Annotated in this window: 102 protein-coding genes and 4 pseudogenes (2 of these 106 cut by a window edge); 38 read left to right on the forward strand and 68 right to left on the reverse strand. The window is 64.9% G+C overall.

Annotation, left to right across the window (positions count from 1 at the left end):
• The 3 genes in view from ATB98_RS17440 to ATB98_RS17450 are tightly spaced (at most 14 nt apart) and all read left to right on the forward strand, a layout consistent with a single transcriptional unit that may run on beyond the window.
• A protein-coding gene (locus ATB98_RS17440) for a TadE/TadG family type IV pilus assembly protein (RefSeq protein ID WP_066875758.1) crosses the window boundary here: on the forward strand, positions 1-1,284 show its 3' portion. The gene continues 78 nt to the left of window position 1, outside the view; only the last 1,284 of its 1,362 coding nucleotides appear in the window; the start codon falls outside the window, past its left edge; its stop codon occupies positions 1,282-1,284.
• A complete protein-coding gene (locus tag ATB98_RS17445; protein ID WP_066875759.1) occupies positions 1,281-1,802 on the forward strand; it encodes a TadE/TadG family type IV pilus assembly protein in 522 nt (173 codons plus the stop codon). The genes ATB98_RS17440 and ATB98_RS17445 overlap by 4 nt, the downstream gene beginning before the upstream one ends.
• A 14-nt stretch (positions 1,803-1,816) precedes the next feature.
• The gene (locus ATB98_RS17450; protein ID WP_066875760.1) at positions 1,817-2,386 is read left to right on the forward strand and encodes a TadE/TadG family type IV pilus assembly protein; all 570 of its coding nucleotides are present in this window, start codon (positions 1,817-1,819) and stop codon (positions 2,384-2,386) included.
• A gap of 333 nt (positions 2,387-2,719) precedes the next feature.
• On the opposite strand, the gene ATB98_RS17455 is transcribed toward ATB98_RS17450, so the two are convergent.
• The 9 genes from ATB98_RS17455 to ATB98_RS17495 form a co-directional block, all read right to left on the reverse strand.
• Positions 2,720-3,748 (reverse strand): capsular polysaccharide export protein, LipB/KpsS family, encoded by a 1,029-nt coding sequence (locus ATB98_RS17455; RefSeq protein ID WP_066875761.1) that lies wholly within the window; start codon positions 3,746-3,748, stop codon positions 2,720-2,722.
• A 179-nt stretch (positions 3,749-3,927) separates the two neighbouring features.
• The gene (locus ATB98_RS17460; RefSeq protein WP_066875863.1) at positions 3,928-6,102 is read right to left on the reverse strand and encodes a glycoside hydrolase; all 2,175 of its coding nucleotides are present in this window, start codon (positions 6,100-6,102) and stop codon (positions 3,928-3,930) included.
• Complete coding sequence (locus tag ATB98_RS17465; protein WP_066875762.1) at positions 6,102-7,100, reverse strand: glycosyltransferase family 2 protein; 999 nt, start codon at positions 7,098-7,100, stop codon at positions 6,102-6,104. Before ATB98_RS17465 ends, ATB98_RS17460 begins: the two co-directional genes overlap by 1 nt.
• A 54-nt stretch (positions 7,101-7,154) precedes the next feature.
• Positions 7,155-7,544, reverse strand: coding sequence for a VanZ family protein (locus ATB98_RS17470; RefSeq protein ID WP_066875763.1), 390 nt, complete (start codon positions 7,542-7,544; stop codon positions 7,155-7,157).
• Entirely contained in the window at positions 7,541-8,662 is a 1,122-nt protein-coding gene (locus ATB98_RS17475; RefSeq protein WP_234781935.1) for a glycosyltransferase family 4 protein, read from the reverse strand. The genes ATB98_RS17470 and ATB98_RS17475 overlap by 4 nt, the downstream gene beginning before the upstream one ends.
• A gap of 457 nt (positions 8,663-9,119) precedes the next feature.
• Positions 9,120-10,355 (reverse strand): glycosyltransferase family 4 protein, encoded by a 1,236-nt coding sequence (locus ATB98_RS17480; protein WP_066875865.1) that lies wholly within the window; start codon positions 10,353-10,355, stop codon positions 9,120-9,122.
• 16 nt (positions 10,356-10,371) lie between these two features.
• On the reverse strand, positions 10,372-11,118 hold the full coding sequence (locus ATB98_RS17485) for a polysaccharide deacetylase family protein (protein WP_066875764.1): 747 nt from the start codon (positions 11,116-11,118) through the stop codon (positions 10,372-10,374).
• Complete coding sequence (locus tag ATB98_RS17490; RefSeq protein ID WP_066875866.1) at positions 11,111-12,442, reverse strand: O-antigen ligase family protein; 1,332 nt, start codon at positions 12,440-12,442, stop codon at positions 11,111-11,113. Before ATB98_RS17490 ends, ATB98_RS17485 begins: the two co-directional genes overlap by 8 nt.
• 15 nt (positions 12,443-12,457) lie before the next feature.
• Positions 12,458-14,185: a GumC family protein gene (locus ATB98_RS17495; protein WP_407695294.1), complete on the reverse strand. Its 1,728-nt coding sequence runs from the start codon at positions 14,183-14,185 to the stop codon at positions 12,458-12,460.
• Between the two features lie 222 nt (positions 14,186-14,407).
• Here ATB98_RS17495 and ATB98_RS17500 point away from each other — a divergent pair, with 222 nt between their 5' ends.
• Complete coding sequence (locus ATB98_RS17500; RefSeq protein ID WP_066875765.1) at positions 14,408-14,656, forward strand: FitA-like ribbon-helix-helix domain-containing protein; 249 nt, start codon at positions 14,408-14,410, stop codon at positions 14,654-14,656.
• Positions 14,657-14,692: 36 nt separating this feature from the next.
• Positions 14,693-14,890: pseudogene (locus ATB98_RS30030) on the forward strand (type II toxin-antitoxin system VapC family toxin); the annotation flags it as partial.
• On the opposite strand, the gene ATB98_RS17505 reads toward ATB98_RS30030, so the two are convergent.
• Positions 14,887-16,035 (reverse strand): hypothetical protein, encoded by a 1,149-nt coding sequence (locus tag ATB98_RS17505; RefSeq protein ID WP_066875766.1) that lies wholly within the window; start codon positions 16,033-16,035, stop codon positions 14,887-14,889. The pseudogene ATB98_RS30030 and the gene ATB98_RS17505 overlap by 4 nt on opposite strands.
• A complete protein-coding gene (locus ATB98_RS17510) occupies positions 16,025-17,344 on the reverse strand; it encodes a lipopolysaccharide biosynthesis protein (protein WP_066875767.1) in 1,320 nt (439 codons plus the stop codon). The genes ATB98_RS17505 and ATB98_RS17510 overlap by 11 nt, the downstream gene beginning before the upstream one ends.
• 190 nt (positions 17,345-17,534) lie before the next feature.
• On the opposite strand from ATB98_RS17510, the gene ATB98_RS17515 reads away from it, so the two are divergent.
• The gene (locus ATB98_RS17515) at positions 17,535-18,275 is read left to right on the forward strand and encodes a N5-glutamine methyltransferase family protein (RefSeq protein WP_066875768.1); all 741 of its coding nucleotides are present in this window, start codon (positions 17,535-17,537) and stop codon (positions 18,273-18,275) included.
• On the forward strand, positions 18,272-19,387 hold the full coding sequence (locus ATB98_RS17520; protein WP_066875769.1) for a hypothetical protein: 1,116 nt from the start codon (positions 18,272-18,274) through the stop codon (positions 19,385-19,387). The genes ATB98_RS17515 and ATB98_RS17520 overlap by 4 nt, the downstream gene beginning before the upstream one ends.
• A 118-nt stretch (positions 19,388-19,505) precedes the next feature.
• On the opposite strand, the gene gfa is transcribed toward ATB98_RS17520, so the two are convergent.
• The 16 genes from gfa to ATB98_RS17600 form a co-directional block, all read right to left on the reverse strand.
• Positions 19,506-20,075: an S-(hydroxymethyl)glutathione synthase gene (gfa, locus tag ATB98_RS17525; RefSeq protein WP_066875770.1), complete on the reverse strand. Its 570-nt coding sequence runs from the start codon at positions 20,073-20,075 to the stop codon at positions 19,506-19,508.
• A gap of 118 nt (positions 20,076-20,193) precedes the next feature.
• Entirely contained in the window at positions 20,194-20,985 is a 792-nt protein-coding gene (locus ATB98_RS17530; RefSeq protein ID WP_066875771.1) for an ABC transporter permease, read from the reverse strand.
• Complete coding sequence (locus tag ATB98_RS17535) at positions 20,982-21,722, reverse strand: ABC transporter ATP-binding protein (RefSeq protein ID WP_066875772.1); 741 nt, start codon at positions 21,720-21,722, stop codon at positions 20,982-20,984. The genes ATB98_RS17530 and ATB98_RS17535 overlap by 4 nt, the downstream gene beginning before the upstream one ends.
• Positions 21,709-22,356, reverse strand: coding sequence for an ABC transporter ATP-binding protein (locus ATB98_RS17540; protein ID WP_066875773.1), 648 nt, complete (start codon positions 22,354-22,356; stop codon positions 21,709-21,711). Before ATB98_RS17540 ends, ATB98_RS17535 begins: the two co-directional genes overlap by 14 nt.
• Complete coding sequence (locus tag ATB98_RS17545) at positions 22,353-23,132, reverse strand: ABC transporter permease (RefSeq protein ID WP_066875774.1); 780 nt, start codon at positions 23,130-23,132, stop codon at positions 22,353-22,355. Before ATB98_RS17545 ends, ATB98_RS17540 begins: the two co-directional genes overlap by 4 nt.
• Positions 23,107-24,078, reverse strand: a complete 972-nt coding sequence (locus ATB98_RS17550) for an ABC transporter substrate-binding protein (RefSeq protein ID WP_066875775.1) — start codon at positions 24,076-24,078, stop codon at positions 23,107-23,109. Before ATB98_RS17550 ends, ATB98_RS17545 begins: the two co-directional genes overlap by 26 nt.
• 110 nt (positions 24,079-24,188) lie before the next feature.
• Positions 24,189-24,635: a hypothetical protein gene (locus ATB98_RS17555; protein ID WP_066875776.1), complete on the reverse strand. Its 447-nt coding sequence runs from the start codon at positions 24,633-24,635 to the stop codon at positions 24,189-24,191.
• A 35-nt stretch (positions 24,636-24,670) separates the two neighbouring features.
• On the reverse strand, positions 24,671-25,645 hold the full coding sequence (locus tag ATB98_RS17560; protein WP_066875777.1) for a YVTN family beta-propeller repeat protein: 975 nt from the start codon (positions 25,643-25,645) through the stop codon (positions 24,671-24,673).
• A gap of 1 nt (position 25,646) precedes the next feature.
• Positions 25,647-26,834 (reverse strand): ABC transporter substrate-binding protein, encoded by a 1,188-nt coding sequence (locus tag ATB98_RS17565; protein ID WP_066875778.1) that lies wholly within the window; start codon positions 26,832-26,834, stop codon positions 25,647-25,649.
• A gap of 160 nt (positions 26,835-26,994) precedes the next feature.
• Entirely contained in the window at positions 26,995-28,809 is a 1,815-nt protein-coding gene (locus tag ATB98_RS17570) for a cation:proton antiporter domain-containing protein (protein ID WP_066875779.1), read from the reverse strand.
• A gap of 152 nt (positions 28,810-28,961) precedes the next feature.
• Positions 28,962-30,221 carry a TRAP transporter large permease subunit gene (locus tag ATB98_RS17575; RefSeq protein WP_066875780.1) on the reverse strand — a complete coding sequence of 420 codons (1,260 nt, stop codon included), beginning with the start codon at positions 30,219-30,221 and terminating at the stop codon, positions 28,962-28,964.
• Positions 30,218-30,748, reverse strand: a complete 531-nt coding sequence (locus tag ATB98_RS17580; RefSeq protein WP_066875781.1) for a TRAP transporter small permease — start codon at positions 30,746-30,748, stop codon at positions 30,218-30,220. The genes ATB98_RS17575 and ATB98_RS17580 overlap by 4 nt, the downstream gene beginning before the upstream one ends.
• 27 nt (positions 30,749-30,775) lie before the next feature.
• Entirely contained in the window at positions 30,776-31,780 is a 1,005-nt protein-coding gene (locus ATB98_RS17585; RefSeq protein ID WP_066875782.1) for a TRAP transporter substrate-binding protein, read from the reverse strand.
• A 60-nt stretch (positions 31,781-31,840) separates the two neighbouring features.
• Positions 31,841-32,878, reverse strand: a complete 1,038-nt coding sequence (locus tag ATB98_RS17590) for a transketolase family protein (protein WP_066875783.1) — start codon at positions 32,876-32,878, stop codon at positions 31,841-31,843.
• On the reverse strand, positions 32,875-33,714 hold the full coding sequence (locus ATB98_RS17595) for a transketolase (protein ID WP_066875784.1): 840 nt from the start codon (positions 33,712-33,714) through the stop codon (positions 32,875-32,877). Before ATB98_RS17595 ends, ATB98_RS17590 begins: the two co-directional genes overlap by 4 nt.
• Positions 33,715-33,755: 41 nt before the next feature.
• Positions 33,756-34,517, reverse strand: coding sequence for an SDR family NAD(P)-dependent oxidoreductase (locus ATB98_RS17600; protein WP_066875785.1), 762 nt, complete (start codon positions 34,515-34,517; stop codon positions 33,756-33,758).
• Between the two features lie 139 nt (positions 34,518-34,656).
• On the opposite strand from ATB98_RS17600, the gene ATB98_RS17605 reads away from it, so the two are divergent.
• Positions 34,657-35,541: a LysR substrate-binding domain-containing protein gene (locus ATB98_RS17605; protein ID WP_066875786.1), complete on the forward strand. Its 885-nt coding sequence runs from the start codon at positions 34,657-34,659 to the stop codon at positions 35,539-35,541.
• An 18-nt stretch (positions 35,542-35,559) separates the two neighbouring features.
• On the opposite strand, the gene ATB98_RS17610 is transcribed toward ATB98_RS17605, so the two are convergent.
• The 6 genes from ATB98_RS17610 to ATB98_RS17635 form a co-directional block, all read right to left on the reverse strand.
• Positions 35,560-37,086 carry an FAD-dependent oxidoreductase gene (locus ATB98_RS17610; protein ID WP_066875787.1) on the reverse strand — a complete coding sequence of 509 codons (1,527 nt, stop codon included), beginning with the start codon at positions 37,084-37,086 and terminating at the stop codon, positions 35,560-35,562.
• A gap of 242 nt (positions 37,087-37,328) precedes the next feature.
• Positions 37,329-37,898: a hypothetical protein gene (locus tag ATB98_RS17615; RefSeq protein WP_066875788.1), complete on the reverse strand. Its 570-nt coding sequence runs from the start codon at positions 37,896-37,898 to the stop codon at positions 37,329-37,331.
• Entirely contained in the window at positions 37,895-38,281 is a 387-nt protein-coding gene (locus ATB98_RS17620) for a hypothetical protein (protein ID WP_066875789.1), read from the reverse strand. The genes ATB98_RS17615 and ATB98_RS17620 overlap by 4 nt, the downstream gene beginning before the upstream one ends.
• A 75-nt stretch (positions 38,282-38,356) precedes the next feature.
• A complete protein-coding gene (locus ATB98_RS17625; RefSeq protein ID WP_066875790.1) occupies positions 38,357-38,686 on the reverse strand; it encodes a DHCW motif cupin fold protein in 330 nt (109 codons plus the stop codon).
• A 64-nt stretch (positions 38,687-38,750) separates the two neighbouring features.
• The gene (locus tag ATB98_RS17630; protein WP_407695295.1) at positions 38,751-39,158 is read right to left on the reverse strand and encodes a VOC family protein; all 408 of its coding nucleotides are present in this window, start codon (positions 39,156-39,158) and stop codon (positions 38,751-38,753) included.
• Between the two features lie 170 nt (positions 39,159-39,328).
• Entirely contained in the window at positions 39,329-40,228 is a 900-nt protein-coding gene (locus tag ATB98_RS17635) for an EamA family transporter (RefSeq protein ID WP_066875791.1), read from the reverse strand.
• Between the two features lie 95 nt (positions 40,229-40,323).
• Here ATB98_RS17635 and ATB98_RS17640 point away from each other — a divergent pair, with 95 nt between their 5' ends.
• Positions 40,324-41,226, forward strand: coding sequence for a LysR family transcriptional regulator (locus tag ATB98_RS17640; protein WP_066875792.1), 903 nt, complete (start codon positions 40,324-40,326; stop codon positions 41,224-41,226).
• Positions 41,227-41,322: 96 nt separating this feature from the next.
• Here the strand turns inward: ATB98_RS17640 and ATB98_RS17645 are convergent, their stop codons facing one another.
• The 5 genes from ATB98_RS17645 to ATB98_RS17665 form a co-directional block, all read right to left on the reverse strand.
• Positions 41,323-42,117, reverse strand: a complete 795-nt coding sequence (locus ATB98_RS17645) for an inositol monophosphatase family protein (protein WP_066875793.1) — start codon at positions 42,115-42,117, stop codon at positions 41,323-41,325.
• 28 nt (positions 42,118-42,145) lie between these two features.
• Positions 42,146-43,207, reverse strand: a complete 1,062-nt coding sequence (locus tag ATB98_RS17650; RefSeq protein WP_066875794.1) for an ABC transporter ATP-binding protein — start codon at positions 43,205-43,207, stop codon at positions 42,146-42,148.
• Positions 43,204-45,435 carry an ABC transporter permease gene (locus tag ATB98_RS17655; protein ID WP_066875795.1) on the reverse strand — a complete coding sequence of 744 codons (2,232 nt, stop codon included), beginning with the start codon at positions 45,433-45,435 and terminating at the stop codon, positions 43,204-43,206. Before ATB98_RS17655 ends, ATB98_RS17650 begins: the two co-directional genes overlap by 4 nt.
• Before the next feature lie 90 nt (positions 45,436-45,525).
• Entirely contained in the window at positions 45,526-46,551 is a 1,026-nt protein-coding gene (locus ATB98_RS17660; RefSeq protein WP_066875796.1) for an ABC transporter substrate-binding protein, read from the reverse strand.
• Positions 46,552-46,694: 143 nt separating this feature from the next.
• Entirely contained in the window at positions 46,695-47,717 is a 1,023-nt protein-coding gene (locus tag ATB98_RS17665; RefSeq protein ID WP_234781930.1) for an ABC transporter substrate-binding protein, read from the reverse strand.
• A gap of 218 nt (positions 47,718-47,935) precedes the next feature.
• Between ATB98_RS17665 and ATB98_RS17670 the strand changes: the two genes are divergently transcribed.
• From ATB98_RS17670 to ATB98_RS17700, 7 genes are all read left to right on the forward strand, one after another.
• On the forward strand, positions 47,936-48,676 hold the full coding sequence (locus tag ATB98_RS17670) for a response regulator (protein ID WP_066875798.1): 741 nt from the start codon (positions 47,936-47,938) through the stop codon (positions 48,674-48,676).
• On the forward strand, positions 48,673-50,742 hold the full coding sequence (locus ATB98_RS17675) for a sensor histidine kinase (protein ID WP_066875799.1): 2,070 nt from the start codon (positions 48,673-48,675) through the stop codon (positions 50,740-50,742). The genes ATB98_RS17670 and ATB98_RS17675 overlap by 4 nt, the downstream gene beginning before the upstream one ends.
• Positions 50,743-50,941: 199 nt before the next feature.
• Positions 50,942-52,243 carry a sn-glycerol-3-phosphate ABC transporter substrate-binding protein UgpB gene (ugpB, locus tag ATB98_RS17680; RefSeq protein WP_066875800.1) on the forward strand — a complete coding sequence of 434 codons (1,302 nt, stop codon included), beginning with the start codon at positions 50,942-50,944 and terminating at the stop codon, positions 52,241-52,243.
• A 65-nt stretch (positions 52,244-52,308) separates the two neighbouring features.
• The gene (gene ugpA, locus ATB98_RS17685; protein WP_066875801.1) at positions 52,309-53,190 is read left to right on the forward strand and encodes a sn-glycerol-3-phosphate ABC transporter permease UgpA; all 882 of its coding nucleotides are present in this window, start codon (positions 52,309-52,311) and stop codon (positions 53,188-53,190) included.
• Positions 53,191-53,199: 9 nt separating this feature from the next.
• The gene (gene ugpE / locus ATB98_RS17690; protein WP_066875802.1) at positions 53,200-54,048 is read left to right on the forward strand and encodes a sn-glycerol-3-phosphate ABC transporter permease UgpE; all 849 of its coding nucleotides are present in this window, start codon (positions 53,200-53,202) and stop codon (positions 54,046-54,048) included.
• Complete coding sequence (locus ATB98_RS17695; protein ID WP_066875803.1) at positions 54,048-55,097, forward strand: sn-glycerol-3-phosphate import ATP-binding protein UgpC; 1,050 nt, start codon at positions 54,048-54,050, stop codon at positions 55,095-55,097. The genes ugpE and ATB98_RS17695 overlap by 1 nt, the downstream gene beginning before the upstream one ends.
• A gap of 143 nt (positions 55,098-55,240) precedes the next feature.
• The gene (locus ATB98_RS17700) at positions 55,241-55,609 is read left to right on the forward strand and encodes a low affinity iron permease family protein (RefSeq protein ID WP_327197922.1); all 369 of its coding nucleotides are present in this window, start codon (positions 55,241-55,243) and stop codon (positions 55,607-55,609) included.
• A 70-nt stretch (positions 55,610-55,679) separates the two neighbouring features.
• Here the strand turns inward: ATB98_RS17700 and ATB98_RS17705 are convergent, their stop codons facing one another.
• Both ATB98_RS17705 and ATB98_RS30450 read right to left on the reverse strand, forming a co-directional pair.
• Positions 55,680-56,081: a hypothetical protein gene (locus tag ATB98_RS17705; RefSeq protein ID WP_066875805.1), complete on the reverse strand. Its 402-nt coding sequence runs from the start codon at positions 56,079-56,081 to the stop codon at positions 55,680-55,682.
• 136 nt (positions 56,082-56,217) lie between these two features.
• Positions 56,218-59,578: pseudogene (locus ATB98_RS30450) on the reverse strand (M10 family metallopeptidase C-terminal domain-containing protein).
• A 529-nt stretch (positions 59,579-60,107) separates the two neighbouring features.
• Between ATB98_RS30450 and ATB98_RS17715 the strand changes: the two are divergent.
• The 4 genes from ATB98_RS17715 to ATB98_RS17730 all read left to right on the forward strand — a co-directional run bounded on the left by ATB98_RS17715 (position 60,108) and on the right by ATB98_RS17730 (position 64,455).
• Positions 60,108-61,568: an ABC transporter substrate-binding protein gene (locus ATB98_RS17715; protein WP_066875806.1), complete on the forward strand. Its 1,461-nt coding sequence runs from the start codon at positions 60,108-60,110 to the stop codon at positions 61,566-61,568.
• Between the two features lie 61 nt (positions 61,569-61,629).
• On the forward strand, positions 61,630-62,658 hold the full coding sequence (locus ATB98_RS17720) for an ABC transporter ATP-binding protein (protein WP_066875807.1): 1,029 nt from the start codon (positions 61,630-61,632) through the stop codon (positions 62,656-62,658).
• Positions 62,659-62,661: 3 nt separating this feature from the next.
• Positions 62,662-63,603, forward strand: a complete 942-nt coding sequence (locus tag ATB98_RS17725) for a carbohydrate ABC transporter permease (protein WP_066875808.1) — start codon at positions 62,662-62,664, stop codon at positions 63,601-63,603.
• Positions 63,604-63,606: 3 nt separating this feature from the next.
• On the forward strand, positions 63,607-64,455 hold the full coding sequence (locus ATB98_RS17730) for a carbohydrate ABC transporter permease (RefSeq protein WP_234781932.1): 849 nt from the start codon (positions 63,607-63,609) through the stop codon (positions 64,453-64,455).
• Between the two features lie 303 nt (positions 64,456-64,758).
• On the opposite strand, the gene ATB98_RS17735 is transcribed toward ATB98_RS17730, so the two are convergent.
• From ATB98_RS17735 to ATB98_RS17765, 7 genes are all read right to left on the reverse strand, one after another.
• Complete coding sequence (locus ATB98_RS17735) at positions 64,759-65,226, reverse strand: hypothetical protein (protein WP_066875810.1); 468 nt, start codon at positions 65,224-65,226, stop codon at positions 64,759-64,761.
• 132 nt (positions 65,227-65,358) lie between these two features.
• Positions 65,359-66,990, reverse strand: a complete 1,632-nt coding sequence (locus tag ATB98_RS17740) for an FGGY-family carbohydrate kinase (protein ID WP_066875811.1) — start codon at positions 66,988-66,990, stop codon at positions 65,359-65,361.
• Between the two features lie 2 nt (positions 66,991-66,992).
• Positions 66,993-67,721, reverse strand: coding sequence for an SDR family oxidoreductase (locus tag ATB98_RS17745; protein WP_066875812.1), 729 nt, complete (start codon positions 67,719-67,721; stop codon positions 66,993-66,995).
• A 77-nt stretch (positions 67,722-67,798) separates the two neighbouring features.
• On the reverse strand, positions 67,799-69,064 hold the full coding sequence (locus ATB98_RS17750; protein WP_066875813.1) for a sugar ABC transporter permease: 1,266 nt from the start codon (positions 69,062-69,064) through the stop codon (positions 67,799-67,801).
• Complete coding sequence (locus ATB98_RS17755) at positions 69,061-69,876, reverse strand: ATP-binding cassette domain-containing protein (protein WP_066875814.1); 816 nt, start codon at positions 69,874-69,876, stop codon at positions 69,061-69,063. The genes ATB98_RS17750 and ATB98_RS17755 overlap by 4 nt, the downstream gene beginning before the upstream one ends.
• Before the next feature lie 81 nt (positions 69,877-69,957).
• The gene (locus ATB98_RS17760) at positions 69,958-71,007 is read right to left on the reverse strand and encodes an ABC transporter substrate-binding protein (RefSeq protein WP_066875815.1); all 1,050 of its coding nucleotides are present in this window, start codon (positions 71,005-71,007) and stop codon (positions 69,958-69,960) included.
• Between the two features lie 342 nt (positions 71,008-71,349).
• A complete protein-coding gene (locus tag ATB98_RS17765) occupies positions 71,350-72,459 on the reverse strand; it encodes a LacI family DNA-binding transcriptional regulator (protein ID WP_066875816.1) in 1,110 nt (369 codons plus the stop codon).
• Between the two features lie 307 nt (positions 72,460-72,766).
• Between ATB98_RS17765 and ATB98_RS17770 the strand changes: the two genes are divergently transcribed.
• From ATB98_RS17770 to ATB98_RS17795, 6 genes are all read left to right on the forward strand, one after another.
• Positions 72,767-73,072, forward strand: coding sequence for a hypothetical protein (locus ATB98_RS17770; RefSeq protein WP_066875817.1), 306 nt, complete (start codon positions 72,767-72,769; stop codon positions 73,070-73,072).
• A 212-nt stretch (positions 73,073-73,284) separates the two neighbouring features.
• Complete coding sequence (locus tag ATB98_RS17775) at positions 73,285-73,590, forward strand: hypothetical protein (RefSeq protein WP_066875818.1); 306 nt, start codon at positions 73,285-73,287, stop codon at positions 73,588-73,590.
• Between the two features lie 443 nt (positions 73,591-74,033).
• Positions 74,034-74,636 (forward strand): sugar transferase, encoded by a 603-nt coding sequence (locus tag ATB98_RS17780; protein WP_167354087.1) that lies wholly within the window; start codon positions 74,034-74,036, stop codon positions 74,634-74,636.
• A 185-nt stretch (positions 74,637-74,821) separates the two neighbouring features.
• Positions 74,822-76,264, forward strand: a complete 1,443-nt coding sequence (locus tag ATB98_RS17785; protein WP_066875820.1) for a GMC oxidoreductase — start codon at positions 74,822-74,824, stop codon at positions 76,262-76,264.
• 10 nt (positions 76,265-76,274) lie between these two features.
• A complete protein-coding gene (locus ATB98_RS17790; RefSeq protein WP_066875821.1) occupies positions 76,275-76,718 on the forward strand; it encodes a hypothetical protein in 444 nt (147 codons plus the stop codon).
• Positions 76,719-76,751: 33 nt separating this feature from the next.
• On the forward strand, positions 76,752-77,747 hold the full coding sequence (locus ATB98_RS17795) for a phosphoribosyltransferase family protein (protein WP_066875822.1): 996 nt from the start codon (positions 76,752-76,754) through the stop codon (positions 77,745-77,747).
• 138 nt (positions 77,748-77,885) lie between these two features.
• Here ATB98_RS17795 and ATB98_RS17800 read toward each other — a convergent pair whose 3' ends face one another.
• Positions 77,886-79,379 (reverse strand): lipopolysaccharide biosynthesis protein, encoded by a 1,494-nt coding sequence (locus ATB98_RS17800; protein WP_066875823.1) that lies wholly within the window; start codon positions 79,377-79,379, stop codon positions 77,886-77,888.
• A 379-nt stretch (positions 79,380-79,758) separates the two neighbouring features.
• On the opposite strand from ATB98_RS17800, the gene ATB98_RS17805 reads away from it, so the two are divergent.
• The gene (locus ATB98_RS17805) at positions 79,759-81,231 is read left to right on the forward strand and encodes a thiol-disulfide oxidoreductase (RefSeq protein ID WP_066875824.1); all 1,473 of its coding nucleotides are present in this window, start codon (positions 79,759-79,761) and stop codon (positions 81,229-81,231) included.
• A gap of 211 nt (positions 81,232-81,442) precedes the next feature.
• On the opposite strand, the gene ATB98_RS17810 is transcribed toward ATB98_RS17805, so the two are convergent.
• From ATB98_RS17810 to ATB98_RS17820, 4 genes are all read right to left on the reverse strand, one after another.
• Complete coding sequence (locus ATB98_RS17810) at positions 81,443-81,865, reverse strand: DCC1-like thiol-disulfide oxidoreductase family protein (RefSeq protein WP_066875825.1); 423 nt, start codon at positions 81,863-81,865, stop codon at positions 81,443-81,445.
• Positions 81,862-82,038 (reverse strand): hypothetical protein, encoded by a 177-nt coding sequence (locus ATB98_RS29045; RefSeq protein ID WP_153435977.1) that lies wholly within the window; start codon positions 82,036-82,038, stop codon positions 81,862-81,864. The genes ATB98_RS17810 and ATB98_RS29045 overlap by 4 nt, the downstream gene beginning before the upstream one ends.
• A gap of 221 nt (positions 82,039-82,259) precedes the next feature.
• Positions 82,260-83,300, reverse strand: coding sequence for an acyltransferase family protein (locus tag ATB98_RS17815; protein ID WP_066875826.1), 1,041 nt, complete (start codon positions 83,298-83,300; stop codon positions 82,260-82,262).
• 202 nt (positions 83,301-83,502) lie between these two features.
• Positions 83,503-85,017, reverse strand: a complete 1,515-nt coding sequence (locus ATB98_RS17820) for a GDSL-type esterase/lipase family protein (RefSeq protein WP_167354088.1) — start codon at positions 85,015-85,017, stop codon at positions 83,503-83,505.
• 184 nt (positions 85,018-85,201) lie between these two features.
• On the opposite strand from ATB98_RS17820, the gene ATB98_RS17825 reads away from it, so the two are divergent.
• Positions 85,202-85,399: a hypothetical protein gene (locus ATB98_RS17825; RefSeq protein WP_066875828.1), complete on the forward strand. Its 198-nt coding sequence runs from the start codon at positions 85,202-85,204 to the stop codon at positions 85,397-85,399.
• A 91-nt stretch (positions 85,400-85,490) separates the two neighbouring features.
• Here the strand turns inward: ATB98_RS17825 and ATB98_RS17830 are convergent, their stop codons facing one another.
• A complete protein-coding gene (locus ATB98_RS17830) occupies positions 85,491-85,748 on the reverse strand; it encodes a hypothetical protein (RefSeq protein WP_084435530.1) in 258 nt (85 codons plus the stop codon).
• A gap of 224 nt (positions 85,749-85,972) precedes the next feature.
• Between ATB98_RS17830 and ATB98_RS17835 the strand changes: the two genes are divergently transcribed.
• Together ATB98_RS17835 and ATB98_RS17840 are read left to right on the forward strand one after the other, a co-directional pair.
• Entirely contained in the window at positions 85,973-86,506 is a 534-nt protein-coding gene (locus tag ATB98_RS17835; protein ID WP_066875829.1) for an SRPBCC family protein, read from the forward strand.
• Positions 86,478-87,458: a YncE family protein gene (locus ATB98_RS17840; protein WP_066875830.1), complete on the forward strand. Its 981-nt coding sequence runs from the start codon at positions 86,478-86,480 to the stop codon at positions 87,456-87,458. The genes ATB98_RS17835 and ATB98_RS17840 overlap by 29 nt, the downstream gene beginning before the upstream one ends.
• Positions 87,459-87,493: 35 nt before the next feature.
• Here the strand turns inward: ATB98_RS17840 and ATB98_RS17845 are convergent, their stop codons facing one another.
• From ATB98_RS17845 to ATB98_RS17870, 7 genes and pseudogenes are all read right to left on the reverse strand, one after another.
• Positions 87,494-88,381 (reverse strand): substrate-binding domain-containing protein, encoded by an 888-nt coding sequence (locus tag ATB98_RS17845; RefSeq protein ID WP_066875870.1) that lies wholly within the window; start codon positions 88,379-88,381, stop codon positions 87,494-87,496.
• Positions 88,382-88,523: 142 nt separating this feature from the next.
• A complete protein-coding gene (locus ATB98_RS17850; protein WP_066875831.1) occupies positions 88,524-89,057 on the reverse strand; it encodes a c-type cytochrome, methanol metabolism-related in 534 nt (177 codons plus the stop codon).
• A 78-nt stretch (positions 89,058-89,135) separates the two neighbouring features.
• A complete protein-coding gene (gene xoxF5, locus ATB98_RS17855) occupies positions 89,136-90,938 on the reverse strand; it encodes a lanthanide-dependent methanol dehydrogenase XoxF5 (RefSeq protein WP_066875832.1) in 1,803 nt (600 codons plus the stop codon).
• Between the two features lie 181 nt (positions 90,939-91,119).
• Complete coding sequence (locus tag ATB98_RS17860; protein ID WP_066875833.1) at positions 91,120-91,533, reverse strand: c-type cytochrome; 414 nt, start codon at positions 91,531-91,533, stop codon at positions 91,120-91,122.
• Positions 91,534-91,546: 13 nt separating this feature from the next.
• Positions 91,547-92,377 (reverse strand): S-formylglutathione hydrolase, encoded by an 831-nt coding sequence (gene fghA, locus ATB98_RS17865; protein ID WP_066875834.1) that lies wholly within the window; start codon positions 92,375-92,377, stop codon positions 91,547-91,549.
• 8 nt (positions 92,378-92,385) lie between these two features.
• The coding region (locus ATB98_RS30050; protein WP_327197923.1) for a zinc-binding dehydrogenase at positions 92,386-92,726 on the reverse strand (341 nt) is incomplete at its 5' end.
• A 1-nt stretch (position 92,727) separates the two neighbouring features.
• A pseudogene (locus ATB98_RS17870) lies at positions 92,728-93,471 on the reverse strand (alcohol dehydrogenase catalytic domain-containing protein); the annotation flags it as partial.
• A 172-nt stretch (positions 93,472-93,643) separates the two neighbouring features.
• On the opposite strand from ATB98_RS17870, the gene ATB98_RS17875 reads away from it, so the two are divergent.
• Positions 93,644-94,249, forward strand: a complete 606-nt coding sequence (locus tag ATB98_RS17875) for a hypothetical protein (protein ID WP_066875836.1) — start codon at positions 93,644-93,646, stop codon at positions 94,247-94,249.
• Positions 94,250-94,285: 36 nt separating this feature from the next.
• On the opposite strand, the gene ATB98_RS17880 is transcribed toward ATB98_RS17875, so the two are convergent.
• The 5 genes from ATB98_RS17880 to ATB98_RS17900 all read right to left on the reverse strand — a co-directional run bounded on the left by ATB98_RS17880 (position 94,286) and on the right by ATB98_RS17900 (position 99,542).
• On the reverse strand, positions 94,286-94,639 hold the full coding sequence (locus ATB98_RS17880; RefSeq protein WP_066875871.1) for a hypothetical protein: 354 nt from the start codon (positions 94,637-94,639) through the stop codon (positions 94,286-94,288).
• A complete protein-coding gene (locus tag ATB98_RS17885; protein WP_066875837.1) occupies positions 94,639-95,313 on the reverse strand; it encodes a hypothetical protein in 675 nt (224 codons plus the stop codon). Before ATB98_RS17885 ends, ATB98_RS17880 begins: the two co-directional genes overlap by 1 nt.
• 91 nt (positions 95,314-95,404) lie before the next feature.
• Positions 95,405-97,639, reverse strand: coding sequence for a hybrid sensor histidine kinase/response regulator (locus tag ATB98_RS17890; RefSeq protein ID WP_066875838.1), 2,235 nt, complete (start codon positions 97,637-97,639; stop codon positions 95,405-95,407).
• Positions 97,636-98,802, reverse strand: coding sequence for an FIST signal transduction protein (locus ATB98_RS17895; protein ID WP_066875839.1), 1,167 nt, complete (start codon positions 98,800-98,802; stop codon positions 97,636-97,638). The genes ATB98_RS17890 and ATB98_RS17895 overlap by 4 nt, the downstream gene beginning before the upstream one ends.
• Before the next feature lie 50 nt (positions 98,803-98,852).
• A complete protein-coding gene (locus ATB98_RS17900) occupies positions 98,853-99,542 on the reverse strand; it encodes a response regulator (RefSeq protein ID WP_066875840.1) in 690 nt (229 codons plus the stop codon).
• 422 nt (positions 99,543-99,964) lie between these two features.
• On the opposite strand from ATB98_RS17900, the gene ATB98_RS17905 reads away from it, so the two are divergent.
• The 7 genes and pseudogenes from ATB98_RS17905 to ATB98_RS17935 all read left to right on the forward strand — a co-directional run bounded on the left by ATB98_RS17905 (position 99,965) and on the right by ATB98_RS17935 (position 110,299).
• Complete coding sequence (locus ATB98_RS17905) at positions 99,965-102,799, forward strand: EAL domain-containing protein (protein WP_066875841.1); 2,835 nt, start codon at positions 99,965-99,967, stop codon at positions 102,797-102,799.
• A 275-nt stretch (positions 102,800-103,074) separates the two neighbouring features.
• A complete protein-coding gene (locus ATB98_RS17910) occupies positions 103,075-103,758 on the forward strand; it encodes a LuxR C-terminal-related transcriptional regulator (protein ID WP_066875842.1) in 684 nt (227 codons plus the stop codon).
• Between the two features lie 240 nt (positions 103,759-103,998).
• Positions 103,999-104,790 (forward strand): annotated as a pseudogene (locus ATB98_RS17915) (CheR family methyltransferase); the annotation flags it as partial.
• Between the two features lie 156 nt (positions 104,791-104,946).
• Positions 104,947-105,465 (forward strand): chemotaxis protein CheW, encoded by a 519-nt coding sequence (locus ATB98_RS17920; RefSeq protein WP_234781933.1) that lies wholly within the window; start codon positions 104,947-104,949, stop codon positions 105,463-105,465.
• Positions 105,462-107,099 carry a methyl-accepting chemotaxis protein gene (locus ATB98_RS17925; RefSeq protein ID WP_066875845.1) on the forward strand — a complete coding sequence of 546 codons (1,638 nt, stop codon included), beginning with the start codon at positions 105,462-105,464 and terminating at the stop codon, positions 107,097-107,099. Before ATB98_RS17920 ends, ATB98_RS17925 begins: the two co-directional genes overlap by 4 nt.
• Positions 107,096-109,234: a hybrid sensor histidine kinase/response regulator gene (locus ATB98_RS17930; protein WP_084435532.1), complete on the forward strand. Its 2,139-nt coding sequence runs from the start codon at positions 107,096-107,098 to the stop codon at positions 109,232-109,234. Before ATB98_RS17925 ends, ATB98_RS17930 begins: the two co-directional genes overlap by 4 nt.
• A 9-nt stretch (positions 109,235-109,243) precedes the next feature.
• Positions 109,244-110,299, forward strand: a complete 1,056-nt coding sequence (locus ATB98_RS17935; RefSeq protein WP_066875846.1) for a chemotaxis protein CheB — start codon at positions 109,244-109,246, stop codon at positions 110,297-110,299.
• 20 nt (positions 110,300-110,319) lie between these two features.
• Here ATB98_RS17935 and ATB98_RS17940 read toward each other — a convergent pair whose 3' ends face one another.
• The 3 genes in view from ATB98_RS17940 to ATB98_RS17950 are tightly spaced (at most 34 nt apart) and all read right to left on the reverse strand, a layout consistent with a single transcriptional unit that may run on beyond the window.
• Positions 110,320-111,291, reverse strand: a complete 972-nt coding sequence (locus tag ATB98_RS17940) for a type II secretion system F family protein (protein WP_066875847.1) — start codon at positions 111,289-111,291, stop codon at positions 110,320-110,322.
• Positions 111,292-111,300: 9 nt separating this feature from the next.
• Positions 111,301-112,302: a type II secretion system F family protein gene (locus ATB98_RS17945; RefSeq protein WP_066875848.1), complete on the reverse strand. Its 1,002-nt coding sequence runs from the start codon at positions 112,300-112,302 to the stop codon at positions 111,301-111,303.
• Between the two features lie 34 nt (positions 112,303-112,336).
• Positions 112,337-113,471: the 3' portion of a CpaF family protein gene (locus ATB98_RS17950; protein WP_066875849.1), read on the reverse strand. The gene runs 299 nt beyond the window's last position; the window shows 1,135 of its 1,434 coding nt (coding positions 300-1,434); its start codon lies beyond the right edge, outside the window — the gene reads right to left on this strand; the stop codon is at positions 112,337-112,339.

Here is a 113,471-nt window from a genome sequence, read left to right on the forward strand (position 1 = left end):
GTGGCGATCACGGTCGCGCTCTGCATCGTGCCCATGATCCTCGCGGTCGGAGCCGGACTCGACTACGCCCGCGCCTACAATGTCCAGAACAAGATGCAGTCGGACCTCGACGCCGCGCTCGTTGCCGCCATCAAGCAGATCGACGAATACGACGAGGACGAGATCGCCGAAAAGATCAAGGAATGGTTCGACGCCCAGGCCGACCGGCAGGATTCGACCTATGACCTAACCTCGATCAAGGTGGACAAGAGCGGCCACACGATCAGCGCCTCGGCCGCCGGAACGGTGCCGACGACGCTGATGACACTGGCCAACATCAAGACCGTCCCGGTCGGGGTCATCAGCGCGATCGAAGGACCGGCGACCTCGTACCTCAATGTCTACATCGTCCTCGACAAGTCGCCCTCGATGCTGCTTGCGGCGACGAGCCAGGGCCAGTCGATGCTGCGCGCGGACCCGAACATACAATGCGAGTTCGCGTGCCACAGCGCAGACGATCCGGTGAAGACGAACAAGAAGGGGGCGATTCTGGCGCCAACCTATTACGACTACATCAAAAGTCTCGGCGTGAAACTGCGCACCGATGTCGCGCTGGACGCCGTCGAAGAAGTCCTCAACATGATCGATGACGCCGATCAAGACCATTCGAGGATCAAGGTCGGCCTTTATAGTCTCGGCGAGGACATATCTGAAGTTTTGGCCCCCACCTATTCCACGAGCGCCGCACGGAAGAAGCTGTTACAAGATGAGAGCGGACTGACAAGTGCAACCTCTACGGAGGCCACATATTTCCACATCGCCCTCAAGGGGTTGAAGAAAAAGGTCGGGGAGGCGGGCGATGGCGCGTCGGCCAGTTCGCCGCTGAAGCTCGTTCTCCTGCTAACGGATGGTGTCCAGTCGCACCGCGACTGGGTCATCAAGGATAACGGCAGAAATTGGGGCCGGGTTACGCCGCTCAATCCGGACTGGTGCGATTATCTCAAGGACAAGAAGGCGACCTTGGCCGTACTCTATACGGAATACCTCGCCATTCCTGACGACTGGGGTTACAGGGAAACTCTGGCGAAGTCGATGTCAAACAGCAAGTGGACGACGACCTGGGGCGGCACGCTGCACAACGGCGTGAGCGGCAATACCGCCAGGCGGGACTATATCCCCACCGCGCTGCAGGACTGCGCCTCCTCCTCCGACCTCTTCATCTCGGCCGCATCGGAAGACGAGATCGCCAAGGGACTTTCCAGCCTCTTCACTCAATATCTGACTTCCGTTCGGCTCACCCAATGACGCAGCGTTCACTGCTCAGGCGCCTTTTGCGCGACCGATCGGGCGTGGCGGCGATCGAATTCGCGCTCCTCGCCCTGCCGACATTCGTGCTGATCTTCGGCATCCTCGAATGCGCGGCGATGTTCTTCGTCGATTCCGCGCTCGATGCCGCGGTTCACAAGTCCGCGCGCCTCATCCGCACGGGCCAGGCGTCCGACGACGGCATGGGAATGGCTGAGTTCAAGAAGGAGATCTGCGGCAACCTTCTCTATCTTCTCGACTGCTCGGACAGCCTGCTGGTGGCGGTCAACACGCTCAGCGACTCCTCCTCCTCCGGCGCTATGAAGGCGATCGACAACAGCGGAACGGTCGCGATCACCCAAGGCTTCGATATCGGGCACGGCAGCGATTACGTCATGGTCCAGGCCTTCCTGCCCTGGTCGCCGATCGTCAGCCTCTATTCGCTCTCGAGCCACAAGCTCGCCGACGGCAGTTACCTGCTCGGTGCCTCGGTCCTGTTCCGCAACGAGCCGTTTTAATCGCAGGAAGCCGGATGAGACCGCACACGACACGCATTTCCCACCCTCTCGAGCGCCTCGGCGGAAACCGGGACGGCGCATCCGCAATCGAATTCGCGCTTCTGCTGCCGCTGATGCTGCTGCTTCTTGCCGGGCTGGTCGATCTCGGCCAGGGACTGACCGTTCGCAGGAAGATCAACCAGATCGCCTCGACCACCAGCGAGATCATTGCCATGCAGACGAGTTGGAGCGATGCGAGCGTCGCCAGCATCCTGTCGGGCGTGAGCTCCATTCTGGATCCCTATGATTCGAGCGAGCTGAAGGTGGTGTTGTGCGTGGTCGACATCGACAAGAAGGGCGTCGAGAAGGTGAACTGGTCAGCGGCCCGCGGCACCGCCGCGCTTGCCGCCGGACAGGCGTCGCCGGTCGAGATCCCGGATGAGCTGCAGGAAAAGGGCGTACAGATGGTCGTAACGCGCGTCCAATACAAGTTGGACACGATCTTCTCCGGCCTGTTTGAAAGCTTCACGGGGGCCGGTGCCTATGAATTCGACCAGAATTTCTTCGTCCGGCCGCGAAACGGCGACACGATTACCTATGAGTGAAAACGGCACGGCGACAATTCACAGGATGTTTACTCTAACCTGCCGCGATCGAGCTCAACTCGGGGAGCGAGAGTACCGGAATGATGCATGCGCTTTATTTTAGCGCTTGCAATTATGCGCCGAACGGACACGGCACGCGCATAGCGGATAAAGATCGGCGCACGAGGCAATAGCCTGCGCCGGCTCCTCAGCTTACAGTCCTCTTCGTGGGGTACAGGCAGCCTTGGGCATGATGCCCCGGGTATCGTGCCAGCGGTCAAGTCGCCGCTGGCACGTTGCCTCCCGTCGGCCATGGCGGCACATGCTTCCTCTTCTGAACGTCGTCTTCGCGGGCTATGCCCGCCCTCGCCGGGCGAGCTCGGCGACCAGCAGATCGATCGCCGTAAAGACATCCATCGGTTCCCAACTGGTGGGGTTGCGGTAGCTCGGGTAATGCCCCAGCGCCGCCGCCGTGAGCTGGTCGACCGACGGCCTCGCGCTCGCCCGCCTTGCCAGAGCGGGCAACGCGGCCGGGCCGCCCCTGTCCTCCGTCAGCCCCCATCCCGCATAGAACGGCACGGCGTAGCAACGCACCGGTATGCCGCGCAGCAGGGCATCGAAGCCGACCTGGCTGGAGACCGTCCAGACCTCGTCGACCACGTCGAGGATCGAGGCAACCGAAACCTTGTCGGCGAGAAGGACGACCCCGGTCGTCCTTCCGGCGCGTTCGGTGATGTAGCCCCTGCGATAACCGGCCATGACGTCGGGGTGGGTCCGCACCACGCATTGGGTGCCGCTTTCAAGCGCATCGTTCAGCATCCGGTCGAAGGAGCGGCGGCTTCCGAGTGCGCGCGGTACCGAGACATCGCCGTGGACCTGATCCACGAGCAGGATCCGCCGCCGATGGCTCGGCTCGATGGCCGGCTGGCGGTGCGGCAGGTTGTTGTATTTCGACAGTTTGTGGCGAACCATTTGCTCGCGGATCTGCTTTCCGGCGCCGTCCACGCCGCCCGCCGCTGCCGCGATCAGTCGTTCGAGGCGCGACGGCCGCCCGCCGTCGACCGGCAGCGCCAGATCGTCGACGATGATCGAGACCGGCGCCCCGCCGTCCTTGCCGAGGGCGACTGAACGCAGGAACCCGTCCTCCAGGTGCCAGTGCGGCAATCGCCGCATCCGGGCGATCGCCATCGCGCTCTGCGCCGGAATGCGGCCGCCCCAGGAGACGATGCCTTCGATGCCGGGCGTCAGCGTCGAGGCAAGCGGCCGATCGCTGAAATAGCGGCCGAGCCAGGGAAAGGCCCGGCGCACGAAGAAGGTCGCGCCGAGCTTCATGCCGGGCTGCGGCCACCAGGCCTTGTCCGCCGCCTCGGGCAAACCGTCCATAGCTTGCAACACTTCCCCTGCCTGCTCTCTCTTCCAAGGGTTCGGGCGCGATGCGGGCGAAAACCGCCCGCATCCCGCTCCGACTTCGCAGGACAGAAATCAGGTTGAGCCCGCAAATGCAATCGTCAATGCGGCCGCAGCACGGCTCTTGACAGCGGAAGCGTGCTGCCCGGCCCGCCTCATCCCTCCTCGACTTCCAGCAGGAAGTAGGTCGTCGGTCCGTAGGGCGTGTCGTTGGAGAGCCGGAATGCGACCGGCCCGCTTCCTTGATCGACCGGCGGATAGACGGTGCCGTCGAGGCCGACGGGCGAGACCTTCCACCGGGCCGCGGACCTCGACAGCGTGAGATCGACATAGCCCTTGCGGATCAGCACCGGCAGCTCGCCGAAATCCTCGATGATCTTCTCTTCGCTGTCGCGGAAGACCATGCCGGTATTGTGCGCATCGGTCGCGAAGATCAGGAGCAGGCGCCGGCTCGTCGCGAGCGCTTTCCCGGCGTCAAGCGCCGAGAGGGCGACAAGGCCGTTCCCGTCCGCCTGCTCGATGCGCATCTCACCGAGGTCGACCGGCTCGCGCAGGGAGGAGAATGCGGCAGCCTCGGTCCGGGGCGTCGAGAGCCGAAGCTGCCCCGACCGCCGGTCGAGCAGCAATTCTCCCGTATCACTCTGATGAAGCCCTCTTTCGCTGTCGGTGCGATTGTCCGACGGGAGCACGGCCTCACCCCGCAGCGCGTCGAGAATGTCCCTGGCACCTTGGGCGCGCGGCTGCATCACGCCGACCTCGCCATCGAACCGTTCGTCGGCCATAAGGCCGATACGCCCAACGAGCGCCAGCTCCGTCAGCCGCTCGGGTTCACGGGCTTGCATGTCCTCGCCCAAATCCGCCGCGCCGCGAACGGCAAAGGGAATGGTGACGGCGGAGGTGGCGACGTCGCCGCGCCGAAAGGCAAGTGCGGCAAGCGTCTCGCCGGCGCGTGCCACCGGGTCAAGCGCGATCGCGTAGGGGAGCATCTGCCTCTTGTGCGGATAGGGCTCGCCATAGGCGAGCACGATCGGCCCGTGGCCGTGCCGGCAGAGCACGTCCCAGCCCTGCAGCGCGGCGTAGGCGGGCATGACGAGCCCCGCCTCGTAGCGGTAGCGATTCCAGAAAAGGTGGTCGTATTCGCTGACGATGAAGGGCTTTCCGAGCCAGCGCGCCGCGGCGATCATCCGCATGTAGTTGGCGCCATCGGCGAGCGAGCTTGCCTGCGTCAGTGTGGCTCCGGGCGAATAGCCGCCGACCCAGTCGTGATAGGTGTTCATCGTCACGGCATCGAGATCGCGCCTGCTGAGCGCGGTCTGCACCGTCGGCCAATTGTTGTAGGTGCTGATCAGGCCGCTGTATCCGAGATCGCGCAGCGCCCTGCTCATCCGCTCCGCCGACGCCTGCTCGGTTTCGGTGAAGAAGGCCTGGAGATCGCGCATCCGCGGGCCATCTTCATAGCGGTTGGCCGGAAGCCTCACCGAGCCCGCCTCGAGCCGCTCCTCAGCACCGAGGTCGCCCCAGGCTTCCGCGAGCGCTTCCGTCGTGCGATAGCGCCCCGCCAGCCACCGGTTGAACGGTGCCGCCAGCGCCTCGCGATAGGCGGGATCGCCGGGCCGCTCATGCACGAGGCTGTCGAATTCGATGCCGTTCTCATTGGCGAGGATCACCACGGCCAGCGCATCGTCGCGGATGGTCGCGATACCGGTATAAGGATTGACGCGGGCGAGGAACTTTTGCTGCAGCGTCCTCCAGTGGGCGAAGGCGGCATCGTCGAGATGCAGCCGGAGCTTGAGATCGCCGTTCGCGTCCCATCGGTCGCCATGGCCGCCATAGGCGCCGCGCGGAGACGACAGCCCGTCGATGATCCAGTAGATGCCGTTGCGCTTGAGCGCCGCGAGCAGGTAGTGGACGCGGTCGAGCGTCTCCGGGTCGAAATCGAAATCCTTCTCTCTGCCGGCCATCAGGCTCGCATCGACGAAGTGCAGCCGGGCGATGTTGTAGCCGTGCATCGCCAGCTGGCGGGCATAGCGGTCGGCGCCTTGATGATCCGGAAAACCGCCCGAGGCCGGGCTCCAGGCGAGCGAGGCGCAAAGCATCCTGACCGGCTTTTCCGGCGCCAGGGCGAAGGCCAGCCGTCCGTCCGGGCCGGCGACGAGCCGATGCTCGGCGTCGATCACGGTGTTCGGCAGGAGAGAGGAGAAATCAAGCGGGCTGCCCGGCTGCACCTCGAGCGACACGTCGCGAACCGGCACCCATTGATCCGAGGCGCCGGCGGGCGGGGCCGCGCAGCTGATGAGAGCCGCCAGCAGCGCGACCGGCCAGGATTTCATCATGCCGGTTTCCCGAGGAGCCTGCTCTCGACCGGATCGCTCGGCCGCCGGCGGCGTCTCAGCAAGCCGACGGGAAGGGCGGCGGCGTGGAAGAACCAGGCCACGACCGTATAGAGCCCCATGCTGAAGCTCCGCTTTTTGAGACTCACGAGCAGGAGGACGCCCGCAAAGATCGCGCCGACCGCGGCGAACGCCATGAGCTTGTCGGAGAGGAACAGGATCAGCGCCAAAGAAAGGAGCCACCAAAGATAGACGAGTGCCCACAGCTTCAGTTCCGGCAGTTCCTTGAGGACCTGGCGGAAATAGGGCTTGCCGAGAGAGGCGCGCAGCAGCTCGCCGATGCCGTAGAGATACTTGCTCTTCCAGCGGCGAACGAGGAGGCGGTAGGAATTGACCGTATGGCCGAAGTGCTGGACGAAACGGCGGTCGAGACGATAGAGCCCCCATCCGGCGCTTCTCAGCCGGATGCCGAGTTCGAACTCCTCGTAGCCGTGCAGGTTCCGGTCCGAAAGATAGCCGACGGCCTCGATGGCGCTGCGCCTGTAGAGCCCGCCGCCGTTCATGCGGTCGATCGGACCCGCGCGGTTTTCGGGCGCGTTGCGACGCACGCGTCGGGCGAATTCCAGATTGGAAACATGCATCTCCTCGACATGCCCGGTGACGCCCCCGAGCGAGGGGTTGTCGGCGAGGAGTTTCAGGGCGGCATCGAGGAAGGCGGCGTCGAGCAGCATGTCGCCGTCGATGAGGCAGATATGGTCGCAGCGCGAATATTGAAATCCGAGCTGCGGCCCGATCCCGCAGCTCGGCAGCGCCGGCGGCGCGATCTGGGCGATGACGACGGGATATTGCGAGGCGATCTCGACGGTGCGGTCCGACGAGCCGCTGTCGGCGACGATGACTTCGCCGCCCTTGCCCTCGAGCGCCGCAAGCGCGCTTTCGATCGTTGCGGCGATCCGCTTCTCTTCGTTCAAGGTCTTGATAATAACGGATACCGTCAAGAGAGCCCCCGGATCGGCGAGGCGTGGCAGCGCAGGCGCCAGGCACCGATGTTTCTACCCGCGATAATTTGCGTTTTCGTTTACCGGCGCGCCGGCAATGCGGATGCGCGGCCAGCAACGGGTGAAGAGCCAACCGGCGCCGGCGCCGCAGCCGGCGCCGGCCATTTTGACTGAGAGGTCGATCAGCCGCGCATGGCGGTCGGCGGAAAACATCTGCATCAATTCGAGCCCGACCGCCGCCGCCAGCACGACCGCGAGGGCTGAGCCGGCGCGTCGCGGGTGAGCGATTGCAAACAGCAGGCCGAGCAGTCCGAACGCGCCGAACCTTTCGACCTGCACCCAGCTCCCGATATGCGGACGCATGGAGAGCGGCGATAGCGTCGAATAGGCGATGACGCCAAGGAGAAGCCAGGCGAGAACGGATGCGGCAAGCCTTACATTCATGATCGCCCGTCTTTCTTCGTCACGCCGGTGACCTCGCCATAGACGGCGAGCGTCTTCAGCGCGACGCCCGACCAGCTATAGGCCGCCTCGACCTTCTCGATCTGCGTAAGCACCTGCTCGCGACCGGGCGGATTTGCGAGCTTGCCGGCGATCGCCGCCGCGAGCGCCTCGATGTCTCCGAGCGGAAAATAGTCGTCCTCGGGCAGGCCAAGCCCGCGATTGGCGACGATGTCGCTTGCGAGGACCGGAAGGCCGTAGGCCATCGCTTCCAAAAGCGCGATCGGCATGCCCTCGTGGCTCGAGGGAAGCACGAAGAGCGCCGCATTGGCGAAGAGCTCCGCCAGGCGGTCGCCCGACTGGAACCCGGTGAGCACGACGCCCGGAACGCTTTGCGCCAGCGCCCTCACCTCGAGGGCGTAGGGCGTCTCGAACTCCGCGCCGCCGGCGAGGACGAGATGGAAGCCAGTATCGCCGAGTTTCGCGAATGCCCGGATAAGGTCCGCCTGCCGCTTCTCCGGCACCAGACGAGCCGCAAGAAGGACATAGCGGCGGCGCGTCAGCCCGAATTCGCCGAGGATGCCGGTTTCGCCGCGCGCCGCCGAAACGGCAACGCCGTTCGGCACGAGGGCCACCGGGACGCGATAGCGCTCGCTCATGGTGTCAACGATCTCGCCGGAGATCGCGATGCGGCCGTTGGCAAGCCGCATGCCGACCTCTTCGCCGAGCCGCAGCATTCGCCTGGCGAAGGCGCCCCATTTCTGCCGGTCGTAATCATAGCCGTGGTGGGTGACGACGACCTTCAGGCGCAGAAGCCGGGCAAGCGGCACGAGAAGCGCCGGGCCGATGGCGTGGATATGCAGGACATCGGGCCGGCGCCAGGCGGCGACGCAGACGCCAAGGAAGGTATGGACGATCGCTTCGAGGGCCATCAGGCGCGGCGCCCAGAGCGGGAATACGCGGATGCCGTTCCAGGAATAGGATGAGGGTTGCGGCAGGTAGCGCTGCCGGCCGATGATTTCGACGCTCCAGCCAAGCGCCGCGAGCCTCGATGCAAGCATCTCGACATGCTTCTCGACACCGCCCTGGACGTTCGGGATCCCGCGCAGGCCCAGCATCATCACGCGCCGGCGCCCCGCCGCGACGGGGAAGGACGAGGGACGACCGGCGAATTCCGGCGACACGACGGTCGCTGCCGGCGTCTCCTCCAGGAAGGCCGTCGTTGCGTTCGCCGGGACGGCGAGAAGCTTCCCGGCAAGACGTTCGGCGCCGGCCGCCGCATGGCCGGTATTCGCCGAGACCCCCGGCTGTTGCGCGCCGTGATCTCGCGAGACTGCAGACTGGCTACTCATGGTTGTTTTGCCCCGGGAGTTCCCTTTGGGCAGCTTTTACGGGCAGAGCACTTTCGGCCGCCGTAAGAAGTTCGCTAAATTTTTAGGAGATTGGCCGGAAACAGCACGTGCAACCGGCCGAGAAACACGTTTGGTGAAGATTTGGCTCGCTCGGCCCGGCTGGCAAATGAAGCCGCAGCGGTTCAGGAGGGCCGCGTCGCTTGCCTTTCGCGCACCGCGGCGCGTCTCAGGCGACACCCAGCGATGCATAGAGATCGAGCGTCCTCTCTCGGTAGGCGGCGGCGGAGAACTCGCTTGCGATCCACGCGCGGCCGGCGGCCCCCATGCGTGCGCGGGCGGCGGGCGTGAGTGCGGCCATGGCGCCGAGGGCACTGGCGAGTTCCTCGACGGCGCCGGAACGGGCGAGCATGCCCGTTTCCCCTTCCCTCACCATCTCCGGAATGCCGCCGATCGCCGCACCGATGACCGGGCGCTGGAGCGCGTAGGTTTCGAGGACGCTGATCGGCGCGTTCTCGTACCATTCCGACGGCAACACCAGCGCGCGGGACTCGCCGATCAGCCGGTGAAGGCTCTCGCCGGAAAGATAGCCTGCGAAGGTGACGTCGGCCCGAAGCCCGGCTGCCAGTTCCCGAAGGGGCCGCTCCTCGGGGCCGGTGCCGGCAAGGATCAGCCGCTGCTTCGAGAGAGCTGCGGCGCGGATCAATGTGGCAAGCCCCTTTTCCGGGGCGAGGCGCCCTGCAAAGACGAAGTAGTCGCCCTCCTGCCAGTCGCTCCTGAAGGCGGTGACGTCGACGAAATTGGGGATGTTCACCATCTTGTCGCGCGGCCAGCCCCATTCGGCGAGCTTCTCCAGGTAGAACCGGCTCGGAACGACCAGCCGGTCCACCTTGCCGCGATAGAGCCCGAGCAGCCGATGCAGCATCGTTTCCACGAGAACGACGGCGCTCAAGGGAACGGACCCCTTGATGCAGCGGTGGCGAAGCACATTGTAGACCTTGCCGCCCCGGCAGTCCTCGCAGACCCGCCCGTCGCGGAGCATCTTGTAGGAGGGGCAGGCAAGCTTCAGATCGTGGACTGTCATCGCCACGGGGATGCCGGCGGACTTCAAGGTGGAAAAGATCGCCGGCGAGAGGTGATGGTAGACGTTGTGGGCGTGGGCGATCGACGGGCGCGCGCGCTCGATGAGGCGGCCGATATTGCGCTGGGCCTCGACGGAATAGATGACGCTCGCGGCTTGTTGGAACTTCCGCAAGGGGCCGGTGCGCCGGCCATATTCGATCTCGGAAACGAAATAGTCCGACCAGGGCGAGGGCTCGTTCATGTCGTGCCGCATGGCAAAGGGCACGACATCCCAGCCGGTCTCGCCGAACATGCTCATGTGATCGAAGAAAACCGCCTCGGCGCCGCCGCGGCGATAGAAGTAGTTGTTGATCGCCAGCAGCCGCCTTGGGGTCCCGGGCATCGTCATCGCCCTCCCCCTACCATTCGAGCCGGTCCAGGGCCTGCTCGACGGGCAGCACGTGACAGCCCTTTTCGACGGCATGGCGGACGAGATGGTCGAAAGTTTCCGGCGTGCAGCCATAGGGCGTCGGCTGCGGGGCGATGTCATGGGTAAAGAAGATGAGCCAGCCGGGCCGCTCCAGCACCTCGTCTATCCATCGGGTCAGCGCCACGGCATGTCGCTCCGGCTGGCGGATCTCGACAGCCTTGAGCATCAGCGGGTCGACGGTCCCGCGGTTGATCGCCTCGCCCCCTGCCCGGCAGGTCCGATAGCGGCGGCGAAGCTCGGCGCGCGAGAGCGGCCAGGCAGCATTGTAGGGAAAGGCGAAATTCGTCGCGGCGACGCCGACGCTCTTCAGGTACGCCGCGTTGCGATCGAGGTCCGCGGCCAGGCCCGCGATGCTGCGAAGCCTGTGATGCGCGTAGGTATGGCAGCCGATCTCGTGTCCGCGGGCCACGAGTTCGCGACAGCCTTCCGGCGTGATCAGCGTCCGCTCCGGCTCGACCCGGCCGGCGAGCCCGCCGGCGATATAAAAGGTGCCGCGGGCGCCGTGTTTCTCCAGGATCGTCGCTCCCGCCTGCAGGGCGCTGTCGGGTACGTCGTCGAAAGTGAAGGAGACGAGCGGAACGCCCGTTTCCAATCGGCGCCGCTGCGGTGCGAGCCTCCAGATCACCCTGTTCGCCAGCCTGTCGACGAGCGAGCCGATCCTTCCTTCATCAAGCATGGGCGACACGCTTCCTTCTTGCCGGGACGATACCCTCCGCCAACAGGGCGGTCGATTGCAGGTGGAGCCCATAGAGGGCGAACACGAATGTGAACCAGATGAAACTTCCGCCTTCGAAGAAAAGGGTCTCCAGGCCGGCGTGGAAAATCGTGTAGAGCCAGATGCGGATGAACAGCCGCGTGAGAGGCGCCTGCTGGCGATCGGCGGGAATGCGCGCGATGTCGCGAAGCGGCAGCAGGATAAGCCAGGGCAGCGCGAGCAAGAGCCCCGGAAATCCGGCCGCCAGGGCGATGTCCAGATAGGAATTGTGGCCGTTGGCAGCGGCGACGGCCCAGGTCTCCACCGAGCCGCCGCTGTAGACGAGTTCCTCCGTCTGCCAGAACGCCCTGAAACCGTAGCCCGTCAGCGGCCGCTCGGAGAGCGCGGAGAAGGCGAAGCGCCAGATATCGGAGCGGTTCGTGAAGGTCGCGTCGATGCCGAGCCCGCTGATGAACTCGCCGAACGACCTGAAGACCGCGGAGCCCACGGCGAGAAGATTGAAGAGGCCGACGCCGCCGATGACGATCACGGCCCGCAGCGGCCGCATCTTTTCGAAGAGCCAGCCGAGCAGCAGGATGGCGGGAAGCATCGCCGTCGAAGTCTTGCCGCCGGTATTGACCAGGAAGAGGAACGACAGCACGAAGATCGCGAGGCCCGCGACGCGCGACCAGCTGTTCATGACGAAGAGGCCGAAAAAGGCGGCGAGCACCATCGCCGACGCCGCGCTGTTCTTGTGCGGAAAATGGCCGCGCCACAGGCCCGCATTCATCGGCTCGCGCAGCTCCGAGGCCTGATGGATGGCGAGCGTCGGCTTGAAGAGGATGCCGTAATAGGCGAAGGCGAGCATGATAAGCGTGCCGAGGCCGAGCATCCTGGCGAAATGGCGCTCCGAAGCGGGAAGCAACAGATAGATGCTGGCATTCACCGTCATCATCACCGAAAGGACCACGCCCTTGATGCCGAGCATCGGATGGGCGGAGATCAGCGAGACCATGAGGAACCAGGAATAGAGCACGGCGAGCAGCGCGCGCGGCTGCAGGATCATGCCCCGCATCGGATGCATGAGGCCGTAGCCGAGCAGTCCGGCCGACAGCAGGAGTGCGAAAATCTGGTTCAACCGGCTGGAATTGCCGGCGGAGGGGTCGAGCACCGCCTCGCCCGTCAGATCGACATAGGGATCGATCGACACCCACAGGAACAGGAAGACCGCCATGAACAGGAAGGAGCCGACGCGGCGCCTCATGGCATCCGGCTCACTCGCGTCCATGTAGGCGGTGCTGCTCATCGCCATGAGCTCCCGCTATGCCGCCACGGGCCTATTGCCGCGAACAAATCTCCACAGGCCGAGCGCGAGCGCCACGGCAATGCCCGTCATCAGCCCGAGGACGGCGCCGCCGATCAGCAGCACCACCGTGCGGGGCGGCCAGCTCCTTGAATTGGGCGGCACTGCACGGGAAATGACGCGGACATTGGTCGTGTCGATCTGCTGGCGCTCGGTGATCTGCCGGGCGCGCGCCAGGTGCGTTTCGTAGATCGTCGCCTTGGTGCGGGCGTCGCGCTCCAGGTCGCGCAGATGGACCAGCGCCTCGTTGTCGGTGAAGACGTTCGATTTCTCGGCGTCGGCCTTGGCCCGCAGCGTGTCGAGCGCCGCACGCTCCCGGTCGAAATCGGCCTTGGCGCGATCGGCGATGCGCCGGGCCTCGTCCTTGATGGCGGCCTCCAGCGTCGCCCGCTCCGAGCGGGCGGATGCGAGGCGCGGATGCCTTTCGCCGTAGATGCGCTGCATCGAGCCTATCTGCTGCTGCAGCGCATTGTACTGCTGGCGCAGGTTCGTCATGTTGGCGGATTCGAAGACCGAGGCGCTGGTCGTCTGGCCCTGCTGGATGGCGGCGCTCATCTGCCTGTAGCGCGTCTGCGCCTGGATGAAGCGTTGCTGGGCGTCGAGAACCTGGGTGTTGAGCTCGCTTGAAAGCTGGTTGCTGACGAGTTCGCCATTGGCCGATTGCAGGCCGTTGGCGCGCCGGAACTCCTCGACCTTCTGCTCGGCTTCGGTGACGCTCAGCCGCAATGCGTCGAGACCGGCGTTGAGGTTCTGGGCGACGCGGCCGGCGCTCTCGGCGGCCGATTGGAAGAGTTCCGCCTCGAAGGCTTCGACGAGCGCATCAGAGAGCGTGACGGCCTTCTCCGGCGTCTCGCTCCATATCTGCAGGACGACCACGAAGGAGCGTTCCTCCCGGCGTGCCTCGACCCTTTCGGACAAGGCGCGCAAGGCCGCCAGTTCCTTGTCCGCCTTGCCGTCTCCCGACGACAGGAGCGCCATCAGCGACGCGAGCGGCGACGGTTTGACGAATTCCGGATCCTCGGTGAGCCGCAGCTTGTCGATGACGCGCTTTAGCACGTTGCGCGATGTGAGTATCCTGAGCTTGCTTTCCACTTCTAGCAGTTGCGCGTCGCGCTGCGGGTTGGTGGTAAAGACGTCATCGCTGACGACGTTGAGGTTGGATGGATCGACGACGAGGTCGGTATGGACGGTATAGCGCGGCGTCGCGGTCACGGCATAGGCGAAAGCGGCGGCAACGCAGAGCACGAGGGCCAAAACGATGGTGCGGATCCCGTCGTGCAGCCAGCCGATGATATCGTCGAGACCGATCCGGCCTATGAGGTGAAGCCGCGGGAAGAACTCACCGACGGCGAAAGGCTTCCTTTCGGGAGCCTCAGCGATTGGCGGAACCAGCGCTTCCCGGCCGACGGTATTTTCCCCAGGTGTCGTGTTTCCATCGCCGCCGGCCGGCGCCGGCCTGGAGCGGGATGCGCTCACATGCGTTCGTGCCACCTCTCTATCTGTTTGTTGTTGCCGCATTTGTGCGACGTCGGGTGATTCCACCTGACTGCGAAATGCTCTGGGGACGGTTTCTGCCTCTTCCTCCACGATGGAGACAAGATCAAGCAGCGAGCCGGCCGAACGGAGCCGCTCGAAACGTCTCTCAAGGCGTAATCCCTGCTCCTCGGGCTCGCTCCGCCGATACATCCGTATTTCCCCACGCGCCCCCTGGAGCCACCAAAGAGCGCTGCCCTGCGTCAGCCGCTTGTTTCGCGTAGATTTAGGGTTGCAGGGTGAAGATTCGGTTAAGCCGGGCGGACCGGCGGTAACCTTTGATAAAAGCCGTAGGCGAGCTCTTACCCGGTGTCGAACCCTCTTGTAGCCGTGCAATCAATGCTAAATTGCAATCAATGATGAATGGAGATCGCCATGGCCAGTATGACGATTCGCAATCTCGATGACGGGCTGAAGCAACGTCTGCGTATTCGCGCTGCCGCGCATGGGCGCTCTATGGAGGATGAAGCACGGGACATCCTGCGCGCCGCCCTTTCAACTGACGAAGTACGGCCGAGCAATCTCGCTGCGGCGATGCGCGCGCGCATCGCGCCACTGGGGGGCGTCACGCTTGAGCTGCCACCCCGTGAAGCAACCCGGGATGTGCCGGATTTCTCTGCGTGATCGTTTTCGAACCAGCGTTCTTTCGGAACTGCTGGCCCCCTCGACAGCGAGGCGGCAGATGCCTACGGCTTTATTGCCGCTCGGCGTCGGAAGATCGGTCGCCCCATCAGCCAGTTCGACGCACAGATTGCCGCCATTGCGCTTTCGCGCGGAGCCACATTGGCGACCCGCAATGTCGCCGATTTCACTGACATCGGTGTCGTCGTCATCAATCCTTGGGATCATCGCCCCTAGAAAAAGTCTGTAAGCAGCCTGCTCCAGCTTTCCGACGCGAGGCCGCCGACATAGATGTCGTTGCGCTCCGCGGCCTGCCTGAGGTCGGCATGGCGGGTGATGAAGCAGAAATAGCCCCGATGCCGGAAGGAAAGCCATCGCTGGCGCGAGATCGCGTTCATCAGGAACGGTTGCGCCATGCCGACCGCGGCGGCGTATCCTTCCCCGTCGAGATGCGCGAACATCTCGGCTATGACGTCGAATTCGCGTCCTTCCTCGCAGAGCACGTTGAGCACGGTGGCCATATGGTTCGGCCGACCGAAGAAAAGGAAGGCGCCGATCGTCCGACCATCCTCCTCCACCTTCCTGCATTGCAGCGCGCCAAGGCTTCTGTTCAGCGACGCGACGCCGACGAGCCAGTCGAACTCACGCTTCGACCAGGCCGGGCGCAGCGAGAAGCGTTGAAGCATCGGCCCGGCGCAGCCCAGGAATTCATCGAGGCTCGCCGTCCGCGTCCGGCATCCCGGCGCCCGGGCGGGCATGACCGATGGGCTCCACCGGCGCAGCAGGCGGTCGAGCGGCCGTAACGCGGCCGCCAGAAGGCGCGAGCGCAGCAGCGGGAACCGCCCGCCCGCGACAATGGCGGCGCCGGCGAATGGCCGAAAGAAGCGCTGCCATTCGAGGCTCTGGACCGGGAGCACGATGCCGCCGCCTGCGACGCAGTGGTCCGCGCTCACCGGGGAGGCGTTGTCGGAAAAGCACAGCTCCTGGCGCGTCGCGCGCAGGCTGCGGGCGAGGCGCGCCGCACCGGCCGCGCCCGTCTTGCCGTCGACCATGAAGGCGCAGAGGAGTCGCCCGACGATGCGGCGGTCGCGGAAGGTGAATTCCATCGGCAACGACAGCATGGCGCTGTCAATACCGCCGGTATCGTTCTCATGCACGACGCTGCCGTGTTCCGGAGCATAACCGGGGCTGCCGAGGAATACGGCTTCCAGATAGCGGACGAGCTCGTCCCCGGGCTGGCTTTCCCGTCGCCGGAAGGCCCTGTTGAACAGCCTTGCGACCGCCGGGATGTCCGCCCGTGCCATCGCCCGCGCGCCCGAGCGGCGTGGTCGATCGCTGCTGGCTGCCGGATAGGGCGCGACCTTGCGCACTTCAACCGCCATGCGCGACGCCCGGTTGAAACGCCAGTGCGGCCCGTGCCCGATCGCGCTTGACGAGACGCAGGAACACGCCCCATGCGGCGGCCACCATGGCGATCTCGATGACATAGAAGGAGACGAAGGTGCCGACGGGCGGGGCATACCAGCTCGCCCAGGCGGCAAGGCCGGCCCCGACGACGCTTCCAAGGCCCATCACCGCGGCGCGCTCGGCGTGGTAGCCAGAGGCGCCCAGCGCCTCCACCGCCACCGACCAGATGGCGAGCGGCACGACGACCCAGCAGAGGTCCTTCACGAAAGCGACGAGAGAGACATAGTCGTGGCCGAAGAGATAAGGCAGCACCGGCGCCAGCAGGAAAACCGCAAGCGCCGCCGCAAGGCCGATGCCGGTTGCGGCAGCAAGGACCCGCAAGACCCTTTGCAGCGCATGGTGCAGGCCCGCCGCGGTGATCCTGGCGGAACCCGGATAGATCAGCCGGTTGAGGGCCTCGACCGAGAGGAAGCTGCTCTCGAGCATCCGCCGGGCGACGCTGTAGCTCGAGACGATCTCGGCCGTCGCGACGAGGCTGAGCACGAGCAGGTCGGCATTCTGCCGGAGGGCGCGCAGGATGAACGGAATGCTGAAATAGAGGCCCTGCGGCAGTTCTTCACGCACGATGGAATAGCGGGGCTTGCCCAAGCCGCTGATTGCACGGATGCAGGCGAGCGCCACGAGCACATGGCAGACGAACTGCCATACGGCCCAGGACGCCACGGTCGAGACGTTGAAGACGAGGCATGCGAGTGCCGCGGCAATCGTCCGTGCCACGGCGAAACCCACGACGACCTTGTTCGCGTTGGCGAAGTCGGAATGGGCGATGAATATCTGCTCGACGAGAACGATGATGCGGACGAGGACGATGTTGGTGACCAGCATCAGGGCGATCGCCGCGACGTTGGTGAGCGTATCCGCCGAGAGGACGAAGAAGAAGGGCAGGAGCACCACGCCGGCAAGCACCAGCGCCAGCCCGCTTGCCGCCGTCAGCAGGATGTTGTGGCCGAGCATCTCGGGATAGATCGCCCGGTCGCGGGCAACGCGGCGCACGAGGCATTCCATGGCGCCAAGTCCGCAGAGGTGAACCGCTATGCTGGCCACCGCGGTGACCGCGACGAAGACGCTGAACTCATCGACGCCGAGAAAGCGAGCGAGGATCGCAAAGGTGAGCAGCTGCGCTGCGGAGCTCAGGACGAGGCTGCCGCCGGAAGCGACATAGGACATGACCATCGGCAGGAACGGCTTGTATCCGCGCGGTTCGCTCACACCTTCCGAAGCCATTCGATCTGCCTTGACAATTCGCCCCTTGAACCCGGACGGGCTCGCGGCCTCCGCCGATTGCGGCGCAAACTAACACGCAGAAATGATCGCCCGGTTAACACGCGCGCCGCCTGCATTTCAGCTTCCGTTTACCTGGATGGTCTAGGGTGCGCCGCAATCCGATAAACCGTGCGACAACGAGGGAGCGTTCGTGCTCAAGGGCGACAATCATCCTCACGGCGACGCGGGCCTCGCGCCGCGGCTCGCTCGATTCATGGGCATCGAGCTCGAACTTGCCCCCGATGTGCTCGTGCCGCGGGAAGAGACGGAGCTTCTCGGCCGCCGTGCCGTCGCGATCCTCGGCGACCGCGCCGGGCCGGCAACGGTGATCGACATGTGCTGCGGCTCCGGCAACCTCGCGCTCGGGATCGCGGCAGACGTGCCGCAGGCGCGGGTCTGGGGGGCGGACCTTACCGACAGCACCGTCGCGCTCGCCCGCCGCAATGTCGAGCGGCTCGGGCTCCGGGAGCGGGTCACCATACGCCAGGGTGATCTTTTCGCGGCGCTCGACGGAGAGAGCCTCGAGGGCGCAGCCGACATGATCGTCTGCAACCCGCCCTATATTTCGACGTCCCGTCTCGAGGGCGACAGCGCCCACCTGCTCGCGAGCGAGCCGCGCGAAGCCTTCGACGGCGGCCCCTACGGCATATCCATCCATCAGCGGCTGATCCGCGACGCGATCGCCTTCCTCAAACCGGGCGGCTGGCTGCTCTTCGAATTCGGCGAGGGCCAGGACCGCCAGGCCGCCGCCCTTCTCGCGCGGACGAAGGCCTATGAAGCCGTGAGCTTTGCCGAGGACGCGGCGGGCAGGCCCCGCGTCGCGCTCGCGCGGAGGCGGGCCGAGACTATGCCGCCGGCAGGCAGGTCCGAGGACGAGGCACCGGCGCGATGAGCGACATCCGTCCGCTCGCGGCCGCTGATATCCCGGCCGTCGCCGGTCTCTTCCAGAAAATCTTCCGCAACCGTGATCAGGCGCCGCCGGCAGCGCTCGTCGATTACCTGCGGCGGCTCTATATCGAGGCGCCCGGCTCCGACCCGGAAATCGGCTCGCTTGTGCATGTCGACGACCACGGCCGCATCTCCGGCTTCGTCGGCGCGTGCGCGTTGCCGATGACCTATAAGGGCAGGCGCTTGCGCGCCGCCATCTGCGGTTCGCTGATGGTCGATGGACGCGAGAGCGACCCGTTGGCCGGCGCCAGGCTCCTGAAGGCCTTTCTTGCCGGCCCGCAGGATCTCTCCTTCAGCGAGACGGCGAGCGAGGTCTCGACGCAGATGTGGACGCGGCTGCGCGGCATCGTGCTGCCGCAATACAGTCTCGACTGGGTCCGCGTCATCCGGCCCGCATCCTTCGCGCTCGATCTCGTCGCAGGCCGGCTCGCCCCGGCCCGGGCGCTCGCTCCGCTGGCGCATCTCTTCGACCGCCGCCACCGCGGCAAGATGGGGCGCGGCGAACTGCGCTGGTCGGGCGTTCCCGAAACGGCTGCCACACCGGGGCCGTTGCAGGTCGCCGACATCGACAGGCACGGCTTCGCCGCACTCTTCGCGCCCCTGACCAGGCAGTTTACCGTCCAGCCGGCCTGGGCCGAGGGCCAGCTCGACCATCTCCTTGAAGACGCGGAAAACAAGCCGGAATACGGCGAGCCGGTTTTCGCGGCGGTGAAGACGCGCAGCGGCGCGCCGGTCGGCGCGTTTCTCTACCACGTTCGCGCCGGCGGCGTGGCGCGGGTGCTCCAGCTTCTCGCCCTGCCGGGACAGGCCGGTCCCGTTCTCGATTGCCTGATCGATCACGCCGCGGCGAAAGGTGCCGCGGCGCTGCGCGGCCGCACCCAGCCGGCCCTGCTCGAAGCGATGATGGGCCGCCGCATCGGCTTCGTCCACGCCGCCTCGACCGTCGTCCACTCCCGCGACGCGGAACTCGTCGACGCCTTCCGCCACGCCCAGGGCTTCATCAACGGCCTGGCGGGCGAACATTGGAGCCGCCTCATCGGCGGCCGCTTCGAGTAGCGGCCCCCCAGCCGGGTGGTCGGCAGCGGCGGCACTAATATCAAACCCCGCCCGTTGGGAGAGCCCCTCGAAAGGGGCAAACGGGCGGGGTCCGAGGGAGGAGGCGTCGGCCCCTTTGTCAGGCCGGCAGGGCGCCGGACTGCTTGGCGATATGCGTGGCGATCGCATCCATCAGCGCCGGCGACAGGCAGTCATAGGGCGGCAGCCCGAGTTCCGTCAGCCGTGTCCGTATCTCCGACATCTTGTCGGGGTTGACGCCGCTTTCGATGACGGACGAGACGAAGGCGGCAAAGCCCGGCGGCGACCAGCCGGTCTCGTCACTCAGTTCGGTATGGACGAAATCGAGGCCGTAGAAGGGATGCTTGGTGTTCTCGATGCGGCCATACATGTGGGTGCCGCAATCCTTGCAGGCGTAACGCTGGATCGTCGCGCTCGGATCGACGATCTGCAGCTTTTCCGAACCCGACGTGACGCTCAGCTTGTCGCGGCCGACGACGGCGACTTGCGAGAAGATGGCGCCCTCCGGCTTCCAGCACTTGGTGCAGCCGCAGGCATGGTTGTGCGCAGTCTGTGCGCCGACCGCAACGGTCACCGGGCTGGTGGCACACTTGCATTTCAGCGTGCCGCCCTGAAAGTCGGGGCTGGCCGGCGGAAAGCCGTTGTCGATGGACGGATGCAGTTTCAGCATGTGTTTCCTCCTCTCTCTTGACGTCATCAGGTCCTTCCCGAGAAAGCAGGATCAACGCAAACGCAGCCGGCGGCAACATAGCGGAAAGTGTCGGTTTTCGGCGACGGCGTCGTCCGTATCAGGCCTTCGCGCGGAGCATGGCGCGGGCCGGTTCATAGCCCCAGAGGGCGGCCAGCATGAACAGGACGAAACAGGCGCTGACCCATAGGAGCGCGGTGAGATCGAGCTTGCCGTAGAGCGCAAAGCGTATCAGCTCGACCGCATGGGTGAACGGGTTGAGGGCGCAGATGTCGCGCAGGAGCGGCGAGCTTTCCGCCATCTTCCACAACGGATAGAGCGCGGAGGACAGGAAGAACATCGGAAAGATCACGAAGTTCATGACGCCGGCGAAATTCTCGAGCTGCCGAACGGTCGACGAAATCACCAGCCCGAAGGCGCCGAGCATCAGCCCGCTGAGCACAAGTGCCGGCACCACCGCAATATAGCCGACGAGCGGCGTGGTCGTCCCGGCAAGCGCCGCAATGGCGAGGAACGCGGCCACCTGGAGGATCGAGACGATGACGCCGGAGGCAAGCTTCGAGAACAGCAGCCACCACCGCGGCAGGGGCGATGTCAGCAGGAGCCGCATCGACCCCATTTCCTGGTCATAGACCAGCGACAGGGACGACTGCATGCCGTTGAAGAGCTGGATCATCCCGCAAAGCCCGGGAAGGATATAGACGTCGTAGGTGATATAGGTCTGATAGGGCGGGATGATCGACACGCCGAGGGCGGCGCGAAAGCCGGCGGCAAAGACGACCAGCCAGACGAGGGGTCGAACGAGCGCCGAGAGAAACCGGCCCCTTTGCCGAACGAAGCGCAGGTTTTCGCGGGTGACGATGACGACAAACGCAGTCAGCCATGCCTTCATGCGGGGACCTCCCGGCCCTCGGCCGTCATCGACAGAAAGGCCTTGGCAAGCCCCCGGACATCCCCCTGGCCGCCGGCGAGATCCCCGGCGGTGCCGTTGCTGAGGACCTTTCCACGATGCAGCACCACGACCTGATCGGCCGCCTGGATCTCGTCGACCAGATGCGTTGCCCAGAGCACCGCGAGGCCGCGTTCGGCGAGAAGATGCACATGATCGGTGATCGCCTGGCGGGAGGCCGCGTCCAACCCGACCGTTGGTTCGTCGAGCAGCAGGATCTCGGGGCGGTGGACCAGCGCCCGCGCGATCTCCATGCGGCGGCGGTGTCCGCCATTGAGGGCGCGCACCTGCTCGTCGGCCCGCTCGGCCATGCCGAGCTGCGCCAGCGCCGCGTCGATCGCCTCGGCGGCGGACCGGCCCGACAGTCCGTGCAGTCCGGCGAAATAGGTAAGGTTGCGGCGCACCGTCATGTCGAGGTCGAGGGTCTGTTGCTGGAACACGACGCCGATGCGGGCGAGCGCCGCGCGCGGCGTGCGGGCAATATCGAAGCCCCCGATCCGGATGCGGCCCTCGCCCGTCACGATCAGACGGGTGAGGAGAGCGAAGAGCGTCGATTTGCCGGCACCGTTCGGCCCGAACAGGGCGCAGAACCGGCCGGCCTCCACGGAGAAGCTGACATCGTCGAGCGCCTTGCGCGCGCCGTAGCGGTAGCTGACATGGCTGACCTCAAGCCCGGTCATGATGCATCTCCGGGATGACCGCTGCCGGTCCTATCGTCAGGTCGCGCGCTATCGTGGCTGGCCGCCCATCGAGGCGCAGCCGGCGCCGGGTGAGCCGGTGCGCCTCGGCATCCGAATGGGTCACGAGAATGACGGCGGGTCCGGCTTCGGCGATCAGCGTCTCGGTGAGCGCCAGCATTTCCTCGGCGGTCGCCGGATCGAGGGATACATAGGGTTCGTCCATCACGAGCAGGTCGGGCCGCCCGGCAAAGGCGCGCGCCAGCGCCAGCCGCCGCTGCTGGCCGAGCGAAAGCTGGCCGGGAAAGAGCCGGGCCTTGTCGGCGATGCCCATCCGCTCCAGCGCCGAAAGCGCCGCTTGCGTCCCGAGCCCGGGATGCACCAATGTCAGGTTCTCGACGACGCTGCGCCATGGCAGGAGAACCGGCTCCTGGAACACCATGGCGATCTTTTCCGGCCGGATGATCTCGCCCTCGAACGCCCGATCGATGCCGGCGATCAACCGGAGCAATGTCGATTTGCCGATCCCCGACGGGCCGAGGATGGCGATGGTCTCGCCGGCTTCCATCTCGAAGCGGATGTCGCTGAGGACCTCCTCGCCGCCGAATGCCTTTCGTCTGACGTCGACCGTGATCACGCCGTCCTCCAGCGCCGCACCCGGCGTTCGGACGGCTGCAGGATCAGCGCCTCGACCAACAGCATCACGCCGATGAAGGAAAGCGCATAGACCAGCACCATGGCCACGTCGAAGAGCTGGAAATAGAAGTGGATCTGGAAACCGATGCCGCTGGAGCGGCCGAGAAACTCGACCACCAGCACGATCTTCCATATCACGGCGATGCCGGAGCGGGCGGCCCCGGCGATGAAAGGCGCAAGCTGCGGCAGGATCACGTGGCGCAACCGCGCCCATTGCCGCATGCGATAGACCCCGGCCATGGCGGCGAGATTGGGGTCGAGGGCCCGCGCCCCCTCGCGCAGGATGGTCGCGACGTTCGGGACCTTGTTGAGCACCACGGCAATGATCGCCGCGGTCTCGTTGAGCCCGATCCAGAGATAGCACAGCACGATCAGCACGAGGGCAGGCAGGTTGAGGAACACGACGAGCCACGGATCGAGCCATTGATCGACGGCGGGCATGCGCCCCATGAGAAAGCCGATCGCCGCGCCGATCGCCATCGCCGGCACGAAGGCGCAGACCACGCGCCAAAGGGTCATGCCGAGGTGATAGGGCAGTGCACCGGAAGCGGACGCCTCGGCAAAGGGCGCCCATAGCGCCCAGGGCTGGGGCAGGACGGAGGCGTCGGCCGTCAGACCGGCCGCCGCTATCCACAGCACGAGCAGAAGCCCGACCGACGTGGCGCGCACCAGCGCGGGGTATTGCAGCATCCTACTCAAGGCGAAGGAACAATCCATCGGGCAGGCTAGTCGCCTTGCCGACGAGTTCCGCTCCGCCGAGGTCCGCCATCAGCCGCAGGAACCGGTCGGCGGCCGCCTCGTCAATCGGCCTGCCGCTCGGGATGCCGGCGCGATAACCCTCGCGCAGCGCCGTGAATTCGGCGTCGTTCCCCGCATTCATCTTGTCACGCAAGCCCTCCCACGCGGTGTCGTCGCTGCGCAGCAGTTCCTTGGCCGCCCGCGATGCCTCGTATAGCCCCTTCACGATGTCCGGATGGGCGGCCGCATACTCGCCCTTCAACACATAGCCGAGCAGCGGCGTGTCGGGATCGAGCTTCAGCGCCGCTGCGGCATCGGCGACGGAGATCACCTCGCGCATGCCCTTGGCCTTCATCTTCGCCAGGAAATGCCAGAAATTGATCGTGCCCGCAGTCTCGTCGGAAAAGGCCGACTTGAAGATCAGCGGCGGCGCGCCGAACACCTGCTCGGTCTCAGCGGCGAGGTCCATGCCATGCTGCTGCTTGGCATAGGCGCGCAGGATCAGCCAGCTCTTGTCGAGCGGCCCGCCGGCAATGCCGATCTTCTTGCCGGCAAGATCCGGCAGCGCCTTGATGCCGCTGTCGTCCTTGACCACCAACCCGCCGACCGCCCGCGAATAGGGGATGAAGACATAGTCCTTGCCGGCCGCGCGCTGACAGGCAACCCAGATCCAGTCGGCCACCATCGTGTCCGCCTCGCCGCCTTCGAAGGCGACGCGCGTCGCCCCGTTGTCGGCATAATCCTGGACCTTGAGCTCGAAGCCGTTCTTGCGGTCGAATTCATGGGTCTTGATGGTCGAAATTTCCCAGTTGACGGTGCCCGAGGCGAGCATCGCCGCCCGCAGTTGCGGCAGGTCCTCGGCCATGGCGGCCCCCGGTGCGAATGCGAACAGGCACACGGCCAGAAACCATTTCAGAACCTTCATTGCTTCTCCTCCCCGGACTTGCCGGTCTCGCCCCTTTGCGCGCCCCTCTGTCCGCGGACTTAGAGGATTGAGGGTCGGCGGGCTATTGGCCATTGGTGCCGTAGACCGCCTCACTGGATGGAAATCTCAACTTTCTGGCTGTCGCTCGTGGTGTCCGGAATCTTCACCTCGTAGCTGCCCGGCTTGATGGCGATGAAGGAGAGCGTCGCCGTGCCGGCCTCGTCGAATTCGAGGCTGTCGATCCCCATCGGCCGCACTTCTATGCCGTTGATGACGATCTCGTTCATCCAGATCGCCCGGAAGAACGGCGCACCGGTGATTGCCAGTTCCGCCGATCCGTCCGCCGTGATGCGCATTTCGTAATAGGCGCCGGACTGCAGCGTCACCGGCCCCTTGCCGAGCGGCTTGCCGGAGGCGAGCGTTATCTCGATTGGCTCGCCGCGATTGCATTTGGCGAGCAGCCCGGCGAAGCCGAGCTCGCCGCAAAGCGGTGCTGCAAAGGCCGGGCCTGCCAGAAAGAGCGCCGACGACGCCGTGACAATCGTTCTATGCACCATGAAAATCCTCCCGATACTGGTTTATCCACTGCGTCTCACTCCGGGGCGACGACGACCCCCCAGGGCTGCTCGCCGACCTGCACCGAGCGGAGCACCTTTTCCGCCTTGACGTCTATGATACTTACGTCGTTGGAATTGCCGTTGGTGGTGATCAGGAACTCCTCGCCCGGGGTGAAGGCCATCTGCCAGACGCGTTGCCCGACGAGCAGGTAATCGAGAACCTCGTCCGTCCCGGCGTCGATCACCGCCACCCGGTTGGCCGGGCCGAGCGCCACGAAGACGCGCGAGCCGTCGCTGGTCGCCTTGACGCCCACCGGTTGCAGCCATTCGGGCAGGATGCCCGGCACTGCAAAGCTGATCTTCTTGACGATTGCCGGTTCGGCCGCGGTCAGATCGATCACCGAAACGGTGCCGCCGATCTCGGAGCTGACGTAAAGCTTCTTGCCGTCGGCGGTGAATTCCGCATAGCGCGGCCGCTGGTCGACCCTCACGTTGTGGACGATCTCGTAGCTGACGGCGTCGATGAAATGCGCCATGTTGGTGGTTTCAGAGGTGTTGATGACCGTCTTCGCATCCGGGCTGACCGCAACGCCTTCCGGCTCGACCCCGACGGGTATTTCGGCCAGCACCTTGTGCGTCTTCACATCGACGACGGTCACCAGATTGTCGTCCTCATTGGCGATGTAGAGTGGATTGCCCGAGGGAGCGAGCGCGAAAAGCTCCGGGTCCGGGCCGGACGGCAGCGTATGCAGTTCCTTGTAGGTCTCGGGGTCGAAGACCCGGACGGTGTCGTCGTCCGAGGCGCAGACATAAAGTTCCTTGCCGTCCGGGCTGATGGTGATGCCGCGCGGCCGGTTGCCGGCCGGGAAGGTGGCGACCACCTCCCAGCTTTCGCTGTCGAGCACGGTGACGCTGTTGCCGCGTTCATTGGTGACGAAGACCTTGTTGGCCGCGGCAGGACCGGCCAGCATCAGTATCAAGGCGGGCAGGAGCAGGAGCGATCTCGGCATTCTATCCTCCAAAAGCGTGGCAGGCGGTTTCGGGCGCGTCGATGCCCAGCGTGTCGAGCGGCGAATGCTGGTGCAGGTAGCCCTCCTGCGGCGAAACCGATACGGTCACCCGGCCGTCGGTCAAAAGGATCGGCTGGCGCAGCTGCCCGTTCCAAGGGCGGAAGGTCAGCTTCTGGCCCTTGAACGCCGCCAACTCGAAATCCTTCGACAGCGCGTAGGCCCGCACGGATGCCGGATCGACCTTGCCGGATTGCGTCACCGCTTCGCCGATCACCCGCATCGCAAGCCAGGCCTGATAGTCCTCCTCGCGCATCGGGCGGCCGGTGAGCTTCTCGAAGCGGCCCTGGAACTGGGTTGCGCCCCAGGATTCATGGGCGGCGTGCCAGGACACCGGACGAAGGCCCGCGGAGCCGGCGACGGGCCTCGGATCCCAGGTGTGATAAGGAAGGTAGGGCGCGAAGACGCCCGCCTCGTCGGCGGCGATGACCACGTCGTAATCCTCGGCATCCTGGGTGAAGACGGGTATCTGTTTCTGCACCAGGACATGGCCCGTATCGGCGCGGCGACCTCCGCCGGTGTCGACGAACTCACGCACCTCGACGATCTCGGCACCGAACTTGGCGGCCGATTTGCGATAGCTCTCGGCGAGCAGCCTGTCCTCGGGATGCGAGCCGTGGATCAACAGGATACGCGGCCATTTCTTCCACATCAGGAACTGGAGGACACCGTCGCTGAGCATCGCCCGGCTCGGCGAGACATGCAGCACATTGGCCCGGCAGTCGGCGTCGCGCAGCCCCTCGTCGCGGGCACCCGCGTTCAAGAGCAGCACATCGGGCCCGGCCCTGTCGGCCAGCGCCTTCAGCACCTCGCCGTCGGCGATCACCGCAATCAGGCCGAAGCCTTCGGCTTTCAGGGCATCGAGGGCGGCCGCCGCCTTGTCCGGCGCGACCGCCTGCGTCTTCAGCGTGTAGTCCGTGTCCGTGAAGGCGCCGGTCGTGCGGTTGTCCTCGTTGCCGAGCATGGCGCCGGCAAAACCGAGATCGGCGGGCGGCGCGTCAAGCCGCGAGATCGGCGGCCCCGCCGGACGATCGACCCTGAGCACCGCCGCCTTCACCTCCATCGCCCAGGAGGGCAGCGCGGCGAGCATCGCCGTGCAAAAGGCGGCAAGCGTGAGCGATAGACTAGACATTGCCGGAACGACCTCCCAATCTTCCTGGCACTCCCTGGGAGGAGATTAACAGCGCAGTTTCTGTTCCGAAACCGATACTTATGGAGCGTAGTTCAGCGGATTGCCCGGCGGGCGCCGGCTCGTGCAAAACCCGCGCCAGGCGCCTGGAACCGAACCCCGATCATGACGATCCCGGGCCCTTTCGACTTTCGGCGTTTCGCGTGGAAAGGCGAATTGCCCTGCGTACTTTGCCACTCTTTTCCGGACCCTGCAGTACCTTGCGGAATTCGTCGCGCTTTTCGTGGATCGAGGCGATCACCGGCCCTGCGGGAATGCCGAGGCTGATCAGGACCGCTTCGGAAAGCTGAAGGCTCGCCTCGATGGTTTCGGGTACGGCATCGGTCACGTCGATGCCGTAAAGCTTGGCCGCGTGCTCTGCGTCGCGGGCGCGAGCGACGATGACGAGGTCGGGCCGCTCCGCACGCGCGGCCGCAACGATCGACTCCACCGCCGCCGGGTTGTCCATCGTCACGATCAGGGCGGGGGCCGAGGCAATTCCGCAACGTCGGAGCAGTTCGGCTTTCGTCGCATCGCCGTAATAGATCATCACTCCCCGGTCTCGCTCGCGAGCGACGAGAGCCGGATTGCCGTCGACGGCCAGAAACGGGACCTTGTGCCTGGCGAGCATCTGGCCGACGAGATCGCCGACGCGCCCGTATCCGGCGATGATCGCCCGCTCCGCGCGGTCCTTCACGTCCGGCGCGAGCGCTGCCAGACTCGCCTCATCTTCGCGACCACGGGCAGAGAGGTTCTCCGAGAACCGGATCATGAGCGGGATCGTGAACATCGAAAGGGTGGTCGCGACCATTGCGGTCGTCCCCACGGGCTCCGGCACGATGCCGTGGCCGATCGCGGCCCCGATCACCACGAGCGCGAACTCCCCGCCCGGGCTGAGCACAAGCGCCAGTTCCAGCGCACGCCGTCGGGAGAGGTCGAAACGGCTGGCAACCGGCCACAGGATCAGGAATTTGACGGCGACGAACGCACAAGCCACACTCAGCGTCGGCAGCGGGCTCGCAAGGATCTGCGTGAGGTCGAGCTTGGCGCCGACCGAGACGAAGAAAAGCCCGAGCAGCAGACCCTGGAAGGGCTGGATCGCCACCTCGACCTGTCGACGATACTCCGTCTCGGCAAGCAGCAGACCCGCGACGAACGCCCCGAGAGACATCGACAGGCCGGTGGCGACGGCGATAAGCCCCGACCCGACCACGACCAGGAGACAGGCGGCCACGAACAGCTCATTGTTCTTGGCCGCGGCCACCAGGCCGAAGAGCGGACGCAGGATGAGGCGTCCGAGGCCGAGCACGGCCACCAGGCCGGCGACTGCCGGGGCAATGGCGTAGATCAGGCTGGAGGCAGCGGCAGCGCCGTTGCGCGCGTCAAGCAATGCGACCAGAATCAACAGCGGGGCGACGGCAAGGTCCTGAAACAGGAGGACCGCGAAGGAGGCGCGCCCGACCACCGAGGCGAGCCGCTTGCGTTCGGCGAGCGAAGGCAGGACGAGTGCCGTGGAGGAGAGGGCCAATGACGTCCCAAGCACGGCTGCCGCTGCCGGCGTCTGGCCAAGCGCCAGGGCGATCAGGCCGAGCACGAGCGACGACAGGATCACCTGCAGGTACCCAAGGCCGAAAACGAGCTTGCGCATTCTTGCGAGCCGTTCCCAGGACAGCTCCAGCCCCATCATGAACAGAAGGAACGCCACGCCAAACTCGGCGGGGCCCGATATCTGTTCCGCATCGCTGATCGACACGGCCGAAAGCCAGGGAACCTCAGTCGCCAGGGCGCCGAGGCCGAAGGGACCGAGCGCCAACCCGGCCGCAAGGAAGCCAAGCACCGGGCTCATCCTCCAGCGTATGAAAAGCGGCACGATCACGCCCGCCGTGCCGAGGAACAGCAAGAGGTCCTTGTAAACCGTGATACCTTCGGCGCCCGCCATGAATGTCCGATCCCGCTGCGAAGCCAAGCCTTGAGTATTTGTCCAAAGCGGACGGATGACAAAGGCTAATTGTGCATCGCACCCCCAAGCGCTGACCGATTGCTGCGGCGGGCGGGTCCAGGCCGCGGACCTGGGCGCGCCGTGCGTCGCTGTCAATAAAGCGTCAGGCCGGGAATGAAGCTGACGCCGAGCAGGAGCAGCATCGCCATGCCGAAGAACGGCCAGAGTTCCCGCGTCGTCGCGCCGAGCGGAGCCTTGGCGATCGAAGACGAGATGAACAGGGTCGTGCCGATCGGCGGCGTGTAGAGGCCGATGCCAAGGTTGATCACCATCATCAGGCCGAGTTGCACACGGTCGAGACCGATGGCGTCTGCAAGAGGCACGAAGATTGGGCCGAGCAGCAGGATTGCCGGCGGCATGTCGAGCGGCATGCCGACGATCAGCATCAGCACGTTCATCAGCAGGATGATGAGGACGGGGCTCGAGATGTTGCTCGCCACCCATGCCGCCATCTGTTGCGGCGCCTGGTCGAAGGTGAGGACCCAGCCGACGGCGGCACTTCCCATGATGACGAGCATGACGACGCCGGTCGCAACGCCGGCCTCGACCACATTCTCGCAGAACCGCGTCCATGTCAGGTCGCGGTAAAACAACAGGCTGAGCAACAGGGAATAGACGACCGACAGCACGGCCACCTCGGTCGGGGTGGCGAAACCGAAGCGCAGGAACAGGACGATCAGGACGGGCAGCAGAATCGCCGGAAAGCTCTTGAGCGCCAGCATCGCCAGCTCACTCTTCTTCACCTTCACCGCCTGCGCATCATATCCCCGCCGAACCGACACGAGCCAACAGACGAAGACGAAGCTCGCCGCCATGATGAGGCCGGGCAGGAATCCCGCCAGAAACAGGTTGCCGACGCTGACGCCGCTAATCAGCGAATAGAGGATCATCGGGATCGACGGCGGGATCAGGACGTCGATGACCGCCGAGGTCGCATTGTTTGCGGCGCAGAGCGCCGGCGGATACCCCTGCTTCTTCTGCCAGGGAATGAGCACCGAGCCGAGCGCGCTGGCATTGGCGACGGCCGAGCCCGATACCCCGCCGAAGACGACGGAGGAGACGACCGTCGTCGACAGCGGCCCGCCGCGCCACCGCTGCATCGCCTTCGACGCCAGCTCCAGGAGCTGCCGGCCGAGTTCGCCTCCGAGCATCAGCGTTCCGGCGAGCATGAAAAATGGCAGCGCCAGCATGGGGAATGACTGCGTCTGGTCGTAGACCTGCTGCGCGACGATCGACAGCGGCACGTAGCCGTTGAAAAGCACGCCGATGCCAGCGGCAATAATGAGGGCGTAGCCGACCGGCACGGCGAGGACCATGAGAATGGAGAACGAAAGGATCATCATCAGCGTCATAGCGGCATCTCCTCTGCCCCGATCCGGGTCCGCTGCTCCCAGCCGAAACGAAGCACCCTCACCGCGACGGCGATCGTGACGATGGCGACGAGGAAGGCGCCGACGGCGAGCGAGTAGTATCCAACGCTGTTCGGCAGTTGCAGGACGGGACTGTGTTCGACGCCCGCGATCTCCGCCACGACGATGGCCTGATAGCCGAGCACCAGGAAGGCCGAGGCGCTGACCGCACTCGCGAACACGAAGGCGGCGCTCCGGCGCCGCCCGCCCAGCTTGTCGTAGAGCCATTCGACCGCCATGTGTCCGCCCATATGCGCGGCGAGAACGATGCCCGCCAGAATGAACCAGGGGAAGATCAGCATCGGCAGCTCCTGCGCGAAGGAGAAGCCGCCCCCGCTCAGCGTGTAGCGGGCGACCACATTGCCCGTGGTGACGAGGGTGAGTGCGATCCCGCTTGCGATCACGACGAAGCGGGCGAGCCGCACGATGACCTTCTCGACGATGGCGACGAGTTGCAGCAGCATAAGCATGGCGGCGCTCCGGTCTGGCGAGGGCGGCTACGCCCTCGCCTCCGCTTCGATCTGGCCGACGAAATCGCCGAACGGCTTCTTCTTCCAGACATCGGCAACGGCCGCCGTCGCCTTCACGAAGGCCTCGCGATCCACGTCGACGACTTCGACATTCGCGTTGCCCTTGAAGGCGGCCAGAACCTCCGACGCTTTCTCGTTGGAGAGTTTTCGCTGCAGCTCGCCCGCCTCCCTGGCTGCCGCTTTCACCGCCTCGAGGTCGCTTCCAAGTCGCGCCTCCGCGATCTTCGACATCAGGAACGGCGTCGATTCCCACTTGTGTGCGGTGAGGCTGATATAGCGATTGACCTCGTAGAGCTTCGAGCTCTCGATGTTGGCGAGCGGATTCTCCTGCCCGTCGACGACGCCCTGCTGCAGCGCGATATAGAGTTCGCCGAAGGCGATCTGCTCCGTCGTCGCGCCGAGCGTCTCGAAGATGTCGATGGTCATCGGATCCGCCGGCGTGCGAATCTTCATGCCGGAAACATCGCCAGGCGCCACGACCTTGCGCTTCGAATTGGTGAGGTGGCGGATGCCGTTGTCCCACCAGTCGAGCGGAACCACGCCGACCGCTTCGAAGCGCTTGTTCAACTCCTCTCCGATGGCGCCGTTGAGAAGCTTCATCGCCTTCTCGGTGCTCTCGAACAGGAAGGGTAGGCCGAGCGCCGCCAGTTCCGGCACCAGGGCCGATGTGGCGCCCTGGCTGTTTGCCGTGAAGTCCAGTGCCCCGGTGCGCAGGCTCGTCAACATGGCGGCGTCGCTGCCGAGCGTCTCCGCCCCCGCGACATTGATCTTGACGCGCCCCGACGTCTTCTCGGCCACCAGCTCTGCGAATTTGGCGGCCGCGACGGTCCGCGGGTTTCCGGGTGCCGCGCCGTGACCGAGCGTCAAGGTCGTTTCGGCCCTGGCGGGGCGGATGGTGCTGACGAGCGCCGGCGCGGCAAGAGCCGCCACGGCCGATGCGAGAAACGTACGTCTGTGAAGTTGCAAGCTCATTGTCTCCTCCTCAAGTGCTTACATCGAAGGCGATCCGGCTCCTCCAAGCCGGATTGCCCCCTATTCGTCGAGCCACCCCTTGATCGCCGACACGACCTTGCCGGTCGAAAGCCCGTATCGGTCGTGCAACGTCGGCAGGGCGCCCGCCTCCAGGAACTGATCCGGAAGTGCGATTTGCCGGAAGGCCGCGGGGCGGACATCCGAGCGCATGAGCGTGGCGCCCACGGCCTCGCCAAGCCCGCCGATGACCGTGTGGTTCTCGGCGACGACGACAAGGCGGCCGGCCCTTCTGCACTCCGCAAGGATCGTCGCCTCGTCGAGCGGCTTGATGGTCGGAACGTGCAGCACGGCCGCGTCGACACCGTCCCTCTGGAGTTCCTTGGCCGCGTCCAGCGCCCGCATCGTCATCAGGCCGGACGAGATGATCAGCGTGTCCCGTCCGTCCCGGAGCAGCTTCGCCTTGCCGAGCTCGAACTCGTAGCCGTATTCATCGAGCACGAGCGGCACGTTGCCGCGCAGCAGCCGCATGTAGACCGGCCCCTTGCGGGCGGCGATCGCCGGGACCGCCTGCTCGATCTCGTGCGCGTCGCAGGGGTCGATGATCGTCAGGTTCGGCATGCCGCGGAACATCGCGATGTCCTCGGTCGCCTGATGGCTGGGGCCATAGCCGGTGGTGAGGCCGGGCAGCGCGCAGACGATCTTGACGTCCAGCATCTCCTCGGCGATCGCGAGGCAGATGAAGTCATAGGCGCGTCGTGAGGCAAAGACCGCATAGGTGGTGACCCACGGCTGGAAACCTTCCCGTGCCATGCCGGCCGCCGCCATCATCAGGAGCTGCTCGGCCATCCCCATCTGGTAGAACCGGTCGGGATGGGCAGCGCGGAAGATGTGCAGGTCGGTGTATTTGGCGAGGTCGGCGGAAAGACCGACAATGCGGGCGTTCCTTTCCGCAACGGCTGCCAGCGTGTGCCCGAACGGCGCCGGCTTCGTCGGCTGGTCCGGCCCGGCAATCGATGCGATCATCGCGGAAGTGGTAAGCCGCGGCGCACCGCCGCCATTTTGCAAGTGCTCCGGCCGAATATATTTGGAACGTCTCATGCCACGGCTCCCGCATCGATGATTTTCAGGGCTTCGGCCCATTCATGCGGCTCGACCCGCAGAAAGTGGTTGCGCTCGCGCGCCTCCAGGAATGGCACGCCCTTGGCCATTTTCGTGTCGCAGATGATCAATCGCGGCTGGGCTCCAGCGTGGTGCCGGGCGGCATCGAAGGCCGTCACCAGCGCGTCTATGTCGTTGCCGTCGACGCGCTGCACGAACCAGCCGAAAGCCTCGAACTTCGGTGCAAGCGGCTCGAAGTTCATCACCCCGAGCGACGGCCCGTCGGCCTGCATCTGGTTGACGTCGACGATGCCGATCAGGTTGTCGAGCTTGTAGGAACCGGCCGACATCGCCGCCTCCCAGGTCGAGCCCTCGTCCAGCTCGCCGTCCGAGAAGAGATTGTAGACGAATGATTTCGAGCCCTTGCGCTTCAGCGCCAGCCCCATGCCGACGGCGATGCCGAGCCCGTGGCCAAGCGACCCGCCGGTGATCTCCATGCCGGGCGTATAGGCCGCCATGCCGGACATCGGCAGCCGGCTATCGTCGGTGCCGTAGGTCTCGAGCTCGTCTTCCGGGATGATCTTCGCCTCGATCAGGGCGGCATAGAGCGCGATTGCGTAATGGCCGATCGACAGCAGGAACCGATCGCGGCCCTCCCACTCCGGGTCCTCCGGACGATAGCTGGTGGCGTGGAAATACGAGACGGCGAGCACGTCGGCGACGCCGAGCGCCTGCGCAATGTAGCCCTGCCCCTGGACCTCGCCCATCCGGAGCGCGTTGCGCCGGATGCGTCTCGCGCGCTCGCTCAAGCTCACATTGTGACCGATGTCGGCCATTCCTCTCCTCCTTCCGTGGTACTGGCTGGAAGTCGCGGGGATCAGTGGATCAGCATTCCGCCGTTGACGTCGATCACGGCGCCGGTGACGTAGGCCGACAGGTCGGAAGCGAGGAACAGGTAGATGCTGGCGACATCGCGCGCCTCGCCGAGCCTGTTCAGGGGGATGCCCCTGAGGATGTCCGCCCGCATCTCCTCGGTGAGCTTGCCGCCGGTGATATCGGTCTGGATGAGACCGGGCGTCACCGAATTGACGCGGATGCCTGCCGGGCCGAATTCGCGCGCCATGGCCTTGGCAAGCCCAAGAACGCCGGCCTTGGCTGCCGAATAGTGCGGCCCGCCGAAGATGCCGCCTCCACGCTGGGCGGAGACCGACGACATGCAGGCGATCGATCCGCCGCCATTGTCGCGCATGTTCGGAATGAAGGCCTGGCTGAGGTTCAGGACGCCCGTCATGTTGACGGCGACGATGCGCTGCCAGTCCGCGTCGGAAATCTCGAGCGTCTTCACGGGCTGCGTGATGCCGGCATTGTTGACGAGCACGTCGACCGCGCCGAACGCCTCGATGGCCGCCTCGGCCGCAGCCTTGCACGACGCCCGATCCGTGACGTCGCAGCTAAGGCCGATGTGGCCGCCTTGCCCGACCGGTGCGAGGGTGGACGCCGCTTCGCCGGCCGCTGCCGCATCGATGTCCAGGATGGCGACCCGGGCGCCGTTCTCCGCAAAAAGCTCGGCCGTGGCGCGGCCGATGCCGCGCTTGCTTGCCGCGCCCGAAATGACAGCGGTCTTTCCTAGCAATAGCATTCAGATCTCCTCCCGAAGCCTCAGGTCCTCTTCGTCCGCATGGCGGTCGGCCGCTTCGATGGGGAGAGAATTGAATGAACGGGCGGTCTGCTTCAAACGCCAAGTTTACACCGGTAGATGACTCTGCTTCACTAATCGGATGCTGAACATGATTTCTCTTTCCTCCATGCGCATCTTCGAGTCGGCCGCCCGCCTCGGCTCCTTCCGGGCCGCAGCCGAGGAACTGAGGCTTTCGCCGAGCGCCATCAGCCATGCGATCACGCGACTCGAGCGCGACCTCGGCGCCAGCCTCTTCGAACGGACGACGCGCAACGTCGAACTGACGCTGGCAGGCCAGACGCTGCTCACCCATGCGTCCAACGCCTTTGAGGAGCTGCGCCGCGGCGTTGAACTCATTTCATCCAAAAAAGCGCAATTGCTGCGCGTCCATTGCGCGCCGAGTTTTGCCGCGCAGGTGCTGTCGCCGCGCCTGCCGCTGTTTCTCAAGGAGAACCCCGGCATCGAAGTGCGGTTCGCCGCCAGCACCGCCTATGCCCGCTTCGTGGACGGGCTTTTCGATGCGGACATCGTCTATGGCGAGCCGCTCGATCGCGAGGGCCTCATCGTCATTCCGCTCGGAGAGGAGATCGTCGCTCCGCTCTGTTCGCCGGAAGTCGCCAGAAGACTCGATTCGCCCCGCGACCTCCTGCGGCAGCCGCTCATACGCAGCGATCTGAAGCGCATCCAGTGGATCGACTGGTTCGAGGCGAACGACCTCGGGCGGCCGCCCGCGCCGACGATGAGCTTCGACAGAAGCTTCCTTGCGGTGGACGCCGCCGCCAACGGGTTGGGCGTCGCACTCGAATCGGACGTGCTGGCGCGCCGCGAATTGGAGAACGGAAAGCTGGTGCGGCCCTTCGCAGGCAGGTGTCGCGACACGCGCTACATCGGTCACTATCTCGCCTATCCGAAATCGGGCAGCCAACGCCGCCTGGCGAGGATTTTCGCCGAGTGGCTTACGCGGATCATGCAATCGGGCATCTGATTGCGCAGCGTGATGTCTTCACGCCGCCGTTTCACACTCCATCGCCACCTCGATCATCAGGTTTTCGATGTCGCGGGAGATCGAAGCGGCAGCCAACAGGCGTCCGTCGCGCTTGAAGCGCATGAGGCAATCCCTGCCGGAAATGTCGCCCTCGACCGTGATTTCGTCCCACCCTTCGGCATGGCCGACATAATTGATCCTGACGTCGTAATGCCGGCTCCAGAAGAAGGGCACGGCCGTGAACCTCTCGCGCCGGCCGAGCATATTGAGCGCAGCAGTTTGCCCCTGCCGCTCGGCGACCACCCAATGTTCGACGCGAATGTTCTCGCCGCAGTGGGGATCGGGCCAGCGGGCAATATCTCCGGCCGCGAAAATCTCCGGCCGGCTGGTCTCAAGGAAACTATTCACGAGGACGCCGCGGTCGGTTGCCAGCCCCGCCGTTTCGGCAAGCCCCGTGCGTGGCCGCACGCCGATGCCGGCGACAACGAGGTCGGCGGCCAGCCGGTCGCCGCCGCTGAGTTTCACCGCCTCGCCATCGATGCTGCTTGCCGTCTCCTCGAGGTGGAAGACGACGCCGTTCTTCTCGTGAAGGGTCCGGATGAAGGCGCCCATCTCGGGCCCCAGAACCCGCCCCATCGGGTGCTTGTCGGGCGCGACCACGTGGACGTCGATGCCGCGACCGCGCAGGGCCGCGGCGACCTCGAGGCCGATGAAACTCGCTCCAAGCACGACGGCGCTACGCGCGGTCGCGGCCCGCGCGATGATGGCCTCGCAGTCCGCAAGGGAGCGCAGCGTATGGACATGGGGCTGGTCGGCACCGGGAATGGTCAGGCGAACCGGCTCCGCTCCGGTCGCCAGCAGCAACCTGTCATATGGGACGGCGTCGCCGCCGGCGAGGATGACCTCGCGGGTGCCGGGCTCGATCCGAACCGCCTGCGTCCCGAGACGGAGATCGATCTGGTTTTTCGAATAATAGCTCTCCCCCCTGAGCGGAACCCAGCTCGCCGGCGCCTTGCCGGCAAGATAGTCCTTGGATAGGTTCGGCCGGTCGACCGGCCGCGCCGCGTCGTCGCTGAGCATGACGATGCTGCCGCGGTATTGCTCGCGCCGCAGCCTCTCGGCGGCGGCAAAGCCGGCCGCGCCGCCGCCGACGATGACGATCCTCTCCGGCATCGCTCCGACAGCGGCAGTCGGTTCTCCGCGCTTGCGCTTGCCGACCACAAAGACATGGCCGTCGCGCTGTTCCACCGACCAGCATGCCAGCGGGCTGAAGGCGGGCGCGCGCAGCGCCTCCCCGGTCCTCAGGCTGAAACATGCGTGGTGCCACGGGCAGCGGACCGTGTCGCCATCGACGAGTCCGTCGACGAGCGGGCCGTTGTAATGCGTACAGTGCGCGTCGACGGCGAAGATTTCCGCCCCGCGGCGCACGAGCAGCACCTGCGCATCGCCGCAATGGCCGACCAGCCTGCCTCCGTCGGGAAGGTCGGCAAGTTTGATTCCGCCCGCCAGATCGGGCCCGCTTGTGCTTGTGTGTCCAGGAGCCATTCGCTTCTCCCTTCACTGTCGGGGATGGCCGCGGCCGTGGGTGCCGAAAGGCGCTTTTCAGCCAGTTTGGTACCCCTGCCTTCGTTAGGCAAACGAATTTCACCGCCTTTTGCCGCGGGCCGAACCAAAGCCTTCCGGTCCTGCGAGGTCAGGCCCTTCTTCACGATCATCCTTGACCGACGGGATGCCCCAGGCGCTGCAGAGACGTGCGAGAAAGGTCGGCGGCTACGTGAGCCCCAGCCTCACGACGTCCGTTCACTTGTTCCCGCATCCACGCCGGCATCCCCCATGCGGGACCGTAGTTCCCTATAGATCGGCTCGCATGCGTTGCCATAACCGAGTCCGCGCTTCAGCAGCGGGAAGAAGAGGCCCGAAACGGTCGCGGACGCAAGGCCGGCAACGCCGCGGCGCCCCCAGCGGCGCTCACAGGCTTCGAGCACCTCCGGTAGACACGGATCGTTTTCGATCACTGCCCGAGCATATCGCCGCGCGAGTGCCATCGCTTCCGGTGCGTTGGCGGCAGGGCCGACCAGCAGTGCAGCAATGCTCTCCCGGGGGATATCCGCTTCGACCGCCATGGCGATCGCCAGGTTCAGACAGGAGCCGCAATCGGCCCACTCGGCGCCCGTGATCTTCGCGGCGAAATAGGCCTCTTTGGGAACACCGAAACGATGGCCGGTAAACCCGGTCGCCAGTCCCAGCTTCAATGCGCCGATCGCGTCGAGGTCGGCGATCTCGCAGAGATAGGCTGCATCGTACTTGTACCTTCGCTGGAATTTGGCGAACTGGCGCTTGAGGAGGGCGGCGATCATCGGCCGCTCCTCACGCGGGCGCCCGCGGCGAGGATGCCTGAGAGCGGCAGCAGGGCCGGAACGACGATCAGGGCGATGTCGCGGAAGGCGGCCACCGCTGTCGTCCCATGGGTGAGCATCTCTGCGGCATGAAAGCCGGCATGTCCGCCGAGGAAGACGACGGCCGGAACAAGGATCTGCCGGTCGGCGTCGCGCGTGGCAGCGAGAAAGATCCCGGCGGCAGCGGCCAGGAAACCGAGACCGATATCCCGGATAAAATGGAGATTGATTGCGCCGGTCTCCGTGACCCCGGGAACGAACTCGTACCAGGCCTCTGGCGCAGCCAGCATGAAAGCGCCGTTGCCGGCATGCCAGGCGGCGAGAGCAAGAAGAAGTTTGCGCATCGTGGCAGTCTCCGATGGGAAGACAAGAAGCCCGGCCGGGCGTGACAGCGGCTTACGCTTTTTTGGGCGCAGCAATCAATCGACGATGAAGAGCTTGGCGCCCACCGGTGTGAAGGAACGATGGGGCTCCGCATTATCGGCCACCTGATAGCTCATTCCGGGCTTCAGCACGAACCGCCTTCCGTCCTTCAGTTCGGTATGCAGCTCCCCCTCGAGGCAATAGAGAATGTGGCCCTTGGAGCACCAGTGGTCGGCAAGGTAGCCGGGCGTATATTCGACGACGCGAACGCGCAGGGCTCCGAACTGCCTCGTGCGCCAATAGGCGAGGCCCGTCTCTCCCTTATGCTCCGCCGCCTCGATGTCCGACCAGTCAGTCACGCCAAACGGAATGCCGTTTATCTCCATGTGCAGATCGCTCCTCTGATGACGACGAATGGCCGCCCTCTGCCGCCACCGCCGGGGACGCTTTTTACGAAATGTCGCCGCGGTGGGCGATGTGAATCTTGTTGCCGTCCGGATCGCGAAGATAGGCGCCATAGTAACCTTCGCCGTAGCGCGGCCTCGGGCCGGGCGTCCCCTCGTCCTTGCCGCCGTGCGCCAGCGCCTCTGCATAGGCATGGTCTACCGCCGCGGGCGATGGCGCGAGGAAGGCAACCATCGAGCCGTTGCCGGCGCTCATCGGTTTTCCGTCGTAGGGCCGGAACACGAAGAAGCGGGGCAGCACCTGCCCCGGGACTGTCCAGCACGCCGCCTCCGGCCCTCCATCCGGCACGACCGGCCGCCGGGCGAGCCCAAGCGGGAGGAGCAGGGCGTCATAGAAACGCGCCGACCGCTCCAGGTCGGTGCAGCCGACGGTGATATGGCTAAACATGCTCATGCTGACTTCCTTTAAACAGAGGCGGCCCGGGTTCGCCCGCGGGGGGGCGGACCTTGATCGTCGGCCAGGGATTAGCAAGGCGACGGGGGATCAAGGAATGGAATAATTCTGATGGCGGCATGAGTTCCGCTTATCCGCCTGCAGCACGCGCTTCTCATGCTTATTGCCCGTCAGGCCTGGCTCGACATCGTGCCGGCGGCGCTTGCGGTGACCACCAGCGCCACGCCGAGCATCTGGCTCGGCGTCAGGTCCTGCCCAAGCACGATGAAGCCGGCGCCGGCGCCGATGGCGGGTTCGAGGCTCATCAGGATGCCGAAGGCCGACGCCTTCATCCAGCGGAGTGCGACGAATTCCAGGGCATAGGGAAGCAGCGGCACGAGGAGGGCGAGGAGCCCGGTCGCAAGGATGAGATCGGGCGAAAGCCCGAGCGCGGCCCGATGCAGGCCGAACGGCGTCGCCACGAGGGCGGCGAAGAGCAGCGAGACGGACAGGCCTTCGAGCCCGGTGAACTCTCGGCCGGCATGTTTCATCAGGACGATGTAGCTGCCCCAGCCGACAGCGGCGCCCAGCGCGAAAAGCACGCCGAGCCTGTCCCCGACCCAGGCGCTGCCGTCCCAGGAGAGGCACAGAACGCCGGCCGCCGCAATCGCCGGGCAGACGAGGCGCCATCGGCCGCCGCCAAAGAACGTGGCAACCGTCAGCGGGCCGAGAAAGTCGATGGCGACGGCGAGGCCAAGGGGAATGCGCTCGATCGCGGCAAAGAAGGAGAGCGTCATCATCGCCATGGCGGTGCCGAGCGCCGCCGCGGCGATCCATTGCCGCTTCCCATAGCTGAGGAGAGGCGGGCGGACGAAAAGCGCGAGCGCGAGGGCCGCGAAGCAAAGCCGCAGCCAGGTCGCGCCGAAGGATCCGAGCTCCTGCATCACCGGCTTCGAAAATGCCGCGCCGAACTGGATGCTCGACATGGAAAGAAGGCAGAAGACGATCGCGAGATACCTCTGCCCGCGCTCGCCTGCCGCCTTTGCCGCGGCGGTCCAGGCTTCGCCCTCAGCGCTCTTCAGGTCGGTCATGTTCGAAATCCCTCGCTTTCCTCTTGATCAGGAATAGCAAAGCCGTAGCATTGAGGAATGCTGATAATCTTGATGATGATATAAGGGATGCTGATATGCGAGATCTGGAGACAGGGTTGCTGCGCGCCTTCGTTGCGACGGCGGAATGCGGCAGCGTCAGTGCCGCCGCCGTCCGACTGGCGAGAACCCAGTCCGCCGTTAGCATGCAATTGCGCCGGCTGGAGGACGATCTCGGGGTGAAGCTGCTCACACGCGGGCCGCGCGGCATGGACTTGACCGAGGCCGGCCACGTTCTCCTTCCCTATGCGCAGAAGATATTGGGCTTGAGCGCGAGCGCCCGCCGCGCGCTTTCGGGCCGTGCTCCGCATGGGCCCATCCGCTTCGGCATGACCGAAGACATTGCCGTCGGCGCGCTGCCGAAGGCGCTGCAGCGCTTTGCCGCGTCCTACCCCGATGTGGCGCTCGATCTCGCCGTCGCCGACAGCCCGGCGCTTTCGCAGAAGCTCGCGCTCGGGCTCGTCGACGTCGCCATTGGCGACCCGGCGGAGATCAGCGCGGCGCCGGCGCGTACCTGGCGCATGCCCTTGAAGTGGGTGGCGGCGCGCGGCTTCGTCGTGCCGGACCAGGAGCCGCTGCCGCTTATCACCTTCGATGGCACCTGCACCTGGGACCGCAGGATGATCGGCGCCCTCGACGCGATCGCGAAACCCTGGCGCACGGTACTGACCAGCGCCAGCCTCTCCTCCATCCAATCCGCCATCGAAGCGGGTCTCGGCGTCGCGGTGCTGCTCGACGTCGGCATACGGCACGACACGATGAAGGTCCTGGGTGCCGCCGACGGCATGCCGCCGGCCCCCCTCGTCGAATTCGGTTTGTTCGTAGCCGGGGGAAAGGGCCTTTCCTCGGGCGCGATCGGAGCTCTCTGGGAATTTGTCTCCGACGCGCTCCAGGTTTCTGCAGCGCCGCGCGTCTTGTCAGACGCGCAAAGCTCGCTGTAGCGCTTCGAACCCCTGCATTTCATGCGACGTCAGGTGAATCCACCTGGGTGCAAAACGCGCCAGGTGCCGAGGAGCGCCTGGGCGGACGGGCGCGGTTCAGCCATGAAGCGCCAGCAGGTCGCCATAGACGCTCCGATTGCTGGCAAGCACCGGATGACCCTCCAGCAACGCTTCGCCCTCGGTCGGAAAGGTCAGGTAGTCGCCGCCGGCTTCCTTGACGAGGCAGTAGCCGGCCATGCAGTCCCAGGCGCGCATGTGCGGCTCGTAGTAGCCGACCAGTCGACCGGCCGCGACATAGGCGAGCATCAGCGCCCCCGAGCCGTTGCGGATGAAGTTGCCGCCCATCGCGAGCAGCGCGGCAATGATCTGGCCGACCCGCTCCGGTGCGACATAGTTGTTGCAGCCGATGCCGGTGATGGCGTTCTGGATGGTGCGCGACGGGTCGAGGTTGAGTTTCGCTCCGTTGAGGCTCGCGCCTCTGCCGGCAGCCGAAGCATAGATCTCGCCATCACACGGGACATGGATGACGCCGATCACCGGCACGCCCCCGTGGAGCACTGCGATCGACACGCACCAGGTCGGCAGGCCGTTGACGAATGGCGCGGTGCCGTCGATCGGGTCGACGGCCCAGGTATAGCCGGAGGTGCCGTCCACATGGCCGAATTCCTCGCCGAGGAACCCGTCCGCCGGAAACCGGGCGGCCACGCGCTCGCGGATCAGCGTCTCGACGTTGCGGTCGGCGATCGAAACGACATCCTGCGGATCGCGCTTGGTCTCGATCACCAGCGTGTCGCGCTTGTTGAAGTAGTCGAGGGCGAGCGCGCCCGCTTCCTCGGCAATCGACTGGGCCAGGGCAAAGCGCTGATCAAGGCCCGCTTCATGCATGGTCATGCTATTTTTCCTTCCGAGTGAGAGAAGATTACGCCGTGATCAGCGCAACGCCACGGTTTTTGAGGCCGAGCGTGACATCGGCGTCAGGCGAAAAGCCGCGATCGACGGCGTGGTCGACGATGAACAAGGGGCCGACATCGGTTTCCACCTCGTATTCGATATGATCGCCGAGATAGGCCGAGTGCAACACCCGCCCCTTGATGCCCGTCCCGTTGTCGGCATCCAGGGTGATTGCGCCCGGGCGTATGGCGAGCTTGGCCGCACCCGGCTTCGCGTTGCGTCCCTGCAGCCGGTGCTCGAGACCGCCGACCCGGACGATCGTCTGTTCGCCCTCGGTAGCGACGACCTCGCAGGCAACGACATTCGCCTCACCCATGAAGTCGGCGATGAAGGGCGAGGCCGGGGCTTCGTAAAGCTGGCGCGGCGTACCGGACTGACTGATCTCGCCATCCTTCATCACGATGATCCGGTCGGAGACGGCGAGCGCCTCGTCCTGGTCATGCGTGACATAGACGGCGGTGAAGCCGAGCCGTTGCTGCAGTTCGCGAATGTCGGTTCTGACCTTGCGGCGCAGCCGCGCATCGAGGTTGGAGAGCGGCTCGTCGAGGAGCAGCACCTGCGGTTCGAGAACCAGCGCGCGGGCCACCGCCACGCGCTGCTGCTGGCCCCCGGAAAGCTCGGCCGGCAGGCGCTCGCCCATGCCGGCAAGGCCGACGAGCTTCAGGCCGTCATCCGCCTTCGCCCGCGCCTGCCTCCTGCTGAGCCCGGAGGACTCGAGCCCATAGGCGACGTTGTCGAGCGCGGTCATGTGCGGGAAAAGCGCATAGGACTGAAATACCATCGAGACGTCGCGGGCATTGGCCGGCAGCATCGTCACGTCCTTGCCGCCGATCAGGATGCGGCCCGAGGTCGGATGTTCGAGGCCGGCAAGCATGCGAAGGGTCGTGGTCTTGCCGCAGCCCGAGGGACCGAGCAGGGTCACCAGCGTGCCGGGCTCGATGGTGAGCGACAGATCGGGAATGGCTGTGAACGAACCGAAGCTCTTGCGGACATTCTCGAAAACGACGGAACCGGGTTTGACGATAGTCATGCGGTTTTCTCCTGACGAACGGAAATGGGTGAAGTTTGGGAGAGGCCGGCGACGCGGTTCTCGCGGCGCAGCCGCCGCTCGCCGACGAGGAGCTGGAAGCCGGTGATGACGGTGATCATCACGACGATCAGCATCGAGGAATAGGCGATCGCCACGCCGTATTCGCCGTTCTCGACGAGACCGACGATGTAGGACGTCGCCATGTTGTATTCGGCGCTGACGAGGAAGATGACGGCACTGATCGAGGTGATCGCCCGTACGAAGGAATAGACGAGCGCGGCGTTGATGGCCGGCCGCAGCAGCGGCAGGATCACCTTGCGGATCGTCCGGAAGCTGCCGGCCCTCAGCGTCAGCGACGCCTCGTCCAGGCTCTTGTCGAGCTGGCTCATGGCGGCAATGCCGCCGCGCACGCCCACCGGCATGTTGCGGAAGACGAAGCAGGCGACGAGGATCAGGGCCGAGCCCGTCATCTCCACCGGCGGCAGGTTGAAGGCCATGATGTAGCTGACGCCGATGACGGTGCCGGGAATGGCGAAGCTCATCATCAGCGCGAACTCGAAGACGTTGCGGCCGGCGAATTTCTGGCGGACGATGATATAGGCGGTGAGCAGACCGACGATCGCCGTCAGCGGCGCCGAGATCAGCGCGATCTCCATGGTCGTCCAGAAGGAGTTCCAGGCGACCCCGGTCCAGGCGATCCCGCCATTGTCGAAGCCGACGGAGAAGGCGCGGGCGTAATGGTCGAGCGTCAGGGAATTGTCGAGGCCCCAGGTTTTGACGAAGCCGCCGACGAGGATCATGCCGTAGACCACCAGGGTGAAGACCATCCACGGGATGACAACCGCATGCACGCCGATCGACAGCCCGCGCGGCAGGGCGAGATGGGCACCGCTGTCGCCCTTGCCGGTGACGGTGGCGAAATTCTTGCCGGAGAGCCAGAAACGCTGCGCCAGGAAGGCCGAAAGCGTGAAGCAGAGGAGCACGATGGCGAGCACCGCCGCCCGCGCGGGATCGTTCTGCGAGCCGACCACGGCGAAGAAGATCTCGGTCGAAAGCACGCCATGGCTGCCGCCAAGCACCAGCGGGTTGCCGAAATCGGCCATGCTCTCGATGAAGCCGATCAGGAAGGCATTGGCGAGGCCCGGCTTCATCAGCGGCAGCGAGACGCGGCGGAAGGTGCGCCAGCGGTCGGCGCGAAGCGTCTGCGAGGCCTCCTCCATCGACGGGCTGACCCCCTCGACCACGCCGATCAGCACCAGGAAGGAAATCGGCGTGAAGGAGAGAACCTGGGCGATCCAGATGCCGGTCATGCCGTAGAGCCAGCGGCCCGGTTCGACGCCGAACAGGCTGGACAAGGCCTCGGTCACCACGCCGGCGCGGCCGAACAGCAGCGTCAAGGCCAGGCCGATGACGAAGGGCGGCGTGATGATCGGCAGGACCGTCAGCAATCTCAGGCCCTTCTTGAACGGAAAGCGGGTGCGTGTCGCGACGAGCGCGAAGGCGAGACCGAGCAAGGTCGAGCCGAGCGCGGTCATGATCGCCAGGAACAAGGTGCGCCACGCCACCCCGCAAACTTCTGCCCCGAGGACGCAGCCGAGGCTCCAGATGCCCGGATCCTGCAGGTTTCGAACGAAGTCAGTGGGATTGAACGAGCCGTCGAAATCCTGAACGGCGCCGATGAACATGCTGCCGATCGGGTAGAAGACAAATACCGCGACAAGGAAGACGAGGGTCGAGATCGCTCCCACGATGAAGGCATCGCCCTTCATCGCGCCGCGTTCCGCGAGGCCGAAGGCAAACAGCAAGACGAAGACCTGCGCCATCAGCGCCGCCCCCGCTCCCATGGATGGCTGACCGTCCGAAAGCGTGCCGAACAGCGCTTCGCTGATCGTCCAGGTCCAGCCGGCGAACCCGATTGCCAGTCCCTGGGCGGCGAGGAACAGAAGGCCCAGCCCGCCCGCGGCGGCCAGGACCAGGCCACGCCGCATCGGGTGGCACATGCCGCGAGCGAGGCAGCCGACGGCGAACAACAGCAAGACGCCGACAAGCCAGGTCCTGCCATGGGTGAAAATCTGCAGCAATCCGGGTGCCGTCTGCGCACCTGAGGGGAAATCGGCAAGCCAGCCGAAACCGAAGAAGCCGCCCTCTATCCTGTACCAGGGCACGAGCGTCAGCGCCGCGGCCCCCAAAGCAAGGACGATGTCCAGTCTGCGATTGCCATTCATCATGGCGAACCTCGCTCTCGTCACGTAGGAATTGTCAGGAAGACGCCGGACATCCGGGCATTGCCGCCCGAATGCCGGCAAGCCGATTTCGGCTCAGTTGGCGACAGCGCCGATCTCGCGATCCCAGCGTCCCAGCAACTCCTTGCGCTTGGCCGGATCACCATAGGTCTTGAAGTCGTAGTCGATCAGCTTGATGCTCTCGAACTTCGGCGCCTCTTTCGGCACTTCAGCGGACTTGTTCGACGGCAGTTGGAAGGACTTCGCGTCCTTCATGCGCGACTGGACTTCCGGCGACAGCGCCCAGTCGTACCAGGCCTTGGCATTGTCGAGGTTTCGCGCACCCTTGATGATCGACATCGAGCCGATCTCGTAGCCGGTGCCTTCGCAGGGTGCCACGGGCTTGACCGGGAAGCCCTCGGACGCTTGCGCGACGGCATCATGCATGAAGACGATACCGAGGCCGGTCTCGCCGCGGGCCGCCGCCTTCACCGGCGCCGAGCCGGATTTGGTGTATTGCGAGACGTTGGCATTCAGCTTCTTGAGATAGTCGAAGGCCTCGTCTTCGCCCATGATCTGCACGAGCGAGGCGAGCGCGGTATAGGCGGTGCCCGAGGAGTTCGGATTGGCGATCTGGATTTCGCCCTTGAGCTCCGGGGCAAGCAGATCCGCCCAGCAGGCCGGCTCCTTGAAGCCCTTGGCCTTGAAGATGTCGGTGTTGTAGCCCCAGCCGAGGGCACCGGCATAAACACCAACCGTGCGGTAGCCGGAGCTTTCCGCCTGCTTCTTCGCCCAGTCATGCAATTGGTCGAGCGCCGCCGACTTGTATTCGAGCGTCAGGTTCTCCGACGCTGCCTGCAAATGCGGGTCGCCCGTGCCGCCCCACCAGATATCGGTCTTCGGGTTGCGGGCCTCGGCCCGGACCTTGGCGTAGGTTTCGCCGGAGGATAGTCGGACCATGTTCACCTTGATGTCGTGGGTCATCTCGAAATCGGCTTTCAACTGCTCGCAGATGACGACGTCGGCCGAGCAGATGAGGTTGAGTTCGCCGGCCGCCCGGGCTTCGAGGCCGCCGAGCGCCGTGGCGGCGAAAACCAGGATCGAGAGGGATTTCAGTCGCATGGCTATCCTCCTGTTGCGTTGCGTCTGAGGGTATTCCGGTCGCGCGCCGTGCCCGCCACGGGCAAGACGCCGGCCATCGGCGCCGCGAGGTCGCGGCCCGTTTCGGGATCGGTTTGGTCAGCGTTGGAGTTCAGTTGCCGACGTCAGTTGGTGGCGAGGATCTCCGTGTCGAAGCGCCTCAACAGCCGACTTCGCTCCTCCGGCGATCCGAACGTCGCGAAATCGTAATCCACCATCTTGATCATCGAGATGTCGGGGGCGGCGGCCGGCAGCGCGGCCTTGGCGTTGGACGGCACCTGATACTGCCCGGCGACGACACCCGTCGCCTGGCCCTCGGGGCTGAGGGCAAAATCGACAAAACGCCGGGCTGTCTCCAGGTTGCGCGCGCCCTTGAGGATGCTCACGGCCCCTATTTCGTAGCCGGTGCCCTCGCAGGGCGCGACGATGACGAGCGGCGACCCCGCCTGCTTCTGCGTCACCGCGTCGTGCATGAAGGAAATCCCGATCAGCGTCTCGCCGCGGGCGGCCGCCTTGACCGGCGCCGAGCCCGACTTGGTGTATTCCGTGACGTTGCGGTCGAGGTCGCCCATGAAGCGGAAGGCTTCGTCCTCGCCGAAGAGCTGCACAAGGGCCGCGAGCATGGTGAACGCCGTTCCGGACGAGTTCGGGTTACCGGTTTGGATACGGCCGCGATAGGCGCTGCTCGTCAGGTCTTTCCAGCATGTCGGCGCCGGCACCTCGTAGCGCGCAAGCAGCTCGGCATTATAGGCAAACCCCAGGGCGCCGGCATAAATCCCCGCGGACCGGCCGCCGGAGAGCGCAAGGAAGTTCTGCGCCCAGGGCAGCAAGTCGCGCTCGTTGTTTGAACGATACGGCTGCAGCAGGCCTTCGGAGCCGGCCTGAAGATGGGCGTCGCCGGTGCCGCCCCACCAGACATCGACCGTCGGATGCTGGCGTTCGGCGCGAACCTGATCGAGAATTTCCCCGCTGCTCTTGCGGGTCATCACGACATCGGTGCCGCTATTGGCCCGGAAGGCCGCGGCCATCACCCCGCACCAGCTCTCATCGACGCCGCAAAGGACGTTGAGCGTCGCGCCCGCCGTGCCGATCCCCGATGATCCGAGCCAGAGGCCAAGCCCCAGGCCAAGTGCGGTGATTGTTCTCACCTTCGCCTCCCTCATTGGAACCTCCCCGTTCCAATCGCTGAAACCAGCATCTCAGATCTGCCCGCCGCCGCAATCGAAGAATGGTTACCGTTATGTCAGCGCAGGAGCGCAAGCGTTTCACGCATTACAAAAATTGCAAATGTGACAATCACGCATAACCAGCAAGGCTTTGAACATTCGCCGTGGCATGCCTATGATGGCCCCGGGAGGACTGCAGCGTGTTGACGGAGAAGGTGAGGATTCTGATCGTCGAGGACGATGCGGACATGGCGGAGCTTATCTCCGACCTGGTCGAAGCCGAGGGTTGGCTCCCGGTGAGCGCTCCATCGGCGGAGCATGCATCCGAAATCCTGGCACGGGAAACGGTCCACCTGGTGCTGGTCGACCACAACCTGCCGGGAACATCCGGCCGCGCCTTTGCCCAGCGGCTGCGCGCCCAGGCCAATATCGGGATCATAATGGTCACGGCCGCCGGAAGCGCGACGGACCGCGTGCTGGGGCTCGAGACGGCCGCCGACGATTACGTCGTCAAACCCTTCGAGCCGATCGAACTGACGGCGCGCATAAAGGCGGTACTGCGTCGTACCATTCCATCGCTGAGGCAGGAAAAGGAAGCCGAACGCGACCAGCAGGCCGCGTCGCTCCGCCTCGGCGACTGGGCGGTCGATCTCAAGGCCCGCAGCGCCGTCTGCCTCGCCGATCGCAGTCGGACGCTGACTGCGGCCGAATTCGCGCTCCTCGAAATTCTCGCCGAGCAGCCCAACACGCCCGTCAGCCGCGCCCAGATCCTCGATCGCCTGGGCGCCGAAAGCGAACGCTATATCGACCGCAACGTCGACGTACTGGTGCTGCGCCTGAGGCGCAAGATCGAGCGCAACCCCGACCTGCCGCGCCACATCCAGACACGCCGCGGCAAGGGCTACGTCCTGCACACCGACGAAGTCGAGCCGATTTCGTGATCAGCCGGCCGTTCCTGTCCTCGATCGCCTTCCGTCTGCCGTTTGCGATCGTCTTCATCTGCTTTCTGGTCTTCAGCCTGGCCGTCATCGCCATCTACGGATTGCAGAAAGCCCGCAATGAGATGGCCGCCTATGGCACCCATGCCTTCACGAGCCTCGCCAAGGCGTCGCTGGTGTCGAGGCACGTCTCGGACCTCGTCGCCAGTGCCCCGTTGCTGATGAACGCGACCTCGCCCTATCGCGTGGCGAGCGAAAGCCGCGCCGTCGTCGCGCAGGTCGACAACCTCTTGAGGACGATCAAACCGCAGGCGAGCGCAGCCGTCGTCGCGAATTTCCCCAGCGAAGAAATGCTGGACCTGCTCGGCGATGTCCGCACCCGCACGCTCGTGCTCGCCGGCGATGCCGAATCCGCCCAGCAGCACAAGGCTGCAGCCGCGGCGGCGATCGGCGAGATCGCGACCAGCCAAACGGTGGGGAATGCGGCCCTGCGCCAGAGGTTGAATGCCATCGTCCAGTCCGCATCGAATTCGGACAGCCTCTTCCAGCTCGGGGAGTTGCGCCGGCGCTACGTCGCCGAGGCCACGTTCAACACCATTCCGAGGGCGGAGCTTCGGCCCTATGAGCGCGTCTTCGAGGCGCAGACGCGATACCTCCTCGAGATGTTCGCGGTCCGGGGCTCAGTCACGCGCCTGCATTCCGCCTCGCGCGATCTCTCGCATGCGACGGAGGCGCAGAGCGACGCCATCGCCCGCAGCCTCAACGAGGACCTTGCCTCCGCCTCCGATGCGCTCAGTCGCCTGCTGCTCACGGTCGCCGCCGCCTCGCTCCTCGTGCTCTTGATGGCGATTGTCTCGATACGCTCGGTGATGCGGGTCTCCGGCGGTATCGTCGCCTTGTCGAACGGCATGAACGACCTCGCAAAGGGCGAGAGCGACGTCCGGCCGCCCGTCTATGCCGGCAGCGAGACGGAGCTCGTGCGGCTGCTCCAGGCATTCAAGGCCTTCAAGGACAGCGTCGACCGCGTTTCCCGTTTACGGCGCACCGCCGAGGCCGCGGCACGCACCATTCGCTCCACCTTCCGCAACATGAACGAAGGCATTGCGCTCTTCGACGCGACCGGGCGGCCGATCACCATGAACCGCCGCGTCATCGAACTGGTCGGCCAGTCGGGCGCGGCTCGAAGGCTGCCCTTGAGACGGTTCGTGGAATGCGTGCCGGAGATCGACGCGTCGCTTCTGCCCTGCGGCGGCGACCCGGGAACGCTTGCCGATCGCATGGTGCTGCGGCATCGCTCCGAGGCGCGCCGCGTCGTCGAAATTTCGCTGTCGCGCCAGCCGGACGGCGGCATCGTGCTGCTTGCCCGCGACGTGACCGACATGGATCGCCAGGAGGCGGACGCGGCAAAGGCGCAGCGTCTCGACGGCATCATGCGCATGACGCATCAGGTGAGCCACGAGGTCGGCAACATGATCGGCATCATAACCGGCAGTCTCGGTCTCCTGGAGCGGGAGACGGGCTACAACGAACGCCAGAAGAGGCATATCGCCCGCATCCGCAAGGCGGCCGATCGTGGCCGGGCGCTTGCGTCCAGCATGCTCTCCGTCGGCAGCCAGCATCCGCTCAACCCCACGCCGGTGGATGTGGCGGCCGTCCTTCGCGGCATGGCCGACGTCCTGGAAATCGCCGTCGGGCCGAAATGCAAGATCGGCCTTCAACTCGATCCGGACCTCCCGGCGGTGTCGCTCGACGCCGCGCTGTTCGAGCAGTCCATTCTCAACCTTTGTCTCAATGCCGCCGCCGCCATGCCCAGCGGCGGGGTCATCTCCATCAAGGCGGCATCCGGTCCCGGCACAGTCTCCGTCGCGGTTTCCGACACCGGCATCGGCATGGCGCCCGAAGCCGTCGATAAAGCCTTCGAGCCCTACTTCACCACGCGCGGCGAGGAAGGCGGAGCGGGCCTCGGGCTCGCGATGGTCTACGGCTTCATCCGGCAAAGCGGCGGCGAGGCGCGAATAGAATCTTCCGTGGGCGCCGGCACGACCGTCACCCTCGAGCTTGCGACGTGAGCCGAACGGCCATGGCTTTGCGGCAGCACGCGAAAACGGCTCTCGACTTGAGGCGGCCGGACGCTATGTTTGATCCGCGGTGGTGTACGCGTTCCGATACCACTTTTAGGAGGAAGGCCCGGCCAGCCACAGGAGAGGCGGCAGGGTGTCTGCGCGCCGGACCGGCAAGGCAAGGTTGCGCACAAGGGAGGAGATTTCCATGCGATTGATTACCGCATCCACGATGGTCGCCGCCATTCTTGGCGCCGTCGCGTCGCAGGCCGAGGCTGCCACGGAATTGCAATGGTGGCATGCGATGACCGGCGCCAACAACGAGATGGTCGAGGCACTTGCCAAGGAATTCAACGAGAGCCAGAGCAACTACAAGATCGTGCCGGTGTTCAAGGGCACCTATCCGGAAACGTTGAACGCCGGCATCGCCGCCTTCCGGTCGAAGCAGCCGCCGGCGATCATCCAGGTCTTCGATGCCGGCAGCGGCACGATGATGGCGGCCGAGGGCGCGATCGTGCCGGCCGTGGAGGTGCTCGACAAGGCCGGCTACAGTTTCGACAAGTCGCAATACCTGCCGGGAATCGTTGCCTATTATTCGAAGCCGGACGGGACGATGCTGTCCTTCCCCTACAACTCCTCCTCGCCGATCCTCTACTACAACAAGGACGCCTTCAAGAAAGCGGGGCTCGATGTCGACAACCCGCCCAAGACATGGCCGGAAGTCTTCGAGGCGGCGAAGAATGTCAAGGAGAGCGGGGCGGCGCCCTGCGGGATGACCTCGACCTGGTTGACCTGGATTCAAACGGAAAACTTCGCCGCCTGGAACAACGTGCCCTACGGCACCAATGAAAACGGCCTCGCCGGTCCGGACGTCGAGCTCAAGATCAATGCGCCGGTCTATGTGGAGCATTTCCAGGCGATCGCGGACCTCGCCAAGGACGGCGTGTTCCGCTACGGCGGGCGGACGTCGGAAGCCAAGCAGCTCTTCACCTCCGGAGAATGCGCGATCATGACGGAATCGTCGGGCGGTCTCGGCGACATCGTCAAGAGCGGCATCAACTACGGCATCGGCCAGCTCCCCTACTATGAAGGCCACGGGCCGCAGAACACGATCCCCGGCGGCGCGAGCCTCTGGGTCTTCGGCGGCAAGTCCGACGAGGAGTACAAGGGCGTCGCCGAGTTCTTCAATTTCCTCTCTCAGACGAAGATCCAGGCCAAGCTGCACCAGGTGTCCGGCTATCTGCCGGTGACGATGGCCGCCTATGAGGAAACCAAGAAATCCGGCTTCTACGAGAAGAACCCCGGCCGGGAAACGCCGATCCTGCAGATGATGGGCAAGGCGCCGACCGAGAATTCGAAGGGCGTCCGCCTCGTCAACCTGCCGCAGGTACGCGACATCCTCAATGAGGAGTTCGAGGCGATGCTGGCGGGCCAGCAGGATGCCAAGGCGGCTCTCGACAAGGCCGTCGAACGCGCCAACGCCGCAATCGCGGCGGCAATCAGCAACTGATCGATCAAGGCTGCCGCCCGCGGTTCGAAGACCGCGGGCGGCAGCCGTTGCTTCTGGAGATTGCAGTGCAGCGCGTCATTTTCCCGCACAAGGTCCTGCCCTACATCCTCGTCGCCCCGCAGATAGTGCTCACGCTGGTCTTCTTCTTCTGGCCGGCGAGCCAGGCGCTCTACCAGTCCGTCATGCGCGAAGACCCCTTCGGGCTGAAGAGCGGCTTCGTCGGGCTTGCCAACTTCAGCGCGGTGCTTTCGGATCCGAACTATCTCAACTCGCTGAAGGTCACGATCGTCTTCAGCCTGCTGACGGCGCTTTTATCGATGGGAGCGGCCCTGCTTCTGGCGACGGCCGCCGACCGGGTCGTGCGCGGCCAGACCTTCTATCGGACCTTGCTGATCTGGCCCTATGCGGTCGCGCCGGCCGTTGCCGGCATGTTGTGGCTCTTCATGTTCAGTCCGGCCATGGGGACCTTCGCCTATCTCCTTCGGCGCAACGGCTTTCACTGGGACCCGCTGCTCAACGGCAACCACGCCATGATGCTGATCGTCATCGCCGCCGCCTGGAAGCAGATCAGCTACAATTTCCTCTTCTTCGTTGCCGGCCTCCAGGCCATCCCCAAATCCTTGATCGAAGCGGCCGCGATCGACGGCGCCCGCGGCACCAGGCGCTTCTGGACGATCGTCTTTCCATTGCTCGCGCCGACGACGTTCTTCCTCCTGGTGGTCAACACCGTCTATGCCTTTTTCGACACCTTCGGCATCATCCATTCGGTGACCGGCGGCGGCCCGGCAAAGGCAACGGAAACGCTCGTCTACAAGGTCTACAATGACGGCTTCGTCAATCTGAACCTCGGCTCGTCTGCCGCGCAGTCGGTCGTCCTGATGGCGATCGTCGTCGCCCTCACGGCCTTCCAGTTCCGCTTCGTGGAACGTCGCGTCCATTACGGGTGAGGTCCGCCGATGATCGAGAAACGCCCCATCTCCAATCTGATCGGTCACCTGATGCTGATCATCGGCATCCTCATCGTGGTCTTTCCGATCTATTACACCTTCGTCGCTTCGAGCATGACCTCGACCGAGATCGTCCGTCCGCCGATGCCGCTCGCCCCCGGCGAGCGGCTGGCCGACAATTATGCCGAATCGCTCTCGGGCGGCGTCCAGCGCATGGTCGGCGTCAGCCTGGAGCGGCTGCTGTTCAACACCTTCGTCGTGGCGATCGCGATTGCCATCGGCAAGATCGTCATTTCCTTCCTGTCCGCCTTCGCGATCGTCTTCTTCCGTTTTCCGCTGCGCATGGCGTTCTTCTGGATGATCTTCATCACCCTGATGCTGCCGGTGGAGGTGCGGATCTTGCCGACCTACAAGGTGATCGTCGATCTCGGGCTGATCGACACCTATGCCGGCCTCACGCTGCCGCTGATGGCCTCGGCAACGGCGACCTTTCTCTTCCGGCAGTTTTTCCTGACGATCCCGGGCGAGCTCGTCGAGGCGGCCCGCATCGACAGCGCCGGACCGTTCCGCTTCATGCGGGATATCCTGCTGCCGCTGTCGCGGACCAATATCGCGGCGCTCTTCGTGATCCTCTTCATCTACGGCTGGACGCAGTATCTCTGGCCCCTCCTCGTCACGAATGACAGCCGGATGAACACGATCATCATAGGCCTGAGGAAAATGGTGGATTTCACCGATGCCTCGACGCCCTGGAACTACGTCATGGTCACGGCCATCCTCGCCATCATCCCGCCGGTCGTCGTCGTGGTCCTGATGCAGCGCTGGCTCGTCAAAGGCCTGGTTGAAACGGAGAAATAATGGCAACGATCACTCTCAAGGACGTCCGCAAGACCTATCACGGCAATATCGACGCCATTCGAGGCGTGTCGCTGGCCATCGCCGACGGCGAGTTCATCGTCCTCGTCGGGCCGTCCGGCTGCGGAAAATCGACGCTGCTCAGAATGATCGCCGGGCTCGAAAGCATCACATCCGGGGAAATCGCGATCGGCGAGCGTGTCGTCAACGGCTTGGAGCCATCCGAGCGTGACATCGCCATGGTCTTCCAGAACTACGCGCTCTATCCGCACATGACGGTCCGCCAGAACCTTGCCTATGGACTGAAAAACCGCAACACGCCCAAGGACGAGATCGAGCGGCGGATAGCCAAGGCCGCGAAATCGCTGGAGATCGAGGCCTACCTCGACCGCAAGCCTCGGCAGCTCTCCGGCGGCCAGCGCCAGCGCGTTGCCATGGGCCGCGCCATCGTGCGCGAGCCCGCGGCATTCCTGTTCGACGAACCGCTCTCCAATCTCGACGCCAAGCTCCGGGTTCAGATGCGCGTCGAAATCAAGCGCCTGCAGCGGGCGCTCGCCACCACGAGCGTCTATGTCACCCACGACCAGCTGGAAGCCATGACGCTGGCGGACCGCCTCGTCGTCCTCAACGGCGGCAGGATCGAACAGGTGGGCACGCCGATCGAGCTTTACGAAAGACCCGCAACGGCCTTCGTGGCGACCTTCATCGGCTCTCCCTCGATGAACCTGCTCCAGGCGTCCGACGGCCCTGCCGGCTGGTCGGCCCCCGCGGCCGTGATCGAACGCCGGGGACTTGCGACACTCGGAATCCGGCCGGAAGACATCAGTCTTGGCGACGGCGCGGCCAGCGCAGACCAGTTCAGAGCCGCCGTGCGTGTGGGCGCCATCGAACTCGTAGGTGCCGAGAGCTATGTGCACGGCACGCTGGCAAGCGGCGAGCCACTGGTTTTCCGGGTTCCCGGCCGCTCGCGCATGGCCGTTGACGCAGAGGTCGACGTCGTCGCCAGCCCGCAAGACCTGCACTGCTTCGACGAGCACGGCCGGCGGCTGTAGAAGGGTCTCTCCACAACACCGCGGCCATAGTGCTACAGCGCCGCACGTCTTGTCAGGCGCGCAAAGGTCGCTGTAGCGCTTTGAATTGCTGCATGTCTTTGTCCTTCAATCGAGGTCGATTAAAGGAGACATGCAGTAGCGGGGTGATTGGAACACGTCGCCGGGCCGTGCGTTTCCGTGCCATGTCCGAGAGCACGATTGGCCGACACCTCACCGACCTTGGAACCCTGACCTCCCGCCCCTGGGCGTTCCTGATCGTCATCCTCTATGGCGGTCTCTGGCTGTTGTTATGGCCGGAAAGCCTGGACGCCCATGGCGTCGTGACGCTGATCGTCTGGGCCATGACCCTCTTCATCCAGAGGGCCCAGCACCGCGACACGCAGGCTCTTCATGCCAAGCTCGACGAATTGCTGCGCGTAGAAGACGAGGCGCGCAACGAGCTGATGCGGATCGACCAGGAAGAGCCTGAACGGATCGAGGAACATCGAGCGGCCGGCGGCGATCCGGGCTGAATCCATCGTCCTGTCACCCGTTGCGACCGGGCAGGCATTCATGGTGATTCCGCCTGACTGCAAGAATGCTCTAATAGATAACCTTGTTGAGCGTGACGTAGACCGGCCGATCCGCCTCGAACCGCGCGCTTCCGCGCGCGATCAGCCATCCATCGGCACGCTCGAGGCGGGCGACGATCCGCAGCCTTCGCGAGGCAATCCTGTCGGCAGGCGGAGACAAGGAGAAGGCGATCGCGTTCGACCCGCCGTCGCTTCCGATGCGCGTTTCCGTGGCGCGACGGCGCGCATGGTCACGAACGGCAGGATCCTCGAGATAAATCTCGAGCCGGCCCTCGGGAATCGCGGCGCCCCCCTCGAAGGTGACCGTGCCGCGAATGTCGGTCGGTTGCGCAGCGACCGTTCCGGCGACCGCGGCGACCGCCGCGGCTCCGACGGTCATCAACACTCTGCGGCGGTCGGTCGGGCGCTTCATCGCACACTCTCCATGGTCAGCCCGTCAGATTCCTGCGGGTGGCGACAGTGGAGCTGAGCTTCTGGCTCGCCAGAGAAATCAACTGCAACTGTCTCGTGCGGTGGGGCGCCCGAAAGCGCCCCACCTCGAGGTCGGGTCAGATGATAATGAAGTCGGCCGCCGAAAGCCTCAGATTTGTGCCGAGCTGCGCAAACTGAACGGCTGCAACGTCTCCGCCGCCATCGGCGTCATAGGACAGGATGCCGCTATCGGTATCGTAGATGATGCGGTCGTCGGCGTCATGAGCGACGCCCGCCGCACTCCCGTAGAACGCGCCCAGGGCGAGCGCGCCGTCGGCACCGACCTCCTCGAAGATGAGGTTGTCCAGAAGGATCGTGTCGTCGATGACCCTGAAGTCCCTGATCCAGTCGACATTGCCGTTGCCAAGCTCGGTCGAGAAGCGGAAGCTGTCCTCGCCCTCGCCGCCGGTGAGCATGTCGGCCGCCAGGCCGCCATCCAGCAGATCGCTGCCTGCGCCGCCGTTGAGCGTGTCGGACCCGGCAACGCCCGGCTGGGCCGGCGCAGGCGGGAATTCGACCGATACGTTCAGCTCATAGGTGGAGCCTTGCGGCACGGCCTCGGCCCAGCCATCTCCCGGCGCCGTCGGCGACCAGCTGCCCTCCAGGATGTAATAGGTGCCGGACTCCTCTGCGACGAATACCAGGCTCGAATCCCGGCTGCTTGCGGAGCCGGGATCGCCGCCGCCGTCATCGTTCTGGGCGACGATATTGCCGTCGCTGTCGAGCAGCCTGACCCAGCTGTCGTGGACATTCGGATCGGCAATTCCGTCAATGTCGATCGTAATGACCGTGCCGGCCGCAAGCTCGATCTTGTAATATCCGCCCTGGCCGTTTCCGGTGGCGTTGACGGTCGTGTGAAGGACCGTCGTCGAATCGAAGATGTCGGGGTCGCTGGCGAGGGAAAAGTTGTTGGAGATGTCGAAGGCGTCGGCGATCGAGTTGTTCGTCGCGTCCGGTCCGAGCGTCGCATAGCCGGTTCCGATCCCCGGGCGTGGCGGCGCGTCGCCCTGATAGGCGAAATCCCCGAGCAGGGTGTCATCGCCGCCGCCGCCGTCGATCCTGTCGTCGCCGCCCTGGCCCGTCAGGACATTGGCCGAGCCGTTGCCGGTCAGCCGGTCATTGAAACCCGAACCTGCAAGATTCTCGATGGAGACATAGCTGTCGCCGCCGGACCTGCCGCCGGTGAGACTGAGTTTGACGCCGCGCGTTGCGTCGGCGTAATCCGCCGTGTCGCTGCCGGCGCCGCCGTTCAATCGGTCGGCCCCGATGCCACCGGTGAGCGTGTCGTCGCCGGCGCCGCCGGAGAGAACATTGGCAAGCGCGTTGCCGATCAGATGGTCGTCAAAGGACGAGCCGACGGCAATTCTCGAAGCCCGCAAGCATATCGTGCCGGATCGCGGCACCCCGGCCGACGATCTGCACCGGACCGTCGCCGTCGCCACCGCTGGCCGTGCCGTTGGCAAGGTCGATCGTCACGCCGCCGGGGCTGCCCGCATAGACGACCGTGTCGATACCGGAGCCACCGTCCAGATAGTCTTGGCCGGCGCCGCCGATGATCGTGTCGTTGCCGCCTTCGCCATAGAGGATGTCGCCATCTCTGCCGCCATCCAGGATGTCATTGCCGTCGCCGCCATTGAAGTAGTCGCCGCCGCCCTGGCCCCAGAAATGGTTTGCGGCGGCCGTGCCGATGAAGCGGTCGATGCGGTCATCGGAACCGATCAGGTTTTCGATGCTGTAGAACGTGTCACCCGACGCGGTGCCGCCGCTGGCGACGTTGGTGGCGAGGTTGACGAGCAGCTGGAAGGGGCTCTCCCTGCTGAAATCGACCGTGTCGACCCCTGCGCCGCCCCTGAATATATCGATTCCGTCCTGGCCGCTCAGCGTGTCGTCGCCGTCGCCCCCGTCGAGGATATCGTTGCCCTGGCCGCCAAGAATGGTGTCGTTGCCATCGCCGCCGTAGAGCGTGTCGTTGCCGTCGTCGCTTTCGGTCTGGTCCTCCAGGTCCTCCACGTCGATCGTGTTGTTGATGTCGCGGCTCGCGAGCGAGTCGCGGCCGCCGATGATCAGGTCGTCACCGCCCTGGCCGAAGATCGTGTCGTCGCCGGCGCCGCCGTCAAGCGTGTCGTTTCCATCGCTGCCGAAGATGATGCTCGCCATCGTGTTGTCGCCAGCGCTGGGCGAGGTCTCGCCGCCGCCGACGCCCGGCTCGCTCGTCGCTTCGTCGGCGTAGATGATGTTTTCGACGTTGGCGATCTTCCTGATCTTCAGGTGCCTCGACAGGAGGATGACCGTGTCGTTGCCGCCGTTCGCCTCCTCGCGAACGATGTCGTCCCATGAATCAACGAAATAGACGTCGTCGCCGCCGTTGCCGGCCATGCGGTCGCCGCCGCCGCGGCCGTCGAGCGTGTTGTCGCCGTCGTTGCCGATCAGGATATCGTCGAACCTGCTGCCGATGCCGGTCTCGACGTAATAGTCGGTCTGATCGGCGTTGTGTCCGGCGAAGATCGACACGTTGTTGCTGTGACCGTTGACGCTGGAGAACTGCCCGGCACGCAGGTCGAGGATCGTGCCGGCCGTCGAGCCGGAGAAGTCGATCGTGTCGGTTCCGCCGGTGTCATGGATCACGAAGCCGATGTCATGCTGCATGCCCGAGGAGGTGAGCTGGTAGCCATACTGCGTGCTCCCGAAGCCGTAGAGATTGTCGCCGGTATTGAGGTCGATGTGCTGATAGGTGCGCACGCCGTTCTCGTCGACGGTGGAGAAGAAGCGGCGAATGACGGCCTCGATGTCGGCCATCAGCGGCGTCGATGCGGACCAGCGGGTTGGTTCGCCGACGTCGATCCCATCGAAATAGGACATGACGCTGTATTGCTGGCGATCATAGGTCCAGGTCGCATTGTTCAGATAGTTGATCTGCACGCCGCCGGGACCGCTGTAATTGTAGAGGCCGGGATGATTGAGCCCGAATTCATGGCCGAACTCGTGGATGAAGGAATCGAAGACATAGCCGCCGATATCGGTCTTGTTCGGTTCCGTGTCGTGGAAGCGCTGGCCGATGCTGACATAGCGATTGCTCGAATAGGCGCTGCCATCGTCCTCCTCGCCGAGTTCGGGGCTGACGACCTCCATCCAGTCCGTGGTGCTGTCGAAGGGCGCATCGTCGACGATCTCGAATTTCAGCGGCGTGACGGACGCCCACATCTCGAGGGCGCCGATCGCGGCGGCCTTGTACTCGGGATGGTCGTTGAGCTCATAGACGTTGATCCTCAGCGTTCCCGCGGCGATCTCCGGCGTCAGGCTGCGGGGCAATGCCCCGAGATAGTCGAGAAAGGACTCGTAATCCTCGCTCTTGCCGTAAGGGTTGTCGGGCGTCTGATCATTGACCCACCATTCGTCGCTGGTCTGGTTTGACTCGCTGGTCTGGCTAGGATGCGGCATCGTGACGTTCCCTCTCTGAGGATTGTGCGCAGTTACGGCCATGCCGTTCTGCAGCTGCCGATTTTCCACCACAGGCACCCGCGTGCCTGTCCGCCCCGTCCCCCGCCCGGATAATGTTATTGCAACTTTTGATTTGTCATCCCTAGAATGGCGGGGGTGTGATCGATGGCTCCGGCGGAACGAATGGCGCGTTTCAGCGCTTTCACGACATTCGGGAGCCGGCGCGCGGCAACTCCGCACCACACAGGCGAGGACTTCAATAGTGTGTGATCGTATGGTTGTTGGCGGCAGCAGGCGTACCGCCGGTGTCACTTTGCGTGTACTCTAGCTCAGTTCCCAAAGGGTTCGTCGGGCAACGCGTGGGCGACGGCACTTCGGAACGTGCGATCCGCGTCGGTGGCAAGCTGCACGCCCTATAACCTTCCATCGATGGCCATGGGTGCCTCGGTGGCGTGCAAATAGAAACGCGGGATTTCTGCATTCCAGTAATACGTCGCTCACGACGGGGCTCGAGTCGAGGAGGACGATCATGACCAGAACAAAACATGAACATAACCGCAGGCCGGGAAAAGGCGGTGACATCAGCCGCAGAAGCTTCCTCGCTGCAGGCGGTGCGCTCGGCGTAGCCGCTGCGGTCGGCCCCTGGGTCATCACCAGGGCCAGGGCGCAGGAGAAGACCCTCAAAATACTCCAATGGAGCCATTTCGTGCCGTCATACGACACCTGGTTCGATGCCTTTGCCAAGAAGTGGGGAGAGGAAAACGGCATTCAGGTGAGCGTGGATCACATCAACATCGCCGACCTTGCTGCCACCACCGCGTCCGAGATCTCGGCAAGCTCCGGCCACGACCTGATCGAACTGGGGCCGGAAGCCGCGCAATTCGAACCCAGCCTGATGGACATGGAGGACATCAACCAGGAGATGGCCGGCAAGTACGGCAAGCCTTTCCGCGTTTCCGAACGGGTCAGCTACAACCCGGTGACGAAGAAGCACTACGCCTTCTGCCACGGATGGACGATCGACCCCGGCGATTACCGGAAATCGCTGTGGGAGAAGGCCGGCATGCCGGACGGACCGACGACCTGGGAGGACCTTCTTACCGTCGGGGCGAAGATCAAGAGCGAACAGGGCGTGCAGGTCGGCATCGGCCTGTCGCAGGAGATCGATTCCAACATGGCCGCACGGGCCATCTTGTGGTCGTTCGACACGGCGCTGCAGGACGAGAACGGCGCCATCGTTCTTGACCAGGGCGAGTACCTGAAACGGTCCGTCGAGGCCGTGAAGTACATGAAGTCCCTTTACGAGCAGGCGCTGACGCCCGAGGTCTTCGCCTGGAACGCGGCCTCCAACAACCAGGCGCTGATCGCCGGCCGCGCCTCCTACATTCTGAACTCGATTTCGGCCTACCGCTCGGCCCAGGAATCCCGACCCGACATCGCCAAGGACATCTTCTTCACGCCGCCGCTGAAGGGACCGGGGGGGACGGGATGGGGCAATGTCCACGTCCTGTACAACTACGTGGTGCCCGGCTTCGCCAAGGATCGTGCCGACACGGCCAAGCAGTTCATCGCCTACCTGGTCGAAAACTACGACGAGGCCATGTACCAGAGCAAGCTCTACAACTCGCCGAGCTTCCCGGATGCGCCGGTCGCCGCCGGCCAGCGCAGCTATGCCGCCGTTTCTGGCGCCAAGACCGTGAACGATCTCACCGGCGCGTGGTTCGAAAACGATCCCTTCAAGATGGCGGACGAGCCCGAAGGCAAGCTCAGGGCGCTGAAGTCTGCAGCCGATTGGACCACCAACCTCGGCCATCCCGGTTACGCGAACCCGGCCGTCGGCGAAGTCTTCAGCACCTTCGTGATCCCGAACATGATGGCGAATGTTGCGCAAGGAAAAGTCGAGCCGGAAGAGGCGGTGAAGACCGCCGCGGACCAGATCAGGAAAGTGTTCGACGCGTGGCGCAAACGCGGGCTGGTCCAAGGCGGCTGACGACGAGGGGCCGGGTGGGGAATCCGCCCCTGTCAGCTTTAGCGCAACAGGAGAAAGGGCATTGGCTACTCTCGAGACGCGCGACCTTCATATCCACTTCGGCAGCGTCAGGGCGGTGGACGGCGTCGACCTCGACGTGAAGGACGGCGAATTCATCGTCCTGCTTGGTGCGTCCGGCTCCGGCAAGACCACGTTGATGCGGACGATCGCGGGGTTGGAAAAGCCGACTTCGGGGGAGGTCTACATAGGCGGACGGCTCGCGAACCGCCTGCCTCCCAAGACCCGCAACATCGCCATGGTCTTCCAGAGCTATGCGCTTTACCCCCACAAGTCGGCCTACAAGAACATCGCCTTTCCGCTCGAGGCCTTGCGCATGCCGGCCGACAAGATCCGCGCCCGCGTCACATGGGCGGCCGACCTGTTGGGCATCGCCCACCTGCTTGACCGCAGGCCGCGGGCGCTTTCCGGAGGCGAGCGCCAGCGGGTCGCCCTGGCGCGGGCGCTGGTGCGCCAGCCGGCGATCTTTCTGATGGACGAGCCGCTGTCCAATCTCGACGCCAAGCTGCGGCATACGGCACGCCGCGAATTGAAGCGACTGCACCGCGAGACCGGGGTGACCACCATCTACGTCACGCACGACCAGGTGGAAGCCATGGGACTCGGCGAGCGCGTCGCGGTCATGAACGGCGGACGCATCGAGCAGATCGGCGAGCCTTTGGACATCTACCGCAATCCGGTCAACACCTTCGTGGCGCAGTTCATGGGCTCGCCGCCCATGAACCTTGTTCTGCGCAACGGAACGCTGATCGGTTTCCACGCCGAGGATTTTTTCCCGCTCGGCCGGGGGCCAGCTTCCGAGGATAGGGAGCAGATGACGTTCCGGGTGGTCCAGGTGGAGGAGCTCGGCAACGAAGTGCTGGTGTACGGCTATGTCGGCGAGGACGAGAGGGATGAGCCGCCGGAGGTTCTCGCCACGCTTCCCACCGGGCTCGTCAAGGGGCACATCGACGAAGGAAGCGCCTACACCTTCGAGGTGCCGCGCCATGCCATACGCCGGTTCGATCCGGCCACCGGCCTCAGGAAGGACTGAACGATGGCAGCGGAAGCCCTGGAGGAATATGGGACGGCGCGGCGGCTGTTGGACTCCGACAGGCTGCTCGCCGGCGCCTTGATCGCCCCCGCGATCATTTACATCGCGGCGCTGATGGGCGTGCCCTTGGTGCTTTCCATCTATTACAGCTTCAGCGACCTGACGACCGGCGGCACCGCCGCCACCTTCGTGGGACTGGCGAATTTCCGGGCATTGATCGGCGACCCGATCTTCCTGCGGACGCTGTTCAACACCTTTCTGGTTTCCGGCATGACGCTGCTGATCGTACTGGTGCTCGGCACGATCCAGGCGGAACTGCTGATACGGCCATTCCGCGGCAAGTGGCTGGTGCGCTTCCTCATCCTGTTGCCGTGGACCGCGCCGGTCTCGCTCAGCGTCATCGGCTGGCTGTGGATGCTCGATTCCATCTTCAGCCCGATCGACTGGTTTCTCCGCCAGGCAAGCCTCCTCGGACATCCGGGGGCATTGCTCGGCCCGGCCACCAACCTCTATTGGCTGGGCAGCGGCAATCTGCCCATGGCCTCCATCATTCTCGTGAATGTCTGGCGCATCCTGCCGCTCGGCACGGTGATCGTGCTTGCCGGGCTCAATTCCATTCCGCAAGAAATCCAGGAGCAGGCGCTCGTTGACGGGGCCGGCTATTTCCGACGCCTGTTCCAGGTCATCTTGCCGATGATGCTGCCGATCTTCGGCATCGCCGTTCTGTTCACCTTCATCTTCACATTCGCCGACATGGTGGTGATCTACATTCTCACCCGCGGGGGCCCCGCCAATTCCACCCACGTGCTGACGACGCTGGCGTTCTTCACGGGGGTACAGGGCGGGTCGCTCGGCCAGGGGGCGGCGATCGCCCTTTTCATGTTCCCGGTGCTGGCGGCATTGTCCGCCGGTATCCTGGTGCTCATTCGCCGGCGGGAGGTGTGAGCCGTGGAAGTCCGAACCGGCATGAAGCAGGCGGGCTGGCGAACGGCGACCTATGCGGGGATCGGGCTCTTCACCCTGTTTTCGGCCATGCCCTTCTATGTGATGCTGATCACCGCCTTCAAGCGCGAGTCGGACCTCTACGACCCTGAGAACAATCCGTTCTGGTTCACCGAGCCGCCGACCATGGCCAATCTGGACCTGCTGTTCGGGAGCACCAAGTTCCTGACCTGGCTCGTCAACTCCTTTGTCGTCGGTGCGCTGGTCGTCGTCATCACGCTGGTTCTGGTCATTCCCGCCGCCTACAGCCTCGCCCGGCTCGCCGGCCGCTGGGGCGAGACGCTCGGCATAGGCATCTTTCTCACCTATCTGGTTCCGCCGACACTCCTGTTCCTGCCCTTTGCCAAGGTGATGGCCGCCCTCGATCTGCAGAACTCCGTCTGGGCGCTGATCGTCGCCTATCCGACCTTCACCGTGCCGTTCTGCACCTGGCTCATGCTCGGCTTCTTCAAGGCGGTGCCGAGGGACATCGAGGAGCAGGCGATGATCGATGGATACGGCCGGCTCGGAGCGTTCGTCCACGCGGTGCTGCCGCTCGCCACGCCGGGGATCCTGACCGTCATCGTCTTCGCTTTCACCCTGTCCACCAGCGAGTTCATCTATGCACTGGCCTTCGTGCAGAACTCGGTGGAAAAGACGGTGAGCATCGGCGTGCCCACCGAACTGGTGCGGGGCGACGTGTTCCGCTGGGGATCGCTTCTGGCCGGCGCACTCGTTGCGAGCATCCCGGTTTCGATCCTCTATACCCTGTTCATAGACCAGTTCGTCGCGGGGCTGACGGCGCTCGCCAAGTGAGGCCGCCGGGTGACGGGCCCGACCCGGAACGGGCCGGGTCATGCGGAGGCTTGCCGCGACTGCGAACGTTGCAACGCCCTTCGATTTCCCCCTTCGCAATGGAAATTCCTTCCGAGGCGCGGGTCATCCTCCCGGTCATTTGAAAAATTGCACCTGCCCTCGGTTCGCAGGCGGAACCTTGTCGCGGGCGGCCGGTTCGGAGCGCTGCGCATCGTGCGCGCGAACAAGAAGGACAACGCAGATGAAATGCAATTATCTTCTGGTCACCGCCATCTCGCTGGCAATGACATCCGCCGCCGTCGCTCAAAGCAGTTCCGGTTCGACATCGGGCGGGACATCCGGCTCCGCATCCGGCACGACCTCCGCCGCTCCTTCCGGGGGAAGCGCCGGGACGCCCGGGATGATGGAGATGAACGAAGCGCAAAGGAGCACTGTGTCGAATTGGCCGGAGCCGATCCGCAACGCCCTCTTCTCCGACGCCTCCGGCTCGACCTTGCGCAGCCAGGATGAAATCAAGGCGAACTGGTCAAAGCTCACGGCCGAGCAGCAAAACCAGGTCAAGCAGGATTGCAACACGATGCAAACCGCGTCGGCAGGCGGAACCGCGGGCGCGTCAGGCGGCGCAAGCGGTTCGACCACGGCACCCAAGGTTTCGGGCGAAACGACTGCAAGCACGACCACCGGGTCGACGTCATCCGGCACGACGGCCGGCACCTCGGGCGGCTCCTCCGCCACCGGCGGTACCATGACGGTCGCGCAGCTCTGCACCATGGTTAACTCGATGTAGGCCTGACCAGCCGTATCGCGGGCGCCGGCGCTCTCGCGATACGGCTTCTTCCCTGGGGCAATGCTGCTCACCGACCCTGGGGAGCGCATCAGTCACGTTGCCGTCGGCAGGAAGCTCTAGTCCCGAGAGGATAGCTCCCGCAAACGGCGACCGGTCGACTGCAACAGCTCAAACCCCTCGAACCGCTTGGCGTGATAGGTGGCGACATCCCCGCCCTTCGGCGTGTAAATCTCGCCCACGCCCGACATGCCTGCCATTGCTGCCTCGAGGTCGGGATGCAATCGGCTTGCCACGGCGGCAAGCATCGCCGCGCCCAGGAGCACTGGCTCATCGGTCGCCGGGGCTGCTACCTTCAGGCCCGTTGCATCGGCGAGAAGCTGCCTGACGACAGGGCTTTGACCCGCGCCGCCGCTGACGACGATGGTATCCACGGTGACGCCCTTTGCCTTCTGGGCTTCGACGATCTGCCGCAATCCGCAGCCGAGCCCGCAAATGCCGGCGACGTAGAGCCGGACAAGCGACTCGATGGACCGGTCCATGCTGAGGCCGGCAATCAGCGCCTTTGCCTCCGGATCGGCGAATGGCGCCCGGTTGCCGAGGAATTCCGGCACGACGTGCAGTTCGTCGGCAAGGATTGCGAGGTCCCGGTGGTCGGCGGCCATCGCGCGGGCGCGGTCGGCGAGCCATTGTGCGAGGCCCGTTCCCGCTGCCTCCGCCAGCCGCGCCGCGTCCGCAGAGGCCGGATGCAGCGACAGGAGATGGTCGATCGCAGCACCAGCCGCCGACTGGCCGGCCTCGTTCAGCCAGAGCCCCGGCACCATGGCGGAATAATAGGGCCCCCAGACGCCGGGCACGAAGGCTGGGGCATGCGTGGAGGTCATGGTGCAGGCGGATGTGCCGAAGACATAGGCCATCCGCGTCGTCGCCGACCCGCCGTCCGTTTCGCCCTTCCAGCCGACGGTGCCGACGCCGCCGGCGTGGGCATCGATCAGACCCGCCGCGACGGGCACGCCCGCCGGCAGCCCGAGCTCGGAGGCGGCCCGCGGCGTCAGGCCCGACCCCAATGCCGTTCCGGCATCGACGACATGGCTGCCGATGCGCGCGAAATCGTCGTCCGCGAGCTCCGCAAGGCCGATCGTCCGGAAATAGCTCTCATCCCACCGCCGCTCGTGGCCGAGATAGGTCCATTTGCATGTCACCGTGCAGATCGACCGGTCGAGGCAGTCGGTCGCCCGCCAGGTGAGAAAATCCGTGAGGTCGAAGAAGTGCTCCGCCGCGTTGAACGTCTCGGGCCGGTTTTCCTTGAGCCAGAGCAGTTTCGGCGTCTCCATCTCCGGCGAGATGCGGTCTCCGACATAACGCAGGACATCATGGCCGGTGGCGTTGATCCGGTTCGCCTGCCCGAGTGCGCGGTGGTCCATCCAGACGATGATGTTGCGGTCGGGATGGCCCGGATCGCCGACGGGCAACGGTTTCCCCTCGGCGCCGATCACCACCAGCGAGCATGTGGCATCCATGCCGATGCCGGCAATGGCGTTCGTGTCGACGCCCGAATTGGCGACGGCGCGGCGCACGCTGGCGCATACGGCCTGCCAGATGTCTTCCGAGGATTGCTCGTAAAGGTCCGGCCCGTCGCTGAAGAGGGCGATGTCCTCTTTGGCAGCGGCAAGCAGCCTGCCCGCGTTGTCGAACACCCCGGCCCGGGCGCTGCCGGTCCCGACATCGATGCCGATCAGATAGCGGTCCATGGCTAGAGGTCCACGGTCAAGGGCAGGATCACGAGGTCACGGACGGTGACCGTGCGCGGTCGGCTGAGCATGAAGAGGACGGCGTCGGCGACCTCCTTCGGCTGCATCAGGCTGCCGTTGGCAAGCGCTTCGTCCATCTTCGCCTTGGGCCAATCGTCGAGGAGGGCCGTCAGCACCGGGCCCGGCGCGACGGCGCCGACGCGGATGCCGTGCGGGGCGACCTGGCGCCGGAGCGTATGGACGAAGGCCTGCACCGCGAATTTCGAGGCGGTGTAGATCGGTTCCCAGACGACCGGCACGATCCCGGCAATGGAGCTGGTCAGGATGATGTCGCCGCTTTTCCTGTCGATCATGTGCGGCAGCACTGCGCGAACGGAGCGGAAGGCCGCGTTGATGTTGAGATTGAGCATGCGGTCCCAGGCATCCGGATCGCCCGTCGCAACCTCGCCGCCGACATAGGCCCCCGCATTGGCGTGGAAAATGTCGAGGCCTCCTACCTTCTCCAGGATCCGTTCGGCCATGCCGTCGACCGCCCGGGGCTCCATCAGGTCGATCACCAGCGGGATCGCCTTCGGTCCGAGTTCGGCTGAGAGTTCGTTGAGCCGGTCCTCCGCCCGGTCGATCAACACGACCGTCGCATCCGCGGCGATGAGCGCGCGGGCACATTCCAGGCCGATGCCGGAGGCGGCGCCGGTGATGGCCGCGACCTTGCCTTTCAGTTCGTCGTTCATGTTCGAAATCCTCGTTCGTTTGTCGCTTACAGCGCCGTGGTCCCAATTTCCGGGCCGATGCGCCAGAGCGGGATGCGCTAGGCGCGGCCGTGGGAGACGCGGCTTTGCCGGGCAAGGCTGTCGACGATGACGGCGATGGCGAGAACCGCGCCGGTGATCATGTAACGCAGCGACGACGACAGGTTGAGCAGCGTCAGGCCGTTGGCGATGGACTGGATGACAATGATGCCGAGCAGTGCCGACCAGGCCGAGCCGCGGCCGCCGAAGAGGCTGGTGCCGCCTATGACGGCCGCCGCAATGGCGTTGAGGTTCACATCGCCCGTGCCCGCCTGCTGGCTTGCCGAGGCAAGCCGCGCGGCGGAGAGGACGCCGCTAAGCGAGGCAAAGAACGAGCAGAGCATGAAGGCACTCAGATAGATCCGCGTGACGTTTATGCCGGACCGGCGAGCCGCCTCGGCGTTACCGCCGACCGCCTTCATGGAGCGTCCCCATTTCGTGCGGACGAAGGCATAGTTCATGATGACGACCAGGAGCACGAACAGGCCGAACATCCACGGCACGCCCCGGCCCTGGTTGAGGTAGAAGGCTGCCACTTCGAAGCCGACGGTTGCGACGGCCGCCCGAAGGACGAGGCCGTTGACGGACCTCGAGGACAGGTTGGCGGCCTGTCTTTTCCTGCGGGTCCTCATCCCCATCACGAGGAGTGCGATGCCGGGCAGGAGCGCGAGCGTATGGGACAGCCAGGCCGGCATGATCATCAGCTGACCGAAATTGACGATGGCCGAACCATAGGGCAGGTTGATCGAGCCGGTCGAGCCGAGCATGTAGAGCTGCAGCCCGAGAAGGGCGAGGAGGCCCGCGAGCGTGGAGACGAAGCTCGGCATGCCGAGATGCGTGCGCAGGAGCGCATAGGCCGCCCCGATGGCGATCCCGAGCGCAAGCGCGCCGCCGACGGCGATCGGCAGGGGAACACCCATGTTGACCCAGAGGACCCCGATGAAGGCCGAGGCGACCCCGCTCATCGAACCGACCGAAAGATCGATCTCGCCGAGCATCAGCACGCAGACGATGCCGAGCGATATCACGCCGACGGTCGAGCAGTCGAAGAGAAGGTTCACGAGGTTGTTCGGCGACAGGAAGATCGGATTGAGCGACGTGAACACCGTCCAGATGACGACGAGCCCGACGATCACCGGCAATGATCCGAGGTCGCCCGAACGCACGCGATCGATAAAGGCGCTGACGGTGCCGCCGATGCCCTCGGCATGCTTGAGCCGGGCGTCGGCGCGGTCGAGTTGAGGTGTCCGCATGGTCGGATTTCCCGAATTCTGTTGAGTGCTCATGGCCGCGCTCCTTCGCTGGCGGCGCTCGGCGACAGCCGGCTTGCCCGGCGCGAAACCGCATTGTCGGCAGCGCCGGTGATCGCTCCGACCAGTTCCTGGTTCGAGGCGTCCGGGGTGAACACCCCGTTGTTGCGCCCGAGCCTGAGGACGACGATGCGGTCGGCGACCGCCCGCACGTCCTCCATGTTGTGCGAGATCATGATGACCCCGAGACCCTTGTCGCGGACGCGTTCGACGAGGTTCAGGACCTCGGCGGTCTGCGCGACGCCGAGCGCTGCGGTCGGTTCGTCGAGCATGATGATCTTCGGTTCGAGAAGCAGGGACCGGGCGATCGCCACCGTCTGGCGCTGGCCGCCGGAAAGCGAGGCGACCGGCTCGCGCACGCTCGGGATGCGGGCCGCAAGCTCGTTCAGGAGCTCCCAGGACCGGACTTCCATGGCGACCTCGTCGAGATGCCAGGCGTTTTTTTCCTGGCCCAGGAAGATATTGGCCACCACATCGAGATTTTCGCAGAGTGCGAGATCCTGGAACACGGTGGCGATGCCGAGTTTCAGCGCATCGGCAGGCCCGCTCATGGTGACCGGCTGCCCCTCGAAGAGGATCGTGCCGGAGCTCGGCTGATGGACGCCCGCGAGGATCTTGACGAGCGTCGATTTGCCGGCGCCGTTGTCGCCGACAAGCGCCACGATCTCGCCCGGATGGATGTCGAGCTCGATGTCGGTCAAGGCCGAGACTGCGCCGAAATTCTTCGACACGCCCTTGAGGCTGAGGATCGCCCCGGTCTTTTCCGGATTGGTAGAGTGCTCGGTCATGACACCGCGACTCCCTTTATTCTTGCCTGTTCTGTCCGGTCGCCCGGTCAAGGATGGACCGGGCGACCGTCTCGGGAGGGTTTACTTGATGCCGAGTTCGGCGCAGCCCTCGGCATAGCGGCCGGTGCAGAGTTCCGCTGCCGTCTGGATGCCCTTGTCGATGATCTCCGCCTTGAGGTTCTCACGCGTCACGACGGCCGGGACGAAGAGTTCCGACGGGGTGTTGTAGAGCGTGGTCTTTGCCTCCGGCGTTTCACCATTCATGAGCTGGACGGCGACCTTGGCCGCGGCGGCGGCAACGATCTCGGAGGGTTTGGAGATCGTGTTGTACTGGTCGCCGGCGATGATCAGCTGCAGCGCCGCAATCGTCGCATCGTTGCCGGTCACGGGCGGGACCGGGTTGACGCCAGCTGCCTTGAAGGCGGCGATTGCGCCACCGGCGGTCCCGTCATTGGCGGCAACCACGCCAACGATCTGGTCGCCGAAGCGGGTGATCTGTCCGCTTGCCCATTCCTGTGCCTTCGGCGGCGCCCAGTCCGGCGTGTCGAATTCGGCCAGCGTCTTGTACTTGCTGGTCGCGATGCCGGCGTGAATGCCGTCGCGGATCAGGCCTGCGGCCGCGTCCGTTGGCGAGCCGTTGATTTCGAGCACGCCGCCCTTGTCCGTCGGCACTCCCTTTTCCTCCAGATGACGCATCAGGGATTCGGCGATCGCCTTGCCGATGCCCTCATTGTCGAACGAGACATAGTAGTCTGCCGGCTTGTCCGGGATCGGACGGTCGTAGGCGATGACTTTCACGCCCTGGCTCTGGGCAAGCGCCACGAGAGAGGCCGCGGCGCTGGAGTCGACCGGATCGAGCACGACGACCTTGGCGCCCTGCGCGATGACCGAGTTGAATTGCTGCTGCTGCCGGGCGACGTCGGCATCCGCATTCTGGTAGATGACCTGGCAGTCGGGGCAGAGCTTCTCCATCGCCGCCTTGAAGCCCGGGAAATCGTGTTCCTCATAGCGGGTCGAGGCCTGGTCGGGCATCAGGAAGGCGACCGTTCCGGATGCCTGGGCAAATGCGGCGCCGCTCATCAGCGTCGATGCCACCACCGCGCCGGCGAGTTTCATTGTCGTTCGAGTCATTTCAGTTCCTCCGTTTGAAACAGGAGCGACGGATCGCTCAAAGAGTGTTGGTTTCCTGAAAGACCGCTGTTAAAGAATTGGACAGGCGTGATCGGCCTCGCCGCACGCTCCGGGCTTCGCGCCGCTGCAACGGCCTGATTGCTTACCCGGGTCGAGGGCGACTGTTGAGATCGGCGACCGTCAGTTCAGGCGGGCCATTTCAGGACGATTGTGCTTCGCGCGGGGCGGCGCCAGGCGCGCGCGCGCCCCGCGTGTCTGTTTTCCGTTTTTATCTCCTTCATTCCTCCCTGTTTTGCGGCATGCGCCGCTTTCTTGATCTCGCCGGTTTTGTCCGGCGTTGGGTCAGTGAATGTCCTGGCCTTGTCCGGAAGCGGCCAGCACGCGTTCGCCCGCCAACGCCCCAGCCTCGGCGTCGCCTCCGACCGGATCGGGCTTCCGGCTGCCGAGGTCGCGGACCGAATCCCGCACGACGAGGCTGGCCTTGAGGACCGAGGGCTCGACGGCTGCTTCCGTGCCCTTGTCCATCCTCAGCTCAAGTCGTTTCCATGCCGTCTCGGCGATCCGGTCCACCGGCTGGCGGATCGCCGTCAGCCCGGTATTGCGCGCCGCCATCCAGGCATAATCGTCAAAGGCGACGATCGAGGTCTTGTCGGGAATGGCGATGCGGTGTTCGGCAAGAGCCGAGAGCACGCTCAGCGTCGTTACGTTGGTGAGCGCGATGACGGCGCCCGGCGGCGCATTGCGCTCCATCCAGTCGGAGAAGGTCTTGGCGCCCATCTCCATGTTGGAACCGAGCTTGAGCGTGACGGGGCGCACGCCGGTACGCTCTGCGATCAGGCTGGCAGCCCCTTCGGCGCGCTCGAAGATCGGCGGAAAATCCAGGTCTGAGACTGCAATCACGATATCGCGGTGGCCATGTTCCAGAAGATGGCTGGCGGCAACCTCACCGGCTTCCCGGTTGTCGATGGTCACCGTGTCGGCGATTGCCCCCTCGCTTGCCACGCGGTCGACGAGCACCATGGGAAGCGTCTTTTCGATCTCGATGAGCTCTGCCGGAATGGAACTCGAGCACGGGACGGCGATCAAGCCCGCCGGCCTCCAGGACAGAAGCGCCTTCAAGCGCGACGATTCCACCGACGGGTCGTCATGGGAACTCGCGACGATGACGTCGTAACCCTCCTGGAAGGCCTGGGTCTCCAGCCGGGAGACGATCGTCGCAAAAAAGGTGTCGGTCAGATCCGGAACCAGGACCGCGATGATGCGTGTGCGCCCGGAGCGCAGTTGAGAGGCGGCGCGGTCGATGCGATAGCCGAGATGCTCCGCTGCTGCGAGAACGCTCTTCCGCAGTTCGTCGTTCACCGGTTTGCGGCCGCTGAAGACGTTTGAAACCGTCGCAGTGGATACGCCCGCATAAGCGGCGACCTCCCGGATTGACGGTTTTTTCGCGGCCATGGGACAGCGCCTCCCGATCGCTGTTAAACGATTAACAGTTAAACGTTTAACACCGAGTGCGACCCGTTTGCAAGTGGCGAATTTGGATTTTGAACATCTCGGGCAGCAACTGGCCGATTTGACCGCCGCCCTGACCTGCGCGGAGACAACCCATCTTTGCACAAGTCGAACTGGTCGCCACCCCTGACTTAACCAGCCGTGGCGGCGCGGCCGATCGATCGACAGGCAGCGGTCGCGCAAGGTTTCAGTTGACCGTTTTCGACGACAAGGCGACACTTGCGGCCGGGAGCAAGGCAGGAGGAAAACGATGGCCGAACCAGACCGCTGGCGCCAGATGGCAAGCGCGCCGAGAGACGGCAGTCGAATCCTCGTCACGATCCGCCCATCCGAACAGGGGCCGGCAGAGGTCGATCTCGCCTACTGGTCGCATGGCGATCAGTTCGGCCCGGAAGGCTGGCGCGCCGCCGATTCTGCACCCGGCCGCATCATCGAATATGCCGAGCCGGAGTTGAAGTGCTGGATGCCGATGCCCTCGGCCAATCTCAACCGCACCTCCATGCCCTCGCCCTGGGAAGGCGAAAACGACCGGGAGCTCGACGGGTCGGGGATCTGAGTACAGGCGCGCGGCACGGCGACCGATCGGCTACCCGCAGATGAATCTGCGCAAAACCCTTACCTATCTACGGTAGCAGTTCGCGAAGAAATGTGCGACCCAGTTCCCGCAACCATCGAGGGATAACGCCACAACCACGGTTGCACGCCCGGTCGCCGCCGTCGAGGACTGCGCGCCGACCCGGGTGCCGAAGAATGCAAGGGAGGAGACTCATGGACCGTTCAACCGTTTCCCGGGAGACGCTGGCAGAAGGGTCTGGCCCTCGATCCGGCATCACCACGGCCCGCAGCGAGGGCGCTGATTTTCGCATTCAGAGAGCGGCCGACCTCATGTGGGAAGTCTCGGCCTTGTCCGACCGCGCAGCGAGATGGGTCCGAGCGAACTACCAACCGGTGTCTCCCTCGGATGGGGATGTCATCCGAACGGATCTCGTCGGGGCGAACCGGTTCATGGGCAAGGCGCGGACGCAAGGATTTCGGATCGAATATATCGGCCCGCATGGCGTGAACCTCTTCTAGCCGGGGACCCGCGCCATTTCCGGCGACAGTTGATTGCGACGGCGACGTCATCCTGGCGGCGGGAAGGACTTTAGGCCTCCGCCCCGGATCGTGAACCCCAGTGACAAAACCGGTCTCAACGTAAGCGTGCGCAAGCCATGGTTTTTTCTACGTTTCTCGCCTTTTTGGCACTGCACAAATCCCATATCCGCGGATCCGGCGATGCTGCGCACAGCCCTTTTTCCCCGGCGCGACAAGCCTCGACAAGACATGCGGCCGGGCAGGAAAGCGGAGCAGAACGCAAGAAAACTTCTACGTGTATGTTGCAATGCGGTAGAATCTTGTTAACGTGTGCGCGCTTATTGGCTGCACTCACAGGTGGCGAAATGCGGGGTCTGGCCTGGTCAACGAACCGGAGTTTTCGACGGGCTGGCGGGGTCTCCGGTCGTCCTGTCGGCGGGCTCGTGAAGCGCGGGTTCGACATCGGCGGCGCTTCATTGGCACTCGTGTTCTTCAGTCCCATCCTCCTGTTGCTTGCCGTCCTCATCGCATTTGCCGACGGCGGGCCGGTCTTCCAGAGCCATCTCCGCATCGGTCGCGGCGGCTGCGTGTTCAACTGCCTGCGGTTCCGCACGACGACCGACGGCATGGACGGCTGGGCGGCGATGCATCTCCGTCCTCCCCGGGGAGCGGGCGGCGCCGGCACGGGGAGCGAGCCGTCCGAGTCCGACCGGCACCTCACGCCGACCGGAGCGGTCCTCACGCGGCTCGGCCTCGCCGACTTGCCGCAACTCATCAACGTTCTGCGCGGCGACATGAGCATCGTCGGCCCGCGCCCGCTCGCGCCGACCGAGCTCGAACGCCTGGGAAATGCTGCGGAATTCTACCTGAACGCAAGGCCGGGCCTGACGGGGCCATGGCGGCTCGGCGCCTGGGACGAGGCGTCTCACGCCCACCAACCGGCGGCTGAGCGGCCCTACGTCGAGAACTGGTCGCTGCTCAAGGACCTCGACATCATCGTCCGGTCCGTCTCTGCCGCGGCCCGATATCGGCGCGAGCGGGCGTGACACATGCGTACGGAGCCGACCGTGGTCGGCAATGAGCAAAGGTTGTGATCGAAGAAATGAACTTTGTCCTCGTTCAAACTGACCCTGCGAACCCACGCCGCTCCGGCCCTGCCCTGACGGACGTGGCCGCGGCAGCGTTCGTCGAAACGGGGCCCCGTCACACTTCCCTGAAAGGGGGCTAGCCGATGGTCCTGGGTATCCGCCCCGAGAGTGTTGATCGAGAGCACTTCGATGTCGTCGTCATTGGTTCCGGCTTTGGCTCCGCCTTCTTTCTTCATGGCTTCCTGCAACGCCGGAAGGCGCGCGTCCTGCTGCTCGAATGGGGGCGGCACAATTCGCATGCGTGGCAACTGGAACACGGGGCCAACACCGATCTCAAGGACGAGCAGACCTACAGGAGCAATTCGCCAAAGCCCTGGAACTATACGATCGGCCTCGGCGGCGGCACGAACTGCTGGTTCGCGCAAACGCCGAGGCTGCATCCCAATGATTTCCGGTTGAAGAGCCTTTACGGAATCGGCCAGGACTGGCCGGTCGACTACGACGAGCTCGAGCCTTTCTACTGCCAGGCGGAAACGGTGATGTCCATTTCGGGCGACCCGGACATGGCCTCGATCATGCCGAGGTCGATGCCCTTTCCGCAGCCACCGCACCGCATGTCGACACCGGACCGCATGATGAAGAAGGCGCAGCCCGAACGGCATTTCGTCATGCCGACGGCGCGTGCGCGGGTCGCTACCGACACGCGCCCCGCCTGCTGTGCATCGCTTCGTTGCTGGCTTTGTCCCATGGATGCGAAGTTCACCGCCAACAACGGCCTGATGCATGTGTTCGAGCACCCGGACGTATCCGTTTGCTTCGGCTCGGAGGTCCGGCGGCTGGACCATGCCGCCGGCTCCATTCGCGCGGTGACCTTCCGCCATGGCGGGAAGGAGCATGTGGCGACCGGCGATCTCTTCGTTCTCGGCGCCAATGGAATCCAGAGCGCGGCCATCATGCTGAGGTCGAGCCTCGGTGGCGAATTCGTGGGGCGAGGGCTGCACGAATCCTATGGCCGCAACGTCGAGGTTTATCTCGACGGGATCGACAACTTCGATGGCAGCACCATCACCACCGGCCTGAACTACGGCCTCTATGACGGCGCGCACCGCTCGCAAGAGGGGGCGGCCCTCGTCTATTTCGAGAACCGATGGCAGCATGGCTTGCGCGCGGAGAAGGCAAGGCTGCGGCAAACGCTGCCGCTGGTGATCGTCACCGAGGACCTGTTGGAACCGGAGAACTTCGTCAGCCTCGACGAAAACGAAAACGCCTTCATCAACTACAGGGGGCCGGCCGACTATGCCGTCCAAGGCATGGCGCGGGCACTGGAGAAGCTGCCCGAGATTCTCGCGCCGCTGCCCGTCGAGGAAATCATCGATCGCGGCGTACGGGGGACGGAATCGCATGTCCAGGGCACGCTGCGCATGGGGCTCGACCGAAGCGACTCCGTTGTCGACCGCGACCTCATCCATCACGAGCTCCGCAATCTCGTGGTCGTCGGCACGAGCACTTTCCCGAGCTGCTCCTGCGCCAATCCCAGCCTGACTGCGGCGGCACTCTCGTTGAGGTCCGCCAGTCGGATCGTGTGAAGGAGCGGCTATGAACAAAGTTTCGAGGCGCACGGTTCTCGCCCTTGCGGCAGGCGGACTGGCATCGACCGGTCTTGCCTATGCGGCAATGCGCTCCTTCTCCGATCTGGACATGGTGCGAGCGACGCTCGAGCGATATCTCGGCAGCCTCACCATCACGGACGACCATCTGCGCGCGTTCATGCTGGAATTTCGCAAGCGCAATCCCTGGGATTTCCCGACGGAGAAACTGGCGGACGCGTCGACCCTTTTCGAACGGCTGAGGCTCGCGGACCTCGCGCGTCCGCTCTTGCCCGGCGATCCGGCACGGCGGCTGGAGCGGTTCGAGCGCCTGTTGCTCGCCGATTTTCATCTCCTGACGGACTACGCCTGGCGCAAGGGACCGGATGATCCCATCACCTATTCCGGCAGCCAGCACTGCGTGAACCCGTTTGCAAATTTCGAGTCCGTTTAACAACGCCACGATCACGAGCGAGGGGCAGCTCACATGCAGTATCGATCCGTTACCGACATGAATGCCACGATTGCGCGCAACCTGCACCGGCTGCCGGGCGATATCGACCTGGTCGTCGGCGTCCCGCGCAGCGGCATACTGGCCGCCAATCTCGTCAGCCTTACGGCCAACATCCAGATGACCGATCTCGACAGCTTCGTCGCCGGAAAGGTCTTTTCCAGCGGGATCACCAAGCGCTCCGCCGCGCTGGGGCGATCGATGTCCGAGATGCGTCGGATTCTGGTGATTGACGACAGCATCAACGGCGGCAGTGCCATGAGGGAAGCGAGGGTCAAGGCGGCCGCATCCGGCATCGACCGCGAGCGGCTGATCTTCGCCGCCGTCTACGGCAGCTACGAGCGCTACGAGGAGACCGATTTCGTGTTCGAAGTCGTCCCTCAACCGCGGCTGTTTCAATGGAACCTGATCCACCACAAGTTCCTGGAACAGAGCTGTGTCGATATCGACGGGGTCCTGTGTTTCGACCCTAGCGATGACGAAAACGATGACGGGGCCGCCTATCTGCGCTTTCTGGCGGATGCACGCCCGTTGCATGTGCCGACGCGCAGGATCGGCGCCCTGGTGACGAGCCGCCTGGAAAAATATCGCCCGCAAACCGAGGCCTGGCTGGCGGCGCGGGGAATTGAATATGATGAGCTCGTCATGCTCGACCTGCCGAGCAAGGAAGAGCGCCAACGCCTTGCGGCCCACGGCCGCTTCAAGGCAGAGGTCTATCGACGGTCGGATGCCATTCTGTTCATCGAGAGCGAGCATCATCAGGCCGTCAATATTGCCCGACTGTCGGGAAAGCCCGTGCTTTGCATCGAGACGCAGGAGATGATCACGCCGGCTTCGGCGCTGGTGCGCGAGCGACTGCGGCAGGTAAAATCCGCCGAAGGGAGGCACGCACTGCTGAAGTCGGCAGCGCGCGCGATGCTGGGCGACAGGGGATATCAGTCCCTCAAGAATCTGGTGAAGCGGCCGGCCTGATCTTGCGACCCGGCTTCGGGCGTTGCCGCGTCGAATGGTAGAGCGGGATGCACTCACCTGCGTTCGTGCCACCGCTCTATCTGTTCGTTTCTGCCGCATTGTGCGACGTCAGGTGATGCCGCCTGACTGCAAAATGCTCTAAGCCCTGTCCCGTGTCGGCTTGATCGTTCTCTTCGGCAGGAGACCGACTGCGTCCCGCATCGTTCCGCGACCGAACGGAAAAAGGAGCACGACCGCAAGCGTGATGGCGTATGAGAGGATCCCGGCCGTCAAGATCGCGAGAACCATGTGGTCGGCCAGGAAGGGCCGCACCAGCCATACGCCGGCCACGGCGGCGTGGGATCCGAGCACGAACGGCATTGCGGCGCGGACCACGTCTGCGACCCTCAGCGGCCCTTTCCGGCAGACGTACAGCCATAGAAAGGGTGTCCGCGCATATTCGCTCGCGGCGTAGAGCACGGCGACGCCGAGCGCTCCATGGGGCAGCCCGATGACGAAGGCAAGCGCCGAGGTCACGGCCGTGACGATGCCCCAGCGCATGAATTCGCCCGAGCGCCCCTGGCTGATGAACAGCCAGCCGGCCGGGTTGTTGAGAGGCTGCAGCAGGCCGGCAAATCCGAGTGCACGGAAAATGTCGGAGCTCTGCCGCCATTGTTCCCCGAGCACGAAGGGAATGAGCATATCGGCGATCGCGATTGCCGCGGCAACGCCCGGAAGCGCGACGACGAGCATCAACGGCATCACGCGAAGATAGGCGCTGCGATAGCGGTCGGGCTCAGCGGCCAGGCGCGAAAGCGCCGGCACCATGACTTTCGAGAGCGGGTTGGTGACCTGGCTCAACGGAAACAGGAGAAGCTTGTAGGCGCGGTCGTAAAGCCCGAGCTCGGCATTGCCCCAGTATCGGCCGATCAGAATGTTGTCCAGGTTGCGGGCGAAGAAATTGGCGAAATTGAAGCCGGTAATGCCTGCGCCGAAGTTGAGCAATGCGCCGGCACCTTCCGACTTGCGCGGCAGGCCCGGAACCCAGCGGGAACTCGCCCAATAGCAAACGGTGGGCAGGATGGCGCTCATGAGCGTGCCGGCGTAAAGCGCCCAATAGGATCGGTCGATGGTGGCCCAGGCGACCGCGGTGCAGAAGCCGGCGACTGCGCTTGCGATCTCAATGATCGCGAGCCGTCCGAAATCCATGCGGCGATTAAGAAGGGCGAGGTGCTGGGCTCCGAGGCCATAGGCCACGATCGGAACCGCCATGGCGGCGATCAGGGGACCGACGCGCTGCTCGCCATAAAGGGCGGCGACCAGGGGCGCCGCGCCCATCATGAGACATGCAAGTCCGACGCTGACGGCGATGTTGATCCAGAACAGATAGTTCACGTCATCATGCGTGACGGCACTCTTTTGCACGGTTGCCTGCGTGAGGCCGAAATCCTGGAAAAGGGCGATGAAGGCGAGCACCGGAGCGCACATCGCGACGATGCCAAAATCCTGCGGCGACAGCAGCCGTGAAAGGACGATGACGGAGAGGATCTGGGTCGCGACCTTCAAAGCCTGCGCGCTGGCGGTGGCAACAGCGCCGCGCCCGACCGAATTGCGAAGCGAACCTTCGGGCGGATCGAATGGGCTGGCGTTCAACTCTGTCCCTCATCCCTGCTTCGATTGACGATCGCCCCGAAATACGGGGATGCTTTTCGCAGTGCAACAACAATTCAAGTTCGCCTTTGCATTGCACAATGAAGGTTGCCATACAGGATTTCAAGATGTAAGTTCGCTGCAACCAAACCATAGATAGCACGACCGTTGCGTGCATTTGATTTTCAAATGGCGGAGGCCGGCCCGCAGGCACCGTGCCGATTGACCGCCGGGAGGCTTCGAATGGGAGTTGTGTGAAGACGATCCACGTGAACGCGAGTACTTTTCGGCCTCGGCATCACCGCAAAGTGCCGGATGCACCGACGATCCGGCAATAGAGTCACGACGGCGCGTCCAAAGGTCACTTCAACAGGATTCTGCGATGACGGCAAGCGCGATACCTTTCTGGAATTTCCGACGCGGCAAGGCCACAAGCGTCAAAGACTTGGCTTACACCTATGACGGCCTGACGGCATTCACGCCGTTCTGGGCACTGGCCGCGATCTTCAGTATTGCCGGCGACACCTATGGCCTCATCGGCTACAAGGGAACGGCCTATATGGCGCTCGGCTGGGCCGTCATCGTCTTCAGTCTGCTGCTTTTCCTCTACCCGCGGCGCACCTGGATCCTCCTGGCGCTCGTCGCGGCGTCGGTGGTGCTATACGTGATCCGCCTGCCGGTCGCTTCCAACAACAAGACGATCACCACCGTCATGGACGGTGCGATCCTGCTCAGCGCCGCCGTGCTCTATCTGAGGGGCGGCGGCTCCATCGATCGGGTGGCGCTATACAACCAGGTCCGCGTCGTTGCGCGCGCGCTGCTCGCAATCATGTACTTCTACGGCATCTTCCATAAGATCAACACGGATTTTCTCGATCCTTCCGTCAGTTGCGCCGTGGGACTGTATGCGCCGCTCGCCCGTCCCTTCGGGCTCGAGGACAACCTTTTCGGCCGCTATCTGGCGATCTACGCCACCTTCGTCATCGAAGGGATCGCCATCATATCGCTCTATTGGAAGCGATATTTCGCCGTCGGCTTCATCCTGGCACTGATCTTCCACTACATCATCCCGATCTCCGCCTATTCCTGGTACATGGATTTTTCCAGCCTGGTCTTTGCGCTGTACGTGCTGAGCATCCCGACGCCCGCCAGCCGCATGCTCTATGGCATCTCGCTCACCGTCGCCACTGCGCTGCGTGAAAGCTTCGGAAGGATCGGCACGCTCATTCCCGGGCTGGTGCTGATGCTCGTTGTCGGCGCCATCGTCATGCTCCTGACCCTCGCCTTCCCGGACCGGTCCTTCGACATGATCGTCCATTCCGTCTGGGTCCTGGCCTGGGCGATGATCGGCGGCGCGGCGATGGTCGTGCTCACCTATGTGGCGCTGCAGAACCTGCCCTGCGAGAATGTCGCCGCGCCCCGCCCGCCCGCCTGGGTCTATGTCGTGCCCGGACTGTTCTTCGTCTCCTGCTGGTCCCCCTATGTCGGCCTGAAGACCGAGAGCTCCATCAATATGTTCAGCAACCTGCATACGGAGGCGGGCCAGACCAACCACCTGCTCTTTTCAAAGCCGCCCTATCTCTTCAACTACCAGAACGAGGTCGTGAAGGTCATCGATTCCTCCGAGCCGCGCTGGGTGCAGCAATCGCAGGCCGGCCAATTCCACATCCTGCACGACTTGAAGAGGCAGCTTGGGTGGAATCCTGAAGCCTGGGTGACCTATGTGAAGGACGGTGTCACCGTCACGCGGGCAACGGCGGCAAGTCTTGCGGAGGAGATGCCGAACCTCCTCGAGCGCAAGCTGCTGATCTTCAAGCCGGTGGATTTCACCCGCCCGAAGGTTTGCACGCACTGATGCATGCGGCCGATGCGCGATGGCGCTGGCGATGACGACGACTGGGCCGGGGCCGTCATCGTCATCGACGCCAGAGGGTTGAGAATCGGAGCACGGAGCTCAAGAGCGGGATGCACTCACATGCATTCGCGCCACCGCTCTATCTTTTTGCGGTGCCGGCAAAGTTGGCCGGCACCGCCGATCGATGGGCAAGGAGGAGACTTTTGCCGGATCACCAGCCCTGGCGGGGATCGGGAGCCCCGTCGAGATCGGCAGGAAGAAGCGGGCGGCCGCGCAGGCGCAGCGTAATGCGGCGGCCGAACTTGAGGGCCGGATAGATCAGCCTTGCGGCCGTCCTGTTGGAGAGGATCGTCCGGTTGAGCCGGGCGAACAGCGATGACGAGGAACTCAGGATCGCCAGCATGTTGACGGCTTCGTCGCCATGATAGACGCGATCTTCGAGGACGAAGAGCATTCCTTCGTTGAGGTCGTAGCCCTGGCGCTGGAAAGCCGCCACGCGCGGATCGCCCGAGCGGGCATCGAGCAACTCGACCGGGCCCACCGTCTCACGCAACCGCATGAAGCGGACATAGCTTTGGCAGAAGACGCAATCGCCGTCATAGACGATGAGCGCCGTTTTCGCAGGCTCGCTCATTGCAGAACCGGATCGTGGCCGAGATCCGTCGGCGGCGTGGAGAGGTCGCCGAGCGCGCATTCGCCATAGAACGAGCACCCGGAAACCACCGGCAGATTGGCAAGCGCGTCGAAAATTCCGACAACCGCGAGGCCCGCTATGCCGAACACGATAAGCTGTTTGTAAACGGGCATGTCTTGAAGCATTCTCGTTCGATCCCTTGCTGGGTCACGTCATTGACCTGCTTCCCTGACGACCGGTGACACAGGCAGCAACTCCTGCCGCGGTCCGATTGCCGCGTCGCCGCCAGTCTTGTGCAACGCACAATCTTGCTCAAGACCGGACAAAGATCAAGGAATTTCCACCTTGAAGTTGAACTGATCGCGACGGCACGCAAGCGCAGGCTGTCGAAAACTCATCTCGCGCCGCCGGCGAAACTCCGCCGCACGTGGTCGACGCTGAGCAACAGCGAGCCCTGCCCGAGGAACCAGGGAGAGAGGATCACCGACGACTTCAAGAGCCGATAGAGGAGGTAAGGCAGCCCCACCGAAAGCACTATCAGCACGGCCTCGGAGGTGACGCCCGCATCGCGCAGCGTGAAATGGACGAACTGGTGAGCGAACATGATAACCAGAGAGGCCCTGCCGAGCTCCGCCATCGGCGCGACCGGAAAGCCGGTCCGGGTGATCCGGTACGCGAGGCCGAGCATGGCGGCCGAGATGGCCAGAGCGAGCAGGAGGCCGAGGACCGGCGGTCCGAATATGGTGTTCTTCATGGTGAAGGTGAAGTCTGTGCCCATTGCAGCCGCGACGGCTGAGACGCCGAAGGCGGCCATCGAAGCCATGGCTATCGTAACCGCGCCAAGGCGTCCTTCGCGCAGGACATGCCCGAACCAGAAGGCGCCCACGGCGAGCGGGACATTGGAAAGCGCGAGGGGGGAGCGTATGTCCGGCCAAAGGGCCTGGATGACATAGGCGAGGACGACGGAGCAGGCCACGAAGATGAGCATCGCCCGATCGGTCGGCCCCCTGGTTCTGAGCGCAGCCTCGTTATAGATGATCTGGGTCGCAAAGAGGCAAGTGACGAACCAGAAGACGCCGAGTTCGCGGGTGAGGTATCGTCCGCCCCAGATGGCGTTCCTCATCAGTTCCTTGATTTGCCAAGGCGCCGGGATGTCCCCTCGAATGAGGTCGACGAGCAGCGTGCCCGCGCTCACGAGGCTGAGAAAGGCGAAATACGGGATCAGGAGCCCCCGCACCCGTTTTTCAAGCAGAACCCGCCGATCCGATACCGTGAAGAGATAGCCGGAGATGACGAAGAAGAACGGCATGTAGAAGAGCGAGATCGCGAAATAGATGCCCGGCGCCCATTGCCATTTGCTGTGGGTAAGAACGTGGGCCAGGACGACGAGGACGATGCCCACGCCCTTGGCGACGTCGAGCCAGGTCTGGCGCATGGTTAGCCTCCGCTACGCCGACCCCCAGGCGCGGTTGATCGGCTTTGTCAGACGGGCGGCATTCTGCGCGGCAGCGCATCGATGACAACCCCCAATTGTTGGGGGCTTGGACACATCTCCTGCATGCCCCTTGGATCGAGCTCGCTTCAGGGACAAAGACATGCAGCAATTCAAAGTGCTGCAGCGGCGACTGCAACATGCGCTAGACAAAGAGGAAATCGCTCGCCGAAAGGCTTGATGCAAGCACACCTTCGAGCAACAGGGCATCGCCGTCGGAGAGCACGACGAGCGTATCCTCATCGACCTGGAGCAGTTCCTCATAGGCGAGATATCCGGAAATCTCCAGGACGTCATCGCCCGACGCGTTGAAATCAGCGATTGTGTCGCGGCCGTCGCCCATGCTGAAGACCAAGACATCATCGCCCGACCCGCCCGTGAGAAAATCGTCGTCGAGGCCGCCCACCAGCCGGTCGTTGCCGGCGCGACCGTCCAATACGTCATTGGCGCCGCCGCCTTCGAGCCTGTTGTTGCCGCTGTTGCCGATCATGGTATTGGCCAGCGCGTTGCCCCGGCCATTGAGATTGGCGGCCGATCGCAAAAGCAGGTTTTCGACATTGTCGGCCAGCGTCCAGTTCACGTAGGCATGGGTTTCGTCGGTGCCGCCGCCAGACCCTTCGATGGTCACGTCGCCGATGTTCTCGACGGAATAGAAGTCATCGCCCTCGCCGCCGACCAACGTGTCGGCGCCCTTTCCACCGATCAGCAGGTCGGCGCCGCCCCGCCCCTGGAGCACGTCATCGCCGGCAAGACCATCCAGCGTGTTGGCTTGGTCGTTACCCTTCAACGCATCGGCATAGGCTGAACCGGTGAGGTTCTCTATGTCGATGAAGTCATCGCGATCGGTTCCGATGCCCGTTCCGTCCAGACCGAAATGCTCCTCCAGCGCCTCCAGCCAGTGGGCGGCAATCTTCTCGTAGCCTCCCGCTGTCGGATGCAATCCGCTGTCGAGCGGCGGCGCCGTGACGTCATCGGGCGTCAGGTCGCGCATGTCGACGAAAACCACCTTCAGTCCCAGCGCTGCCAGCTCTTCTATGAGCGCAGGCATGGCGTCGTTATAGGCATCGACCCGCTCCGCCCGCTGCTGCGACTGCTCGCCGACGCGAACCGGAGGAAGCGAGCCCACGAACACCGTCACGTCCGGGTCCTGCGCCGTCAGGCTGGTGAGGAGGTTGCACAGATCCTGGAGCATCGTCCACACGCTGTCGGTCGAACTGTCATTGGTGCCGGCGATCAACAGCACCGCGTCCGGCCGCGTCGCTGCGAGGACACTTTCGTCGATGCTGTTCAACTGATTGAGCGTCCAGTTGCGGTGCCCCTCATGATCACGGTCCTGCATGTCCGCCGGGCCGTTGACGAGCGATCCGACGAAATCCACACTGACATCCAGAGCACGCAGCCGATCCTGCATGAACTTGCGGTAGCCGCCGCTTTCGGTATCGCTCGAACTGGCGATTACGCCATGGGTGATGGAGTCGCCGAGCGGCAATATCGAGATGAGCTTGTAGGCATGTCCGGAAGCGAGATCGGCAACGACCCCGCGGCTGGACCTGGTGTAGCTGACGGTGTCCGTTCCCCCGCCGCCTTCGAATGTGTTCGGGCCGTTGTCGTCATAGAGCACATCGTTGCCATTGCCCCCGACAATCATGCGTCCTGCCATCGACATTCCCCCTTGCGCGATACAGCCTGTAGGCGTGTAAATCTATCGGCACATCTTATTAGAGAATTGCTGCGATGCAAGTTGGGATTGCAATCTGACGCGAACACCATCGCCGGGCACGTGACGGCCGAAGAATACGTCCGCTATCAACGCACCGTTCTTCACGACCCTCGTCCTTACCGCGGTGCTCACGTCGCAGGCCTGCGGCGCCTGGCTCGAACATGTTCTCCGCCGCGGATGGCCGCTCCTGTCCGGCGACGACCTGCGCCGCCGCGGGATCGAACCGGAGCCCGAGGAACCGCCGCAGCCGATACCGCCGCTCGCGGGCCTCGGGGCGCCGCTCGACGGCTACGGCCAGGGCGCCCAGCCCCACCGCGGGTAAGAAGCGGATCACGGCACGACAGCCCCGTGCGTCATGTCAGACGCACGGGGCTGTCGTGCCGTGACCATGCTTGCCAGCTTCGTTGCCGCGCTCATTCCTTGCGTTTGCCGGCGACGGTCAGGTCGGCATCGAGATCCATGTCGTACTGGCCATCGGCGCAGAACACATCGTCGAGTTCGTAACCCTCGCCGTTCGCCTCGATGTTGGCGGGATCCATCTCGCATTTCATCGTGGCGAGCATGTCCGTTATCGCTTTCTGCTTTTCGGCAGGAATCTCCTCGGCGCGCAGGCCCGCCGGCGCGGCGAGCAGCACCGTGAGAGCGACGGCAGTCACCAAACGTATTTTCATCGGAACTCCTCCCAAATTTCCAGGCACTCCCGGGAGAAGTTAACAACGCGGTCGCCGTCGCAAAACCGATACTTATGGAGCGTAGCCCGGCAGAATGCCTGTGCTAGCCTGAGCCGATGCAATGCATTCCGCTAGCGCTTATCCTGGCCCGCACCGACGACAGCTCATCGCGCGGCCTTCGTTCCATCCTGAAAAATCCACGTCTTCAAATCGTGAGGAGCACAATGCGGTATCTCGGTCGTTTCCTGCTGACATTCCTGCTGATCCTGCCGGCCCTGGCCGAGGCGCACGGCCCGACGCGGCAGAAGCTGACGCTGTCGGTCGATGTGGCGGCGGCGCCTGACGCCGTCTGGGCGGTGATCGGCAATTTCCAGGACATGAGCTGGCATCCGGCCGTGTTCTCGACCGCCGGCAAGGGCGGCAATGCCGTCGACGCGACGCGCGTGCTGACGCTCGAGGAGGCCGGCGGCCCGACCATCTCCGAAGTCCTCTACAAATACGATGCGGCGAAGATGTCCTATTCCTACCGCATCACCGAGGTCGACGTGAACGTGCTGCCGGTCACCAATTATTCCTCCCATCTCACGGTGACGGCGAACGCCGGCGGCGGCTCGCACATCGAATGGAAGGGCGCCTTCTACCGCGGCTATCCGAACAATGATCCCCCCGCCAACCTCAACGACGAGGCAGCCCTTGCCGCTGTCGGCGCGGTGTACAAGGCCGGTCTCGATGCGCTCGAAAAGAAGTTCGGCAAATAGCCGCATCAAGCTTGCCGTCGTGCTCGCCGCCCTGGCCCTGCCGGGCGGCGCCCTGGCCGACTACGCCTATGTCACCAACCAGTCGTCGAGCGATCTGAGCGTCGTCGATCTCGACCGGATGGTCGAGGTCGGGCGGATTGCCGTGCCCGGCCAACCGGCCGGCGTTGCGGTCGCGCCGCGGCTCGGTGCCGTCTTCACCGTCAGCCCCGACGCCAAGATGCTGCGGCGCTTCGGCATGCCCGCGGGCGCGCCGGTGGCCGAGCGCAAGCTCGATGGCGGGCCGATCGGCGTTGCGGTCGACGAGCGGCGCGGCCGCGTCTTCGTGTCGGACTGGTACAATGCGCGCGTCTTCGTCATCGCCGCCGACGGCCTGGCCACGCTGACCGTGCTTGCAACCGGCAGTGCGCCGGCCGGCCTTGCCCTTTCCCGCGATGGCCGGTGGCTCGCGACCGCCGACCGGGACGCAAACCAGGTCTCCATTTTCGATGCCGAAACGCTGACGCTCCGCCATCGCGTGACGGTCGGACTGCGGCCGTTCGGCCTGACGTTTTCGCCGGACGGCCGGCTCTTTTCCGCCGACGTCGGCAGCAATACGGTGACGGCCGTCGATCCGGCGAGCGGCCGGGTTCTCGGCCACGTCACGACCCGCGATCGGCCCTATGCGGTGGCCTTCGCCTCCGGACGCGGCTTCGTCACCAACCAGTATGACGACAGCGTCAGCGTCTTCGACGCCCGAAGCCTGGCCGCGATCGCGGTCATCGATACCGGCGAATATCCGGAAGGCATCGACGCATCGGCCGACGGCCGCCGGATCATCGTCGCGAACTGGTTCTCAAACAGCCTGACGGTCATCGACGCCGAAAGCCTCGAGATCGTCGGCGAGGTCACGACCGGCGACGGACCGCGCGCTTTCGGGCGTTTCGTGTCGACGCCACCGGCGACCCGGCAGTGATCACTTCATCGCCTCGCCGGCGGCCGGTTCGGCCATCAGTTCGACGCCTCGAGCGGGGCCGTCCCCATATCGTTCAAGAGCGGCACACCCGCCTTCGTGAGAATGGCATCGATCTCGGACTGGTTCCGGCGGATCAGCGAGTTCAGCTTGCGCTCCCAGACCTTCTCGCCTTGCCGCACGCCCATGGTGATGCGGTAGAAGAGCTTCGGCGGTGTGGGCTCCGACAGAAGCGGCGTCACCTTCAGGTCCGGATGGCTCGCCTTGGCCAGCGGTGCGCCGATCGGCCCCCAGAGGATGGCGGCGTCGATGACACCGGCTTCGAGGTCGGCGAGCATCTCATCGGCCGGATCCTCGTAGCGCCGATCGACCATCAGGTGGTATCCCCTGGCCTTCGGCAAAAGCCCGTTTCGCGCCATATGCGTCGCCGGCGGGGTCCCGGCGACGACGCCGATCCGCTTGTCCTTGAGAAGGGGATCGGCGAGCGTGGTGACGCCGGCGAGCGCACTCTTGGACGGGACGATGAGGACATAGGCCGAGGTATAGTAATGGTTGGTGTTCAACACCAGTTCGTCGCCCTGGGCATAGCCCATGACGACATCGCAGGCATTGGCCTGCAGGGTCTTGCGAACGAAGCCGGTCGCCATCGGAAACCAGGTATATTCCAACGGCAATCCGAGCTTCGACGCCATCAGCTCGGCGATCTTGTTCTCGAAGCCGTGGCCGGATCGATCCGACATCGGCAGATTGGCCGGATCGGCACAGACGCGGAACGCCTTCTTCGACACCAGGTCCGACGTCTGGGCGAGCGCCGGGGCAATCCCGGCGAAGGCCAGCGCGAGGACGCCGATTGCAGCCGCGAGGCTGGAGCGGGATGCGCTCACATGCGTTCGCGCCACCGCCCTATCCGTCTGTTTTTGCCGCATCTTTGCGACGTCGGGTGATGCCACCCGGCTGCAAAATGCTCTAAAGCGCATCGCGATCAGACGTGTCCGCGCGACGCGCTTCAGGTTCTCGTCCATGCGTGTCGCTGTCCCGAGACCGCTGCACGCTTTTGGGCGACATGCATCAGTTGGTACCAAGACACGCGTTTTCAGCATCGCGGATCGCATCCGATTTCGGCTCCTTCTTGGCGGGGCGGCCCCGCGGCAGTTCGCCGGATCCACGCGCCTTCAGGTAGACATAGATGTCGTCGAGATAGCACATCACGTTGACGTTCTGGCCGAAGGCGGGCATCACCGAGTTCTCGGCAACGTTCACCTTCTTGCGGCCGTTGGTGACGACATCGACGAAGGCGTAGTAGTCCAGTGTCATTGCGGAGTTCTTCAGGGCCGGGGCATAGCTCGAGCCCTCGCCTTCCGGACCATGACAGACATGACATTCCGCGTGATAGCGGCGAAAGCCCGAATAGGTCAGCCAGTCGACCGTGCCGTCCTTGATCTTGAAGGTGGGAACGTCGTCGGCGGTGTAGTAGCGGCCGTTTTCCTCGCGGGCGGCGGTGATATTGTCCTTGGGAGCTTCGGCATCTTCTGCGGCGGCGGCGCCGGCCACGAGCGTCAGCGCGGCAAGGATCAACGGTACGGCGGGTATCATTCTGGTCATCTTGCGTCCTTCTAGGCGGAGAGCGAACGAGCGCGGGTTTTCAAGCCCCCGCGCCCGTTCCCGGGCGAAGAGTGCCGACTATTCCGGCAGCTTGAACACGGTGAGGGTGCCGCCGAGCGCGGTGTAGTTGCTGAGGGCCGAATAGCCGCCGACAGCTCCGAGACCGTCATTCGGGTTGGTCAGCCCGGCCGCGAGGCCGATGCCGGCCCAGCCGCCGACACCCGACAGCACGGCGACGTACTGCTTGCCGCCATGGGCATAGGTCATCACGTTGCCGATCACGCCGGACGGCGTCTTGAAGCGATAGAGCTCCTTGCCCGTCGTGGCGTCGACCGCCTTCAGATAGCCCTCGAGCGTTCCGTAGAAGACCACGTCACCGGCCGTAGCCAGGGCGCCCGACCAGACGGAGAACGGCTCCGGCAGGGACCACTTGATCTTGCCTTCCTTGTTGTCCCAGGCAATGAAGTTGCCCATGCCGCCGTGGCTGTCCTTCGGCGGGTACATCGACAGCGTCGCCCCGACATAGGGCTGGCCGGCGGTGTAGCTCACCCGGAACGGCTCATAGTCCATGCAGACGTGGTTGGTGGGCACGTAGAACAGCTCGGTCTTCGGCGAGTAGGCCGCGGGCTGCTGGTCCTTGGTGCCGAGCGCCGCCGGGCAGACACCGGTGGTGTTGGTGTCTTCGCCGTTCTGCTCGGTCGAGTACTGCGCCACGACCTGCGGCCGGCCGTATTGCTCGGACTTCGGATCCATGACCACTTCCGTCGCCCAGTTGACGACCGGGTCGTATTTCTCCGCCACCAGCAGTTCGCCGGTGACGCGGTCCAGCGTATAGCCGAAGCCGTTGCGGTCGAAGTGGGTGAGGAGCTTGCGATCCTTGCCGTCGATCTGCTGGTCGGTCAGGATCATCTCGTTGATGCCGTCATAGTCCCATTCGTCATGGGGCGTCATCTGATAGACCCACTTGGCCATGCCGGTGTCGACGTCGCGGGCGAAGATCGTCATCGACCAGCGGTTGTCGCCCGGCCGCTGGGTCGGGTTCCAGGTCGAGGGGTTGCCCGAGCCGTAATACATCAGGTTCAGTTCGGGATCATAGGAATACCAGCCCCAGGTGGTGCCGCCGCCGATCTTCCACTGGTCCCCTTCCCAGGTGGCCGTGCCGGAATCCTTGCCGACGGGCTTGCCGAGATGCGTGGTCTTTTCGGGATCGATCAGCGTGTCGCTGTCCGGGCCCATGGAGTAACCGCGCCACAGGAGTTTCCCGTCCGCCATCGAATAGGCCGTCACGGAACCGCGGACGCCGAACTCGCCGCCGGAGATGCCGACGATGACCTTGTCCTTCACCGGCATGACGGTGGCGGTGTTGGTCTCGCCCTTCGAAGGATCGCCGTTCTTGACGCTCCAGATCACCTTGCCGGTCTTGGCGTCCAGCGCCACCACCGTGGTATCGGCCTGATGCAGGAAGATCTTGTTATCCGCATAGGCAACGCCGCGATTGACGGTGTCGCAGCACATCACCGGAATGACTTCCGAATCCTGCTTCGGCTCGTATTTCCAGACGATCTGGCCTTCCTTGCTGAGGTCCAGCGCGTAGACCGTGTTCGGGAACGGCGTATGGACATACATCATGTCGCCGATGACGAGCGGCGAGCCTTCGTGACCGCGCAGGACGCCGGTCGAGAAGGTCCACGCCACCTGCAATTTGCCGACGTTGTCCTTGTTGATCTGGTCGAGCTTGGAGTAGCGCATGTTGGCATAGTCGCCGGTCTGGATGGCCCATTGGTTGGGGTCATCGATCTGCTTCTGCAGATCCGGGTTGGCGAGGGCGACCTGTGCGCTGCCTATAGACGTACAGGCGAGCAATATAAGAAGTCGTTTCATCTCATCCTCCTCTTGAGTGCTGCCGATCAGGGCCGTCGGCCCGCTTCGCCCCGGGAAAACTCTGCGGGTCTCCTCTTTCCCGGTGTCGGCTTGCGACACATCCCCCTGGCGCTGGCCATATCCAGACGCTGCCGGGGCCACCTTGCTTCTGCTGGTGTTTCGGCTCCTCCCTCCTTTGCCGTTACGGAAACTTCGCCAGATAGGCGATCAGATCGGCGCGCTCCTGGTCCTTGCGCAGCCCCGCAAAGGTCATCTTCGTGCCCGGCAGGAACTTTTTCGGATTGGCCAGGAACGCGTCGATCTTTTCCGGCGTCCAGACCAGGCCGGCCTCGGCCTCCTTGGTCATCGCGGGCGAGTAGGCGTATCCTTCGAACTTGCCGGCCGGCCGGCCGACCACGCCCGTCAGCGCCGGGCCGGTCTTCGACTTGGCCTCCGGGCCGATCGCGTGACAGGACTGACACTTGCGGAAGACCTTCTCGCCCGCCGTCGGATCGCCCGCTGCCGGATCGAAGGCAGATGCCGGCGCAACGACGCCCGCAAGAGCTCCGCCGAATGCGACCGCGGCCGCTGCCAGAACACCGAATTTCAATGCCATGCGTATTCTCCCTTTAGGCGGCGTTCAGCCGCTCTGCATGCCAACGCACGTGGTCCTCGCCGAAGCTCGCCACGAAATAGTAGCTGTGGTCGTAGCCGGCCTGCATCCTGAGCATCCCTGGCTGCCGGCGCTCGGCCATGAGCCTGGCCATCGCCTCCGGCTGCAACTGCCCGAGGAACTGGTCGGCAGCGCCCTGGTCGATCAGGATATCGCCCCGCCAGCCGAGTTCGCTCAGGAGCAGGCAGGCGTCGTACTTGCCCCAGTGGGCCTCGTCGTCGCCGAGATAGGCCGAAAACTGCTTGCGCCCCCAGTCTGACCGGGTCGGGTTGACGATCGGCGCGAAGGCCGAAACCGAACGGAACCTTTCCGGATTGCGGAAGGCGATCGTCAGCGCCCCGTGGCCGCCCATCGAGTGGCCGGTGATGCCGCTGACGCCGTTGAGCGGAAAATGCGCCTCGAGCAGCGCCGGCAGTTCCGTGACGACGTAGTCATACATCCGGTAGTGCTGCGCCCAGGGCTTCTGCGTCGCGTTGACGTAGAAGCCCGCGCCCTGGCCGAGATCATAGGCCTCGTCGTCGGCGACCCCTTCGCCGCGCGGCGAGGTGTCGGGGAAGAGGAGCGCCAGGCCATGCTCCGCCGCGTGCCGTTGCAGCCCCGCCTTGACCATGGCGTTCTCATGGGTGCAGGTGAGCCCCGAGAGATACCAGAGGAGCGGCACCGGGCGCGTCCGCGCCTGCGGGGGCAGATAAAGCCCGAACGTCATCTCGACGCCGCAGACGGCGGACGCGTGCCGGTAGACCGACTGCGTCCCGCCGAAACATTGGTTTTGCGTTACGAGGTCCATCTTCACGCTCAATAGACGACGACGCTGCGGATGCTTTCGCCGGAATGCATCAGCTCGAAGCCCTTGTTGATGTCCTCGAGGGCCAAGGTGTGGGTGATCATCGGGTCGATCTCGATCTTGCCCTCCATGTACCAGTCGACGATCTTCGGCACGTCGGTGCGGCCGCGCGCGCCGCCGAAGGCGGTGCCCATCCAGGTGCGGCCGGTGACGAGCTGGAACGGCCGCGTCGCTATCTCTTGGCCGGCGCCGGCGACCCCGATGATCACCGACTTGCCCCAGCCGCGATGCGAGGCCTCGAGCGCCTGGCGCATCACCTTGGTGTTGCCGGTGCAGTCGAAGGTGTAGTCGGNATAGGGGACGATGTCGTCGCCGACCTCCTTCGGGTTGACGAAGTGGGTCATGCCGAATTTCTCGCCCCAGGGCTTCTTGTCGTTGTTCAAATCGACGCCGATGATCATGTCGGCGCCGGCAAGCCTGAGCCCCTGGATGACGTTCAAACCGATGCCGCCGAGACCGAAGACGATCGCCGTCGAGCCGATCTCGACCTTGGCGGTGTTGATGACCGCACCGATGCCGGTGGTGACGCCGCAGCCGATGTAGCAGATCTTGTCGAAGGGAGCGTCCGGGTTGACCTTGGCGACCGCGATCTCCGGCAGCACGGTGAAGTTGGAGAATGTCGAGCAGCCCATGTAGTGATGGATCTTCTCGCCGTTGACCGAGAAGCGCGACGTGCCGTCCGGCATCAGCCCCTGGCCCTGGGTGGCGCGGATGGCGGTGCAGAGATTGGTCTTGCGGGACAGGCAGGACGGGCAGGAGCGGCATTCCGGCGTATAGAGCGGAATGACGTGGTCGCCCTTCCTGACCGAGGTGACGCCGGGGCCGACGTCGACGACGATGCCGGCGCCCTCATGGCCGAGGATTGCCGGAAACAGCCCTTCCGGGTCGGCGCCCGACAGGGTGAAATCGTCGGTATGGCAGATGCCGGTCGCCTTGACCTCGACGAGCACTTCGCCGGCCCGCGGGCCTTCGAGCTCGACTTCGGTCACAACAAGGGGTTTTCCGGCCTGAACAGCCAGAGCAGCGCGTGTGCGCATGAAATGCCTCCGGATAATGCGTTTGTATGAGTCGCTTTGTGCGTTCTGTTGATAGATTACAGACGCGACAAGCCGCGATGACAATTGCGACCTTAGTGTGTGAATCGCGACCTTTGGCTTCGCCCCCGGCCAGCCTATACTGACGCTCGTTCGCATAGGGGAGACACGCAAGATGAGAGCCGCCTGCCATGCGCTCAGCCTGGTGCTTTGCCTGATGCAAGCGCCCGGCATTGCAAGCGCCGCGGATTTTTCCGATCCCGACTGGCCGTGCATTCAGCGCAAGGTGGAGAAGCTTTCGGCGGGCACGATGTGGCCGGCGCCGATAACGCGGATGCCGCTTACGCCCGCGGCGAGCGACCTGGTCGCGGTCCTGTCGCTTCGCCGGGTCCCTCTCGAAGAGGCGGAGGCCCAGGTCGATGCCTTCGTCGAGAAGAACGCGCCGGTCGACGGCCAGTTGCTCGGCAACATCTTCCTCGGCGTGTTCGACAGGATCGCCGACACCCGGCAACGACTGATCACCGGGATCGCCCGCTATTCGCGCAGCCAGATCGCACTTTCCGCCCGCATCGACGACAGCCGCATCGAGATGGCGAAGCTCGAGCATGAGAAGACGCCGGATTTCGACCGTATCGACAAGCTGGAGGAACAGATAGACTGGGACGAGCGCATCTACCGCGATCGCTCGCAGGCGCTGAGCTATGTCTGCGAAACGCCGGTGCTTCTCGAAAAGCGTGCCTATGCGATCGGCCAGATCCTGCTGAAGCACATGCCGCAATAAGCCTTACGGCGATCGACCCCACTGCGGCACGTCACGTCAGAAGCACAGCATCTCCGCCTCAGCCTGGGCACGCCTGAGGTCGGCCACCATGGTGCGGGGAACGACCGCGGACTTGAACATCGCCACCTGTTCGCCGCTCGCCTGCTGGAGAGACAGCACCGTTTCGGCCTGGACATATTTGTCATAGGGCAGGATCGAGGCGATCACATCGATCGAGCAGGCGCATTTGCCGAGCATGTCGCGGCCCTGGCCGCTGACGGCCATGCAACCGAACACGTAATCGGCCCGGGCCTCGGTCGGATAATCGTTCAGGCGCTCCGGCATGCCCTGCCCGCCGGCCGGCACCGCGGCCGCGGCGATTGCAAGCGCCGCCATGACGGCCCGCATCATCATCGGTCCTCTCCTGCAGTCTTGAAGGTGATGGCGTTGGAATAGCCGGCCTCCTTCCCGCCCGAGACAGCGGGAACGGTGGCGACCAGCGAATAGTACCAGCCGGGAATGTCTTCCGACACGGTGACGGTGAGCGCCAGTTCGGAAAACCGCCCCATGCGCTCGCGCGCCTTGTCCTTGAGGAAGGGCCGGATCGTCACCTCGCGCGCGGCGACGTCGCGGTTCCGGTAGCGGACCGTGAGGGGCACGATTTCGGCATCCCGAAGCAGGGCCTCCTTGATCCGGTTGCGCATGTAGAAGGGGCTGCCGCCGGATTGCGCCGCGATGTCGGCGAGCACACTCTCGAGGAAGTACATGATGAGGGGATTGCCGACCGAGGCCGGGTAGGTGCCGAGCCCGCGCGACCGGGTGCCCTGATGGAGCGTCATGGTGGCCCTGTCGTCGGGCTTGACCTTGAGCGCAACGCTGAAGCTGCCGGCTGCCTGCCCGGCGTCGGCACCCGTTATGACCCGGTCGTAGAGGAGCGTCCCCTGCCCGGCTTCGCCGACATCCGACGCCGCCTTCAGTCCCGTGAGCGCCGTCGAGCGGAAGAGAAGCTCGTAGGTTCCGGCGGCCGCCAGCGGCCCGGAACCGAATCCGAGCAGGATGAGCGCAAGCAGAAGAAGAACACGCACCGCTGACCTCCCGTCCCGGGCCTTCCCTTTGTCGGCACAAGCCTAGCAGCGGCTGCGACGCTGTCACCGGAGACCTTTGTCGGTGTTTGGTTCAGGCGACGCGCGCCCGGGTCTTCCAGTCGATCAGAGCCCTCAGCCGCACCAGTTGCACCGGCTTCGCGAGCACGGCAAACGACATCTCGTTGCCGAGCCGCAGGAATTCCTTCTGCCGGCTCGCCGAGATGATGACCGCGGGGATTTCGACGCCCGCCAGCGCCCGCAGCGTGCGGATCGTCTCTATGCCGTTGTCGCCGTCGTCGAGCTGGTAGTCGGCCAGCAGGATGTCGGGTGCGGTCCCGATTTCCTGCATCAGCGCCGCCGCCTCGGCGGTCGAGCCGGCGGCCAGGACGCTCGCGCCCCAGCTCTCCAGTATCTGCGTCATCGCGTGAAGCTCGTCGGGATCGTTCTCGACAACCATGACGATGAGATCGAGGCTGCCGTCGACCATCGGCTCCATCGCCGTATCTTCGCAATCGCTCGCCAGACCGGGCGCGGCGAGCGGCACCTCGATCGAAAAGACCGAGCCGCGGCCGGGCTCGGAGGAAAGCCGGATCGGATGATCGAGATGACGGCAGGCCCGCTCGACGATCGACAGGCCAAGCCCCATGCCGGGGCCCTTGCCGACGCCGCCGGCACGGGTGAACTCGTTGAAGATCCGGCTCTGGTCCTCCTCGGAAATGCCGATCCCGGTATCCCACACCTCGATCCGCAGCCGATTGCCGGCAAGCCGGCAGCCGACCAGCACGCGGCCGCGCTCCGTATATTGGATGGCGTTCACCACCAGGTTCTGGATGCAGCGCATCAGGTAGCGCTGATCGCTGGTGACCCAGCGCGTCGACGGCACGATCCGCAGCTCTATCCCCCTTTCCGTCGCAAGCGGCGCCAGGTGCTCGGCCATCCCCTTCAGGAGGCTTCCAAGATCGAAGGAGGTGATGTTGAACTCGGCCCCCGAACTGTCGAGGCGCGAAATGTCGAGAAGCGCCTGCAGCAGCGATTCGATCGAGGCGAAGGACCGGTTGAGCCGGCTGATCGCATCCTCCGCCCCCGGCCGCCCCGCGGCGTCCGTCAGCATCGACAGATAGAGTTTGGCGGCATTGATCGGCTGCAGGAGATCATGGCTGGCGGCCGCCAGGAAGCGGGTCTTCGAAGTGTGGGCCGCTTCGGCCGCCTCCTTGGCCTGCCGCAGTGCGGCTTCGATCCTGCTCTGCTCATGCGCGTGGATCTGCAGCAGGCGATTGGCCTCGGTCAGCTCGGCGGTCCGCTCCTGTACCCGTTGCTCGAGGAGCGCCGCCGCCTGCGTCTCCGTCGTCACGTCCATGACCGACACGATGAACCCGTCGTCGGGCAGCGGACGGACGCGGATGTCGAGGCTCATCCCGTCACGCCGCCGGAACCGTTCCTTCACCGTGTCGCCGCGGCGCATCGCCTTGAACCAGCCGGCGAATACGGGCTGGCCGCCCTTGCGGTCGAGAATCTCGTGCCGCTCGACATATTCGATGATGCGCTGGAAACGACTTCCCTTCTTCAAAAGCGGAAGCGGGACGGCAAGAAGCTCGCCGAAGCGCTCGTTGCGGACCAGCAGGTCGCCGCGCGAAGAAAACGTGCAGATGCCGAGCGGCATGTGGTCGAAAGCCGCCTGCAGGAAATGCGCCTGCTGGTCGATCAGGCGGTTCTTCTCGCGCCGGTTCTCCCTGACGATATCGGTGATTTCGGTCTGCAGGACGGTGATGTTGCCGGAACTCGTCTGCCGGTAGGAGATCTGGAACCAGCGGTCGTTCCGCAGTTCCATCACGAAGGAGGAAAAGCGCGGACCGGACCCATGCTCCGGCTGGGGGCGGCCGGCCGTCTCGCTGCCGTCCCGCTTCAGATGCTTGCTGGCGCTGACGGCCGCAAGATAGTCGTCGAACCCGAGGCCGGGCTTGATCAGCGGTTCGATGTCGGGCAGCAGCTGCCGGAACTGGGCGTTGCAGACCTGCAGCCGGTCTTCGGAGAAAAGGGCGAAGCCGCCCTCCATCGCCACCATGGCGTCGGCGAGGTTTCTCTGGATGCGCTCCTGCGCCTGGTAGGCGATCTCGAGCTCGCTCGATGCCCGTCCGAGCGTATCGAGCGCCTTTTCCAGGTCCTTGGTCTTCTCCCAGACCTCCGTCTGAAGGGCGATCGCCGATTCGAAGAGCGAATAGGCCGAGCCGCCGACTTCGTGGCCGCGCTCGGCGCGGTTGATCAGGGCCTCGATGATCTTCGCCTGCTTGGCGATCTGGATCTCGTAGGGATCGTCCGGATTGATCATAGCGGCGCCACTCCCTTCGGCCGGAAGAAGGCGACGCCGACGAAGGTCTGGTTCACATGGACGCCGAGATGCTGTTCGCCGTAGGTGTTGAAGCCGATCACCCGGTGCTGCCGGAACTGCTCGGACGCCTCCCCGTCCAGGCCCTTGCGCTCGATCTCCAGCTTGCGCAGGTAGCAGTCGAAACCGAGGATGAAATCGGGCGCCTCGTCCTTGTCGCGGACCGCAAGCCCCGCATCGAGGGTGCGGATGATTTCCTTGCCGCGACCGAGCGTCAGCAGGAGGCCGTCGTCGATCGCCGAAAGGAAGGTGAGCCCGTGCTTGCCCTGGATCTGCTGGATCGCCCGCACATGGTAGAGATTGCGATTGCGGACCAGCACGGGGTTTTCGGCGAAGATCGTCGGCGACAGTTCGGAGACCGGCACCTCCACCAGGCGGGCATATTCCTCAGCCGCCGGCGAGCCGTTGATCTCGAGGACCAGCCGCTCCTCTGGCACGGCGCGGGTGACGACCATGCGTTTGTCCGTCGGCTGGAAATGGTCGAAGCCGAGGCCGCTGAAGGCGAGGTCGGTTTCCAGAAGCAGAAGCAGCGCGGCGTTGCTGTGGAACTCTCCGTTGCGCAGCACCTCGGTCCGCTCGAACCGCAGTCCGTCGCCGGCCGAACCGCCGAAGACCGGAATGTCCTTCAGTCCGACTTCCAGGGCCGCCATCAGGATGTCTTCCTGTTTCGACAGGCCGTCGGCAAAGACCAGCGCCAACCGTTCGCGGCCGGGCGTCGGGCGAAACTGCGCCACGAGCCGCTCCGTCTGCGAGACGACATCGGCGATCGACACCGGCGAGATCGGCTCGAAGAGGATCGAGGCCACGCGGAAGTGACGCCGCTGGAAGGCGATCGCCAACAAGGCGTCGTCCTCATATCCCCGCGGCGTGATCTGCCCGGCCGTGGTGCAGCCGAAGACGACCGTATCCGGCATCGATTTCCTGAGCGCCCGGGCGACGTCATCCGGTTGCAGCGGGTTCGGCACGAAGAGAAGGATGAAGCTCGGCCTTGCGGTCACGAGCTGCCGCTTGATCTCGGCAAGGGCAAGGGCCGCATCGCCGGCATGCGACACGGCGATCCGCACCGCCTCCGCCGGTTTGCGGTCAAGATCGCCGACAGCCGTCATGCGCCGTCATCCTTCGCTTCTGATCTTCGTATCTGATGGCTGGGCACGTCTCACTGCAGATTATGGCGGATCGAGACTTCGCGCACGAGCATCGCCGCCTGGGTGCGATTGTGGACGCCGAGCCGGCGCAGGAGCGCCGTGATATGGGCCTTGACGGTCGCCTCGGCGAGTTGCATCTCGTAGGCGATCAGCTTGTTCGGCATGCCCTCGCAGATCAGCGCTAGAATGCGGGTCTGCTGCTGGGACAAATGCGCGATCTTGCGCGAAATCGCCTCCACCGACCGGTCTGCGGTCGGGGTGCGGGCCGGCAAGGTGTAGCCGGGCGGCACATAGGTCTTGCCGCTCCAGATTTCCTGCATCGCCTCATGGAAGCTCTCGCGGCCGATGTCCTTGGGAATGAATCCCGCGGCACCGGCAGCAATGACCGACTGGACGACGTCGAGCGACGTGATCGCCGAGATCACGATCACCGGGACATCGGGCGTCCTTTCCTTGATCTTCAGAAAGCCGCTGAGCCCCGATGCATCGGGCAGGTTCAGGTCGAGCATGATCAGGTCGGGCGAAAACCGCATCCGCAGCTGCTGCATCGCTTCGCTCAGCGACGTCGCCGTTCGAATTCGACGCGTGTTGAACGCGCTTTCCATCGTCGCGGCCAGCGCATCGCAATAGAGCGGATGGTCATCGATCACCAGCGCCGATTTGATCGAAAGCGGGTGGACGGACAAAGCAGCCCGCGACATGGCTCTCCTCCCAGGATGATTTCCTCGTCAGGGAGCAGCATCAGCCGACCCGAACCTCACTCGGAAAATACCTCTGCTCCCAACGCCGCCATGCTCTCCTCCGCACGACGGCGCAGAATTTGTCGCACAGTTTTCCGGGTCGGGCAATTGCCGAGTTCGGAACGTGGCGATGTCGAGCCATTCGGAAGGATCGGTGCGGGGGCCGGCTGCGATACCCGGCGTGATGGTCTATGCCTGGCGACATATTTACCGTAGATTGTATCCTTCCGGCGGTGCGAGGCTTCCCGCGCGCGGAACCAACGGCACCGCCATTCGTTGTGCTCGACGCTCAGTCGAAAATTTCTGAGTGCATTCCAAGGGGAACCCGGAAAAACCGGGACGAGTGCCGTTCCTGGTCGCCACAGCAAGGTTTGAGGCAGGGGATGAATGTTTCGACACCTTTCCGAACCAGCGCCGACGCCATCGCAAGCATTCTCGACGGAACGCCCGAGCCGCTGATCGTCAAGGACCGGTCGCTGCGCTTCCTGTTTCTCAACGCCGCCGCCTGCGCGCTGATCGGCCGGCCGCGGGAAGCTCTGACGGGGCGTTCGGACCGGGATCTCTGGCCGGAGGAGGTGGCCGGGCGCCTGGCCGCCATGGACAAGGCGGTGCTGGCGACCGGCGAGGGACGCGAGCACGAAGAGCGGCTTACGACATCGGACCGCATCTGCCGCACGCTGCGCCTGAAGAAGCGGCGCATCACCGTTGCGGGGCCCGAGGGAGCGGACCAGCCGCTCCTCGTCGAGACGATCGTCGACGTCAGCGATTTTCGCAGGCGGGAAGAGGACTTGCGCGCAAGCGCGGAGCGCTACCGCGCGATCGCCGATCAGGCTCCGGTGATGATCTGGGTGGCGGACGAGACCGGCGATACCAGCTTCTTCAGCCGCCTCTGGCTCGAGACCACTGGACAGAAGGAGGAAGAGGCGCTTGGGTTCGGCTGGGTCGATGTCATCCACCCCGACGACCGGGAAGTGGTCAAGAAGGCCTTCTTTCATGCGAATACGACCCGGAAGCCGGTCCGGGCGGAGTACCGTCTGCGGCGCGCCGACGGCAGTTGGGCCTGGATTCTCGACGTCGGCCGGCCGCGCTTTGCCGCGGACGGGTCGTTTCTAGGCTATATCGGTTGCGCCCTCGACATCAGCGAGCGGCGGGCGGCGGAGACCGCCCGGCGGGAGACGCAAGCCTTCATCAAGAGCATCTTCGACAGCAGCGTCGACTGCGTCCGCGTGCTCGACCTCGACGGGCGGCCGCTGATGATGAACAAGGCAGGGCGCGATCTCTTCGGCATATCCGCCGATGCCGGCGTCCAGTCCCATACATGGAGCTCGATCGGCAACCCCGCGGACGCGCCGAGAGTCGAGGCGGCGCTCCAGGCGGTGCGGCAGGGCCGCAGTGCCCGCTTCGAAATCACCGTCAGGGACGTGCACGAGAAGGAGCGCTGCATGGACGTCGTCGTGGCGCCGATCCCGAATGCCGAGGGCGTGCCCTACCGCACCCTTTCCATATGGCGGGACATCAGCGACGCCAAGCACGCGAGCGAAGAGGCCGAGCTGGCGCGCAGGCAGGCCGAGACTGCCGCAGACCGGTTGTCCGCCGTGCTCGACAGCACGATGGACAGCGTCATGTTCATCGATCGAGACTGGCACGTGCGCTATCTGAACGAGAATGCCCGGCGCCTGCTGCGGCTCGACGAGAAGGCGCTGGGCGCCGCCCTGTGGCGGCTGTTTCCACGCGAGCGCAAGGGGCTCCTCGCAAGGAGCTGCCGGCGCGTGATGCAGGAGCACAGGCCCGCTTCCTTCGAGGATTATCTGCCGTCGCTCGACATCTGGCTCGAGGTGAATGCCTCGCCGACCCAGGACGGGATCTCGGTCTTCTTCCGCGACATCACCGAGCGCCGGCGTGCGGAGGAGGACCGCCTGCTGGCGCAGAAGCAGATCGCCCACATGGCCCGGCACGACATGCTGACGGGCCTGCCGAACCGGCTGTTCTTTCGCGAATGCTTCGACCAGGCGCTCGAAAAGGCACTCGGCAGCGCGAAGATTGCCGTCCTCTGTCTGGACCTCGACGGCTTCAAGCTGGTCAACGACACGTTCGGGCATCCCGCTGGCGACGCGCTCCTGCGCCAGGTTTCCACACGCCTCGGCCGTGTGGTTGCCGAGACGGACACGGCCGCACGGCTCGGAGGCGACGAATTCGCCGTGATACGGCGGCTGGTAACCGATGGCGAGGCGCCCTCGACCCTGGCGCAGCGGATCATAGACGCGCTCAGCGAACCCTATGCGATCGACACGGCCAGCCTTGTCGTCGGCGCCAGCGTCGGCATTGCAGTCGCCCCGGACGACGGAACCACGGCCGACGAGCTCATAAAGGCTGCCGACGTGGCGCTTTACAGCGCCAAGGCCGCGGGCCGCGGAACCTACCGGCAGTTCGAGCCGGAGATGGGTGCGCAATTGCAGGCGCATCAGCAGATGAAACTTGCCTTGCGTCGTGCCCTCGACCGGCGCGAGCTGGAGCTCTACTACCAGCCGCTGGTCAGCCTCCGGTCGAAGAAGGTCAGCGGCTGCGAGGCCCTGGTGCGCTGGCGCAATCCGGAACGCGGCATGGTCGCACCCGAGAACTTCATTCCCATCGCCGAGGAAACGGGGCTGATCGTGCCGATCGGCGAATGGGTCCTGAAGGAGGCCTGCCGCGAGGCGGCGGCCTGGCCCGCGAGCGTGAGCATTGCCGTCAACCTGTCGCCGATCCAGTTCCGCGACAAGAAACTGGTCAAGGCCGTCGCTGCCGCCATTGCCGCATCGGGCATCGACCCGGCACGCCTGCAACTCGAGATCACCGAGTCGGTGCTGCTGGACGAAAGCGACCATAATCTCGAACTGCTGCAGGAGCTGCGCAACCTCGGCGTCAAGATCGCCATGGACGATTTCGGCACCGGCTATTCGTCGCTCGGTTATCTCAGGAGTTTCCCCTTCGACAAGATCAAGGTCGATCGCGCCTTCATTCGCGACCTGCCGAGCGGCAAGGAGTCGCTCGCGATCCTCAAGGCCGTCGCCGGGCTCGGCCACAGCCTGGGGATCACCACGACGGTCGAAGGGGTCGAAACCGAAGGCCAGCTCGAGACCGTGAACGCCGAGGGTTTCGACGAAGCCCAGGGCTACCTCTTCGCGCAGCCGCTGCCCGCGTCGGAGATCACGATTCTGATCGCCGCGGGGTTGATCTAGGCGGTCTTGCCGCCTGCTTTTCTGAGTGACGGCCGACAGGAGGACAAAACACACGGCAATTCAAGGCTCTGCAGCGACCCCGCGCTTTCGGCCGGCACGCGGCTTTCTACCGGAGCGATTGACGGCCTTCGGTCGATAACACGTGGACCGGGCGGGAACCAATGGCGGGGAACGATCGTTAGTTGCACGTCATTTGTCGCCTTCGTCAACGGGCTGCGGCTCCGTGGCCACGGGATGGCAGGGCGTGGTGGCGCCTGGCTTGAGGGGAAATGCCGATGAATGCGTTCAACGTCGCGATCGTCGCGGATGACGACGAGTTCTTCAGAATAGCTCTGGCGGCCATCCTGAAAAATCAACTGGGCTTTACGGAGGTCGTCGAGGCCGCCTCCCTCGATGAAGCGATCGAACGCCTGGCGGATCGCGGCGACATCTCGCTTGCGCTGTTCGACCTTGCGATGCCGGGCATGGAGAGCGCGGCGAGCCTCGGTGCGGTGCGCGACATCCACCCGGCGCTGAAGGTGGCGGTGGTCTCGGCTTCGGCGCGCCGCTCCGACATCCTGGCGGCGCTTGCCGCCGGCATTCACGGCTACGTGCCGAAGGGCCTCGGCGCCACGGATCTCGCCGTGGCCATCCGGGCGATCCTCAACGGCTCGGTCTATGTCCCGCCGTCGATCGCCGGACGCACGCCATTCTCGCCGGACCCTGACCCGCTGCCGATCGGGGAAGTCCGCCCGGAAAAGCAGCCGCAGCGAGCGATCGAATTCCTCACGCCGCGGCAGCGCGAGGTTCTCTGGCTGCTCGTCCAGGGTTTTTCGAACAAGGAAATAGCACGCAAGCTCCGGCTGGGAGAGGGCACGGTGAAGATTCACATGGCCGCCCTCTTCCGCAGCCTGCGCGTCAGGAACCGCCAGGAAGCGGCGGCAGCCGGCGCGCGGCTGCTGCCGGCGCCGGAAAGATGACCCGCACATAGTCCGATCGGATAGGCCGTGCCCTAGCCATGCGGACGAATAGCCGAATCCAGTTCGAGGACATAGTCATAACAACGACAGCAGCGGAACGGACGTGGAACCGGAATGCGCCAGATCCCAAGCGACAGCCAGGCGAGACCGAACGGCCGGAGATCCGACAATGCGGGAGGGGGCGCGGCCGGCGCGACCTTCCGCGGCGTCGACGCCTTCGCTTCGCGGGTCGCCGACAAGATCGGGCTGAGTTTCCCGGCATCGCGGCGGCAGGCCGTCGCCGGAGCCATTCGCCGGGTGATGGCCAGGCGGCACATCGACGATGCCCGGCTCCTTCTCGACCAGATCGGCGCAAGACAGGACCTGACCGACGAACTGGTGGACGAGGTGACCGTCGGAGAAACCTGCTTCTTCCGCGGGCCCGCGCAGTTCCGCCTGGTCCGGCATACGATCCTGCCGGAGTTGCGCCGGCGGCAGGCTGAGGGGGTGGATATCCGGATCTGGAGCGCCGGCTGCGCAACGGGGGAAGAGCCCTATTCCCTTGCCATTCTCTGTGAAGAGGACGGGCTCTCGGGCGAGGTCCGCATCGCCGCCTCCGACATTTCCCGCAAGGCGCTCGCCGATGCCATGGAGGCGGATTACGGCGAATGGTCGCTGAGGAATACGGGCGGCTACCTCAAGGACCGGTATTTCCGAAGACACGGGACGCGGTTCCGGCTGAGGAGGGAACTCGCCGAGCGGGTCCGCTTCACGAGCGTCTGCCTTGGGACCGATACGCTTCCGGCGCCGGAAAAGGGCCTCGCGGATTTCGACCTGATCCTTTGCCGCAACGTGCTCGTCTATCTCGATGCGGCCGCCGTCCGGCGCATCGCGCGCCAGTTGTTCGACTGCCTGGCGGCGGGCGGCTGGCTGACGACCGCACCCGCCGATCCGCCGCTCTGGAAGCTTGCGCCGTTCGAGACGCTGACCACCGCCGCGGGCGTCGTCTACCGGCGTCCCCTCAACGGACAGGACAATCGAAATTCAGTCGCAGCGCATGGAGGTTCATGAGCAATGACCGTGCCCTCGAAGGCCCCTCCTCGCGCCGTCGACTGGCTTGCCGTCAGGCAACGCATGGCGGAGGCGATGGATGAAACCGTAGCCCTTCTCGATGCAGCTTCCCCGGATTCCGGAAGGCAGGACGCTGACATGAGATCGTCATTGCTCGCCGCTGTCGAGGCGGACGGAAAGGAAGAGCACGCGACGGGCCTGGTGTCGTTCGTGCTCTCGGGGCGCCGATTTGCAATAGACACGCGATATGTCTGCGAAATCGTCCAGGACGCGCGCGTCAGTCCGCTTCCGGGTACGCCCGCTCACGTCGTCGGCGTCCACGACTTGCGCGGCCACCTGATACCGGTGTTCGATCTAGCCGCCCTCCTCGACCTCAGGCACGATATTTCGCCGGCAGCCGACTGGGTGATCGTCTGTGGGGAAACGCAGCCCGAGTTCCTGGTTCTCGCGGACGGGATGCCGAAGGTGGCACGACTCCCGCGGGACGAGATCGTTCCCGCGGCAGCGGGCGACCTCGGCGGCAAATGGGGCGCGGCGACGACGAGCGACGGGACAATCATCCTCGACGGCGATCGCCTTCTCAACGACCGGCGCTTCTTCCTGGAAGGCATTCAGACGAAGGCCGACGGCGAAGATGGAGAGGACGAGATCCCATGAGGTTCCCGCGCGGGACATACGGCACGCTCGGCATCGCCATGTTCTTGTTCGTGGTGGTCTCGGTCCTTATCGTCGGCTCGAGCTTCGTCGCCCTGGAGCGGGTCCGGGCCGACCTCGCCGCGGCCTCGTCGCTCAGCAGGGAACGCATCTTCTACCAGATGCTCTACCTCGCCGGCCGTTTGCCCCCGCGAGACGATCCGAACTGGACGGCCGCCACGTCGGAGCTGCGCGAGTTGATGAATCGCAACGAGCGGATGCTCGACAGGCTTATCAATGGCGATAGGGCTCTCGGCCTTCCCGCCGAAAGCGACCCGGAGGCGCTGGCCCGACTCGAAAGGGTGCGGCAGCAATGGCAGCGCGAAGTCAGGCCGGTACTTGAAAGGGCCATCGCCGAGTCTCCGACGAGCCACGAGGCGCTGCACGAGGCACTGGACGATCTGGACCGGCAGATCCGGGCCTATGCGGCGCAGATCAATGAAAAGATAGACCTCATCGAAGAGACGGGCGCCACCAGGCTCAGGCAGTCGCAATTGCTGCAACTCATATTGTCCGGCCTCGGCGTCGCCATGCTGCTCGTGGCTCTGCGCGTCGTCCGCCGGTTTGCGCGCCGCACGCGCGCCCTCGCGGGCCTGGCGGCCGAGGTCAGCAGCGGCGATCTCTCCCAGAGAGCGACTGTCGAGGGCAAGGACGAGCTCGCCGTCCTCGGCTCGTCCTTCAACGACATGACGGCGAAGCTCGCCGGCATGATCGAGAACGAACGGGCCGACCGGGAAAGGCTCGAGGAGTTGCTGGCGACGATTTCGGAAACCGCGCAGCATCTTTCGTCGTCGGCCGCCGAAATCCTGGCCGGAACGATGCAGCAGGTCGAAGGCATGCGCGATCAGTCCGCGGCGGTCGCCGAAACGGTGACGAGCGTCGATCAGGTGCTTCAGACGTCGGAACAGGCGGCACAGCGCGCGCAGCAGGTTGCCGCCTCCTACGACACGGCCGTCAAGGTCAGCAGCGAAGGCCGCGAGGCGCTCGACGAGACGGTCAGGGTCATGAACGCCGTCAACGCACGGACCGAAGCGATCGCCGGCGACATCCTGTCGCTCGTCGAGAACAGCCTGGAGATCGGCGAGATCGTCTCGGTCGTCGCCGAAATAGCCGACCAGACCAACCTGCTGGCGCTCAACGCCGCGATCGAGGCTTCGCGTGCGGGGGAACACGGCAAGGGGTTCAACGTCGTCGCCAGCGAGATCCGGGCGCTTGCCGACCAGTCGAAATCCGCCACCACGCGAGTCCGACGGATCCTCCTGGAGATCCAGAAGTCGACCAACACCGCGGTAGTCGGCGCCGAGGAAGGAACGAAGAGCGTCAGCCGCGCGCTCGAAACGGTGAATGCCGCCGGTGAAACGATCCGGCAGCTCGAATCGATCATCGCCGATTCGGCCCGCTCGGCCGACCAGATCGCCGCCTCCGCGGGCCAGCAGAGGGCCGGCATGAAGCAGATACACGACGCCATGCACTACATCGAACAGGCGAGCAGCCAGAATCTCTCGGCCATCAGGCAGGCGGAAGAGGCCGCCAAGGACCTGAACGAGCTCGGGTCGAGGCTGAAGGACATGCTCGCCGATCACGGAAACGGACAATGATGCAACCTGAAGAACTCGACCGGCACCTCCTTAAAATGTTCACCGAGGAAGTGAACGAACGGGCGTCCGAGATAGAAAACCTGCTGCTGGCGATCGACCAGGCGCAGGATGCGGAGAAGAAGCGCGCCCTGCAGGAGCACCTGCTGAGATCGGTGCACAGCCTCAAGGGGGCCGCGGGCCTCGTCCGGGTCCGGGGGGTCGAATCCATCTGCCACTGGATGGAGGAACTGCTCTCCGTCGCCGCGAAGGCGGGTGAGGCCGTCGACAAGGCGAAGCTCGACCCGCTGCTGGCGGCGGCGGACGGCATCACCGTTGCGGCCCGCCGTCTGGCGAAAGGCGAAATGCCTTCCTCGTCGGATGCCGAGCGCATGCTCGTCGAGCTCGACGCGGCGATCGGCGCAGGCGCCTATGACGACGGCGACGAACCGGCGGAAGTCCCGCCTTCGCCCGAACCCTGGGCCGATCTGGAGGTGCCTGTCCGCGCGAGCGACATGGACGGGTCCATGCGGGTCTCCGCCGAAAGGCTCGACGCCCTTCTCTATCGAAGCGGCGAATTGCTCGCCTGGAACGCCGTCGTCCAGCGGCACGCGGAGGCGGCGGCTCTTCTGAGGGAACAGGCGCGGAAGCTGCGTGCCGCGGGGCTTTCTTCCCCTTCCGAGGCAGGCGGCATCGAAGCCGGGCTGCGCGAACTCGCCGCCTCGCTGCGCAGGGACGGAAGACTGATGCGCAGTGCGGCGGCGGCGCTCGATCAGGAGGTGCGGCGCGCCCGCACGCAGCCTTTCGCCGAGGCCTGCAAGGGCCTGGATCGCATCGTCAGGGACATGGCCGCGGCTTCCGGAAAGAGCGCGGTACTCGAGGTCCTGGGCGGCGAGATCGAAATCGACCGCTCTATCCTTGCCGGGCTGCAGGATTCGCTTCGTCACCTCGTCCGCAACGCTATCGCCCACGGGATCCAGTCTCCCGAGGAGCGGCGCAAGGCCGGCAAGCGGGAGAAGGGGAGAATTGTCATCGCGGCCTCCGTTCTTGGCGATCGGGTTCAGGTGCTGGTCGAGGATGACGGCCGCGGCCTGGACACGGCGTTCCTGCGCAGGCTTGCAGGCGAAACGGATGGGCAGGCGGCCCTCGACGGGCAAGAGCTTCTGCGGCGCGTTTTCGAGCCCGGGATTTCCACCTCCGGCACGGTCACCCGGCTCTCCGGTCGCGGCATAGGCCTCGACATCGTGAAAAACGCCGTCGAGAGCATGCGCGGCACGGCCGATGTCGCGCAGGTGCCGGGTGGAGGCGCGGCCTTCACGCTGACGCTCCCACTTACCCTTGCGACCGTCCGGGCCCTGGAAGTCTTTGCCGCCGGGCAGATCTTCACGATCGACACGGCTTCCGTCCAGAACGTCGTCAGGGTCTCGCGGCGCGATCTTCTCGCATCGGAAGGCAGGTTGGTGACGACGCCGGCCGGCTCCGTCCCGTTCCTCGATCTTGCCGATTGGCTCCGTCTCCGGCCGGCGAGCCGGCCGCCCGCGGAGATCATGCCGGCCGTGGTGATCGGCGCCGGAGATCGGCAGGCGGCTGTCATCGTCGATGAGATCGTCGGCGAACAGGAGCTCCTTGCCCGCTCGCTCGGGCCGCGGCTTGCGAAGGTCCGTCACTACAGCGGCGGGATGGTCCTGCCCGATGGACGGATTGCGCTTCTTCTCAACGCCGCCGCCGTGATCGAGGCGGCGGTGGCCAAAAGCATGCGGAGCGGACCGAGCGCGCCCGCTGTCGGCCGGAGCGAACGCCGCAAGGTGCTCGTCGTCGACGATTCGAAATATATCCGGACGATGGTGAAGCTGATCCTCGAGAGCGCGGGTTACGCGGTCGCCATGGCGGCTGACGGCGGCGAGGCGCTCGCGTATCTCCGCGACAATCGGGCCGACATCGTCGTGGCCGACGTCGATATGCCGAAGATGGATGGCTTGAAGCTGACCGAAGCCATCCGCGGCTCGGACGGCCTCGCCGGCATGCCGATCATCCTCTTCACCGGGCGCGACACGCCCGAGGACAAGGCGCGCGGTCTGGGTGCGGGCGCCAATGCCTATCTGACGAAGAACCAGCTCGATGCGCAGCAGTTTCTGGAGACCCTTCGCCAGGTCGCATGAGGAGCGCAAATGATCCGCATCCTTCTGGCCACCTCCAGGATCGACCTCCAGGAACTCCTGGAGCGGGCGACGCGCGCCGACATGGCGACGCAGCTCCTCGCCGTGGCGAGAAACGGCAGCGAGGCGGTCACGATGGCGCGCCAGCTCTTGCCGGACGTCGTCGCCGTGGACCTCAGGCTCGACGACGACATCGCCGAAGCGGTCATGGAAATCATGGTCTCGGCGCCGGCGCCGATCGTCATGGTCTCGCGGGAGGACGGCATCGAGCTCGGAGCGCGATCAGATCGAGCGCTGGAGGCCGGCGCCCTTGCCGTCATCCGGGCGCCGTCTGCCGCCGACGGCCGCCTCGATACGGCTTCGGCGGAAAAGTTTCTCTCGACGATCAAGGCCATGGCCCAGGTGAAGGTGGTCCGGCAATGGCGCAGGAAGGCAGCGGGCGCCCCGCGGACCGACCCGGTTGCGCCGGTTGCGCCGGCCGCGCGCGACACCCCGATCGGCATCGTCGGCATAGCCGCCTCCACCGGCGGTCCGGCTGCGATCCGATCGATACTGATGAAAGTCTCCGCCGCCTTCCCCGCCCCGATCCTCGTCGTCCAGCACATGTCGAACGGGTTCATCGACGGCGTCGCCGCCTCGCTCGACGCGACCGTGCCGATGCGGGTGAAGGTGGCGGCCGATGGCGAGCGGCTGCGGCCGGGAACCGTCTATCTCGCGCCGGACGGCTATCAGCTCGGCGTCTCCGGCCGCTCGCGCATCCGGGTCGCCGACGATGCGCCCGTCGACGGATTCAAGCCGTCCGGCTCCTATCTGTTCGACTCGATCGCCCGCGCCTTCAAGGACGAGTCCCTCGCCGTGGTTCTGACCGGCATGGGCAATGACGGGACCGAAGGTCTCCGCCTGCTCCGCAAGGCCGGCGGCAAGGCGATCGCCCAGGACGAGACGAGCTCGATCGTCTTCGGAATGCCGAAATCGGCGATCGCCGCTGGCCTCGTCGACCACGTCCTGCCGCTCGATAGCATCGCCGCAAAAATCGTGGCTCTGGCGGGCGGGAGGAATGATGCGTGATCGGGGGTCTTGTCCCTTCGCTATTGAATGCCGGCGATCTGGATGGCCGCGGGCGTCACGATCACCGCGAAGAGGACCGGCAGGAAGAACAGGATCATCGGCACCGTCAGCTTCGGTGGCAGCGCCGCCGCTCGCTTTTCGGCGTCGGTCATGCGCATATCGCGGTTCTCCTGCGCCATCACGCGCAGCGCCTGGCCGACCGGGGTGCCGTATTTTTCGGCCTGGATCAGGCTGGTGACGACGGCGCGGACGCCGTCGACGCCGGTTCTTAGCCCCAGGTTCTGGAAGGCCTGGCGCCGGTCCTGCAGGTAGGAAAGCTCCGCCGTCGTCAGCAGGATCTCCTCGGCGATCTCCGGCGATTGCACGGCGATCTCCTCACCCACCTTGCGGAAGGCGCCCTCGATGCCCATGCCGGATTCGACGGTAATCAGCAGGAGGTCGAGCGCATCCGGCCACGACCGGCGGATCGCCAGTTGCCGCTTCGTGATCCTGTTCCTGATGAAGATCGCAGGCGCGTAGTAGCCGAGCGAGCCGAGGCCCGCGGCGATCGCCACGACCAGCAGCAAGGGCGCATCCGGCCGGATGACGAGAAGAAGATAGAGCAGGCAGGCGATGAAGATCGCAACCGGCGCTATGAGCCGGACGGCGAGAAAGGTCGTGATCACCGCATTGCCACGGTAACCGGCCATGCGCAATTTGTGGGCGATCTCGCCGTCCTCCGCCTGGGCGGAAAGATTGAAGCGGTCGACGATAGCCTTGAACAGGCGCTTCGGTTCGGCGCGCAGCGACACATTGCGCTTCTCGGCGCCAAGCCGGGCGCGCTCGCGCTGGCGGATGCGCTCGCGCTCCCCCTCCACCTTCCGCATGCGCTCGCCGAGCGTGTCGCGGAAGATGTAGGGCCAGGAAACGGCAACGACCGCGAAGAAGACCGCGAAGCCGGCCAGGATGGCGGCCAATTGCTCGGCAGGGGGAATATGCGCGGCGAGGCTCATGAGCGTTCCTCAAAAGTCGAAGTTGATCATCTTGCGCATGACGAGAATGCCGATGCCCATCCAGACCGCACAGCCCGCGAGCACGATCTTGCCGGTGAGCGTCGTGAAGAGAAGCGTCATGTAATCCGGGCTCGTCAGGTACACGGCGCCGGCGACGAAGAAGGGCAGCGCGCCGATGATGCCTGCCGAAGACTTCGCCTCGGCGCTCATCGCCTTGATCTTACCCTTCATCTTCTTGCGCTCGCGGAGCACCTTGGAGAGGTTTCCAAGCGCCTCCGAAAGGCTGCCGCCCGTGCGGGCCTGGATGCCGATGACGATGGCGAAGAACCTCGCTTCCGGCATCGGGATGCGTTCGCACATGCGCAGCACCGCCTCGTCGACCGGGATGCCGAGCGTCTGGTCCTGGGCGATGGTGACGAACTCGCCCTTCACCGGCTCCTCGGCATCCGCCGCGATCGCCCGCAGGCAATCGGTCATCGGCAGGCCCGACTTCAGCCCGCGCACGATCACGTCGACCGCGTTCGGAAACTCGGCGCCGAAGCGTTTCAGCCGCGCCTTGCGCTTGGCGTTCACGTAGAGGTGCGGCAGGAGCAATCCGCCTGCGACGGCAAAGCCCAGCGCCGGAAGGGCGCCCAGCCCGAGAAGCAGCATCAGAGCACCGGTGGCCATTGCGGCGCCGAGGCAAACGAGCAAATAGGCCTGGCGCGGCCAACCGAGGCCCGCCTGCCGAAGCCGGCCGGCGAGCGACGGCCTGGCACTCTTGCGCGCGTCGGCCTTCTGCTTCTTTTCCATTTCGCGCAGGGTCCGTTCCACGGAACGACGACGGTCGCGGCCCTCCTCGTCGCGCGCCTGCGCCTTTTTGGCGACGGTATTGTCGGCGAGGCGCTCGAACCGGCGGCGGTAGGCATTCGCCTTGCCGACGCGCGGATAGAACACGGCCAGCATGACGCCGCCGATGCTCGTGGTCGCGAGCGCGAAAACGAAAAGGGGGAAGAGGAACGGCGTCAACATCTCTGTCTGTCCAATGCCAACGGCGCATCCCGCTCTAAGCGGCCGCCTTTATCTCCGCGGCGTCGAGGGCTGCCGCCAGCCGTGCTTCTTCGCCGAAATAGCGGGCGCGATCCCAGAAGCCCGGGCGGCCGATGCCGGTCGAGCGATGCCGGCCGACGATGTTGCCCTTGGCGTCCTCTCCGAGGATGTCGTAGACGAAGAGATCCTGCGTGGTCACCACGTCGCCTTCCATGCCGAGCACCTCGGTGATGTGGGTGATGCGGCGCGAACCGTCGCGCAGGCGCGCCGCCTGGACGATGACGTCCACCGACGAGACGAGCATTTCGCGGATCGCCTTCGCCGGCAGCGAATGGCCGCCCATGGTGATCATCGCTTCGACACGCGAGATCGCCTCGCGCGGCGAGTTGGCGTGCAGCGTCCCCATCGAGCCGTCATGGCCGGTGTTCATCGCCTGCAGGAGATCGAAGGCCTCCGGCCCGCGCACCTCGCCGACGATGATGCGCTCGGGCCGCATGCGGAGGCAGTTCTTGACGAGGCTGCGCATGGTGATCTCGCCCTGCCCCTCGATGTTCGGCGGCCGGGTCTCGAGGCGCACGACATGCGGCTGCTGCAACTGCAGCTCGGCCGCGTCCTCGCAGGTGATGATCCGCTCGCCGTGGTCGATATAGCCCGTCAGGCAGTTGAGCAGCGTCGTCTTGCCGGAGCCGGTGCCGCCGGAAATCAGCACGTTGCAGCGGACGCGCCCGATGATCTTGAGGATCTCGGCGCCTTCCGGCGAGATCGAGCCGAAGCGCACCAGCTGGTCAAGCTTCAGCTTCTCTTTCTTGAACTTGCGGATGGTAAGCGACGGCCCGTCGATTGCGAGCGGCGGCGCGATTACGTTGACGCGTGAGCCGTCGGCAAGGCGCGCGTCGCAGATCGGGCTCGATTCGTCGACGCGCCGGCCGACCTGGCTGACGATGCGCTGGCAGATGTTCAGGAGTTGCTCGTTGTCGCGGAAACGGATGCTCGTTTCCTGCACCCGCCCGCCGACCTCGATGAACACCTGGTCGGCGCCGTTCACCATGATGTCGGCGATGTCGTCGCGTGCGAGGAGCGGCTCCAGGGGACCATAGCCCAGGATGTCGTTCAGAATGTCGGTCAGAAGATCGTTCTGCTCGGCCATGGAA

Source organism: Sinorhizobium saheli, assembly GCF_001651875.1.
GTDB classification, from domain to species: Bacteria; Pseudomonadota; Alphaproteobacteria; order Rhizobiales; family Rhizobiaceae; genus Sinorhizobium; species Sinorhizobium saheli.

Bases quoted from the DNA above. Each gene is read 5' to 3' on its own strand.
- ATB98_RS17470 (WP_066875763.1), bottom strand. From the start codon at position 7,544: ATGAATGTAAGGCTTGCCGCATCCGTTCTCGCCTGGCTTCTCCTTGGC.
- ATB98_RS17900 (WP_066875840.1), bottom strand. From the start codon at position 99,542: ATGTCGCGGGCTGCTTTGTCCGTCCACCCGCTTTCGATCAAATCGGCG.
- ATB98_RS17920 (WP_234781933.1), top strand. From the start codon at position 104,947: ATGAGATCGTCATTGCTCGCCGCTGTCGAGGCGGACGGAAAGGAAGAG.
- ATB98_RS17765 (WP_066875816.1), bottom strand. From the start codon at position 72,459: ATGGCCGCGAAAAAACCGTCAATCCGGGAGGTCGCCGCTTATGCGGGC.
- ATB98_RS17650 (WP_066875794.1), bottom strand. From the start codon at position 43,207: ATGACTATCGTCAAACCCGGTTCCGTCGTTTTCGAGAATGTCCGCAAG.
- ATB98_RS17545 (WP_066875774.1), bottom strand. From the start codon at position 23,132: ATGGATTGTTCCTTCGCCTTGAGTAGGATGCTGCAATACCCCGCGCTG.
- ATB98_RS17805 (WP_066875824.1), top strand. From the start codon at position 79,759: ATGACGGCAAGCGCGATACCTTTCTGGAATTTCCGACGCGGCAAGGCC.
- ATB98_RS17605 (WP_066875786.1), top strand. From the start codon at position 34,657: ATGCTGAACATGATTTCTCTTTCCTCCATGCGCATCTTCGAGTCGGCC.
- ATB98_RS17820 (WP_167354088.1), bottom strand. From the start codon at position 85,017: ATGGCAGGACGCATGATTGTCGGGGGCAATGGCAACGATGTGCTCTAT.
- ATB98_RS17775 (WP_066875818.1), top strand. From the start codon at position 73,285: ATGGACCGTTCAACCGTTTCCCGGGAGACGCTGGCAGAAGGGTCTGGC.
- ATB98_RS17530 (WP_066875771.1), bottom strand. From the start codon at position 20,985: ATGAAGGCATGGCTGACTGCGTTTGTCGTCATCGTCACCCGCGAAAAC.
- ATB98_RS17490 (WP_066875866.1), bottom strand. From the start codon at position 12,442: ATGAGCAGCACCGCCTACATGGACGCGAGTGAGCCGGATGCCATGAGG.
- xoxF5 (WP_066875832.1), bottom strand. From the start codon at position 90,938: ATGAAACGACTTCTTATATTGCTCGCCTGTACGTCTATAGGCAGCGCA.
- ATB98_RS17655 (WP_066875795.1), bottom strand. From the start codon at position 45,435: ATGATGAATGGCAATCGCAGACTGGACATCGTCCTTGCTTTGGGGGCC.
- ATB98_RS17520 (WP_066875769.1), top strand. From the start codon at position 18,272: ATGAGCGACATCCGTCCGCTCGCGGCCGCTGATATCCCGGCCGTCGCC.
- ugpE (WP_066875802.1), top strand. From the start codon at position 53,200: ATGATCGAGAAACGCCCCATCTCCAATCTGATCGGTCACCTGATGCTG.
- ATB98_RS17550 (WP_066875775.1), bottom strand. From the start codon at position 24,078: ATGAAGGTTCTGAAATGGTTTCTGGCCGTGTGCCTGTTCGCATTCGCA.
- ATB98_RS17935 (WP_066875846.1), top strand. From the start codon at position 109,244: ATGATCCGCATCCTTCTGGCCACCTCCAGGATCGACCTCCAGGAACTC.
- ATB98_RS17660 (WP_066875796.1), bottom strand. From the start codon at position 46,551: ATGCGACTGAAATCCCTCTCGATCCTGGTTTTCGCCGCCACGGCGCTC.
- ATB98_RS17750 (WP_066875813.1), bottom strand. From the start codon at position 69,064: ATGAGCACTCAACAGAATTCGGGAAATCCGACCATGCGGACACCTCAA.
- ATB98_RS17890 (WP_066875838.1), bottom strand. From the start codon at position 97,639: ATGATCAATCCGGACGATCCCTACGAGATCCAGATCGCCAAGCAGGCG.
- ATB98_RS17555 (WP_066875776.1), bottom strand. From the start codon at position 24,635: ATGGTGCATAGAACGATTGTCACGGCGTCGTCGGCGCTCTTTCTGGCA.
- ATB98_RS17615 (WP_066875788.1), bottom strand. From the start codon at position 37,898: ATGATCGCCGCCCTCCTCAAGCGCCAGTTCGCCAAATTCCAGCGAAGG.
- ATB98_RS17630 (WP_407695295.1), bottom strand. From the start codon at position 39,158: ATGAGCATGTTTAGCCATATCACCGTCGGCTGCACCGACCTGGAGCGG.
- ATB98_RS17735 (WP_066875810.1), bottom strand. From the start codon at position 65,226: ATGGTGCAGAGCTGCGCGACCGTCATGGTACCGCCGGTGGCGGAGGAG.
- ATB98_RS17815 (WP_066875826.1), bottom strand. From the start codon at position 83,300: ATGCGCCAGACCTGGCTCGACGTCGCCAAGGGCGTGGGCATCGTCCTC.
- ATB98_RS17880 (WP_066875871.1), bottom strand. From the start codon at position 94,639: ATGATGCGGGCCGTCATGGCGGCGCTTGCAATCGCCGCGGCCGCGGTG.
- ATB98_RS17445 (WP_066875759.1), top strand. From the start codon at position 1,281: ATGACGCAGCGTTCACTGCTCAGGCGCCTTTTGCGCGACCGATCGGGC.
- ATB98_RS17695 (WP_066875803.1), top strand. From the start codon at position 54,048: ATGGCAACGATCACTCTCAAGGACGTCCGCAAGACCTATCACGGCAAT.
- ATB98_RS17715 (WP_066875806.1), top strand. From the start codon at position 60,108: ATGACCAGAACAAAACATGAACATAACCGCAGGCCGGGAAAAGGCGGT.
- ATB98_RS17850 (WP_066875831.1), bottom strand. From the start codon at position 89,057: ATGACCAGAATGATACCCGCCGTACCGTTGATCCTTGCCGCGCTGACG.
- ATB98_RS17905 (WP_066875841.1), top strand. From the start codon at position 99,965: ATGAATGTTTCGACACCTTTCCGAACCAGCGCCGACGCCATCGCAAGC.
- ATB98_RS17535 (WP_066875772.1), bottom strand. From the start codon at position 21,722: ATGACCGGGCTTGAGGTCAGCCATGTCAGCTACCGCTACGGCGCGCGC.
- ATB98_RS29045 (WP_153435977.1), bottom strand. From the start codon at position 82,038: ATGCCCGTTTACAAACAGCTTATCGTGTTCGGCATAGCGGGCCTCGCG.
- ATB98_RS17945 (WP_066875848.1), bottom strand. From the start codon at position 112,302: ATGTTGACGCCGTTCCTCTTCCCCCTTTTCGTTTTCGCGCTCGCGACC.
- ATB98_RS17450 (WP_066875760.1), top strand. From the start codon at position 1,817: ATGAGACCGCACACGACACGCATTTCCCACCCTCTCGAGCGCCTCGGC.
- ATB98_RS17635 (WP_066875791.1), bottom strand. From the start codon at position 40,228: ATGACCGACCTGAAGAGCGCTGAGGGCGAAGCCTGGACCGCCGCGGCA.
- ATB98_RS17810 (WP_066875825.1), bottom strand. From the start codon at position 81,865: ATGAGCGAGCCTGCGAAAACGGCGCTCATCGTCTATGACGGCGATTGC.
- ATB98_RS17625 (WP_066875790.1), bottom strand. From the start codon at position 38,686: ATGGAGATAAACGGCATTCCGTTTGGCGTGACTGACTGGTCGGACATC.
- ugpB (WP_066875800.1), top strand. From the start codon at position 50,942: ATGCGATTGATTACCGCATCCACGATGGTCGCCGCCATTCTTGGCGCC.
- ATB98_RS17610 (WP_066875787.1), bottom strand. From the start codon at position 37,086: ATGGCTCCTGGACACACAAGCACAAGCGGGCCCGATCTGGCGGGCGGA.
- ATB98_RS17500 (WP_066875765.1), top strand. From the start codon at position 14,408: ATGGCCAGTATGACGATTCGCAATCTCGATGACGGGCTGAAGCAACGT.
- fghA (WP_066875834.1), bottom strand. From the start codon at position 92,377: ATGGACCTCGTAACGCAAAACCAATGTTTCGGCGGGACGCAGTCGGTC.
- ATB98_RS17790 (WP_066875821.1), top strand. From the start codon at position 76,275: ATGAACAAAGTTTCGAGGCGCACGGTTCTCGCCCTTGCGGCAGGCGGA.
- ATB98_RS17645 (WP_066875793.1), bottom strand. From the start codon at position 42,117: ATGACCATGCATGAAGCGGGCCTTGATCAGCGCTTTGCCCTGGCCCAG.
- ATB98_RS17845 (WP_066875870.1), bottom strand. From the start codon at position 88,381: ATGCGGCAAAAACAGACGGATAGGGCGGTGGCGCGAACGCATGTGAGC.
- ATB98_RS17580 (WP_066875781.1), bottom strand. From the start codon at position 30,748: ATGCTTATGCTGCTGCAACTCGTCGCCATCGTCGAGAAGGTCATCGTG.
- ATB98_RS17495 (WP_407695294.1), bottom strand. From the start codon at position 14,185: ATGTATCGGCGGAGCGAGCCCGAGGAGCAGGGATTACGCCTTGAGAGA.
- ATB98_RS17840 (WP_066875830.1), top strand. From the start codon at position 86,478: ATGCGCTCGAAAAGAAGTTCGGCAAATAGCCGCATCAAGCTTGCCGTC.
- ATB98_RS17795 (WP_066875822.1), top strand. From the start codon at position 76,752: ATGCAGTATCGATCCGTTACCGACATGAATGCCACGATTGCGCGCAAC.
- ATB98_RS17455 (WP_066875761.1), bottom strand. From the start codon at position 3,748: ATGGACGGTTTGCCCGAGGCGGCGGACAAGGCCTGGTGGCCGCAGCCC.
- ATB98_RS17510 (WP_066875767.1), bottom strand. From the start codon at position 17,344: ATGGCTTCGGAAGGTGTGAGCGAACCGCGCGGATACAAGCCGTTCCTG.
- ATB98_RS17830 (WP_084435530.1), bottom strand. From the start codon at position 85,748: ATGAAAATACGTTTGGTGACTGCCGTCGCTCTCACGGTGCTGCTCGCC.
- ATB98_RS17565 (WP_066875778.1), bottom strand. From the start codon at position 26,834: ATGTCTAGTCTATCGCTCACGCTTGCCGCCTTTTGCACGGCGATGCTC.
- ATB98_RS17770 (WP_066875817.1), top strand. From the start codon at position 72,767: ATGGCCGAACCAGACCGCTGGCGCCAGATGGCAAGCGCGCCGAGAGAC.
- ATB98_RS17875 (WP_066875836.1), top strand. From the start codon at position 93,644: ATGAGAGCCGCCTGCCATGCGCTCAGCCTGGTGCTTTGCCTGATGCAA.
- ATB98_RS17475 (WP_234781935.1), bottom strand. From the start codon at position 8,662: ATGATGCTGGGCCTGCGCGGGATCCCGAACGTCCAGGGCGGTGTCGAG.
- ATB98_RS17725 (WP_066875808.1), top strand. From the start codon at position 62,662: ATGGCAGCGGAAGCCCTGGAGGAATATGGGACGGCGCGGCGGCTGTTG.
- ATB98_RS17640 (WP_066875792.1), top strand. From the start codon at position 40,324: ATGCGAGATCTGGAGACAGGGTTGCTGCGCGCCTTCGTTGCGACGGCG.
- gfa (WP_066875770.1), bottom strand. From the start codon at position 20,075: ATGCTGAAACTGCATCCGTCCATCGACAACGGCTTTCCGCCGGCCAGC.
- ATB98_RS17930 (WP_084435532.1), top strand. From the start codon at position 107,096: ATGATGCAACCTGAAGAACTCGACCGGCACCTCCTTAAAATGTTCACC.
- ATB98_RS17740 (WP_066875811.1), bottom strand. From the start codon at position 66,990: ATGGACCGCTATCTGATCGGCATCGATGTCGGGACCGGCAGCGCCCGG.
- ATB98_RS17460 (WP_066875863.1), bottom strand. From the start codon at position 6,102: ATGAAATCCTGGCCGGTCGCGCTGCTGGCGGCTCTCATCAGCTGCGCG.
- ATB98_RS17570 (WP_066875779.1), bottom strand. From the start codon at position 28,809: ATGGCGGGCGCCGAAGGTATCACGGTTTACAAGGACCTCTTGCTGTTC.
- ATB98_RS17480 (WP_066875865.1), bottom strand. From the start codon at position 10,355: ATGCCCGGGACCCCAAGGCGGCTGCTGGCGATCAACAACTACTTCTAT.
- ATB98_RS17940 (WP_066875847.1), bottom strand. From the start codon at position 111,291: ATGAGCCTCGCCGCGCATATTCCCCCTGCCGAGCAATTGGCCGCCATC.
- ATB98_RS17560 (WP_066875777.1), bottom strand. From the start codon at position 25,645: ATGCCGAGATCGCTCCTGCTCCTGCCCGCCTTGATACTGATGCTGGCC.
- ATB98_RS17595 (WP_066875784.1), bottom strand. From the start codon at position 33,714: ATGGCCGACATCGGTCACAATGTGAGCTTGAGCGAGCGCGCGAGACGC.
- ATB98_RS17760 (WP_066875815.1), bottom strand. From the start codon at position 71,007: ATGACTCGAACGACAATGAAACTCGCCGGCGCGGTGGTGGCATCGACG.
- ATB98_RS17585 (WP_066875782.1), bottom strand. From the start codon at position 31,780: ATGAGCTTGCAACTTCACAGACGTACGTTTCTCGCATCGGCCGTGGCG.
- ATB98_RS17910 (WP_066875842.1), top strand. From the start codon at position 103,075: ATGAATGCGTTCAACGTCGCGATCGTCGCGGATGACGACGAGTTCTTC.
- ATB98_RS17620 (WP_066875789.1), bottom strand. From the start codon at position 38,281: ATGCGCAAACTTCTTCTTGCTCTCGCCGCCTGGCATGCCGGCAACGGC.
- ATB98_RS17600 (WP_066875785.1), bottom strand. From the start codon at position 34,517: ATGCTATTGCTAGGAAAGACCGCTGTCATTTCGGGCGCGGCAAGCAAG.
- ATB98_RS17785 (WP_066875820.1), top strand. From the start codon at position 74,822: ATGGTCCTGGGTATCCGCCCCGAGAGTGTTGATCGAGAGCACTTCGAT.
- ATB98_RS17485 (WP_066875764.1), bottom strand. From the start codon at position 11,118: ATGCTTGATGAAGGAAGGATCGGCTCGCTCGTCGACAGGCTGGCGAAC.
- ATB98_RS17745 (WP_066875812.1), bottom strand. From the start codon at position 67,721: ATGAACGACGAACTGAAAGGCAAGGTCGCGGCCATCACCGGCGCCGCC.
- ATB98_RS17860 (WP_066875833.1), bottom strand. From the start codon at position 91,533: ATGGCATTGAAATTCGGTGTTCTGGCAGCGGCCGCGGTCGCATTCGGC.
- ATB98_RS17590 (WP_066875783.1), bottom strand. From the start codon at position 32,878: ATGAGACGTTCCAAATATATTCGGCCGGAGCACTTGCAAAATGGCGGC.
- ATB98_RS17895 (WP_066875839.1), bottom strand. From the start codon at position 98,802: ATGACGGCTGTCGGCGATCTTGACCGCAAACCGGCGGAGGCGGTGCGG.
- ATB98_RS17835 (WP_066875829.1), top strand. From the start codon at position 85,973: ATGCGGTATCTCGGTCGTTTCCTGCTGACATTCCTGCTGATCCTGCCG.
- ATB98_RS17575 (WP_066875780.1), bottom strand. From the start codon at position 30,221: ATGACGCTGATGATGATCCTTTCGTTCTCCATTCTCATGGTCCTCGCC.
- ATB98_RS17755 (WP_066875814.1), bottom strand. From the start codon at position 69,876: ATGACCGAGCACTCTACCAATCCGGAAAAGACCGGGGCGATCCTCAGC.
- ATB98_RS17505 (WP_066875766.1), bottom strand. From the start codon at position 16,035: ATGGCGGTTGAAGTGCGCAAGGTCGCGCCCTATCCGGCAGCCAGCAGC.
- ATB98_RS17925 (WP_066875845.1), top strand. From the start codon at position 105,462: ATGAGGTTCCCGCGCGGGACATACGGCACGCTCGGCATCGCCATGTTC.
- ATB98_RS17705 (WP_066875805.1), bottom strand. From the start codon at position 56,081: ATGAAGCGCCCGACCGACCGCCGCAGAGTGTTGATGACCGTCGGAGCC.